This window comes from Paenibacillus sp. FSL E2-0151 (genome assembly GCF_037993015.1).
Classification (GTDB): domain Bacteria; phylum Bacillota; class Bacilli; order Paenibacillales; family Paenibacillaceae; genus Paenibacillus; species Paenibacillus amylolyticus.
Window position 1 is genome coordinate 4,435,713 of sequence record NZ_CP150308.1, and the last position, 115,343, is coordinate 4,551,055.

Consider the following 115,343-nt stretch of genomic DNA (forward strand, 5'->3'; position numbering starts at 1 on the left):
TTCAAGAAAGACAAGTCTCCTCCGGATGTCCGTGTCATCGAAGGTAGCACCTCCTTGAAGCACATAATACTCTGCACCATTGTTAATTTCGCGCAGTACTCTACCCGTAATGTCACGCTGATACTCAATGGACTTGATCTGTCCGTTACTCTCAGTAACCTCCTGTCGTTCCAGATTTCCATCCGGGCTATAGAAGTGCTCAATGGTGCGGTTGATCCCTCCATCAATCTTCTCCGTATGTACTTTTCCATCTGGATAATAGGTATATTCGGTTACCGAAGTGGTGTTAATAATAGACCCACGACCAATGACCGTTACTCGGGCTTCCTTGGGCACATCAAAAGTAAACCGTATAAGCGTATCATTATATTCAATGTAATCGTCTCCTGCATCCATGCGTATTCCATCCAGAAATACCTCTGCAGAATTTGAACCAATCACATATCTGGGCACTTGAAAATCTCTAGACATCGACAACCTGCTGTTAGGAGCAGAAGTGAAATGGAATACGGATTGATGCTCCATAGTGCCTCGACTCTCAGCGAGTTCAAGACGACTCTGCATGTTGTCGAGTCTGTCCTTGAGAGCATCATAGACAACTCCGTTTTTATCTTCTTTTGAAGCCACAACTTCTTTAGCAGTTGCTTCTAATTGGACTTCCATCGCTTTGATCGTCGTATGATGTGTAGCAATTGTTGTGGTTTGCTCACCAACGGTTTTTTCCAGATCATCTACACGAATTCCCAATGCAGACATGTCATTTTCAACAGAACCCTTTGTTAAGAAATATCTGAAATCCAAAGCCGTGAGTGAAGTTGTTGGAGAAACTCCAACATCAAGTCCACCTATGATCATGGCATCCTTGGGCTCTTTTTGATCTGAGCTATAAGAGTACTCCCCATTTTCATGAAGAAAAATATAATATGTCGTATTGGCTTCAATGTCTGAAATGCTGAATGTCTGAGAAAATTGATCCACAATAACCTTGTTGATACTGGCTCGTCCTGCATTAATCGTAACTTGGACACTGTTATTTGCATCTAGGTACGTGGGGTTGGTAACACTGAGATCCTGAATGGGTTGCTTCGCTACAACTTCAATCGCTTTCTCCAACGTGTCAAATCGATGATCTATGGATGCCTCTGCTCCACGTGCTTCTTTTATCTCCGTCTCCGCAAGACTCAATCTCTTCTCATGGTCATCCTGACTCTTGGAAATGGTATTGACATCTGCTCTTGCCGTCAGAATATCCTGCTGAACATCATCCAATCGTGAGCTGTTTGAAATAACCTTAGTCTCGACATCGCCTAATCTCTGCTCATGATTTTTTACTGCATCTCGGCTATCGTGTGCAGATTCTTCTACGAGTGTGATTCGGTCACCTAGACTAAGCGCAGTCCCTCTGGCATCATCCAACTCTGCAAGATAGGAATCAATCTCATCATGCGTACGGACCCCAATATCACTTAATTCCTTATGACTCTTGACGGATGATCTATGAGACTGGTTAATTCTTACTGACATTTGACCACCTCCATTCATGCCTTACATGATCTATACGTAATTACTCCAATACGATTAAGTCATATGTATGTCGAATACATCTGTAGCGAAAATTTGACCTGGGAAGCATACCTGTCTTGAGATTCTTCCCTTTCCATTCGCAGCCAGAATGGATAGGACACTCCTGGCAAAATAGTAAACGCGGTGATCGAGAAGCTGAAGGACCCAGGAATGCCTTCAACATCAGGCGCAATCTGCACTTTATCCGTCCCGCTTGTGAGCGCAAAGGTTACATTTTTAAAGTCTCCTGATATCATGGGGTTCTTGGCAAACATTCGAACTTCTTGTGTAGCAGAACCACCTGCCGTTAAATAACCTAGAAACCTATCCGTGTTGGGATAAAGAAGCACATCGAAATCTTCTCCTGTTTCAGGATTCGATTCTTTGTAATATAAATCTGGTGTAACCTCAAAATACATTAGGTCTCCCCTGTATAACTTTATAGAATCCATAGCCTGAAACCGATTTCCATCCGGAAGCCTGATTCCGAAATTGCCCTCAAACGGATAGGGATATGGATCCATGTTAAAATGTACAACCGTTTCTTCAGATCGGCATACCCTGGACTCAAGCACAACACCATTCTGATCGATTAGATCAACCACAGTTCCTTTGGTTAGATTGTCTACGGCAATAGATGTTCCTTTGTTGATTCGAATATACTGAATATGCATGGGGTGATCCCCTTCACCCTTCAGATAAAGACCAATTTTAGGGGCTCCCACCAGTTCTACAGAACCAATGATGTTCCAAATTACGCCATCATCCGACCAATACGCCGTATAATAGTTATAATCTCGAATCAAACGTATCCACGGGTAAGTCTTCAGCAAAGGCTTTGGCAAGGACATATCCAAAAACTCTTCAATCTCCATGTAGTTATGTTCATCTACAAACACGATAACTCCACCGTAACATCCCTCTGTATCGGGATTGTAACTGTTCTTCACATCCATGACGAATTGCTTCATATCTGTCAAAGGTTTATAGAACATATACAGCGGATCTTGACCATGTTTGAGCACCAGGCTGCCACTACCCGCTTCATAGCGAGTAGCATCGTTAGGGAGTACTTCCCATTTGGAATCCAGGTTGGAGCTTACGAACGCATCCTCATAAATCCTGCCTGACTCTTTCAACCTCACAACACCCATACAGAACCTCCTTTCTTTACGTGAATAGCCAGATGCGTTTACCGATCACACACATCTTGGGCCTTGCTTTCCAAACTTCCAGCAAACATTTAATAAGCGCTTCAACACACTTGTCTCCACCACCACCTTCGCAGTAAGGAATGACGTAGACGTCATCACATATCCAGTTGGTCAGCTCCATCCAGTCCAGATTAGCATATTCGTAACTACGCGTACCCACTTCCTGAAGTGAGGTGAACACCCATTTGAACTCATGTTTGCCTTTGGGCACTGGATGTGAAAATGTATAGTATCCACCCTCTTGGGTGAATGTTTTGATAAGCTTATCGTCAATGAAGAAATCCAGTTGACAATCAAATGGTTCAGATACCCACACCCATCGTTCGTAGGCTTTGAAGTCATGCACTCGGAAGGTGGTCAGATATCGTTTTCCTGTCCAATCGCTGATTTGCCCCTTCTGATCTGTTGTAATCTCCACCTTATACTTGCTATATGGCTTGGGAGCCAGATCATTCAGTTCGAAGCCACGATACCCATCCCCGTAATACTTTTCATCCCATAACACTTTTCCGTCCTCACGTGTAATTTTCACGCGCATATTACTGTTATCGCAGCCACCCATCCAGATCGGTTTATTATTCCAAACTTCGAAGTGAGTCACTTCTGCCCAGGATGGATCTAATTTGCTAATATCGTCAAGTTGCATCGATCCGCCCCAGATCATCGCTCCATCTCCCGGGCAGCCCTGCTCAAATCGAATGCGAACCTCATAACTTTTCTTCTGATCTGATGTATTTTCTACCTCAATAGAAATGATTTGGTCATCTTCATTTGTAACTGGTCGAGTATCAATTACTTGGCCTTCTTCAAGAGTTTCGATGACAATTTTAGTTCCCGAACAAGCTCTACTTGTATTTTTATATAAACGAATTACATCGAGCCAGGCATGACTTCCACCATCTGGCGCAGTGGTAACTGGGCCGGGCGGATTCCATGAGTCTTCACTTGGATGTGGAGACTCTCCTTCTCCATACAGTAATCCCTGAGCGTCTCCGCAGAAAGCATCCCATGTCTCTAAAAAGCTACCTCCGCTGAGAGTGAATCCACCAGCATCCAAACCAGAAGCCGTAGTTTCACCCTTTTTTTTATGAAGGGTGTACTCAATTCGATAGGTATGACCAGGTGTTAAAGTTTTAAAGCTGTCTGTAAATTTTCTAGGCTCTCCGTTTAATAAATTATAAGTGGCACTTCCCGCTTGCATATCTAGTGTTAAATCCCATATTACTGCTTGTACTTTCGTTTCATAATCATAATCGGGATACCCAATCAAACTATTTTCATTTTTACTGTAAGGGTCTTCAGTATGTATCTGCAAATTACCAATAGTCGCATGATAGCGGACATTTTGCTTGTTTTGATCCTCGTCTGGATAGGTGTCCGTAACACCAATACTTACTGTATATCTACCTGGCCGGGGTACATTGATTACATCAGATTGATAGGATGCTGCCGATCTTTCCCAAAATTCATTGGTAAAATTGTCATAATCAACAGTGCTACTATTGTATCCTCTGTTATTATTCTCTTCATGAATTAGCCTTTTTTGTTTTGACTGACCTTCAGGATAGAAATACACTCTGAGTTTAGCTCTTGGGTTCTTGTCTACAAGGTAACTAATAAATTTGTAGTTGAGTCTAAATTTGCCTTCACAATGAAAAGAGATTTCTATTTTTTTCGTGTATTTACTATCAAAATCAGACTTATTATCTCCAGGCTCTGTACCTTTAACGTTTATAGAATAATAAGATGTTCCCAAAAATTTAGGGTATCTTACTCCTGAACTTGGAATGATAGTTGGAATAATTTTTCTTAGACCTTGAACTTTTTTATTTTTCACCGGATAAACGGTAATTTGCTCACTGTATAAGATACTTCCAGTAGGTGGAGCTTTAAAATACCGTGTGACTGTCTTACCTTCATCCAGCACTTTAATACCCTGCATACCATTATCACTATAAATTAATCCATCGTTCTTCCATCCCCACTGGCTAGACTGTGCTGAGTTTCCGTCATATGGGACTTGCCCATATTGAATTTTGTGAGTTTGAGTACCTGCTGGAAAACAGCTTTGTCCAAAAGGATCGGTGACTACATCTCTCATTTGCTCATTTGCTGGACCATTTCCACCGGTATTTCCAAAGCCTGCAGAGCCTCCTGAACTTCCGGCACCAGGAGTATATGCCTTCCCATCCTGGTATATCCAGCGGAATATATGATTACCAGCAGGGAGGGGATACATACAATCTGTACCTTTATCACCGTTGGATTGACTTCCTGTCCATACGCTGATGCCATCTATTTGTAGTTCCAACTTCTCCCCCGTATCAAAGTCGCCACCATACTGCCAGCATATATATCCAGAGTTATTCATTGAAGCTGTAAATTCACAAATAAAATTTTGGTTATGTCCCTGCGCCCACATTACACCATCTCCAACCGGGATTGGATCAGGGGGATTGTCAGGGTTATATTGCGGAGGTTTGATATCTTTCCATTTCCAACCACCAATAAATTTCAAAGACGGTTTATACACATCCTTTTTATTAAATAACTCTCCAAATATTTCGATATCTCTTGAAGTCCCTTTATCTGGGTCATAATTGGAATCCATTGCAGGATAGATTCGCATGTGCTCTTTAATTTTTAATTTGGCACCAGGATTGAGCTCTGCGCTGTATGTAATTGTATCTCCATTTGTTTGTGTAGATGCTCCAGCATCGGTTACATCCCATCCACGTGTCACATCAACATATGAACCTAGCGGTGACGTTGTACGGTATGTATTACCCGTGTTATTACCATAGGTGAACAAATGATTCTTCTGATACTTAAATGGCTCCTCTGTCAATCGATCTTGAATATGAAACTCTATGATGTTGTGTCCAGCCTCTAATGGAATACGCACTAGTTCCCTGGCACTTTGCATGGACGTATAATGTACTAACATTCCGTTAACTTTTACTTCAAAAGCTTCAGTAGGTCTAAGCAAATGCGCGTAACTGAATACAAACCACCCCTCATGATCTAATATCACCTCTGTCTGTGCTATCATATTCCCTTCCGTTGGTTCATCCAAACGTAAAATATCTTCTTTACGGATCCATCTCGGATTTCCCGACATTAACCATTGATATTTCCCAATCCCTTGTCCCCGATGAGACGGCTCCCAATGATCAATTTCTCGCGGAGGACAAGTTAGTTCGAGTGAACCTCTCAAGTCCACCGTCGTATCAGGCCCTGCAACAATTTCATACTCTATTTTGGCCTGGTTGGCCTCCGTTTCTGAATACTCCCCATTCAACACCCATTCAACACCATGTACCGAACGAGCATTGCTACCATGATCTCCATCACCGTGCTGGGTCCGCAGATGGAATTCATCATCAAAAAATAACTGATAATCATGAGCTGGATACGGTTCTTCATCCACACCCATTTTGTAAGCAAATGAAATCGTACCATCACATTCGTTATCCAGATCCATCGTCATGGTTTTCTTACGTAAATCATCCGTAATGAACTGTCCTTTAAAATGGGCCTGTGCCACACTTTGCGGTGATCTTACAACCCAGTTTCCATACTCATATACGTCCTCACCATCCAGATCGTAATCTTTCGGAGCAGGCGGCTTGCGTGTATCCACAATCTCAACAACTTCAACATCCTTGATATAGATACCATTGTTCTGCCATACTTCGGGTCTCATTTTGCGGATTAACCAGTCGAACTTGTACATCTGTCCTGGCTGCAACGTAAATGCAGCTTCTTGCCATCCGCTATTCTCGCTCCATTCGCCCCCAACTTGCTGCCCATTAATATAGAACAGCATGCCATTACCGCGCTTGGCACTAGCCAGGTACTTGAACCTGATCTGTCCATAACGCTTCACACGCCAGTTAAATGTGATTTTGGATGAGTTGCCAATCTCCAGAAGCCCTAAATCCAGTTTTAAGATCATCTCTGATCCAGATTGTTCATTTCGGCCTACGGAGTGGACAGCTACCCATTCCTGATCCTCCGTCGATGATACATATCTGAAGAAATCAGGGAATTTATTCGAGAACGGGACGTCCTTTTTCATTGAAAAGAGCGGAATCTCATATACGGTTGCATCAAAATGATTAAAGTAATTCCCACTAAAATGATGGTAGTAGGGTGCCGGACAAACGGGCAATGATACACCATGATGACTACCGCCAGGCTTCTGAGCATTTTCAAGAATCTTGTGAATACAATCTTTAATCATCTGCAGTACTCGCTGATATTGTGTTTTATCTGGAGGCTGCTGTTGTTCTACCCACCATTCAAGCCTGCGATACATATTCCACAGTGCTTCACGGCATCGTACACTCGCATACCACGACTTATCTTTCAGATATTGCTCAATGATTTGATCAATACTGTTTTCCAGTGCATCCAATTGAACCGTCTGCCATCGTCCTATCTGACCGTAACCTGGATCACCCAGAATAGGATTATTTTCTTCGCCATGCCGGTCCGTTTCACTCCTCGGTGCATTGGGACTCTGCGGTAAATACGCAGGGTTATTGGGGTTGCCGTAACTTTCGTCCGCAATCTTCGCTCTCATATTCGCGAACAATACACCTTTCTGTGACTTGGAGAACAAACCAAATGTATGACCCATACCAATCACCTCCCAATCTCTCTATACGACAAAAAGAGCACCGAGTTAATCGGTGCCCGTCAGATCATATTGCAATTTCGAATCTGTGTAGATCTGGAGTTTATTTTTCATGACCGACACGGACAATGTATACCATTTTTCCTTCTCCCACTTAAAGGGTTGCATCGGAGAACCCACTGCAGTTGGATTGCCAGCAACGATTTTATATAGCTGCATCGGCGTTCTCATATCCAGACTGTTATCGCTATCTCCTCCGTGAACCATAAACATCCAATAATTATTTTCATCGAAGTATTTGAAAATAATTCCTGCGCCATTCCCATCCGTACTTGTATCCACCTTGAAATCAATGGAGAACTTATACGTCTCAGCCAGGAAATTATTGCGGTACCATCCACTGATGTCCTTCGTATCTGCCTTGGAATAAAACTTTCCAAGCAATGGATCCCGATCCCAATCGCCTTGACCGAATTTAGTCCAATCGTCTGATTGGGATAATTCCAGTGCATCCATATCCTTGGAATACGGATAGTACACATTAAATGGATCATTCGGATCATAGTCCTCCGGCACACCCAAACCACCTTCCCAATCTTCAGGATCCATCCCTCGATCGAGCAGATCTTCCGAGTAATCGAATATAAGACCCTGTGCCATGGTGTCCATCATCGGAATGTAAGCATCAGCGGTTTCACGTTCAGCCACCGGATGATCAGTCAGTGTGAAGCTCTCACGTGGTTCCATCTTGGCTTCGTGATACATTTCCATAAGATGAGCTGTTCTCTCGGGAAGGAACGCGTGCAACTGTTCCAGATACTCTGCTCTTTTCTCAGGTCTTTCAGCGAAAATAAAACCTGTGATGACTTGAGAACAGCGTTCTTCAAATGAAGCCATGAGAGAATCAGGATCTTCAATTTCAGACAATCTGGCGTTTGCTGTTCCAGTCGGCCACTCTCTTTCTATGCTAGATTCACGTTCCTCTGTTATCCCTTCAAAATCATCTTCACTAAGATAACCCGGGTCTATTAACTTACTGCCAAAACTCTCGCCGTCATTAACAATGTAACTTGTGTATGGCAGACTATTTCCGTAACTTAACTCCTCACTGGAGAAAGCAAACCTCTGGAGTGTGGTACCATATATCCCATCAAAATGCTCACCGGCTCGCTCATCCCCAACGCCACTTTCCATTTCATGTAAATGACCATATCGATCTATTTTCTCCGCTGCGAATTGCTCCCAATCCAGAGTCGTGCTTCTTAACAAGTTCATTCCAGAATCCAATTGATGGTTATACGCGTCATAAGAACTTCTGGAGCTCATGAACGAATTATCTTCAATATGAACGTCTCTCGTTTTAAGGTAAGCATATTCGCTTCGGATCAGGTCTAGCTGTTTATATTGGAAGCCAACCAGTTCCATGTCCAAAATGGATTCATTAAATTCCTTGTTTCCGTAGAACATGTCCTGATCCAACGATCCATTTCGCAGTTTCACTACATCATTGATCGTCTCATGGGTATGCGCCCATCTTTCAGCTTTTACCCCCAAAAGGTTGTCATGAAGGAATGCTGACCTATCCTCTTTATTTAACTCAAGCGTTTGGATCAAATCAGCTTCATTACCGTTTTTAAACGCATGAATTTGCTCATCAATAGTGGAATCTTTGGCATTTTTCAGACCGTACATGTTCTCTTCCAAATATCCATATTGCGGTTTGTCAGCGAGCAGATTCTCTTCCATATTGCCGTACTGGGGTTTGTCCGCTGAGAGTACAATCTCTGTTGTTCCATACTTCAAGTTTGTTCCACCAACAATCTCTACAGGTATATCTCCATAAGTGAGCCCCGTCCCACCCACAGATTCCACTGGAACATCTGCATATTTCAGATTTGTACCGCCTAGTGGTAACGTGAGGTCAAGGTAACCATTTTGCGGTTTATCCGCTATAAGTTGTTCTTCAAGATTAGCAATCTTTTCAATCGTGCTATCAGTTGTCTCATGAAGGTAAGCGTCATGAGTATGCTTGTATGCAAGAATCACATCATGATCCAGTGCTGAATCCTTTTTACTCTTTATCGAATCATAGATCAGTTCGACCAAGTCAGTATCTCTGATACCTTTACCACCGTACCAACCCTCACCATGCAATTCACTCAAGCGTAACTTGACAACTTCACTCTCAATTTCATGAACTGATGCCTCTTTCACGATTCTTGTAAAATGGTTATCTTCAAGCATGAGGGATAATCTGTTCATGTTATCCGAAATGATTTCAACGTTCAATTGTCCTTTGCGCATGATTGAATGAGCCGTCAGCATATCGTCAAGATTCGCAGATTTCATTACAGTAGTGGCTAGAGATATCTCATCTTGCACCGATCCATATCGATCTACCCTAATCGCTTCAGGAGTAATATTTACCAACGTGGATTCCCAAGCTTGCCGCATACCTTCGTTAAACTCAATATCCATCGCACCTTCTCTTGCCCACGATGAACCAAGCGTATATCCAATCTCAGCTACTCCATCTCGATATTTCGAGCTGCTTATGGAATAATCCTCGCTGAGCAGCGCAGATCTCCATTCCATAGTTGCCAGTGAGTAATCGATATCAATAGCTGCCTGACGTGGTTCAATCATGCCAATAGAATAGCTCTCATTCAAATACAACTGTCTGATCTTGGCTGTGCCTATGGAGTACTCACCACTGATTAAACCTTCTCTTATTGGATTAGTAGCCATAAGTTGTTGATCATACGAGTATCCCTCACGAGTCTTTGACGTTCCAATAGCATATTCGCTGTTCAAAAGCATCTGGCGTAAGTTCGTGCCACCCATGGTGTATTCATCATCAATTATTCCATATCGATACCGGGAAACCCCGCCCATATTAAATTCGGTATGAATCACACTCTCACGGTTCATGTTGGAACTCACGATATGATGGTCGAGAGCCATTCCGTCCCGTTTATATTTTGCGCCTATCCCGTACTCATCAAAGGTTTGTCCTCTGCGTTCAACTTGACTTCCTTCATACGCTGGGTCATCCGGGAATAATCCCCCTCCAGGATTCAGGTAACCTAATGAATCTTCGAACTCAATAATAGCCGGTCTTGCATTAAAATCTGCGCCGTAAATGACTTCCGTAATTTCGCCATGCTGATCTTCCTTTACTTTCACTCCCTCGAAAACGTCTGTCTCTAGAGTAGAATTACGTCTGTTCAGTTCAGCCGATCGAGATTCATCCTCAAGTACTGTTATGCTCAAATCTTTGGATGCTTCTGAGAGTTCCGTCCCTATATCACCAAGCTGAGATTCCTTCGCACCTTCGAAATTAAAGGAAATGATGCCTGATCTGCTTCCTTCTTTATCAGCTGTTAAGATCCCACAATCGATTAACGCATCTACCCGCTCTCTAACCCCAGCCAAAAACGGTTCATCAAAATAAACCGAAGCGCCTGCATTATTCACAGCTTCCATCATCATTTCCAGGATGACTGCCGGACTGTTCTCCAAGATCTCCCCTACGATAAATTCCTCGTCCAGATATCCAGGGTATGCTTTATTCCCCAACCATCCTCCACCAACCAAATTGTCCAAAAGCTCATCCCGAATCATGGTTGGTCGACTATTATCTCGGATGGATTGCAGGGTCGTTTCCAGATGTAACTTTTTACGATCTCTATGTGATACAAGTGGTTTCTCTGTCAGATGTACATGCTTCTGTTCGTCGTTCTTTCCATACGAATTTAGCTTTTCGAGCATGGTAGAACGTAATAATTCTTTGTCAGCCAAATGGTCCTCAGACTCAGGTAACCACAAATCATGAGCCAACGCTCTTTCTGCCGTTGTTGAACCAGCCGTATAACTTTCAAAGGATGCTTTTCTTTCTGCGCCTTCCTCGCTGTTCGGGATGAACAAATTCCTTTTTTCTGTTTTTGCAGTATGGAACTTGTCCTCAATATAGCTATCGAACTTGCTTTCCCTTTCACCAAGTGATTGCTTGTTGAGTATTTCAAGAGCCTCTGCAGTCACTCGTTTGCCTAACCTACTCTCCTTCTCTACATACCCAGGAACCTTACTGATCCTTCTGCTCTCCTGCAAATCTCTGAAAACAAAACCGTGCTCCTTACTTTCACGATAAGCCTGTTCTGCATGACGGTCCACCTCACTATGAACCACATAAATTCGTCGTGCCTTAGGACGCTTATGCTCAATATACATTTTCTCCACATAAACTCTTTGCCCCGTAGTCAAATCACCTATGACGTTCATATCTTCTGCTTGATCTCGAACAGCCCAAGGAAACTGTCGTTCCACATCCGTAATAGTCCCTATATCTCTGGATGCCAAAATGATACCGGATGCTGTAGTTGCCGGATGTTTGTCTATAATTCTGTGAGCTTGGAGCGGATGCCACAGGGTATCACTCGGACGAAAGACTAATGCATTTCGATGTTGGTCACGGCTGCTATGACTGAGATCATCATGAAAGTATAGTTGCTTGTCGACTTCTCGCGTACTTCTCATTTCGGTATGCAGAACTGTGGGGTACTGACGATCCTTCAATTTGGCAAATACATTCTCATGATTTGTCATTTCATTCTCAATTACCCGCGTAGCCTGATTCAGTTGTGAAAGAAACATATTCTCATCGATGTCTCTAATTGCTTGAACAATTTTGCCTGTAGTCGTTCCGCCAAACGTTGCTGCTCGCATAGCTGTTCCCAGTGTCCGCATGAGTGTCAATTGTGAAGTGTTATACACTCTTTGGGCTAACGGCAACGTGCGATCAAGGTGCATATACTTTATTTCCTGAAATCGACGAATATAAGCAGTTGACATATCAGAGAGAATGGATAATTGCTGATGATCATCTACCCTTTTCCCAATCATGGTAGCTTGTTCAGCAAATGTTTCTTTATGAACATCACGTAAACCTAGCAGATCCTGATATAGAATTTCCACGTCTTGTTTGCTTACCTTCCGGGATTGAAGGCTTCTCTCCAGTTCTGTACTTCTGAAGTGGTCTTGAATGGCTTCTAACAAAAAGTCATTTTGTGCCCGGCGTCCAATGATCTTCTCCACTTTCTCGAAAACCTCTGCCACATCCATATCCGGTTTATCGTTTCGAACAGAGTGTATCAATTGTTTAATCACCAGTTCAGAGCTGTTATCTTGCTCTGCACTATCTGCATAGTCCGCAATCATCCCAAATTCACTAACCCTGAAACTGATTTTTCCAGGCTCCAGCTTATCCAGATTCTTAACAAAGTTACGAGTTAAACCCAAATTACGGACAATCTTTAGCTCTTTATCGTTATCTACGCGCCAGCCCTCTGACATATCTTCAGGAATGAATGAGTCCTTTAAACCTCCGGGTCTGTGGCCCTCATCTTGATGATCCATCTCCAAAGCTTCAATTAACGCAGACCGCTGCATTTCAAACGAAAATTCCATGACATCGCCTTGCTTGGTACCTGAGCTCGATCCTTCCATAGAACTGTGCAGAAGTCCTTCTTTATCCTGTTTAGCTTCACTTAGGACAATAAATCGTTCTTCTCCTTCCAGATCCTTGCGAATCGCTTCCACAAGTTGATGATTAAATCCATGTGAGATCGATCTTGCCATGTAAAAATCAAGCATCAGGACACTTGGATACCGGCTGTAAGGCATGTATATAAATCGATAATCCTCAGGCCTGCTTCCTGTAGTTCCGACTGTAAACAGGTAACCGTACTGAGTTGTCGTGTAATCTATAACGGTGAAATCAAACTTATTGACTACTTGACTCACGTCACTGCCCCCTTCCAACTAAAAAAAGGGAACCCCTGAGTGGAGTCTCAGAAAGTTCCCTCTCACTGAATCTATACGACTCAGCTTTGATTCAGTTTAACTTACGCCGTATAACGGACTTCCTTCAGAATAGCCACACCCATACGTTGGTTGGCAGACAGATTCATGAAATTCTGCGCTGTATCGGTATCGAAGTAACGATACACTTCTTGGTCCCAGGACTTGCCTTCCACATCAATAATTAACTCATCCAGGTGAAGGATATTATGCTTCGTAACCGCGATGCAGTTATCGAATTGACCGCGGTAGCCCTCGTAAGGGTGAACCACGTAGATCGGAGACAAGTGATATTTGGATGTCCATTTGGACGCCTGGAAGCCTTGAGGCTCCAGTTCCAACCCCGTATCCCCCAATTCCGGATCTTGATAAGCTTTCCCCTTCGGTGGAGCTTGAGTAATAAAGGAAGGATAGTGCTGCTGGAATTCAATACCTGATTTGGTTTTCAACATCTGAAGTGTGTTGTTACCTGCAGAAGTATATTGACCGTAGTAATACGTTCCTGTTGTTGCAATCTGAGAGATATCTGGTTCTTCGATTACTGCTCCAGCTGTCAGCATTACATTTCCGTCTACGTCATTCAGGTTGTATTTGAACGGTTTCAATGCACCTGCATACAGGAAGGATTTTTTGTAATCAAGGAAGTTTACTGCTGGGTCCGCAACGAGAACCATCGCCAAACGATTGTTCATGACATTTACATACATGTATACAGGTTTTTCTTTATTCCGATCCGTTGGTGTATAGTTTTCCAGTGCCCATTGGTAGAGTACCGGATGTCCTGTTAGCTTGAATGTAGGGCGAGTGGTAACTGGTAGTGTAGTTGGTTCGCTGCCTTCCAATCCTTCAAGCAGCTGAACAGTCAACGTACTATGCTCCTCATAGGCTGGAACTGGTGCAACTACGCGTGGTACCAGAGCATGATTAATGAAACTTACATAGAAATGTTTAGTAATCGGTGTTGCTTGTGTTCCAATGGTCATGATCCCGCGAAGAATAAGTTCCTGAATACGGTCACTACTGTCCTTTTCTTCGTAAAATACTTCCCACAGATTTTGTTCCTGAGACTCGCCTGCAGTGGATTCAAATGGGAAACTCTTAAACCCTGTAACTTCCTCTTTCAGTTTTGTCAACACGTCCTGTGAAGTAGTGATTGTTTCTACATATTTAAAATTTGCCATTATGTAATCCTCCTTATTTTATCTCTTTCAAAAATGCAATCGTAATTACATCTGGTGATGGGGAATGCTTGAATAGATTCAACGGACTCTTGATACTGAAAAACTTGTAAACCTCTGTCCACGTACCCAACGCAGGTTTGGAAGGATCTTTCAGAATTTCTGTATCTACGATTAATTCATCGCGATTGACCAAATTATGGTCGTATATCGCAACTACACCGTCCATATAACCCCGATATCCTTCTGCCTGATGCACAAGGTAGATTGGGCTCGCGTGATACTTTCCTGTCCATAGGGACTTCTGGAACCCATCCGTATCTACAATCAATTTCGAGAGGCCCGGGGGAAGTTTACCCACAGAAGGATAGTTCGGAAGATGCGAAATAAATGCCGGGTAATACCGCTGGAACAAGACATTACTGCGTGTCTTCAACATGGACATGGAGTCCATACCATTTGAAGTGTACTCACCGTATTTGGCATAGGTATCCGGATTAAGATCCGTGAGAATATCATTTTTCGTATAACCTGTCATATCTGTTCGCAGATCACCCATACCTACAGTGACACCAAAGTTGCCTCCATGGTCGTAATCATTGAACGGAACGATCTTGCCTATGTATCCAAAACTGCGGTAATAGCTGTGAATATTCGGTGAAGGATCACCTTCCAGAACAAGAACTACTCGATCATTGTTTACCGATAAAGTGTAAGCTACCAGGTAATCCGGTCTGCGTTTTTTGTTAGGCAACCATGACGTTGTAGAATGTCGTCCGTGGAAAAACCGAGCTGCAGGGCTTACGATCTCTGTCTTGCCGTCATAATCCAGCTTCCACTTCGTGGACGGTGGGATGAAAGGTTTAATGGCTGATGAATCATTCCATGTCAAATACATATAATGTGCCTTCAATTGGTCAATGACTGTAGGTGCTTTCCCAATCGTAATGGTTGCAGGATCACAGATCCCATCATACGTTTCGCTCTGGCTTCCTTGAGTAACTTTCCCCTCGAAACCTTTTCCATAGTAGATGTTAATGTAATTCCAGTCATGGGCTGGCTGCTCAAACATGACATAATAATCACGAACTTGAATCCCTGTGGGAACCGTAGGCGTTGCTTTCACTACTGTCTGAGCAGTTACATTGTTCAGTATATCAGCTGTATAGAATAGTTCATCAAATTTGTAAAGTTGCTTTACAGGTTCATAAAAACTATCAACAATTGCTCCCCACGCCCAATACGGACTCCTGTCATAATAATTATCTGGTCTTGAAAAGTTGTATTGAAACTTTCCTTTCGGTGCAAGCTTGATTGCGTATGCCCAATCAGTTGGCATTTCTGTAACAATCTCAAACTGGTTCCACTCTTTTGATGGCTTTGTTGTTCCATCGAGTTTTCCAATTACCTGACGCACCAGATACGCTCTGTACCCGTCTGGAACTGAATTATCTAAAACAACGGTTACCAAGCAGCCAGGAACATCAACATATTTTGTTTCATTTGTCTGAGTGTCTTGGTAATTAAATTGTAAAACCTGAATTTTACGTCCTGTCTTATAATTGCCGTAAGTTTTTCCGATGTTTGCTGTGCCTGGTTGAGTCATGCCTTCCACTGCTTCGTCAAAATAGGTTTGCCTTACTTCCCATAAACATCCATCCGCATCTAGAGCAGAGTCTCCTGTGTAACTTTTGGCTTCCGTCCAATCCGGAATTTTGTATACTTCATACTGATTTCCATCCGAATGGGTGTACATGCCAACAATTCCTTTGTGATAACTTTTACTGTAGGTCACCCACTCAGCTCCGCTAGATTCGTAGACTTTCTCCCAGCGATTGGCGTCAATCCCGCCCTCTACTTTGGGAATATCAGCACCCACGATTTCATCGGCCAGCGTGTTAATTAGTTTTTGTGCTTCCGACTCTCCGTCAATATAAGCGGCAAAGTTCGTCTGCGGTTTTTGCAGTGCCATCGTCACCCTCCTTATCTCAAAAATTTGATGTTGTACCAGACCGACTTGGCTTCAGCCACCGCGTTAAAAAAGTCAAACGTGATGGTCGTTCCCGCCGGAATCGGGTAGACAATTCCGAAACTGTTACCCATGGAAACCGACTCGGGAAGTTCCTTCGTATAGATGGTACGACATACCTTCTCCGTCCCGATCATCAGCTCCCAGTAATCGCCGACACAGTAGTGGCTCGCAGCAAACGCAATGCTCAGGAACTCTGTGTCATACGCCAAGGTGAACGTATCAGACTTGGTGGTCTTCGCCGCCGGAATGTCCAACATCTGTCCCCGAATGAACGGGATCGTCTTTTTACTGAAGTGTGGGTACGGCAGCTCGCGCACTTTGTCGATGACGCCACCCGCGATGTAAGATACATTAAATGCCATGGAACCACCTCCTACATGTTATATACGACTTACGCTCGTTCCAGTTAAGCGTCCTTCGTCATCATAATTTAGACCAATATTGTAAGTGAACATGGACTCTCCAGCTGGATCATATGTACGGGCCGTCACCTGCGTTAGCCTGTAATACTTGTAATAATCATAATCCGGGTGGGAATAGCCCACCCCTGAAGGAAAGTCTTCCTCCTCCTCTGAGCCAAACTTCATCCAGATCGAGACCTTCCATGCTGATTCATACAAGAGGTCTGCCCCTGTCACTCTGTCCGGGTCCTGCATATGCTCCCGATATAATGTAACGGAAGGTTCACCTTCAAGAGGAGAAACATTTGAATTGGAGATACTGCTATATTTGCGAAGCTCCCGGTGGATTAGATCCAGCACGGGAAATACAATATTTTCATTCACAATGCCGGCCATTACACCATCACTCCCTTTCTTGCCCACATCATATCAATGACCTGTAACATGCCACGGTCGACCGAATAACTGGTTTTAATACTTTTAATCGTATATACAGCCCGTGTGGTGGTCGTTTTATCCGTCACAATGACGTTGTCGAGCAGATCAAGCGCAGGATTCGCAGGAATGGATACCTGTAACGTACGGCACATACGTTTCATATCAAAAAAAGCTCGTTCTGCCACCTGTCTTTTGGCTTCAACCGTCTTCGCCCAAGGAACGGCCAGCACCATGGTTCGGATTTCTCCTTTGAGTTCGAGCAAAATCTCCTTGTCTACGAAACTGCTCTGAATATCATTCGAGTCAATAACAACAATGTGGCTTCTTCCTCTGGACCAATCCGTGGATTTGGTAATGGAGATCAGATTGTCATTCTCAGAAAACTCTGTCACGACCGGTTTGTCATAATTTAAGCGCTCCAGTCGGTACGTACCATAACGGTCACAGTAGCTTCGATACGGAATCTCCGAGATCACCTCCTGAACAGCTTCCGTAACTTTGGCAGACCATTGCTCAAACGTCTTGCCATACTCCTCAATAAATGGATTAAGCCATCCGTTCGGTGTCAGCACCGTGCTTGCGTCCTTAACTTCAAACTCACCTTCCTGACCCGGTACGGGGACAATGACCCTGCCCGTCTTTTGATTCACTTCAATCAGATAGGTCTCGTCAATCACGTAGTCAGGATAAGAGCGATCCTTACTGGTTGCCCGCCAACCCACCATACCCGCATGTTTAACCAGATCTAGTACAACCGTTGATTTGACCCAAGCAGGCTTTTCAAATTCTACAGGCTGAGCTGGTGTTGGTGTAACTGCCGGGGTGGAGGTTGCTGTAATGGTCCAGCTTGCCGGATCTGCGAGCATCTCCTGATAATAGGTCCATACCTTGTCCACCCAATTCTCCCGATCTTGACTCCAGGTCATGGGAGCAATGTCTCCACCATTGTGGAAATAAAGTACATCGGCTTTTGAAGTCACTTTTTTACCTCTGGAAGCTAGTGCTTTGGACATCCGTTCTGCTCCGCGCTTCATTTGCTCCTGAATACCTGCGTATTTATCAGTACACGGTCCCTCACTAGGACAGCCATATCCAAGAATAAAGCTTCCGTTCTCATCTTTACCCTTCCCCTGTGTTCCGAGAACGGTCTCGTGCCTGCATATCGCAAGCAAAAACTTATGATCAGGCACACCATACACTGCAGCTTGGGCCTGTGCAGCCTGAATTATGGATGATGTCCGGTCCGTGCCAGCTGCTGCAGGCGGCACCGGATCTGGCACATTATCAATCTCTTCTACCTCTGGATAGGCTTTTTTCTCGGAAATGACTTTCTCGATAATGCGCTTGTACATATCTCGGGCCGTAATCTCCAGCGTGGAGCCTTCGCCATTGATGTCCACCTTGTCAATCAGTCCCGTAAATACCCGCATCATGTGCTGACCATATCCCATATATATGCGTATCGGTGTATTTTCACTCAGAACCCCGATATGGAATCCGTTTGCAAAATAAGACCATGGAGACGGTACACCACCAAGCTCGGGAAAATGAGCAGGATTATAATCCGGAGAGAAGAATCCTCTCGGATTGGAGATCGTCAGTCGTGCTTCCCTGGCTTCAGAATCAAACTGATCATCAATTTCGGCACTAATGATATTGGGAAGAACCTGCGTGTCCATATAGACAAAAGACCCGACCTGAATAACATCCGTCTCTGTCCTTCTATTATTGATAAAATCTCCGTAGCTGTTCGTTTGATAATATCCTTTGGACGGATCTAGCCCTTCTTCACTCTTTTGATTCTTCAACGGAGCAGGCAACAACTCTTGTATGCGAATATAATCAATGGCGAATTTTTTATACTTCTTACTCGAAGCAGGAACAGACCCGGTTGGGACAGTGGAGTTTTGTTTGCCCCCATAGGTCACCTTAATCTTGATACTCTTGGCTTTTGCAGGGATCACAATATTATTCAATTCCGTCAGTTTGGTCAGATCATATGCCCCGTTAAACTTATTCACATAGGCATACGTTTTACCATCAATCACCACCGCGAAAGAATCCCCTTCTGCTTCACTAAAATTAGTCCCCATTCCAATACTAAGCAGCCCTTGCGTGGGCATACTCAGTTTTGTCACGTTAATCTCAAATTCAGCTACGGCGGCTTTGCCTTCAAACGTATACAGTAACTTGCCTCCTGAATCAAACATAGTCCAGCCCGATTCAATCTTGGCATAATCCGAAAATTTCAATCCGGTTGTATAAACGTCTTTCTCATGCCAGTTTCGCTTGTCGAACTTCTCATTCAGTTTAATCTCTCCGGGATATCCCTCGACTTGAACCGGCTTTACATCAGTAAATGTTGTTTTCGCATTTCCATGCAGTTTGCGCTGTCCGCTCAGATATAATCTAGGATCAACTGGCTTGCCGCCCTCTCCGGTTCTCGTTGTTGGATTGACTCCTTCCCAAATTTCAAAATGCAGATGTTTTCCCTTGCCCGCCGCACGTTCTGCCGCAGACACCTTATGACCACCGGTATACACGCCACCTGTATTGCCCAGCGTTCCAATGACAGCCCCTTGAGCTACTTCATCATCCACCGAACAGAGAATTTCTTTCAGATGAAAATATTTGGTGATAACACCATTATCATGTCTTATATTTACGGCATTACCGGCACCTTCTGTTTTATTCAAGGATGTTCGGACTACTTTTCCGGCCCATGCAGCCAAAATTGGCGTTCCGATCTTCTCCGACAAATCGATGCCTCGGTGAATTTTTGACGCGCTATTACGAGGAGCACCAAATTCATCTGTAACAGGAGTGGTAATCAGCGTTTTACCCTTGATCGGAAAACAAATCTCCTGAGCATTCGCTTGAGTAGAACCGTTATATATACCATTACTCGACTCATCTACCCAAACGGATTCTGTACTGATGATGGGTACTTGCTCGGTTACGATATGCCTGAACTCTTCTGTCCGTCCCGGGATAAAGGCCAGCCGATCTACTTCGACACGGATATTGGGAAGTGCTCCTTCCCCCAGCTTCAGACGTTGGGACAGCACATTCATAACCTCATCCGAAATTGGAATCATTTTGTAATCTCCCCCTTACTTGAATCGCTCGATGGTCCATTTCATGAATCGGTCCAGGAAAGCTACGGCTTCAGCCCGGGTCATAGCGGAATTTCCAAGGAACCATAGCTCTGCCTGCTCTGTGCCATTTGTAGGTCTCCCCATATCTGTTACTATCGCTGCACCATCCAGCTTGTTATTGATAGGAATTCCATTAATTAGTGGATCATTGTTCGCAAATGTTTCGTCTTCCATTTCCGAGACGGCTATTTTCCAGAAAGCATCCTTGGACTGTTCTACCCGCTCACCTTTGGTTTGATAATAAATGGCTGAAGCTTTGCCGACATCTGCGAACCTCTCGCTCACATCTTTGAGATAATAGAATGTCACTTCGTCGCCTTCTGAAAAAGGTTGATTAAATACAACCGTGTGGTTGTCAATTTCCGAATAAGCCGGTGTTTCTGGGACGTTATCTTTTTTTTCGTCTTTAAATTTCACTGTAATTTTAAGTTTCTTTTTACCTGCCGGATAATTGCCATTAAGTCTAAACACCCGTTGACCCTGAAATGCCGTAATAGGCTGATTAATCTCCGTCGTTGGTGCTTCCATGTCCGTAAATCTGGCATAGAACACTTTGCGCAACTTGTTAATCAGATGAAATGCTTCTCCCCGCTGTATAATGGCATTAGGAAAAAAACAATTGTTGTATGCTGGTTTGAGTGTTGTCGCTTTGATATCTTCACTCTTGAATTTGTTATTCTTCGTCCAATAATTGAACTTGCAAGTGACACCGTTCAGATTAAAAGGAAGAAACACCGATCCCCCCGGGCTGACACAATATACATCCGTTCGGTAACCAATAGCCTTTGTTGCAATTTTGGTTACCGCCGCGGCATCCCCCTTGGTATCACCCCATACCTCGGAAGGAATACTGAGTCTGCGAAGCGGTTGGCCTGCTGCATACAAATATTCCTGATGATTACGACTGAATGGATCGTAGAAATAGGTCGTCGCTGCACTAAGTTCAGCTCTGGGCAGATCTCCAGTCCAGGAGACGGGCGGCCTTTTCCAAGCACTGTCCAGCAACGGTTCACCATAACTACAGAAGGACACCACCTGTCCTGCTTTTACGCCCGTATACAACTCCACATCAGTTAATCCCTTACTATTGGTTTCAGCCGTTTGGTAGATCGTTTGAACACCGTCAATAAACACATACAGTGGATTGTCATCTGTTGGTTTAATCAGCACAGGCAGACTAAATGAGGTTTGCCCCGCTTTCCCTTTGATTTCTTCATATACAAAAGGCTTGCCTTCCTCAAACTTGTTATAGTTGATTCCGGCCACAAAGACTTCACCATCTTCCAAAACCATATTCGTGGCTTCCATAACATCGTTATAGAACCAGTCCCCTTCGTTTACATCAACCCATTTTCGTATGATAAACACCTCCTATCTTTAGAATAGACAGAAAAGAGAGTAGGTCACCCTACTCTCGAATTGTTCGTTCCAGCAAACGTTTAGTACGCATCAGGAAAGTAACAAACTCTGCTCTGGTTATGAAGTTTTCCGGTCTGAAATATAGAATGGGTTTGCCATCCAATTGTGTTATAACCGTCAGTCCCAAATCAGCCAAGCGTTCAATGGAATCTCTTGCCCAGTGGTCCTTCCCTTCTGTTGTCTGTAAATCCTGAAACTGTATTGCACTCTTACGGTCATATCCATCTTTTTTGATCAGGGTCATGGTCAATTCGACCTTGTACCCCTTCTGATCTTTATCCATCGTATCCTGATGGTAGAAAATAGGGTCAACTTTGATGGACTCTACAACACCAACATAGATATTACCCTTCTCATCATAAAATTTGTGCGTCCAGCCTACGTACATGACGTAGTTGTGATAGGCCTGCTTGTCTTTAAATAGAAAATTAATAATTGCCTTGTATGAAGACACTCCCATTTGATGAAAATGTGAGGGTGCATTAATCATTTTAATTTCCCTCACTTGCGGATTGGGCGAAGGTGAAGAGTACGGATCAATAATTCTTCCGTTCACTAGCTCGAACTTCATGCCTGTATCTACATACAGCTTTCTTTTATACCGGTCATTAACTAAGCCAAACGGATCTTGCTGAGTCATATCAGATGCCCTCCTAACCTATTTTATCTGGGGTAATTCCTTCCCATTCCCGCACCAACATTGCTGGCCATTCGGTTTGCAATACCAGGACTGTTCTGCCGCAGTGTCTTGTCCAACGTAGATGTCAGTCTCTCCACATCTTTTGTACTGCCTGTCATATTATCGATGTTCACATGAACCGTGACATCACCTGAGCCAACCATCACACTTTTATGTGTATTGTTCGTCGTCATGTAGTCAAAGTAATCCATGACCTTAAGACCTGATGGAATGTTGAATGAAGATATCGGTTTATCCATTTTTTTGCTAATTTCATACAAATTTTTGGACTGTTCTACACCCAATGCTTGGATTTGTTTAAAAATCTCCATATATTCATTTGACCCTGGTTTAAACACACCACTATTCAGCAGATTCTTCCAATCTTGCTTGATCGAACTTATTTGTGAATTCATTTCAGATGCACGGGATTTGTTCAATGCAATTAATTCTGGTGCATCTTCCTTACCCCCATTAGCCGCAAGAAGATCATACATTCGTTTATCATAATCCAACTGTGTCAACTCAAACTGATCATTCATCTTGCGTCTAAGCTCATCAATCTGGCTGTTTTTAACACCATTCAGTTCAAGCTCTGATTGTGCCTTCTGCTGTTTCTTCTCATTGATCTCCAGGCCCAGTTCATCTTTATCCTTACCTTCAGCCATCTTGTCGTACGTCTTCTGTAAACTTGCAATGGCCTTATCGAAGAACTTGATATTCTCTTGCAAATATTTCTCCATTAGCGCGCGCATCTGACCAGAATCTTCGCGAACACCACTAATCAACAGGCGGGATCGAGTGACTTGGTAATTGGTTTCGTTATCACTTGTCGATTTGTTAAGCTGCCGATTAATCTTGGCGATCATTTCATCAATACCATTGCTTTGCGGCTGTGGCCTATAACCGTTAGCAATAGTTCCTATTCCACCCGCAGCAGGAATATACTGCATTTGAGGTTGAATATATTGTATCTGCGGTGGTTGTTGTTTGTTGTCCCCAGGCGGTTTTCCAGACTCTTTATCCATTTGAATCTGGGCTTCTTTTTTCTCCTGCTTATAGTTGTATTCCTTGCCCAGTTTCTTCTCAACTGCATCTCCGCCGTCTTCGCTCCATACCGCCTTAAATCCCTTCCAGTAATCCCCGAACTTGTTATTGGTAGCACTTTTTCCGAATATTGAACTCATTGTGCCAGACACAGCAGCATCCATCCCCAGGTTTAACCCTTTCCACACTTTCCCTACAAAAGATGACTGCTCCATATCCTTGAAATCTTTGGCCAACTCTTCTTTATTGGTTGCGCGAATACTCTGCTTCTCCGCTTCTGACTTCCCCATGTTGTTTAATGGATCGACAAGACCAGAGACGACATCCATAGCGGTCATCGCTAACCCAAGTGCTGGTACAGCTTTTAAAGGCCTCAATAATCTCCCGCCGGATTTGACTAATTTCGAAAATTTTCCGGGTGTTTTAATCCCACGGGCAGCTTGCTCCGCATTGATGTCACGCTGAGTAATCGAGTTGCCTTGTCTATCTCGAAGAATATTTCCATCTTTATTACGGATCGGGGCATTGCTATCAAAAAATGCTTTGCGATTGCCTGTATCTTTCATATCCTTAAATCTGGAAAGAAGACCTCTTTTGGGTGTGTTTTTATTCCCTTTTTTCGAGTCGCCCCCCGGATTGAATTCATCCATTATCGCGTCTTTCATGACATCTTTGATCAGGTCTTCATGACGAGCTACAAAGGTTTTGTTCTTGGGTTCTTCCTTGTCATCCTTAACAGGGGATCCAGGGGATCCAACGCTTCCTGCACCTTGAGTAACTAACAATCCTCCTGGACCACTCATCATACTCGCGAGCTGAACCTGTTCAAGTTCCTTCAGTTTGGATATGTATGCTGTAGCATCGATCATGCCTTGTCTAAAAGAAGCATTTAACTCATTGACTTCGGTTCTCAATGTGGAGAGAACATCATTCAATAGAGTTGACTGTTTACGCAGCTTCTGGATCTCGGATTCGTACCGTTGAACATCGGTTGAACCGTATGTAAACTCAGCATTAAGGAAATACAACTTATTTCGTAGTTCAACCGCATCGAGGTCCATGTCATCCATCGCCATCATCAAAACTCTAGCTTGGTGTTCAAGTTGCATCATTGCTCTACTCGTGTCATCCAACTCTCGCCCTAGAAACTCAAGGCTTCGCTTCGTCTTTGCAATCTGAATATCGAGTGAATGCATTTCTTCTCGCAACAGAAGAAGTTCTCGACTATACGTTTTGACTCGCTTCTCAGCTTCGTCACGTTCTTCTGCATGAATGGAAGAAGCCGCTGTATCCCCATCTTGTATAGCCTGATTGTACATTTTATGTTGATGATCTCGGTTAGTCCGAGCCTGAAGTACCTCACCTTGCTTGGCTGCGGCCCTACTTTGAATTTCTGTTCTGCGATGATCCAGAGTCTGTAGACGACTCTGCTGTCTGCCCATTTCTTGCGCTACACCAGCACGTTGCACATCCGTGACTCGAAGTGGCTCGGGAACGTTGCTCCCCGTATTTTCGACTTCCCCTGGATCCGTATTTGTAGCACCGTATCGCTTCTGATCGCCTTCATTCATCACTTCACCGAACTTATCCCACGCAACCTGAACTCCGACTTCATCCATAATTCGGTTAAGCACTTCCATATGATCAACAATGCCACCCGTACGATCTCCAATTAACCGCATGACTGCGATAAGATAATCGCCCAGCTCGGCAAATTCCTCTTTCAACCCTTGCATCGCCTCATGTGTTGCAATCTGAAATGCGATTTCGATCTGTCGTTGTCGGAATTGAAGGTTGTCTCTGCTTCCAGTGCGCTGATGGACCGACGCGTTTGCATCCGAAGCCTTCAATTGTTCAGCAAGAAGATCGAATCTAACTCGATTCGATGCAAAGCCCTGCTGAGGATGATCTCCTTTTGACTGAACCAACAATCCAGCCTTGCTAATCCAGTTGGCTAATGCATCCTCTTGTGCAAGCGTTCCATCAGGGTTACCAGCCATTGGAAGGGTCTGACGCATCATATCCATCAAGTCCTGAATGCCAACATCCAACATCGTTGAAGCTCTGATCATCATGTCTGTGACTTGGGACAGATCAAAGCTACTGCTTCCCCATGCCGGAGTAACAGCTTCCAGACCTGTTGCCGTCTGTTCTACATCCATATTGCCCACTGAATGCAGCTTGGCTACTTCTTCAGCAAACGCGACAGCTTCAGATGAATGATCATAATTACGAGAACCAATACGATAGGCAAGACCTACATCTTCCTGATCCATACCATGTTTCAGTGCAATTCGTTGCAGATTTTTGACCGTTCCGGTTTGTGTGAATTGCCCACTGCCATTTGTAGTCCCAGACGATCTAAGCTCCAAATTTTGGTCGGCCCGGCTTATCTGTTGATCCATCTGCTGCGACGAGTCAAGGGATTTCTTAAGTAATGTTGTTGAATACCCCTTGGTTTCACCTGCTGAAATATATTTCATCGTATTCATCACGGAGTCTATCAACCCCTGTGAGCCAGCTGCAGATACATCCTTCATTTCACTGAACGCTCCACGATAAAAGTGCTCCAAATCGGTAGTCAATGTTTCAATCATTTGCGACTGCATATCACTTCTGATTGTCTCCACTCGTCTAATCAGTGTGCTAACGCCTGAAGGGGAACTCTCTTTCAGTACTGCGTTTTGTCCAGTTAATTGATCCTTATCCGTTAATATTTCTTGTGTTAAGGAATGTTTATCTCCTTGTCCTTCTGTTTCAGTCAAAAGAATCACCGCCTTTATGCATAAATCCCGTTCTACCTTCATTTAGGCAAAACGGGATATCTCTCTCTTATCCTCCGAGCGCTTGTGCAAGCATACCGATATCATCTTCTGATATCTCTGCGTAATCCTCGTCATTGAAGGTTCTTTTACGTCTGACGGTCCCATCTTCTTCGACTTCCTCGCCCCCACCGCCACCGAACATGCGAAGAGGTGCTGTCATAAGCTCAACCTCAAATTGAATATATTTCTCGGCTGACTTGCACAGCTCCGCAACCTGAGGGAGTGTGTACTCCCAAATCTCCCACTTGTTCAGCCCACAGTGTTTATGGAGGGTGAAGAAGATTTCTCCCCAGTGAACAGGTTCCTGTGTTTCCGTATCACGGATTTCGGTTCCCTCCAAAGACTCCCCCTCGGTGCGTTCTACTTTTTTAAACCATTGAGTCCAATGAGCATATCAATGACTTTGCGAGCTGTGTTCAGATCAAGGTACTCATCCAGATACTCTCGATTGATGGTATACTCACCATGCTCATCTTTGGTCACGATATGTGGATAGTTTTTGAATGCCATTGCCAATACATCAAATAAATCCTGCTGCCGCTTTTCATCCAGTTCATCATTCTCAGTCGGAATGAAGTTAAGAATAATGGCATCGATATTCACCGTTTTTAGCAACTTCATCAGACGGCGGACATCCTTCAGGTTACATGGCGGAATACGATATTTCCGTCGATCCCTCAGCGTAATAATCTCATCATCTTCAAAGAATGCACGCTCAGCAGCTTCCACTTCCTCCGGAGTCACCCGTTTGTTTTCCGGATCATCTTTGATTCGTTTCGCCGCTTCCTCATTCAGCTTTTCCGCAAGCTCACGCTCGGCTTTTTCTTGTTCTGTTTCCATGAATTTAAAGACCTCCCCAGGACATTCTCCCCCATATAATAAAAAACCTGGCAAGGCAAGGCTCTGTGAAGGGGAGGACACAGATGCCGTTTGATACCTTGCCAGGAGCAATCAACTTTATTTAGATATTAGATCTTGCTTGGTGCGCTGAAGCGTTTGATACTGCCGATTTTTCCATCAGCACGTTCAGGGTCAAGAATCTGCAAAGAGATTGCAGATGCAGAAGCGGCAGCGCGCTGGGCATTGATGCTGAATGTACCTTTTGCACGGCACATGTACAGCTCGGTTTCAACACCTGCATACGAACCATCTTTTTGCTGGAACGTCCCGTGATGAACGACAGAGATTGGGAATGGTACTTCGTCAACCAACAGATCAACCATGTCTACAATTTGATCTCGCTTGTAGTTCAACACAATCTCTTTACCGATATGGAACGCATTCAGGATGACTACACCGTTCGCTTCGTCGTAGAAGAACGCATTGGGTTCCACGGCTGTTCCTTTAGTAGTGAGTTGTTTCAGCAACGTGTTGGAATCTTTGAGACGAACCGTAATGTCACCGTTACTTCCATAGATATCACTTACATGCTTCGGTTTGGCTTCCGCAAATCCAGAATTGGAAACGCCTGCAGCCACTGTAGACTGCTCATTCAGCACCCATACATAAGACTTCACTTGCTCTTGTACCGTTGAACCCATCATCAGCTGGATCGCATCCAGATCGAATTTAGCATCTGTTGCCGATACTTCGATCGATTTCGACTTCACCAGTACATCAATGGCGAACAGACCGTCACCACCAAAGATGTCCTCAAGCTCCACGTTAAGGTCAATTTTCAGATCTTGCAGGGTGCCCAGGGTAACTACCTCAATTTCGCCCATCGGATCTTTTGGAAGGCGTTTAGCCATAAACGTACCTACACCTTTGATAATCATTTTTTTAGCCATTGAACAGTCCACTCCTTAGGATAGTATGTATTTTTAGCTACGGAGACTTGCTTAAGCCGGGATCAGGTTAAAGGACTTGATGATCGGGAGATCCTTCTTTAATCCGTCTGGCTATTCACCGTCTCTGCTTTTTATAGTGTAGAACGCTATCTTCAATCCCTAACGATAATGTAAACGAAATATATTGAAGCACGATTAGCAACCGTCATCTTTGCAAAAGGAATAGTCCAATAAAGGTCAAAGAAAAGACCCCTACATTAGAGGGGTCATTCTGTTTGGCAAAGCATCTATAATTTGCGCTACCTGTTCTGCACGTTCTTTGATCTCAAATTCATCGGCAGTAACCAGATGAACATGTGAGCAGTATTTGCCATGCTCATAGATTCTCTCGGGTGTAATGAAGACAACGTCAGCAACAGCTTCCATCTTGTGTTTGTGCTTCTCGTACTGATCCGGATCGGTCAACGAATCAAATACGACCAGATCAGGATAGGCTGTCTCGACAGAACTTGCCAGCCGGCTATCGTTCACCCAATAGATTACGCGATCACCTTGAAACAGCGTACGGACATTATGGCCCACACGGGCTACGACAAAGTTTGGAAGCTCCGGATGGGGATACTCCAAGGCATCTACCTGATAGAACTCATCACTGGAGTTGATATATATTACATTGTAGCCTACTTCCGCGAGTGCTTTTAACAGCCGTTGTGGTCGACGCCCGAATCGTTCACTATGGAAATCGATCGCAGGCAGATATACAATCGTTGTATCCATGTTTGGAGTGTATGTCGTAACATTGAACTCCGTCGCGTCAATCTCTATTTCTTCAAGCTCAATTGTCGGTGGTGAAGTCGATTGGCTACCAAACATTCGTTTAAATACCTTTTTCATTTCTCATACCTCCTATGACCTGATTAATCATCTTCACGGCATCCATTGCCCTGCCATCCCAACTATTAGACTTAGCCACCCTTACTCTTGCCGCAATTTTGGAAGCACTATTCTCACGAATCGCTTTCTCCAACATCACCCCGCAATTATGCTGATTCATAAAGTAAGTTACATCGCTGTACTTATGAACAATTTCCTCCATACGCGTCGTCAACACAGGTTTGCCCGCAGACAAATATTCATAATACTTGATCGGATCGCAGCCCCGGATCATCTCTGTCAGCTTGAATGGCACGATACAGACATCGAATTGAGCAATGTAGGCGGGAAGCACTTTATAATCTTTGTGCGGAAGACAAGTCACACTGGGATGCACAATATTTTTTTGATAGAGGGCATTGTTTCCAATCAAAACAACACGATAACCTTTATCTGCAATAGCGGTAATCAGCGAATAATCCACCCACGATGCCATTGCACCGTGGAAACCCACAATCTTTTGCCCATCATGAACATCGGGGAAGTCCGCCGGTTTGGGCAGAATTGCCCGCGCTTTCTCAAAATGTTGGTAATCTGCCCCGTTAGGGCACATAAAGATTGGTTTGCCGTCATGTTTATGTGCCTCGTACATCACCTTGGCAGTCGTGGCAATAAGATCTGCACGGTCGAAACATTTCGGGATGTAGGATTTCCACACAGCAAACTCATCAGCCGAATTATCAAGGTAATCAAATACGGTAAAATCAAACTTCCGTCCATCCGAATAATTGTACTGACCTGGATTCGAGAACCAGAGTACCTTCTTTCCTTTCACCAGGTGATCGTAGTTCACACCTTTTTGCACAAGGAACAGATCCTCATTTAACTTTTCAATCGGGCGGGTCTGCTTTCTGTACGTTTCTTCATTGATAAAGATAGCCCTTATACCTGGAATATTAGAGAAGGCGGTCATCAATTGCTGAGGACGTTGGAACAAGAGGTTCCAGTCAAGTGCGGGCGGGTAGACAATGGTCATTTCTATACTTTCAAAAACCGGATTTTCTCGTTGTTTTCTACGAAGCAGCCAATTGAGCAATCAACTCCACCCCTTCCGCATAGGCATGAACGGGACGCAACCGAGTATCTACAAACAGTTCAAACCCCAATCTTCTAGCTTGCTCACAGAATGGTGCATCTTCACCTGTTGGATGGGAACCATATCGAACCCCTGCTTCGATCACTTCACGCTTAATCAAATATACGGCACCTGTCAGTTCTACTGGGAACAAACCCGCTTTGAATTCAGGTATATGTTTTCCGCCGCTCATGGCATTATGAGCCTTCAATTTTGGGTGATTCCGTATAAGCATTGCGCATATATCTTTGTCATTATCCATTAACTGCCGTAGGCTACCCTCAGGAATGATGATATCCGTATCAATTGAGAACAGATAATCACAGTCCGATTCCAGAAACTCATCCAGAAGCATATTCCTCAACAACGCCAGGTTGTGATAGGAATATTGTCCACGTATATGACCATATGTTCTCCCCAGATGATGAGTCAGATAAGGAATCTGATGACAATCAAGGATATGCTCCGTCTGATCTTCACTATCATTCAGGATGTACATATAATGCTTCTGCACTGCTTGTTGCTCAAGTGATTGCAAGTGCCGTTCCATAATCCAAGCCCGGTTTCGTACAGGACTACCTATAAATACGTTTTTCACAGTCCATCCCCTCTCCCTTTTTACATAGTCTAGACTGTTGCTCAATAACCTTCGCACATTGAACAAAAAAAGAGTGATTCCTCAAAAGAAGAGAGAGAACGAAGCGTTTTTCCTATTCTAGTACAGAAGGAGTTGATGAATATGTATACCAAAGAAACCATTATTCACACATGGAAAGAAGGTGACCTGCATGCTGGGGAGTGTAGAATTAATCCACAACTGGTTCCAAATGGCCTCTGATGGAGAAGCCCATGCTTCTGTTCGATTTGGGGATGCTTCCAACACCATTCTGGCCCACGATACCGTTCTGACTATGGATTTCATTAAGTCTCATTACGGCTGGTTGAACGATCCTACCTATTGCGGGATAACCTTACCCAACGCGAGTGCGAGAGAAATTATTGTACACTGCCTGCGAAAAGCGGATTACGTCGGACATCTGATCCAGACAGATCACTGGTATTTCAAGCCGTTATTTGATATGTGCCTTGCCTATTACAAGGTGGAACCCAAAGAGACCTTCTATGCTTTTGAGAATAATTACATCGCCAGATTCAGGTTATTCTATGAAACATTCAAGACCATGCCTATTCTGCTCTGCGGAGCCAAGGCCGAGCAATATCGAGAAGTTCTGGAGCGGAGATACGGGTGGACAAGCATCGTGGGAACGGTGGACTGCCCCTCGTGGTCTCATGTGAGCACAGCATCCAAACAAATGGAACATATCTACCAACAGACACCGTGGAAGCTTGCTCTGGTGTGTGCAGGTGCACCCGGCAAGGTACTGGTTATTAAAGCGAAAGAACTGCACACCGTAGGTGTTGACTTTGGTTCCGGAGCAGATGTTGCCATTCAAGCCGACAGCGAAAATCTGAACGCATGGGATTACAACGGATTTCCTGATTATTGGGAAGGCAGACCCAAAAAATGACCCTCTCCGGGTCTTTTTGCTGGATAAAACTGTGATTCCAAATCCGATTTTATTGACTTAGTAGCTGTTGATAATTTAAACTATCTGCCTTATTATTGTTAAGATAACTCCTAATCTAACCTGGTTTAAACTTGCATGAAGAGGAGCTCTGCTAAGATATTCAAACCGTTGGAGGGAAATGTAATGGCGTACTCGCAGTCAAAGACCGAAATAGTAGCGACTCATTTACGAACAAGATTTATGGAAGGTAACGTGGAGGGACATGAGATCGTTGTTGCCTTGATCAGTATGGTCAAAGCTGAGAAGATTAATTTAGATGAGGTTGCCCCTATTCTCTCTACAGTCTTTTTTGAACAACCGCAAGGTATTCTGTTGGCACTCGAAAAAGCTAGCACCCTGATTGATGATGAATTAATTGATTCCATTCTCCACGAAGTAAACGAAAAAGCTTAATCTTACATACAAAGGGAGAGCTTATCATCAGATTTTAATTTACAACAACCAGTTATTCTCTCCACACTTTTAGATTGAATAGATTCATCACTGAGAAATTGGAATTTCTCGTTATTTTCTGTCCTCCTCCGCTTATTCTAGTAGTATTACGAAGGAGGGGACACCAATCGAGACAGTGAATAAAGCCATTTTATTTTTAGCAGTTATTGAAACCATGCTTGAAGCGCTCCACCATACAGAAGTAGATCAGACAGAACTTGTGGATTCGCTTGTCATGTTAGGTTTTGATCCCATTGAGATGTTGTACGAGACAAATACCATTAGATCTTTCCAAAAGATATGCAGGGCTTTCGCAGAACTCCATCTTACAGATGAGGCCCTGGACACGTTCTCAAAAGAGTAGTTACATAACCAGAACCCCACATCACATTCGACGTGGGGTTCTGGTTTTTTTTGAATTTGAACCCGTTTTGAACCGGATCATCTTAACCTTCCCCATCCTGCCTCGTATAGGTCATCTAGGGACTATGGACATCTCCATCGCCCCTGTTGACTCTGACTTAATTAACGAAAGGACGGTTGTATGAGCTCACCCACACCAACACATGTGATCGAAACAAATCAACTCGCTGTTATTGGAGTCGTCGATGAATTCTCGATTCAGACCCAATATGAACTTGAGTATCCTGACCATATCGTGATTATACAACATTTTTATTTTTTGAAAGATCCAGCACACTTTAACTCTTGGTTAACCAGCAGACAGGCATAACCTCTATCTGAGATGTACTTTGGGTCAGGACTTTTTACGTCTGCGCTCATCAATTAAAACCTTCAGTAACAGCAACTCTCCATAGGTTAACTTCTTCTTGCGTACCTTCTCTACCCATGCCCAATCTTCAATCACCTTGTCGTTGTAGGCATCTCCAATATACTGATCAAGTTCATTCCAGGCCCATTGTGCATAATCCAGAACTGTATTCATATCATCATCCTCCGTGACTGCTATTTCTTGCAGTGGGTTTAATTTTATATGTACTGCTTGCTTAAATCTTTCATATTCACCTGGTTGTTTAATCCATGGCAGCGGGCATTCCTTCCATCCAACCACTTCTTTATGTGTGAAGAAGACGGGTGGAAAGCCCCGTTCCCTGATTAGGTATACCGCGAGGTCTACAACGTTGTTAAATGTATCTTCATGGATACTGCCATCCTTTTCAATGCACATCTCAATGCCCACTGTACTATTGTTCGGATATGTCCCAAGTTTGGCTAGCGCTTCCTTCGTGTATGTTGCACTCCCACAGTGATAGGCTAGTTCATCATCCGGGAGACTGTTATATATCGAAGTGCGATCTACCGAGAAGTGTGCGCTTGCATAACGACCTTTCACTGCTTTATTGGAATCCTGCTGTGCCAGACTTGCAAAGTATTTGCTAATGTTCTTCGCGGGCGCTCCGGGAGAAGCCGTATAATGCATTACAATTCCACATTTCGCTTTTAATTTAAGTCCGGCCCGACTGTATTTATTCACAGGTATGTAATCCTTGGTGATCTGTATCATGACATCTTCTCCTTATCTTCAACTTGATCTTCATTCCCTCGAAGCTTAAAGAGTGCTGAAGTGATAAACTTCGGTACAGGCAGGCCCAGTTTTCCCATGTTCTCCAATATACTGATTCCTTCGGTACCAATGATGAACATTAACATTGCATCTCGCATAAAATCATTGGAATTGCCTGCAACCATATCCAGTTGATGTGCAATAATGACAAAAACAAATGTCAATGACTTACGAGCAAGCCCCCACCATCCAACCCTGCTGGATAACTCCTTCCTATACCATGCAGACAGCACCCCTGTGATGTAATCCAGCCCCACAAAGATGGTCACGGCAATAAACAGGTGATCAATTCCTCCTACCAAATACACGACTGCCGATAGCAGCCAGCCAAACAAAACCATAAACACGGTATCTCTGTGCATTAACGTTCCCCCTTTAATAACCTATTTCATGTCTAGGTTAGGCGGATCATAGACATAAGTCTCATGCAATACGGAAACCTCCGAAAAAACACTCACCATCTGCTATACAAACAGCAAAAATCCCTCACGCTTGGATGCGGGAGGGATCATGACGAAATGATTCAGCTATAGGTTGATGGATCTGGTGTAACTGGTACACCTGTTGTATTCGTTGGTGTTGTATTCCGTTGGAACATGCCTTGAATTCGGTCCAAAACATAAGGGGTGGAGTCAATGAGTTTCTCAAACAGATGTGTGGAGTTATCGAGTGGTACAATGTGTACCCCCTGTTTACCTACCACCAGGAACGCAATAGGACGTATGGATACACCGCCGCCACTACCGCCACCAAATGGAGAAGCTACTTTAGCTGAACTCGCATGTTCAGCAGAGGTACCCGTAGCACCACTTTTGCCACTACTTTCTCCATTAACGTGAAAATCACTACCACCGGCAGCAAATCCGAATCCCACCTTACTGATTGGCAGAATCACGGTACCATCTGGTGTTTCGACTGCATCGCCAACAATTGTATTGACATCCACCATGGCCTTGATATTTTCCATTGCGGTTTCCATTAAGCCTTGAATTGGATGATCTGACATTTAAATTCCCTCCAGTTTCAATGTAAGCTAGGTTTGATCTAACCATATCATCCCCAAACTTGAAGGGACTTATGTAATAAGCATTTTAAATACACTCACCAAATCCCAACCTTACATTCTCAAAAACAGACCGACTATGATGGGTTTTTATACTGTTGTCCCACTAAGTTTCTTCTTTTGCTTCTCCTTATGCCTGCGGCGCTGTTCCTGAAGAAGCTTGAACCACATCCGCCATCCGCCTTCGACTTGAAACACACGGGTGAGTAGTGTAACTCCAGCGATCAGAACGGCTGTAATCCGAATTTTCACTCTGAAATCAAGTTCCGTTCTAAATTCCATTTCATCGGACCATACCGGCATAACCTGAAGCACAGGTGTTTCATCAAAGCGGATCTGATAGGTGAGAAAACCAATAATAATGGACTTGATACTCCACACCCAGCCCGTCAGCACCGCTGTATATGCTGCATCACCAACGCCGATGTGGGTAGCCCAGGACAGTTGGGTCATATGTACGCGTGTAAGTGTTTGCTTCAGCCACAGCTTGAGCGCGTCCGTTGCCCTAAGCATAATTTTCACATCTTTAGCCCACTTCTTGACTTTGCGTTTGTTGACCCGCTCGCTTCCTTGGGCCTCGCCTCTCGAATGATTCATGGATTGTTCGGTCTTGACCAGAAAACCTTCCTTCATATTGCGAAAAACAATACTCGGGATCTCATAGTTAATCCGCACAATTCCATAGAGAAGACGAACATTAATATTGGCGTAATCATCACTTTTATGTTTACTGAATGTAAAATGTACATGAACATTTGAGATGAGGACTGCGGCAATCAGCAATGCGAACAACAAACCGATTCCTCCAAGCCAAATCCACACAGGCCTTACCTCCAAGCCCTCAATTCTTTTCTCGTCTAGTATGGCACTCTGAATAGGAAAAAATTCACGTCTGACCTAAAAATCCCATTTGATATTTGTTTGGAAACTGTTTTATTCACCATTTATCTAAAAACAATGCGCAAAAAAACCGACTCCACTGATGGGTGTCGGTTAGTATGAGCTTGCAAATTAGAGTGAAGAGTCCGTATTATCGTCTTCGTTGTCAAATTGACTTAGATCATCCACCGGATCAGCACTTTCCGGTTCCAGTTGTTGCAAATCCAGTTTGTTGAATAATAGTTGTGTCTCTTCCTCCAGGTTTTCGGAATCTTCGAACAAGCCCGGTTCCGGAAGGTCTTTAATTGAAGCCAGTCCGAAATAATCCAGGAATGACTTGGTTGTTCCGTACAGAATTGGTCGTCCGATCGCCTCGGCTCGTCCCACTTCAATAATCAGATCCTTATTCACAAGCGTATGGATGGCCCGCTCCGATTTTACACCGCGGATTTCCTCAATCTCTACCCGTGTAATGGGCTGCCGGTACGCTACAATAGCCAGCGTCTCCAGAGCCGCTTGGGATAAGGACGTACGCGCGGGAGAGTATGCCAGTTTCTCGAAATATACAGCGTGGTCAGGCAAGGTGCCCAACTGAACTACACCAGCGATCTTGAGAATCTGTACACCTCGTCCCTGCTGTGAAAATTCATGAATCATCTCCTCAATCGCGTCCGTTACAAGCTCCACTCGCTGGTCAACGATCTCGGCGATTTGTTTGATACTCAGACCTTCTTCTCCGGACAAAAACAGCAGGCCTTCAATAATCGATTTCAATTTCGGAAAATCCATGATTCTTTGTTTCCCCTCTCCACTCCATAACGATATCCTCAAACATCCGTTCCTGATAACAGACAATCTGCTTCATCTTCATCAGTTCCAGCACCGCCAGAAAAGTGACAACAATCTCATGGCGATAGATATGTTCATCCATCAACTTGGAGAATAACAGTCTGCCACCCGGCCCCATACTTTCCAAAGCGCCGATGACATCCCGTATCCGATCCTTAACCGAAATCTCATCCCGTTTGATCCGGGTTACGGTTGTACGCTTCTCAGCCTTGCGTAGCGCCTTCTGAAATGCTGCAATCAGGTCAGAGGTGTGTAAACCCTCAACCGGGTTCGATTGGGCTTCTACGGGCATATAGGGGCGCAGATCCTCGGGCTCTTTGGAAAATATAAGACTGCGTTCCCACTCCCGTTCATGAAGATGACGCGCAATTCCCTTGTACTTGCGATATTCTATCAGACGCGCAATCAGCTCTGCACGTGGATCATAATCTTCTTCTTCCATATAATCATAATCCTCGAAGTCCTCAATGACCGGTGGTTTGGGCAATAAAAGTTTGCTCTTGATCGACAGCAATGTTGCTGCCATGACCAGAAATTCACTCGTAATATCCAGTTCCAGTTCCTGCATCGAATGCAGATACGCCATGTATTGATCGGTAATATCGCTGATGGGAATATCCTGGATATGAATTTCAGCCTTATCAATCAGATGAAGCAGCAGATCCAAAGGCCCTTCAAAAGTCTCCAGTTTGTATGTAACTACCGTCACTAGACGAATCCTCCCGCCAGAAAAATACAAAACCCTGCTAAGCCGTCCGAATCGGTTTCCCGTGTTCGTCTGCGCAAAGCAGGGCACTACTATTAAATAAGCACTATTTTAGCTGTTTCGTCAAGTTTGCCATCTCAATTGCCGCCGTAGCTGCATCCCAACCTTTGTTACCCGCTTTGGTTCCAGCACGTTCAATCGCTTGTTCAATATTTTCTGTTGTAACCAGTCCAAAGATCGTAGGCACGCCAGTTTTCAGATTAATTGCTGCTACCCCTTTAGCCATCTCGTTGCACACATAATCGTAATGCGTAGTGGATCCACGAATGACAGTTCCCAAGGTAATCACCGCATCATACTTGCCGCTCTCTGCCATTTTCTGCGCAATCAAAGGGATTTCGAACGCACCTGGAACCCAGGCTACATCCACTTCATCATCCTGAACGCCGTGACGTTTGAATGCATCGAGCGCTGCGCTAAGCAATTTACTGGTAATGAATTCGTTGAAACGTCCAACGACAACTCCATATCGTGATCCTTCTGAAACTAAATGTCCTTCAAAAAATTGTGGCATTCAAGTCATCTCCCTAACGGTATAATGTAATGTAAGTAACGGAAATTCCTAATTAATCTCTTCCATAAATTACATGGTGAACATTGTTCATCTAAAATATATTTACTGTTCGTTTTGCTCGATATCATCAAACTTGAGCATATGCCCCAGCTTGGCTTGCTTGGTATGAAGATAAACCGTATTGTCCTCGTTCTCCTCCATCTGGATCGCGACACGCTCTACGACTTCAAGTCCATATCCTTCAAGACCTTTAATTTTACGAGGGTTGTTAGTTAACAGCCTGATCTGACGAATCCCAAGGTCTTTCAGAATTTGGGCACCAATTCCGTAATCACGCAAGTCAGCAGCAAAACCCAAACTCAGGTTTGCATCAACAGTATCCATACCTTCCTCTTGCAACTTATAGGCTTTGAGTTTGTTGATCAGGCCAATACCCCGACCTTCCTGTCTCATATAAAGCAGTACACCATTGCCTTCCTCGTGGATCTGTTTGAGTGCCGCATCAAACTGCGGACCACAGTCACAACGATGCGAATGGAATACATCACCTGTCAAACATTCAGAGTGCACACGTACAAGTACGGGTTTCGAACCATCAATTTCTCCTTTGACCAAAGCCACATGTTCCTTATTGTCCACAGCGTTTGTATAAGCCACCGCTTGAAACTCACCAAAGTCCGTTGGCATACGCACAGCCACTTCACGTTGAACCAGCTGCTCTTTTTCGTTACGGTAACGAATCATGTCCTGAATACTGATCAGCTTCAGATCATGCTTCCGGGCAATCTCCTGCAGATCCGGAAGTCTGGCCATCGTGCCATCTTCCTTAATCACTTCACAAATAACGCCAGCAGGGTAGGAACCACACATAATGGCCAAATCTACCGCCGCTTCTGTGTGCCCGGCACGACGAAGTACTCCGCCGTCTTTTGCAATCAACGGGAACATGTGACCAGGCTTACGGAAGTCCCCGGCTTTCGCCTCAGGATCAATTAGACCTTTCACGGTAATAGAGCGTTCATGTGCCGAAATACCTGTTGTCGTATCTTTGTGGTCCACAGAAACGGTGAAGGCTGTTCCATGGAAATCCGTATTTTGTTGAACCATCGGTTTCAGGTTAAGTTCGTCCGCACGTTGTTGTGTAATCGGAACACAGACCAGACCTCTACCTTCAGTAATCATGAAATTAATGACTTCAGGTGTCGCCTTTTCGGCCAAAGCGATAAAATCGCCTTCATTCTCCCGATCTTCATCATCCACAACAATGACGGGTTTACCACGCATGAGATCATATATGGCTTCTTCTATTGTGTCCAGAATGGATTGTTCTGACATTGGTCCACCTCCAGTTAATTTCTGTTCTCTATTTATGCAAATCCGTGATTGGAGAGAAAATCTTCACTGATACTGCGCGGCTTGCCAGCACCCGTCTCCCGATGTCCTCTCCCATACTGGAGCAGATGATCCACATATTTGCCCAAAATATCGCATTCGATATTAATGGTATCCCCTGTCTTTTTCACATTTAGTACAGTTTCACCAATGGTATGCGGGATAATGGAAACCGTGAATGCGGTATCCGATGTATGGACAACGGTTAAACTAATGCCATCCAGTGTAACCGATCCTTTGGGGATCAGATATTTGAACAACTGGTGATCATCAGGCTTGATCTCAAACACAATTGCATTCTGATCACGTGTTATACTGCCAATCACTCCAGTACCATCGACATGACCCTGAACGATATGTCCGCCAAAACGACCGCCTGATTGCATGGCCCGCTCCAGATTAACTTTACTGCCAGATTGCAGCTGACTGAGATTGGTATGGCGATAGGTTTCAGGCATTACATCGGCGGTAAAACCTCCACCTTCGAGCGTTGTCGCAGTTAAGCACACACCGTTCACTGCTACACTATCACCAATCTTCAGATCGTCCATGATGGCGGAAGCTCCGATATTCAGGACCATCGCTTCGCCTTTCCGACCAATACGCCGGATCTGACCGACTTCTTCCACCAAACCGGTAAACATGCTGCCGCCTCCCTTTTTCAAGTATAAAGAACCTAACTTTCTACTTTCAAATCCATTTATTTATTCAGGCCACACCGGAATACCGCCAATGCTGATATTATCTCCAACTTGTTCAATCTCCAACTGATTCAATTGAATCGCCTGATTCATACGTTCCACACCCTCGAAGCGGAAGCTTCCAGGTGTATCATAACCGCCTACAATCTTCGGAGCGATAAACATGAGCAGTCGATCGACCAACCTTGCCTCCAGCATGGCTCCATTCAAGGTGCCTCCACCTTCAAGCAAAATTGAACCAATGTCACGCTCACCCAACTTGCTAAGTCCGTTTAACAGATCCACACGTGGTCCAGGACCACAGCGTATAATTTCGACGCCGTAGGCTTCCAAACGTTCAGCAGCTTCAGGACTGGCTTCGTCTGTTGTCAGCACCCATGTTGGAGCAAGACCATCCTTAACCATTTTGGCACCTACGGGAAGACGTAACTTGGAATCCACTACAATGCGCACTGGACTAATGCCTTCGACTTGCAAACGGGTTGTTAGTTCCGGATTATCGGCGATTACCGTGTCGACGCCAACCATGATTCCCTGGTGACGATGACGAAGGGCATGCACAATCTCACGAGCGGGCTCGTTAGAGATCCACTTGCTGTCTCCGCTGCGAGTAGCAATTTTGCCATCCAGAGTAGTAGCCGTCTTCAGTGTCACAAAAGGTAGACCCGTTGTGATAAATTTAATGAACTTTTCATTCATGCGTCTTCCACGCTCACGCAGTACGCCAACTTCAACTTCAATGCCTTGTTGACGAAGCATGCTTATACCCCTGCCGGATACTTGCGGATTTGGATCTTCACAACACACCACAACACGTTTCACCTTTTCATGAATCAGGCGTTCACTACAAGGTGGCGTCTTGCCATAATGACTACAAGGCTCAAGTGTAACGTATACCGTACTTCCCTCTGCATCACTGCCTGCCATGTTAAGTGCATGCACCTCTGCATGACCGGTTCCACGTTTCAGATGGCTCCCCAGGCCTACAATACGGCCTTCTTTCACAACTACACATCCAACAACCGGATTAATCCCCGTCTGTCCCTGTGCTCGTTCCGCCATATCCAATGCCAGTGCCATATAAAATTCATCATTGATCATTTCCAAATCCGTTCACCCCGCGGTTTAAAGTCTTGTTTATTAAAAAATCCCCGTCGAACAATCAGTTCGATGGGGATGATGAGAGACAAATGTCACCAGCAGGAGTGAAATGGATACAGCACGCCAACACTTTGCCCAAAACTTCATTTCGGGCAAGTGAAAATAGACACATACCTTAATGAACATCAATTACAGGTAAAGAGCTTTTATAGTGCGGCATATGTATGGAACTGTCCGACGTAACCGGATCTTCCCTGCACAGTGCAAGACAATACAAATTGTGACTGTGCAGCAATACTCCTGCTGAATGCAAACCTGTTAGGTCTGCACCTCTCCTTCTCCCATCCAGACTATACTGTCGGTTCTGGAATTACACCAGATCAGCCATCTGCCAATGGCAGACAGGTCACGGACTTTGCATCAAGTGCTGGACACCATAGGTCCTTACACTTCCTGCATCACCGCCGGTAGGGAATTACACCCTGCCCTGAAGGATTGCTTTCGTTATTACTTGGATGTTAGCACTTTAATGCCAAAAAATCAATTGTTTTTTGTTCCTTTTTGTCACATACTAACTTTTAATAAGCTAAGAAACAACAAAAAACCGCTTCCTCTCAAAGAGGCACGGTTTTGGCTTGGAGGCCTATTTCACATCCATCGCATCATTCTACATATCAGGAAAACACCAGCTCGCCATATGCTTTAATTCTTTGGCATTATGGAATGGAGTGCGATCAGGTTCTTGCAGGGGCGAAGTCGGAAGCGGGAACTCTCTTGCCACCCTTCTGACCCAACTTGTGGAATCGATCGCAATAGCCGAGCATTTCCAGCGTCCATTCGCTCTCGGTCGAAACGTCCCATGCAAATCTGCTTTTCCCGGCATCTCTGGGAAGACTCCATCCAGATATTCAACGATGACGCGCTTGTCTCTGACTTCATGACAATATACAGTCACCCATACACCTTCCCGGACCCGAACAGCATACACATCTCCAGACTGTACCTCCCCGGTACCTGCATCAGGTGATGCCTTTGGTACTTTTCCGCGAACACTTCTCTTCTTCTCCAATGCCCCTAAGATCGTGTCCTTTACAGCTGGACTCTCACCAGGCTTATCCGCAAGTGATATATTATTCAGATCAAAATCATGAAATATCTTGTTCAGGTTGTTCTCATTAATTCCGACAGATGAATCCCACCACGCCAGAGGGGCCTGCACTTCAACCCGCACATTGGGGCGTGCGTCACGCTGCATGTATGAGGTGAATTCCGTGATCATTCCAGGATGTTCCTGCGTATCCAATATGCCAATCAGAGCTAACGTCTCAAGTAAATCACGGTAGGCATATTCCTTCTGTGTAGGCAAAAGACGTTCCTTCTTGAGCGCTACTGCTGCCTTGCTGTAACGTGTTTTGGGAGGTAATTCGCGCAGCACCGTTAACACCGCACGGAATGTCCAGCGGTCGTACTCATTGGGTATTGGAAGCTCCTGCGCGGTAGCCAGCTCTCGAAGTGCCAACACGCATCCAAAAGGATCACCGTCCAACGGGGTTCCATTGGTCATCCGCCAATACCATTGCAGCGTTGTGTCAGTTGCTTGATCCACACTTAATCCGCAGATCTTACAAGTGTTCGAAGATGGATATGGCGTATGTTCATGACTTGGCATACTGCTCGCAATAAGCTTGCCTGTAAGCAACGAACGCCAGATCATGGGTGCTGACCACAAAGAGGATACAAAGGCCTGCGCTGCATCATTGATCGTCCATTGGTTCGCAACTTTTTTCAGCTCAGTAATCGTTTCATCATGTTGCGGACGTACAAAGCGATTCGGTTCATGCCCGGCTGCCTCAAGCGCTTCTCGATCCTTTACGGATAGACTATCCGGAACGACATGGCGCGATGCCTGCAATTCTTCATCCCACAACGTGCGCTCACTATAAATTTGTTTTAACAAGCTTAGCTGAGTAACCATATCCAAGGTTATATTCATCCTTTCTAATTATCGATTTGAAGTATGTAAAAAATAAAAAAAGTGCTTCTATTAAAAGAAGCACTTCATGTTTGGATCCAGTTAAGGTGAAGGTATTAAGCTTCTACAACTTCAACAGTTTCCATTTTGTCTTTACCTTCTAAAGCGTCCACGAACTCCATACCTTTAGTTACTTTACCAAATACAGTATGTTGTCCATCCAAATGTGGTTGCGGTTGGTAGCAGATGTAGAACTGGCTTCCACCTGTGTTACGGCCAGCATGTGCCATAGCAAGTGTTCCGCGCTCATGTTTGTTCGGGTTAATTTCACAGTTGATTGTGTAACCTGGGCCACCTGCACCGGAACCGTTAGGGCATCCGCCTTGAGCTACAAAGCCCGGGATAACGCGGTGGAAAGTAAGACCATTGTAGAAACCGGAGTTAGCCAGTTTCTCAAAGTTTGCTACTGTGTTTGGAGCTTCTTGATCGAACAGATCGATCAGAACTTCTCCGCCGTTTGCCAATTTAATTTTCGCTTGTTTCGCCATATGTAAATGACTCCTTTCGTATTGACCATCGTTAATGGTGCCAGAACGCATGACCCTGGGCCAAGCATTACAGCACTTTTCTTAGTGTACACCGAAAATGTCTGGATCGCAAAAAAAACGGCAACTTTTTTTCATGATTTAGCTCAAATACGCAAAAAGCAGACAAAAAAGGAAGTTCCCTTTTCATCTGCTTCAACTGCAAAATCCCTATATCTTGAATAATGCAGAATCGCATTATCTTTTGACGAATTAGCGAGTTACTGGCTGTTTTCCAATGCGCGCTGGTACCAGGTCATTCTGGATGATATCTTGATACGTCTCACGGCGTACCACGACATCCCCTTGACCGTCTTTGACAAAGACAACAGCTGGACGACGAATCCGGTTGTAGTTGCTCGCCATGGAGTAGTTATACGCACCTGTGCAAGCTACAGCGAGCAGATCGCCGCTTTCCACTTTTGGCAGGTCCAGATCCCAGATCAACATATCGCCACTCTCGCAACATTTACCCGCAACAGATACTGTTTCCTGAGCAGCCTCATTCGCACGGTTGGCAAGCACAGCTTCATACTTGGATTCATACAAAGCAGGACGTGGGTTATCGGTCATACCACCATCAACGGCAACGTATTTACGCACGCCTGGAATGTCTTTGCTTGTTCCAACGGTATACAGCGTTGTTCCCGCTTCACCCACGATGCTGCGGCCTGGCTCAACCCAGATCTCAGGTACGGCATAGCCGATTTGAGCAAAATGATTTTTAACGGCATCTGTAATAGCCTTCACGTATTGTGCAACTTCAAGTGGCGTATCTCCATCGATATAACGGATTCCGAATCCACCACCAAGGTTAACCACTTTGAAAGCAACATTAAGACGCTCATATACACTTGCTGCAAATTCAGCAACACGTTGAACCGCCATCTGGAAGCCTTCAACTTCGAAGATCTGGGAACCGATGTGGGAATGCACACCGAGCAATACCAGATTAGACTGCTTGGAAGCCAAGTCAATCGCTTCAAATGCCGTACCATTACCGATATCGAATCCAAATTTCGAATCCGTCTGACCTGTGGAAATATATTCATGCGTATGTGCCTCAACACCAGGCGTCACACGAAGCAAAATGTTTACTTTACGATTTTTGTCCGCTGCTACAGCCTGCAACAGATGCAATTCATTGAAGTTATCAACAACAAAGCATCCAATCTCTGCATCAAGAGCCATTTCGATCTCTTCCAGCGTTTTGTTGTTACCGTGGAAGTGAATGCGCTCAGCCGGGAATCCTGCTTGCAGTGCAGTAAACAGTTCACCGTCAGATACGACATCCAAGGAAAGTCCTTCTTCAGCTGCAAGGGCACACATCGCCATTACACAGAATGCTTTACTTGCGTAAGCAACCTGGAAGCCAAGTCCGGAAGCACGGAATGCTTCCATGTACTCTCTGCAACGCTCACGAACCAATTGCTCGTCCACAACGTACAGGGGAGTTCCAAATTGTTCTTTCAGATCTGTTGCATCAACTCCGCCAATCTCTAGATGCCCTTGCGCATTTATTTTACTTGTACCATGTAAATACATAATCTGCATTCCTCACTTTTTATATACTGGAACAATTGATATTCCAATGATTTTACACCAGTATATCAAATTAGGCAGCGAGATGAATGGATTTTTCGGAAGATCATTTGTGTTTTTTACTTTTTTGCAGTTCCCCGTCCGGATCATCGGACATTTTGGTGTTGTCACGGGTTTTATTGAATGATGGACGTTTTTTATTTTCCAGCAGCGGAAGCCGGAATAAAAAGTTGCCCAAGGCCTTTGCATTAAACGGTATAAAAGGCCAGAGATACGAAGAATTGTACGACCGGTGAACGGTGAGCGCCAATATGAGTAATGTACAGCCCACGACCAACCCCGGAACCTTGAATATCGCAACAGCGACTAGCAGAACCAGCCTGACCAGCCTATTGGCGAGACCCAACTCGTAACTCGGCGTGGCAAACATACCGATGGCTGCTATGGCCATATAGAGCACAACCTCATTGACAAAGTATCCTGTTTTCACCGCGATATCCCCGACTAGAATGGCCGCGATTAAGCCCATAGCCGATGCCAGAGGTGTAGGCGTATGGACCGCTGCCATCCGTAATAAATCGACGCCTAGTTCGATCAGTAGAAACTGTAGAATCAGTGGTAACTTTACATTTTCCTGCGGACCAATGAAGTCGAGTCCCATCGGTTTAATCGAAGGGTCAATAACCATCAGAAGCCATAGTGGTAGCAAAAACAACGAGATGAGAATCCCTGCAAAACGGACCCATCGTAAATACGTTCCCATTAAGGCCGTCTGTCTGTTCTCCTCCGCATGCTCACATAGGTCGAAAAAGGTCGTAGGCAGAATCATCACACTCGGGGAAGTGTCTACGAAAATGACGACTCGCCCTTCCAGCAAATGGGAGGCTGTAACATCCGGTCGTTCCGAATATCGAACGAGTGGGAACGGATTCCAGCCCTTGTTGATAATCGCTTCCTCCAGCTGCTTGTCGGCGGCCGGAATACCATCGATATCCACTCGCTGAATTTTTTCCCGGACTGAATCCACCTGCACTTTATCCACAATATCGTCAATGTACACCACGCAGACATCCGTTTGTGTTCTCCGACCCACCTGCATGATCTCAAACTTCAGTCCAGGGTCGCGTATTCTGCGACGCACTAAGGTCACGTTGGTCAGGAGCGTTTCTGTAAAGCCGTCTCTGGAACCGCGGACCACCCTTTCCAATGAAGGTTCTTCTGGTGAACGAACCGGGTAACTCCGTGTATCCATAATTAAGACCGAGCGATCTCCTTCAACGAACATTGCGCTCATACCGGTAAGGACCTTGTTGATGACAGCACTCATCTTCTCGACTTTTTCCACCTGAATGTGGGGAATGTAACATTCAAAATAGGATTTGAGTGCATGTCCTGAGACGTCATCCGGCGTGAGATAGGTTAATCTTTTCAAGACTTCAAGCAAAATCTCATCCTTGGCGAAGCCGGTGATCATCAGCAATCCAACGTGCTTACCACCTAGGACCATTTCCCTCATATTCACGTCGAACGATTCTCCAAGCCCCAGCACCTGTTGCAGTGTATATCTGTTCTCACTCATGCGTGGGGAGATATCATCGTTTTCCTGCCAATATTGTACGGATTCCTCAATGCTGTCGGACATCTCATTTTGTTTTTTCTTATTGTACGCTTTCTCCTCTTCTTCCTTCTGAATCTCATAAGCAGACTTGTGTAACATCTCTTCCGTTATACCTTCACTATTTTCCTGGCCTGTGTGCTCCGTTCGTTCATCCATCTTCCATCCTCCTATGGCCACGAGTTACCGCTGATATATGAAAAAATCAAACAGGGAACCTGTCATTTTGCCCAAAATCATGGCGAGCAGTAATCCAAATAAATAAGGTTTCATGCCCAATCGTTTGGCTAGCACGGGCAGTACATTGAGTACCTCAGTGAGCGCTGCGGCGAGCAGACCGATGAACACGCCACAGAACAAACCAACGATCGGGCTGAGCAGCAGCACCCCATGCATTTTCCAATGCCAGAAGTCCGCCACCGTCCCGAGCAGTGAACCACCAATTAGCGCCCCTTCGTACCAGTGAGTTTTGTCATACGATTGCGTAAGTTGAGCCAACCTGGGAATCATATCGAGCACCAGAATGAGCGCAATTACGCCGCTCCCTACGGCAATCCCCCCTGCAATACCCAATACAATGCTGATTGCTCCATTAAGAACGCTCATCCGCATTCATCTCCCTGCGTTCCTGCTCGTGCATCCGTTCACTTTCTTCAATCACCACATATTTATCTACATTTTGCTGGTATAGGAACATCTCTACTTCCAGCGGGGTAGGTTCCTCATTCCATTTTTTCTTAAACAAATGATTAAAAAATACTGCCATTCCGAATCCAATACCAATAGAATACGCCACTTGGAACAGATAGGGATGTTCGTCCCGATGCCCAGTGAGCATCTCCACAATTCGAATCTGTACTTCCTGCATGTTCACATCGGCATGAAAATTCATAATGGTTAAGGCCGATCCGAAGAACAGCAGCAGCCAAACCAATATGAACAGAGACTTGGAAGGTTGACCATTTCCCGCAATGACTTCAACCAACGTATGGCCTGATCCTATCAGTTCCACACTTACCTCCGGCAAGATGTGCCGAATTTGGGGAATAATCTGCAATATATCAATGAGGATCAGATTGCCATCCTCTGGTCCAGGGCTTAGCAGTTCAAGCTCCAATAGCCTGCCCTCTTGGTCTTCTGAAGAGGTCAGTACATGTGCAATGTCTCCAAGCTTGACTGCTCTGCCCCTCTGGATGCGAATACGGCTGCGCAGACGAATATAGACCATTGGAGTGGGTGTCTGGGACATCCATAGCACTCCTTTACTGCGTAATTTAGGTTAGTATTTGAAGAATGTGCAAATTTATTACAGTCTGGTTGGAAAAAGATCGTGAGGTGGGTGGACGCTGCGGGATGGATCGGTCATTGGTCGCTGTTATTCCCGGATTTCTTGAACTCTCCTTTTCAAGGAGGAAATCCAGTGCTAAAGGCGAACGCTTCGCTCCTTTTGACCGATTCCATCCCTCCGCTACCCATCGTCCTCCCGTTTCCAAAGGTTTGTAATAAATATGCTGGAGGAGTAGGCAGGAAGGGAATTGAAAGATGAGCTTTTTGGGGTTATTTTGCGCAAAATTCTATGACTTGTGAAGGTAGCTTCTGGATATTAATTTTAGAAATTTGGGGATTTGAAGCGCAACCGAGTGCGGAGCATTTTGTTACATATCAAAAAAAGTCGCCGTATGGGCGACTCTTCGGTATTGGTAGATAGGTCACGGATCATATACAATAACTCAAGAATTATGTTCTTTTTCTCTTTTGTTCAATTCCCTTCTAAATCGTAAAGGGGTTGAATTCATTGTTTTGCGGAATTGGTTAATGTAATAACTCGTGCTGTTAAAACCGACCTCATAGGCAATTTCGGTGATGCTACGCTTGGAGGATTGCAATAGTTCAATGCTTCTTTGGATGCGGTACTCGATCACATATTGCATGGGTGTGGTTTTCAGGATTTGCTTGAAATAACGGCAAGTCTCCGATCGACTTAACTGTCCGGCCTTTGCAATATCTTCAAGCTTAATTGGATCGGCATAATTGAGATTAATCCATTGCAACATGTCTTTCATTCGGTTGTTTCTGCTCATCTCTGATGGATCATGTTCAAGAGAATATCCGTTCATAATCAGCAGTTTCCACATATTAAGCACCGCAGAAGCAACATTCACTTCGTAAAAAGGAACTTGGTGCACTAACTCTTTTCTAATCCGTGAAATAACATCCAGGATCTGTTCTCCCCAAGCGTTAGCTCTTTCGATATACAGAAAAGGCAAATTAGTTGCTGTTACATATGGATGTACGTACTTTATATACAAATCCGAAGGCATGATAACATGTGGGGACAAATTCAGACATAAATAAATGCAGTTCTCGCTCACCCCGTGATCTTCGGCCATATGCATTATTCCACTGTTGATAAAAACCCCGTCACCTTTGGACAAAATCATCTTTTGATCGTTGATATGGAACAACGCCTTACCCTGAAGAACGGCAACAAACTGCAATTCATCATGCCAGTGGAGAGGAATATGTCCGTGAACATTTTTAACAATGGTTGTCTCATAACAGGCTATAGATAATGTATCGGTACGGTGTTGCGTCATTTCTTTCAAATGTTGATCAATGATAAATTCGATCTTCTGCATGGCCCTCATCTCAATATAGTTATATTTTTAAGTGTAATATTGATATAAATGTATCGTATTTCTCTTTAATATAACACTATTCTTATATTTAAGGTGAGGCGAACAAGAATGACAACTTCTGCAAAATCCAAAATTTCAGGCATCGTGCTCGTTCTGACGGGAGCCATCTGCTGGGGCATTGGGGGGACGGTATCTCAAAAATTGTTTCAGCTGGATGGAATTGAGGTCAATTGGTATGTCACTGTACGATTGTTGATTGCTGGGTTACTATTACTGGTTATTCAATCGTTTACAAATGGAAGATTTCAGATTTTTGATGTATGGAGAAATAAAAAAACCGCTGGGCAGTTGATCATTTTTGGATTGGTGGGCATGCTTGCCGTTCAGTATACGTACATGGCATCCATTAAACACGGCAATTCAGCGGTGGCTACACTCCTACAGTACCTGTCCCCTGTCATGATCATGATTTACATCGCACTCCGTAAGCAGTCTGTCCTTACACGCAATGACCTTGCATGCGCCGTTCTGGCTCTCGGTGGGTGTTTTCTCCTACTGACGAACGGCTCACTCACGCAGTTATCTGTCTCCTGGCTCGCAGTGATGTGGGGCATATTATCCGGGGTTTCAGCTGCATTTTATACGCTGTATGCCGTGCAACTAATTAAAAAATTCGATTCACTTGTTGTGGTTGGCTGGGCTATGATCATCGCTGGTTTGGGAATGAGTTTTATTCACCCGCCTTGGAAAATGAATTTTGCTAGCATCACGCTCGAAACCTACGGTTATTTGATATTTACGATCCTTTTTGGAACCATGATTGCTTTTTGGTTTTATATTGCGAGTCTCAAAAGTCTTACACCCAAGGAAACTAGCTTGCTTGGGAGCGCAGAGCCGCTTGCTGCTGTTGGAACAACCGTCATATGGCTCCATGAACCTTTTGGCTTCTATCAATGGATTGGTATGGCATGTATTCTTGGCATGATGCTGGTCATGCAGTCCAATCGTTCGGGATCTCCCCGTATTAACAACAAATAACCTCCCTCGCCATAATGCGCGATAGAAGGTTGTTAGTTGTTGTATATTGGTGTATAAACGCCAATACTGTTGGTGCAACCCATGAAATCACTGCGCGATCTGGTCGCGGATGGATTGCAGTATTTTTTTCTCCAGACGTGATACCTGCACCTGAGATATTCCCAGCCTGCTGGCAACCTCGGACTGGGTCTGATCTCGGTAATACCGAAGATAAACGATTAATCGCTCCCGCTCGCTGAGACCACCGATGGCTTCGTTCAGAGCCAGCTTGTCAAACCAACGTTCCTGAGACTCGTCGGCAATCTGATCCATTAACGTGATGGGATCACCGTCATTCTCAAATACGGTCTCATGGATGGAGGTCGGTGGTTTGTTCGCTTCCTGGGCAAATACAACTTCCTCCGGAGTTACCCCCAGCTCTGCGGCAACTTCCTTAATCGTTGGTAAACGATCCAGATGTTTGGACAGTTCGTCCCTTTTTTTGCGGACTTTATTCGCCATCTCTTTCAGTGAACGACTGACCTTCAGGGTACCGTCATCCCGCAGGAATCGCTGGATTTCTCCGATGATCATCGGTACCGCGTAGGTTGAGAACTTCACGTCATAACTGAGATCGAATTTGTCCACTGACTTGAGCAGACCGATACAACCAATCTGGAACAGATCTTCCGGATCATATCCCCTGTTCATAAAACGCTGTACGACGGACCAGACGAGTCTGATGTTGCAGTTCACCAGCGTATCCCGTGAGACATGGTCACCCGACTGACTGAGCGCAATCAGCCGTTTGACCTCGGCATCGTCCAAATAGGTCTGTGAAGATGGTTTCACTTCAGCATCCATAAGAACACCAACCCCTAATTATACAATGCTTTCTTGGATTCAATCCTTTTTTTCATCTTGATGGAGGTGCCTCTGCCGGGCTCACTGCTGACTTCGAATTCATCCATAAAGTTTTCCATAATGGTGAAGCCCATGCCCGACCGCTCAAGTTCGGGTTTGGACGTATATAGCGGCTGCTTGGCGAGTTCAAGATCTTCGATTCCTTCACCGCGGTCTTCCACGATGATTGTAATCATGTCTTCCCGAATCTCGGCCTGGATAGACACAACACCTTCGGAGTTGTTGTTGTATCCGTGGATGATGCTGTTGGTCACGGCTTCCGAAATGACCGTCTTCAGGTCACTGAGCTCGTCCATCGTTGGATCAAGCTGGGAGATAAACGCAGCAACGGTTACCCGTGCAAACGACTCATTCTCTGACTTGGCCGCGAATTGCAGATTCATGAAATTTGTCCCTGTTCCTTCATTCATGAGACGACCTCCAGACCTGAGAGAGCAGTTCCCTCATTTTCGTATATCGGCATAATCTTGAACAGACCCGACATTTCCAGCAAACGGTACACTGGCGAATTGACGTCACAGACCACCATCTTGCCACCTTTATTCTTAATGAGCTTGTATCTTCCCAAAATGACACCCAGACCTGAACTGTCCATAAATTGCAGATCTTTCAGGCTGAGTACGAGATGCTCGCTTTGTCTCCGCTGGATGGCTTCATCCATTTGCATCCGTACCATGTCAGCTGTATGGTGATCCAGCTCCCCGGATAATCGTACAATCAGAATCCCGCGATGGTGTTCCATTTCCACATGCAAGTTCACGTTTGCTCACTCTCCTCCCTGTCTTAGAACAAGGATTTCTACGCTTCCGAAGGCTTTTCCTGCCCCCCGACAAAACTAGAAGAAAACCCCTATTTAACTACAAAATATGTTCGAAGGATACGTGCAACTCGCAGAAATCGCCGTTTAGTCAAACAGGTTGGACGTTGTCCGCTTGAACAGCTTCCACCAGCCAGCCTTATTCACATCCTGCGGAGCCTGAATTTCGAACTCCTTAATGACGTCGTTGCCCTGGTAAACCACCAGTTTACCTATACTTTGCCCGGCTTTGATCGGAGCTTTCAATTCTTTGGCAACCAGCAATTCATGCCGGATGTCGTTGGATTTGGCTCCTTTGCGCATCAGCACACTATAATTTTGCGTGGCATTCAGAGGCAATTCGGCAACTTCACCTTTTTCGATCTTCAGACTACCCAGCAGATCCCCTGCCTTGTAGAGCGCCTTCATCGTATATTGACTAAACGCATAGTCAAACATCGAAGACACTTCACTGTTCCGTGTTTTGGTATTTGGTTCACCGAGTACCACGGAAACGACACGCAGTCCATCTTTGGACGCTGTTGCGGACAAGCAGAATTTCGCTTCGGATGTGTAACCTGTTTTCAAACCATCTGCCCCTTCATAAAAACGAACCAGCTTGTTTGTATTCACCAGCCAGAATGGCTTTTCCGTATCTTTGCGAAGGTAATCCTGATATGCACCGGTGTACTTCGTAATCCCGGAATGCTTCAACAGTTCACGGCTCATGACGGCAATGTCATGGGCGGAAGAATAATGATTATCGACCGGCAGGCCGTTACAGTTGGCAAAATGAGTATCCTTCATGCCAAGCTCCTTCGCACGCTCATTCATCAGCTGTACAAAGGCTTCTTCCGAGCCAGCGATCTTCTCAGCCATCGCTACCGAGGCATCATTGCCCGAAGCCATCGCGATCCCTTTTAACATATCATCTACCGTCATTTCTTCCCCAGGCTCCAGGAAGATCTGCGAACCGCCCATGGAAGCTGCATACTCGCTTGTTCTTACTTTGTCGGTCAGCTTCAGCTTACCCGAGTCGATCGCTTCGATTGTAAGCAGCATGGTCATAATCTTTGTAATGCTCGCTGGAGGCAGCTGATCATGACTGTTTTTCTCATAAATGACCGTTCCCGTGTCTGCATCCATTAAGATCGCAGAGCGCGCCGACGGGGCCAGATCAGTTCCTCCCGCTGCCTTCGGTGTTTCTTCAGCCAATGCTGTTGATGCCATAAGGGACAGCAGGATACAAAGGGTCATGAACGATGCCATTATTCTTTTCTTCACAAGGTTACCTCCTCAAATGACTTGCTTACTGCATGTTCCATGCATGTACTGCTAATCATTGTCGGCCCGTTTCCAGTAAATTATTCCATGTAAAGCATGATTTCCCGAACTTTTATTGAAAATGTGGTCATAGCCAAAAAAAACGCACTGCACTCAAGGAATGAGTAACCGTACGTTCAACACAACAAAAAAAGGTTACCCCCCTATGATTTCTCATCCAAAGAGGTAACCTTATCTACTCAAATCTTGCTTACATTTGTGGAATAACTGCCACTACCAGCGCCAGGAACGACTCACGCACACGTTCCGTCGTCTCCATAACCTCATCATGTGACAGTGGCTGGTCCAGAATTCCGGCAGCCATGTTGCTGATACAGGAAATACCGAGTACTTCCAGGCCCGCGTGGCGTGCCACAATCACTTCAGATACAGTGGACATGCCCACTGCGTCTGCGCCCAGTGTACGCAGCATTCTGATCTCTGCAGGTGTCTCATAGTTCGGACCGAGCATACCTGCGTATACCCCTTCACGTACGTTAAAACCTTGTGATGCAGCCGTATCCTTCGCCAGCGCACGCAAACGGCGGCTATATGCTTCGGACAGATCCGGGAAACGCACGCCCAGTGCAGCGTCATTTGGTCCGATCAGTGGATTTTTGCCTGTGAGATTCAAGTGATCCGAGATCAGCATCAAGTCTCCAGCTTCATACGACGTATTCACGCCGCCTGCAGCATTGGTTACAAGCAGGCTGCTTACACCCAGTTCTTTCATAACCCGTACCGGGAAAGCTGTCAATTCCGGACCATATCCTTCGTACATATGGAAACGGCCTTTCATCATCACGACTGGACGACCTTTAATGGTTCCGACCAATAGTTCACCTTCATGTCCTTCTACTGTGGACACTGGAAAATGCGGAACATCCTGATAAGCAATACTTACGCCATCTTCAATCAGTTCTGCCAGTACGCCAAGACCTGAACCCAAAATCAAACCTACTTCCGGCTTGATGGAGCTTTTGCTTTGAATATAAGATGCTGCTTCCGAAATCATTTGTTGGTTTAATGCTGTCATGCGATGTATGTTCCTCCTTGAGTTGAAACGATCCGTCTTATGTATAACGGCGTTTGGATGTATTCAATTTATTTTATCCTAAATCGGCCCAATGTTCCGCATTTATTTGTGAATGCCATGCGTCAAAATCTATCTTGCCCTCGGATGATGGGTTTCATAGATTTCTTTCATGGTTTTGCGACCATGATTGCCATATTGTTGTCCAGGCTGCTCCACGTGACCCAGCATGTCTTGAACCGCACGTGTATCCGCCCCATTGGCAATCAGGTGTGCTGCAAACGAATGACGAAGGGTATGCGGCGTAATTTCTTCCGAGATTCCCGCATCCACCGCCGCTTTTTTGAGCAGCTTCCAGAAGCCCTGCCGGGTTAAACGTCTGCCAGATACATTCACGAATAGTGCCTGCTCGGCCGAATCGGTTTTGAGCAACTTGTTGCGGAATTCCTCCACATATACACTTGCCCAATGTGCAGCTGGTGCACCGATGGGAAGGATACGTTCCTTGCCCGCCCCACCGCATCGTATAAAGCGCATCCCTGGCTGTACATCCCGAATGTCAAGGGCAATCAGTTCCGAGACCCTAATGCCTGTAGCATATAACAGTTCAAGCATCGCTCGATCTCTCACACCCTGCGGTGAACGAGTATCAGGCGCTGTCAGCAGTTGTTCGATCTCTTGGATACTTAACACCTGTGGTGGCGTCTTGTCCGCCTTGGGAGCTTCCACATCAAACGTAGGGTCCTGTATAATATCACCCCGTCGCATCAAAAAATGAAAGTAGGAGCGCAGAGATACGATGCTGCGGGCAATGGTTGCATTGGCACGTCCTGCCTGTTTGAGCTGACCTGCAAACAGGACGACATGTGTACGTCTGACCTGGTCGGCTTCGCGTATGCCATATTCCTTATCTGCAAATTCAATGAACTTGTCCACGTCTCGGAGATACGATTCAAGCGTGCTGCTCGACATCCCTTTATCATCTTCCAAGTATAAGGCGTAGGCGTGTATCGTCTGTTTCATGTACAACGCTCCTCAACTGACAGATCTGCCGCTCTGGCAGACTGCTCCCGTATTTGCATCCCTGGCTGTTTGAAGCTACTCCCCGTACCAATAGAACAAACGGAGACGCTCTGCCATCGTAGGACGTCCTTCTCCATTACCCGGCCAATCCGTTTCCTGAAATACTTTGATTGCATTGCCAGTCGGCATCTGATACTGATCCACAGGTGAGATCCAGCCATTAAACAGATCCAGAACATGATAGAACAGATAAACTAATGCAGCAAAAAATATAATAAATCGAATAAAACGGAGCCCTCTCCGCACTGATATAATCATGGGCGCGTCCCCTCCTGATTCGAATCCGGTATTGTCCTTGAATCAGGGTATGTCCATAAACACAGGTTTATGCCATTCGGGGGAAACTCCAGATCATGTCCGGTGCCAAAAAAGCTCTCCCGTCAAAACCGCCGGTGAGAGCTTGAAGATATGCTATGTTATTCTTCATCTTTGGGTTTCTGTTCATTTTTAGCTTTGCAACGATAACAAATTCCATGAAAGTCCAGTCGGTGATCTACTACCGAAAAGTTGAATTCCCGCTCCAAACGCTCTTCAAGCGGTCCAAGCCAGTCTTCACGTATTTCATCCATACTTCCGCATTGAACACAGATTAAGTGATGATGGTGATGCTTGGATGTATCTCCGCGCAGATCATAACGCGCTACACCGTCGCCGAAGTTGATTTTCTCTACAACATGCAGCTCACTCAGCAGTTCGAGGGTACGGTACACGGTTGCCAGACCGATTTCGGGAGCCTTTTCTTTAACGAGCATGAATACATCTTCTGCGCTCAGATGATCTTCTTCATTCTCAAGAAGTACTCTTAAGGTGGCTTCCCGCTGGGGCGTTAATTTATATCCTTGGGACTGTAGTTGCTGCTTAATTTTATCAATCCGTGCTTCCATTTTCTCCCTCCCCCTAGGAAATCACTGCACACTGCAACTTAACCCACTCTTTTCATTATAGGGGGAGTGCGTAATTAAAGTCAACATTTTACACTATACGGTGCACGTTAGGCCGGTAGTAACATTGGCGTGACCCAACGCATCATTGCAGGTGTAACCCATGTTTCAAAAGACGCCACGCCGAGCAGCAATGCAGCCATAACCAAAGTTAACACTATATATGAAGCAAAAGGCCTTTGTCGACCAGGTGTTCGCTGCATCAAAACACGATTACGAATGATGTATAACGAGAACGTCATCGCCGCTACACTGCAGATCAGGAGGATCGGAATGACAAATAGATTATGCGGTGCCACGGACACCAGTGCAAACAGTAGCCCTTTCCAGGAATACTGTCCAACAAGGTACCCCACTGTGAATCCAATGAGCACACCTTTCAAAAAATCCAGAACCAGTATACCGGGTAGTCCAACGACGGATAAACCCAGAATAAAGATCAGACCCACCCATTTCAGATGGAGCATGGCAATGTCCCAATATGCCCCGGTCTCAGTCACTTGTGCACTGTGCTGCACGGTCATGAAGAAATTACCGAGATAACCCTCCAGATCCTGACGTTGCTCGAGAGACAATGCGTTCACCATGAGCGCGCCAAAAATGACGCCGACCAGAAACAAGACGGCCACGAATACATATAACGAAGTTTGACCTTTAAATGTAAAGTAGGAAGAGCGCATACAGGTACGAGTCCCCTTTCCGGTATCATGCTGCAAGGATTTTCATTTACATCCTCATAGTCATTCTTATGAACCGGAATGCACCTGTATGACTTCTTGTCCAGATTGGACCTCTGTATAGCGAAAGCTATATGAGTTGAACTAAAGATTATTTACACCGGTCACTCCGAGGCTTTTTCCTGAACAGCAACCTTTCCGTACGTACCGCCACCTCCGGAGGACAGCTCCAGTTGTCCGTTCCGTGCAGCCACAATCAAGCCTGCCAGCACAGGTCCAACAACCGCAGCAAGCTCTTCCTCACGCGTGCGATGAAGTACGTTCATTTCTGTACCAAAATGGTCCAGTAGCTGGCGCAGTTTGGCTTTGCCAAGTCCCGGGATGAACTCCAGTGGCACCTGATAATGATAGGCTGGTCTGTTTGCAGGAACATGAGGATTCTCTCGATCAGAGATCGCCAGGATGCGATCCAGCACCCCCTGCACCAGCTTCAGACTGCCACAGTGCGGACAGCGCTCTGCTGACATCGCTTGCTCATCCATAATGCTGCCACATGCTGCACAGTAGGTACGATGATATTTGCCCAGCCTTGGATTCAGTCCATAATTGGCCGCAATTTTCCTGCCGGCTTCTCCTTGAAGTGCCATACGGAATTCATCAAAAGAAGGGGCAGCAACTTGCAGCTCGTTATACTCCCGTCCAATCTTACCGAGCGAATGAGCATCCGAATTGGTCAGAAACGGTACATGATCCAACTCCCGAATATAACTGGCCATGGATGAGTCCGAGCTTAACCCCAGCTCTACCGCATCCACGAGACGGGTATCCAGTACATCGCCCATACGGGACGCCGTACTGCCATAGATGCCTTTATGCGGTGTAAATACATGTGCAGGAACAATAAGTCCACCACGGGCCTTAATCTCCGTCTGCATCTCAAGAGCGGGCACGTAGACCCGCTGAGAACTGAGATTCACATTTTTCATATAACGTTTCATCCAGTCCGTGAAGGACTTCATCGTTTTCAAATCACGGAAGTACGCCAGCATATGGAACTCACGCATTCCAGGCTCGCGCAACTCAATCTCTGTACCCAGCAGAATGGTCGTGTCCTGGTAGGCAATACCGCCGCCCTCAATCTCGGACATGGTGCCACTCTCCAGCAATTGCTCAATATCCGTCTGTACAACCGGAGAATGACAATCAATAACACCAAGTAAATGAATTCCTTTGCGATCCGATGCTTCCCGGGCAATATTCTCAAATGTCAGATCACGACTGCCGCTGATTTTCACGGCCTCCCCACGTGAGGTTCGTCCGATGTGGATATGCAGGTCTGTATAACAGGGCTCCCACATCGTGGACGTTTCCAGTTGATCTTGCATCCTTAGAACCGTCCTGTCGTTCTGTAAAGGTCCCACGCGTACACGGCCATCATCGTTTTGGCATCGCTAATCCGGTTCTCGTCCATAAGCGCATAAGCTTCCTCCAGAGTTATTTCGGCAACTTCAAGGAATTCATCTTCGTCCAGCGCCATGTCCCCTGCTTCCAACTCTTCAGCGATGTAAAGATGAATGATCTCATCTGCGAACCCCGGTGACGTGTAAAACGAACGCAAATGACGCAGCGACTTGGCTACATATCCCGTCTCTTCTCGCAATTCACGTGCTGCGGCAACTTCCGGCTCTTCTCCCGGGTCCAGTTTTCCCGCAGGAATCTCCACTTCGGTGCGTCCCATTGCCTGACGATACTGATCCACAACAAGCATGCGATCCCCATTCAGAGCGAGTACAGCTACCGCTCCAGGGTGCCGGATTATCTCACGTGTAGCCGTCTGGCCATTCGGTAGTTTAACGGTATCGACTTGAAGTGAAATCACTTTGCCCTCGAAGATTGGCTTAGTGGATACGGTCACTTCATCTAGTTTTGGATTGGCAGGTTGCGCCGCGTGGATGGATTGGGCAGATTGATTTGGTTTCATTGGTTCTTCAACTCCATATCGTAGGATTATATATTCGGTTAATGTATATATCTCTTATTTTGGGCATATGGTGAGCGTATAGAACTCTCACAGCAAATATAAACGAATCAGGGGGACTTTCAATGAATAGTTATATGACGCCTCAATCCTTACACGTGGTAGGACAAGCACGGCAAGTACAGCTCATACTCAAACAATGGTTACGCGAGTGGGGCCCGGATGCCAAGTTAATCGATCTCCTCGCTGGACGCAAATGAATGGGTAATCGATCCATTGTTTCAATTTGATCCTAAATTAACGAGTCTTCTCACTTGAAATATAACATGAATTCACAAAAAGTCCGAATCCGATACAGATAGACCGGGTTCGGACTTTTGTCTAACAACATGTGAGGTAACATGTGCTCTATATTATTTCTTGTCAGCTGCCGTTTCCTGAATAATAGCTACGACTACCTGGGATAACTTCACAATGTCTTCGGCACGAATACGTTCTTTGGTTGTATGAATATCCTCATACCCTACCGCCAAGTTCACTGTTGGAAGGTCGAATCCGTTAAAGATATTGGCATCACTGCCACCACCGGAAGCAAACGTACTTGTCTCCAGCCCAATACTGCGGATGGCACGCTGTGCAAGTTGTACAACTTCGTGTTCATCATGGAAGCCAAATGCAGGGTAAAGGATCTCACTTCTGAATTCAGCTGTTGCACCGTATTTGCGACAAGTCGTTTCCAACGCGTCACGCATCTGTGCAACCTGCAATTCAACTTTCTCCTGCACAATACTGCGAGCTTCCGCTTCAAGCTGTACAAAGTCACATACCACATTGAGTGCTGACCCACCCTGGAATTTTCCAATGTTTGCTGTTGTCTCGTCATCAATTCTGCCCAGTGTCATCGCTGCAATTGCTTTTGCGGCAACCTGAATGGCGCTGATCCCGTCTTCCGGATTCACGCCAGCATGGGCAGACTTACCATAGATGCTCATTTGAATTTCAGCTCTCGCTGGAGCAGCAACACAGATCGTGCCTACAGCTCCATTAGAATCCAGCGCATAACCGAACTCGGCATCGATATCCTTCGGATTCATGGCACGTGCACCCACCAGTCCAGACTCTTCGCCGACCGTAATGACAAATTGAATTTTACCATGTGGAATCTTGTTTTCCTGGATCACACGAATCGCTTCAAACAATGCCGCAATCCCTGCTTTGTCATCTGCTCCCAGGATCGTTGTTCCATCACTGCGGATCCAGCCATCTTCACCCAGTTCAGGCTTGATTCCCTGTCCCGGCGTCACGGTGTCCATATGACATGTGAAAAAGATCGGTGCAACCCCTTCAGTTCCTTCGGCTTCCCAGGTAATGACGAGGTTTCCGGCGCCATGTCCGGTTTGCTCCATGGTATCATCCTCATAGACATGAAGACCAAGCTCTGCAAACTGTTCTTTTAACACCTTCGAGATGTTCTGTTCATTTTTCGTTTCACTATCAATCTGCACCAGTTCCATGAACTGATCGATAACACGTTGTTGTTTAATCATAGGACTTTCCTCCCTCTCGTAGATACGGTACAATACAATTACTATGGCTTGTTTATTTTATGAGGTTGTTCAAAAAGTCTGCTTTTGATTACGAAGGATGCCTGGCGGCATCATCAGCATCGAATATGGAATTCAGCCGAAATAAGCGGGAGGCTTACGAAGTATGTTTCCTTTGGAAACATTGTGGTTGCTCACATAGTTTTCCCTACGCTCCGCTACTCCATTTCTAGCTTCATCCCATCTTCTTGGTACTGAAAACCAGTCTTTTTGAACATACACTTTATGTTGAAAGGAGTTCTCTCATCATGCAAAAAAAGAAATGGTTCAAAATCATCATCTATCTCATGCTGATCGCCATGATCGGGTCCACCCTTTTCATAGCTCTCGAACCGTTGCTGTTTGGATAGCAACCTAAAGCCTTTCGACGACCTGTTTACAGACGTTGAAGGGCTTCTTTTTCCGTGACCCAATTAATTTGATATTGAAAAATACGATTAAAGTACGGAACAATCTCCTGCGCTACTTGCTCCACCGCATAGGACTTGCCCGTTATATCCTCCAGTGAGGTAACGCCATACTGTTCAATCCCACAAGGAACAATCCCCTGAAAACCTGCATGTTGAATGCCTGAGCTGATGTTAAAAGCAAACCCGTGACTGGTCACAAAACCGCGGCGGTGTTTGCAACGATTAAACTTGATGCCGATTGCAGCAATCTTCATATCACCAATCCACACACCCGTGTAACCCTCTTTGCGTCCAGCTTCAATGCCCTGGTCTGCGAGATAATCCATAAGCACCTGCTCAAGTTTCCGTAGATAGCCGTGCAGATCCAGGTCTTCATCCCGACCAAGAATCAATAACGGGTAACCTACCAACTGGCCCGGGCCATGATAAGTAATATCACCGCCACGGTCAATTTGAAACAAAGAAATCCCTTGCTCACGCAACTCTTCCGGACTGAGAAGCAGATGCTCCGGATGATTTTGTGAGCCGATCGTATACGTTGGCGGGTGCTGTAAAAGTAACATCTGCTCCGCTCCCTCGCCCTCGTCCAATCGCTGCACAATCGCTTTCTGGCGGTTCCAAGCCTCTTCATAATCAAGCATTGGTATGTATGCAACATCCAGCAGCTTGCTCATGATTCCCCACACCCTTCTGCTTCAGGTTCAGTGTACAATTGAGCCCCTGTCCGTAGACAGCAGGAAAAGTGCACGGCCTCCGGCACATACACTTTCCCGACAACTATTTACTTAATACACCTTGGTCTCCATGGTATATCCTTCAAGGTTTTCTTTGACACGTTGCAAGAAACGTCCGCTGATTACCCCATCCAGGATTCGGTGATCCAGCGACAGACACAGGTTAGCCATCGAGCGAACAGCGATCATATCATTAATAACCACTGGTTTCTTGACAATCGACTCGAATGTAAGAATGGCTGCCTGCGGGTAGTTAATGATTGGCTGGGACAGGATCGAACCAAATGAACCGGTGTTGTTCACCGTGAACGTACCACCTTGCATATGGTCCAGCTTCAACGTACCTTCACGTGTTTTACGAGCTAGCTCATCGACTTCACGGGCCAGACCTGCAATATTTCGCTGATCGGCATGTTTGATTACGGGTGTAAGTACAGAATCTTCGGTTCCTACCGCCATGGACAGGTTAATGTCCCGTTTGACGATAATTTTGTCCACTGCCCATACCGAGTTCATGATTGGGTAGTCTTTAATCGCGTTAACGACTCCCTTCATCATGAAGGACAGATATGTCAGATTGATGCCCTCCTTACGCTTGAACTCATCCTTGAGTTTATTGCGCAGCATCACAAGATTGGTTACATCCACTTCGATCATCGTCCATGCATGCGGGATTTCCGATACGCTTTGACGCATATTCCGGGCAATGGCATTACGCACAGGGGTAACATCGATGAAATACTCCGATCTTCCCTGGCCGCCACCTTCCACTTCGATCTGTGGAATTTTCGGACTTTCGGTTAGATGAATGCCTGAATGTCTCACAGGAACACCTGCATCAGACGCTGAGATCGCTTCTCCAGCGGTTAAACCCATTTCTCCATTTCCACGATTCACTCCGCTGAATGGAGAAGCAGACGGCACACCAGAAGGCGCATGCTGTGCTGCAAGAGATGATGCTTGTGCAGACGATCCAGCCGCGTTACCTCCTTGTGCAACAAATGTCAGCACATCTTTGCGGGTAATACGACCACCGGCACCTGTGCCTTGGATACTTTGCAAGTTCAAGCCATGCTCTGCTGCCAAGGATTGCACTGCCGGGGAATACCGATTACGCATCGGCTGGTTCGGATCATGTCCTGCTGTATTTGACGCGGCAAGAGGAGTGGGGCTCGCATGTTGCTGCACTTGCTCCTGTTGCTGCGATACTTGTGTTACTTGCTCAGCCGCTTCTTCGTCAGAAGCTGCGACCTGCATGCGGCAGATTGCTTCACCAACAGCAATCGTTGTGCCCTCTTCCACCAAAAGGTCACCCATAATTCCATCCACAGTGGATGGAATCTCGGCATTAACTTTATCAGTGATTACTTCACAGATCGGCTCGTACTGTTCCACACGGTCGCCCGGTTTTTTCAACCATTTGCCTATGGTAGCCGAGACCAGCGATTCCGCCAATTGCGGCATAATGACCTCGATCCATTTCATACGTTCAGCCATTTGATTATCACTCCAAACTTTACTTTTAAACGATCCAAAAAACGAAATTAAAACTCGGCAAGTGTACGCATTGCTGCTTTGGCTTTGTCCTTGCTCAGCATGTAGAATTTCTCCAATGTTGGGCTAATTGGCATGGCCGGCACATCAGGTCCGCAGAGACGCTGAATCGGTGCATCCAGTTCAAATAGACATTCCTCACTAATAATCGCGGCAACTTCGGCACCTACACCACCCGTTTTGTTATCTTCGTGTACGATCAGCACTTTGCCTGTCAGACGAGCGGAAGCAATAATCGCTTCACGATCCAACGGTTGCAATGTGCGCAGATCCAGAACGTGTGCTGTAATGCCTTCTTCACGCTCCAGCTCCTCAGCAGCCTGCATAACAAAATGCAGCGGCTGGCTGTAACCGATCACCGTAATATCCGCACCCTCACGAAGTACATTGGCCTTACCAATCGGAACGATGTAATCATCTTCAGGCACATCTTCCTTGATAAGTTTGTAGCATTTTTTATTTTCAAAAAAGAGTACCGGGTCCGGGTCGCGAATAGCGGCCTTGAGCAGTCCCTTAGCATCGTATGCCGAGTAGGGAGCTATAATTTTCAGACCAGGTGTACCAAAGAAAATCGATTCCGGACATTGGGAGTGATACAACCCACCGAAGATCCCGCCACCAATCGGCGCACGGATAACAATCGGACAGCTCCAGTCATTGTTGGAACGATAGCGAATCTTCGCCGCTTCACTAATGATCTGGTTGGTTGCCGGCAACATGAAGTCCGAATATTGCATCTCGGCAATCGGCTTCATGCCATACATCGCTGCACCAATCGCAACACCTGCAATAGCAGATTCAGACAATGGTGTGTCCATCACTCGCATTTCGCCAAACTGATCTTGCAGCCCTTTAGTTGTGGTAAACACACCACCTTTGAGACCTACGTCTTCACCAAGGATAAACACATTTTCATCCCGTTCCATCTCTTCTTTCATCGCGAGACGGATTGCATCAATATATTCCATCACTGCCATACTTACCGTCCCCCTTCTTCGCTGTCCGCATAAACGTGCGTCAGAGTGTCCTCAGGTTTAGGATATGGCGCGTTGTCTGCATATTCAGTTGCTTCTTTCATTTCCAGCGCAAGCTGGGAAGCCAGATCCGCATCCCGGGCTTCGTCCCAGATGCCGCAATCGATCAAGTAGTTCTTCATACGAGGAACGCCATCTTTCTTCCAGTTCTCCTCAACTTCCTCTTTGGTCCGGTAAGCCAGATCATTATCGGAGGTGGAGTGAGGTGACAACCGATACATCATCGCTTCAATCAGTGTCGGGCCTTCTCCGGCTATGGCACGGCGACGCGCTTCCTTCACTGCAGCATATACTTCTAATGCATCGTTACCATCTACACGAAGTCCGGGGAACCCGTATCCTTGTGCTCGATCGGATATTTTGCCGCTCAACTGTTTGTGAATCGGTACCGAAATTGCATATTGATTGTTCTCACACATAATAATGACAGGCAATTTATGCACACCTGCAAAGTTGGCTCCCTCATGGAAGTCACCCTGATTGCTTGATCCTTCGCCAAACGTAACAAAAGAAACAAATTCTTGCTTCTTCATTTTGGCAGCCAGTGCAAATCCAACAGCGTGCGGAACCTGTGTTGTAACCGGGCTGGAACCCGTCACAATCCGCAGCTTTTTGTGACCGAAGTGACCGGGCATTTGCCGACCGCCACTATTCGGATCTTCTGCCTTCGCAAAAGCAGACAACATCAACTCACGCGGAGTCATGCCTACCGCCAGTACAAAACCGTAATCGCGGTAATAAGGTAAATAATAATCGTGATCCCGATCCAGACCAAAAGCAGCACCTACTTGCGCAGCTTCCTGTCCTACACCGGATACGTGAAAGTTAATTTTGCCAGCCCGTTGCAAGAGCAAGCAACGCTCGTCAAACTTGCGCGCGAGCAGCATGTATTTGTACATATCCAATACTTCACCATCGCTAAGTCCCAGCTGTTGATGCCGGTGGACCGCGTCTGCAGTACCTTGTGAACTCATATGAGGTACCTCCTTTTAATCAGAGCCTGTGCCACTCTTACTACCCGATCTTATAACCTGGTACTAAGACTTGGCTTAACCTTATTATAATCCCTTTTACCCAAAAAAGGAAAGGACCTTTCTCATAAGCTTGTTTGGCTTACATTCCAATGGCCTTTCCATCGACCGCCAACATGGCTTCACCCATAATTTCCGACAGAGAAGGGTGCGGATGAATGGTTTGTCCGACTTCCCAAGGTGTGGCATCCAGCATCTGAGCCAGAGAAGCCTCAGCGATTAATTCCGTCACATGGGTGCCAATCATATGTACCCCCAATATATCATTCGTCTTGGCATCTGCGATCACCTTCACGAATCCATCCCGACTTCCGTGAATAAGCGATTTGCCAATGGCCGAAAACGGGAACTTGCCTGTTTTAATGTCATAGCCACGTTCTTTGGCTTCACGCTCGGTGAATCCGATGCTTGCTGCTTCCGGACGTGTGTACACACAGCGCGGGATACGGTGGGATTCTACGGCATGTACCGTTTTGCCCGCCAGATGATCGACAGCGAGAATGCCTTCATGACTTGCGGCATGTGCAAGCTGCAAACCGCCGATGCAGTCACCAATGGCGTAGATGTGACCTTCACCGGTCTGTAACTGTTTGTTCACAGCGATGAACCCACGCTCCAGTTTGATATCTGTATTTTCGAGTCCGATATTTTCGACATTAGCCTGACGTCCAACCGACACGAGCATTTTCTCCGCTCTTAGCGTTTCCTGCTTATCTTCACCAAGCTGCACATCAATCTCAATGCCCTCTTGATCCGTGTTATATGTTTCGGTTAGAACGGTGGCACCTGTCAGGAAACGGACACCTCGTTTGCCAAGCAATCGCTGCATTTCTCTGGCAACATCCTCATCCTCGGCAGGCAACACGTGAGCAGCTGCTTCTACTACTGTGATGTCTACGCCAAAGTCATTCAGCATGGATGCCCACTCCAATCCAATCACACCCCCACCAACAATGATGAGTGATGCAGGAAGTTCATCCATACGCAGTGCTTCGTCGCTGCTCATTATGAATTTGCCGTCCGGTTCCAGGTCCGGCAACACACGTGGACGCGAACCAGTGGCAATGATGAGATTGGTTGGAACTACCGTATCCATCTCGCCATCTTCAAACTCCACAGCGACTGCTCCGCTCTGCGGTGAGAAGATGGATGGTCCGATGACGCGACCTTTCGCGTGTACAACCTGGATTTTATTTTTTTTCATCAAATATTGAACGCCCTGATGGAGCTGTTCGACAATTGCATCCTTGCGCGCCTGTACTTTGGGAAATACAAGTGTAGCTCCAGCTGTCTCGATACCATACGTCTCGCTCTCCTGGATTTCGGCGTATACTTCCGCACTTTTCAGCAAAGCCTTACTCGGAATACAGCCACGATGCAGACAGGTACCGCCAAGCTTGTCCTTCTCAATGATAACAACCTGTTTTCCCAGCTGTGCAGCCCGGATCGCGGCTACATATCCACCGGTTCCTCCTCCAAGAATTGCAACATCACATGTAATTGGCATCTCTCATGCTCTCCTCTATGAATCAAATTTCAATATAATTTATGATGGCTTAAATCATGGTTTGGCTTATACCCTCTATATGCCATTGTACTCTCCTTGAGCGGTCAACTCAAAGTTTGAACCAATCACACATGGACAGCCTATGCATTCCAAGCTATGATGGAATCAGGTATGATCTGTAAGCGTAACCTTTATTTAATGTCGACTTTGGCAGAAAGGGTATAATGCTCATGAATACAAGATTGGTCTTTGCGCGATTTTTGGCAATTGTTGTTCTGGTCATCCCCGGGTTAATGGCAATGAAGGGTTTTCTGATGATGAAAGATGCCCTGTTCCTATATTATGCCGAGCACGGGAACGAACTGATTTCACCAGGATTCCAGTGGCTTTCCTTTGGCGGTGGACTTGTCCTTTTTGCCGCAGGTATGAGTTTTCTGGGAGGCTGGATCTTGTTCCGTGACCGCAAGCGTAATTATGTAGGTCCCCGTTTCCGGTCCAAAAGTGTACCCGAAAAAGCAGAGACGCCCGGAAGGACTCCATGAGTCCGGGCTTTTTGTGTGTTTATACAACACACCGCCTACTTTACATAGACAGGATGGATCATCATGGTATCATTTCTAATCACGTTACAACGATTGCTCAAAGGCATTTTCCATGCGTTCAAAGACCCTAAGTTTCTGGCTCTGTTCGCGTTAACGGCAGCAACGTTGCTATCAGGCACTTTATTTTACACTCGTGTTGAAGGTCTGCACTGGATCGATGCGTTATACTTCTGTGCGGTTACCTTGACTACGGTGGGACATCCTGACTTTGTGCCAACCACCGGATTCAGCAAAGCCTTTACCGTAATCTACATGTTTGCAGGCATTGGTCTCACCTTTGCCATGATTGCCAGAATTACAGCAGGTATTCTGTTCCCTCGCAAATTAAAGACAGAAGAGGACCCGGAGTAATCTCCGGGTCATTCGTATAAGGCATCCCGCAGTTTGGTAGACATACGTGATTCTTTGGAAGAAGACTTCAAGATCGTTCTACGCAAGGTAAGGTTACTTGCCTGCAGTCTCTCCGCTTCTGCGAACAGTTCTGCAAATAACACCTGCGCCGCTTCATCTAGAGATCCCTGTTCTTTCAGGCTTTCATATCGCTCTTGAAGTGATGATAATGCTTCACTCATACTAAAACACCTCTTTTCACAACTCCTGTTAACTAGCTGCCGTAACCAATACCTTAACATTCCATATAGTAACACAAAGCTGCGCAGATTAGTTCTGGCTCTTTCCAAAGATTTTGTGGTACTCTGTAAAGGTCGCTTTTTTTGTTGAATCCCGTATGTGAGAGGAGTAGCAGCACCGTGCAAACAGGACGTATTACCGTAATTACTGGACCCATGTTCAGTGAAAAATCCGGTGAACTCATTCGCCGTTGTCAGAAATTAATACAATTTGGCCGTAAAAAGGTTGTGGCCTACAAACCAGCCGAGGATAATCGGTTTGCCCAGGACGAGATCGTAAGCCGAATTGGTTACCGACTCCCTGCTCATTCCATTCCCCGGCAATTAACCCCGGAATCTGTAGAAATGATCTTGAACCAAACCATAGATGCTGATGTTGTTGCATTTGATGAAGTACAATTTTTCAGCAGTGCCATTATGGAACTTGTCTCGGAGTTAGCGTATTGTGGCAAACATGTCATTGTGGACGGACTTAATATGGATTACCGTGGTAAGGAATTCGGATATGTCGGTGGTTTGCTTGCCATGGCAGATGACATTGAGAAACTCTCGGCTTTCTGTGCGGTATGTGGCAGCCCGGATGCAGCCTTTACGCAACGTATCGTCAATGGGGAGCCTGTTACCTTGGGTCCGGTTGTCATGATTGGCGATTCAGAAGCTTACGAGCCACGCTGTCGTTGCTGCTTCATTCCTCCTCACAAAGTTGAATGCTCATCATAATTTCTAAAAGATCGATCTTAGATATTTTCCAAAAAGGCCCCATGGGGCTTTTTTTGTTATAGAGCAAACATTCGTACAAAAAAGCACCGCTTCGCAGCGATGCTTCCAGAGTCACTTCCCGCTAGTCCCGGGAAACAAAATATTTGTTGGTCATGTAGTAAGCGTCACCACGCGACGTTTCCACCATTCCTTTTTTGGCATCCAAAAATACAATTTCTTTACACTTTGTACAGTACCATTTTGTGCGCTTGTATGGGGATTCCGTCACATAAGCCGTGCCACATTTACAATCAATCTTCATTAATAACTCGGTTGATTTATAAGCACTGGACAAGCGTTCCAGGTTATCCTGCTGCTGTGTAGGCATAATGGTCTGCTGATAATCCGATAAATGATTTTGAACCTTGAAGTCTGCTACCAATCCTGCATTCAATCCAAAAAACTCCTTGCCGATTTCGGTCACGAAGCGCTTCTCATTTCTGTAGCAATCCAGCCACTCAATAATCTGCTTATTAGACAGTGGAACCGTACCCTTGATACCGCTGTTTAAGGTGTAGGTCATGATGTATAAAGTATCGTCTTGTCTACCTGAGTACATTAGAATCCTCCTTCGAATACATTTGCTAATGTACTACAAAAACGCGCATAAATCAAAAAATTCTTATTTCCTGAGCGCATCTCTTCTTATTAAATGGGAAACATTCCACGTTCATCCGCTAAAGACTTACAAGAACTGCATACACCTGAAACATTTCCCTGTGGCGCGGCATAATGCACGACCGATTTAACGTTTTTCTTGCATATGGAACAGTAGTGCCTCCTTTCCTTTTTTGGGATATAATCCGATAGCTTAACCACGTTTTTGTTCGGTCGGAATCGTTGTATGAAACCCGGCCATTTCATCTCGCTTCACTCTTTCTTGTTCGTCTACTTCGTAGTCATTTTTTTACTCTGGGCTAATAATCATCTCGTCTTTTTTTATGTATACGATTCCAAGTTGTGCGTGCCTATCTCATAATCTATTCGACGTTTTGAGCGTTTTTCCTGTTTTTAATCTCTACACATATAAAAAAAACCGACAGAACCTGCTCTCCTTTTTTTCGGAAGAACAGTATTTTAGTCGGTTCCAGCCTTATTTATAAAAAGTTCCCAGAACGTCCAGCTCTGATGAACGCTCAATTCGAAATGGATAGATATACCCCTGATTCATTCGGGTAAATTTGCGGCTCCACAGATCCAGTCCCGATGTGAACTGATAGGCCTGATATATAAACTTGGAGCAGTAATTGCGCTCAATACTGCGCAGATTGGTCTGTAAACGGTAGAATTTTACCTTCTTGTAATGGTCTTGTACCCACCCGGCTGCTTTCATTCCAGCCTCATTCAATCTGGAACGGAATACAATGAAGCGATCTCCTTCATAAAATCGCGTCAGATACCACTCTAATGAATCAGCAAATACAGGCCCATAAGGGTGCACATGATACACCTTGCCGTCGAGACCGATAATGCCCATATGCCCGGCGTAATACGTCGATTCCGAGCTTGGCGTGTACACAATATCCCCTGGCTCTAGCTTCATCTCGCCCAACACGTTAATAGGCAAGTCCTGATGAAGCCGTTTGGCTGCTGATCGTTCACGCCGCCCTTCAACCAACAAGCGATGAAGCACGCCAGCCAGTGCGAGATACATTTCAGACCATTTGATCTTTTTTTTATCAGATCGTTTGAACCACCGCTGGATGAAGGTGAAACCTCGTTGTGGCTGTGATCCCTTTTTCATACGCTGCACTCCACTCTGATCTAGTTATTGTATCTTGATGTTATTCTACTGTTTCTCAGGCTTATTATAGACATTTGGTAGTGTATATTCAATTCGGAAGCTGTTAGTTCTGGTGAAATTATGCCTTTATAATACCCATTTTATGCAAAAAAGATGACTTCGGGATTAAATTACCCCGAAGTCATCTTAACGTATCCAATTGCAGACTTTTATTCTTCTACAACACCTAGAGCTTTATTTTTCTCCTTAAAGCGACTGTTATGGGAAGAAACATAAGCCACTTTTTCCGCTTCAGGGTCCATGTAAAGCTTCGCACTGTTTACCGCTAGGGCTGCATCCGTGAAAGTACCTGCAATCAGATACAGTTTGCTACCATAATCTACAAAATCACCTGCGCCAAATACGCCGGGAACATTGGTTTGTAATCTCTCCGTTGTAGTGACATGCCATTCGCCAAGATCAAGTCCCCAATCCCGGATTGGACCAAAGTCACTCTTCATGCCGTGGTTTACAATGACAGCATCTACTTCAAGCAGTTCAGTTTCGCCTGTGTCCACGTGTGAGATAGTCACCTGTTCAATCACATCACCACTCATACTATGCAGTGTCTCTACCGCATATGGTGTACGGACATCTACAGAGGATTCTCTCATACGCAGTACATTACGCTCCAACCCGCCAAAGCGGTCACGACGATGCACAACCGTAACTTGCTCTGCCAGGGATTCCAGTTCATTCGCCCAGTCCACAGCAGAGTCGCCTCCACCCGAGATCAACACGCGTTTACCACGGAATGGCTCCAGTTCTTGCACGGTATAGTGCAGATTGCTAACCTCGTAACGGTCTGCACCTTCAAGCTCCAGCTTGGCCATTTTATATATACCATATCCGATTGCCATAATGACGGTACGTGTCCAGTGTTGCTCACCTGTTGCAGAAGTTAGCAGAATTGTACCATCAGGTTGACGCTCGAATCCTTCGATCTGTTGTTCAAATACGAGGGTTGGCTCAAAAGTTCTTGCCTGTTCTTCCAATTGTTTGATCAGATCTTCACACAGAATTGGCGTCACACCCCCGACATCCCAGATCATTTTCTCCGGATAAAAGAGCATCCGACCTCCCAATCTGTCACGTGCCTCAATCAACTTGGTCTTCATATCTCGCATGCCGCTATAAAAGGCAGAGTACATGCCCGCAGGGCCACCGCCGATAATGGTTACATCATAAAGTTCCAACTGCTGATTCATATTAAAAATACCTCCGTTAATTCGATCCAGAACATCGAGTATTTGATATCGATTCTCATTATCACTTAAATCCTAGTGTAATGGTAATCTTATCAAAATACAATGGCTAAAAAACAAACATTTCTTGTACAAAAATTTCACGAACACATCTGCTCTTTACTATTGCGCTCTTGGAGCCGCCAACAGCTTTTCAACGACAAAATCAAGTTGTTTATTAATTGAATAGATATCCGAATAATAGAAGAAATCGAAATCAATCTCAATCAGACGACCTTCCTTGATCGCTGGGATACTGCTCCATATTGGATTATCTGTCAAGTTATCTGCCCCTTCATACACCGAACGAAACACGTAGTCCCCGATATATTCAGGCAGTACTTCCATGGATAGATTAGAGCCTCCCGCTTCCGAAACTACATCAATTTTCTTTTGTACCACTTCAGGTGCTTTCATCCCCAAGTATTCATATAGTGCCTGAGATCCTCGGCCATATTGCTTGCTCTCTACAACGACCATACCTTTCAAACCGCCCTCCACAATGGAAACCGTTTTGTCCAATATGCCTGCATCTGCTAGTGTTTGCTTACTCTCTTCGACTTTGCTATTAAGATTATTGATTAATGTCTCAGCTTCCTGTTCTTTGCCAAAAATACTCGCTATACTCTGGAGTCTTTCTTCTGTTGTCATTTTCTCGTATGGAATATATACCGTTGGTGCGATATCCTTTAACAACGTATACGTCTCTTCTGAAGGAACAATGATCAGATCCGGATCAAGGTCAATGACAGCTTCAGGATTCGGTTCGAACCAGGTGCCTAGTGAATTTACACCTTCAAGCTCACTCTTGTAGGCAGCCCCGTTGAATACTTCAGATGTAGCAATTGGCTTAATTCCAAGCGCAACGACGTCTCCCTGGAGATATAGTACAACAACCCGTTTCGGATTCGCTGGAACAACTACGTCGCCCTTAACGGTTGAGACCGTGCGTGTTTCATTGTCTTTGTTTGTCTGGCTTCCTGTGTCTGATGATACTGCCGTACTGCTGTTATTGGAACTGGCACCCGTTCCTTCGCCAGCTGCTGGTGTTGTTGCTGTACCTGAAGAGCAGGCTGCGAGGAGCATCGTTATGCTCAATAATGCAACCATAATCATACTGGAACTTGTTTTTCTTCTTTTCATTGGTGTAGACCCTCCGTCTATATATTGATAATGATTCTCATAATCAATATATCCCGACTTCCATCTTCGGCCAATGGACGATTCAGAGATTACCAATGGACGATCCTCTGCTCTCGCTTCTTCTCTTATCTTTCGTTGATACTGAATCGGAGAGATTCCCACATGTTTTTTGAAGATACGACTAAAATAATACACATCCGAATAACCCACTTCTGCTGCGATTTCACTCAGCGTTGCATCAGATCGTACAAGCAGATTTCGAGCCTTGGCGATTCGAGTCTGAATTAAATAATCAATGGGACTGTAACCCGTCTGTCGTTTGAATTGCATGGATAAATGTCGGGAACTGTAGTTGAACTGTTCAGCCAGGAAATCAAGCGTGACCTGTTCCCTATAATGGTTCTGTATATAACGAAGTGTTTGTTTCACCGGGTCAGCAAGCTCTGTTTTGATCTCCTGCTCTGCCAATTGAACCATCATTTCATGAATGAACTGGTAAAATAAACTTTTGGTATGAAGCAGATCCAGACTGCCAGATTGACTCCATGCACCTTCAAGCTCATCAAGGTAACGTAATAACCCCAGCGGACTACTTGGCGCAAATCCATATTGCAAAGAGAACGGTGCAACTTGCGGCTGTGCCAATAACCACTTTTTACGATAACTAGGAAAGGCAAGGAATGCTCTGTAATAGAGCAGCATATATTCGAAATCTTCGTTGGTTTGGATATCCAGTGAAGATCCTTTGGCCCCATGAAGCATGTAGAACCGCTCTGCCTTGTATGTTTGTCCATCCAATTGAAGCACAGCCGATCCTCGAATCGTATATATAAAACCATTTGCCGGAAGTGTGTAGGAACTCAGTTGTGCCCCTGCCTCCATAACGATTCGGCGTATATCCAGAACCTTAACAGCGGCATGATTCCAGCATTTCATCTGTTCGTCTAATTGCATCGAATACTCTCCAATCCCAACCTCACCCGGAACAAAGGCCTTACAAGGTCATCATTCTGCCACACATCCGATAACATATGCGTAGCAAAGGTTCACTAATGTACCTTTATTATAGATGATAATAATTTTCATTATCAACTGAAATTTAGAGTGGAATTGGATTTCACCTCATCAATCACTTGTTAGACTTAATTTGGTTCAGAGATCTTCGTAAACCACGCGGCCAATTCCTCTGTTTGATCCAATGTTGCAATCGGGTCAAAGTACCATGAACGATCCGGGCTCCAGATAAACACACGATCATTTTTAACCGCATCGAGTGAACTCCAGACCGGTTTCGATTTCAACTCTTCCAGGGTCAGATTATCTGCTGTTAGAATGATATAGTCTCCGGCAAATTCAGGAATCGCTTCCGATGAAACTTCAACCAGTTGATCCTTCATTAAGATCTCTTTTTTATCTGCAGGAGGATTCAAACCAAGCGCGCTATAGACTGCCTGACCTCCCCGACCAAAATTATCACCAAAGGCCAACGGTGCTTTATCATAGAACTGCATGACCGACACTTCGGCCTGCGGATCAATCGCCTCACCAACACGTTTCTTGGCATCTGCAATTCTTGCGTCATAATCGGTTAACCATGCCTCAGATTCTTTTTCTTTATTTAACACTTCACCGAAATAGGCAATTTCTTCGTGGGTGTTTTTCAATTCGCCATAAGGTACAACCAAGGTAGGTGCAATCTTGCTAAAGGAATCAAATAAATCAGGATTACCTGTCACAATGAGATCCGGTTCAAGTTCCAACACCTTTTCGAGAGAAATGGTTTCATATTCACCTATATTCTGCACGCCCTCAAGTGATTTGATAAAATAAGGATTTTTCAGGTTCATCTCGGGTGTACCCACAGGTTTGATCCCCAGGGCGATCAGACTTCCCAGATACAAGTCAACCACAATCCGTTTAGGTTCAGCAGGGATTGTAATGTCTCCCTTAACCGTTGAGACTGTGCGGGGTTCCAATGATTTGCTTTGATTATCCGCTGTTACTGTGTTCGTGGAACTTGATGTACTTTTGCTTCCGGAAGCATCCCCGCTCGAATTACTGGCAACACCTGTTGAGCAGGCACTTAGCAGTAACGTAAGACTTAGTAAAATGCTAAGCAGCATTCCCGTTCTTGTCTGTCTGTTCATATTTATTGACCCTCCGTGTTTATATTGATAATGATTATCACCATCAGTATAAACATACCTTCCACTTCCACCTCTGAAAATGTCATTTCGCGCCACACCTGATGTCAGATCAGGCCAATTTAGAGGTGCTGAGGTCTTTTCTTTAAATTGCAGAGGAGAAAGACCTGTATGTTTCTTGAACATACGCCCCAAATAATATCCATCCGGATAACCGATTCCTACAGCGATCTCATCCAACGTGGCGTCCGTTTGCAGCAACATCTCTTTGGCTTTGAACAAACGAAACTGAATCAGATAATCGATGGGACTGGTTCCAGTCGACTGCTTGAACTTGCGTGACAAACTTCTTGGGCTGGTGCCAATCATTTCTGCCAAAACATGAAGTGTAAGTGGCTGGGTGTACGAAGACTCTACAATTTCAATGACTTTGCTGACCTGATCCAACATACTTGGATAGCGATTGGATACACGAGGAATCTGTGATGAGATCTGCTCCACAAATGCATAGAACAAACTCTTGGCCTGAAAGTGCTGAATAGGGTTCTTTTGATCCCACAAAAAGTGCATCTTTTTCCATTGCTCATATAGAATGGTTGGCATATCGGGGGTAAAGCCATAGTTCATTTGGAACGGATTGATACGCTCCATTAACCTTCCCAGATCATTTCTCCCTCCACTAGGCAGGTTTGCTTTGTACATCAAGTAATATAGGCGCAATCCGGATTCGCCTGCTTGAATCACCAACTTACTCCCTTTTCCCCCATGGAAAATATAAAAGCGACTCACTTCATATGTTTGATTGTCAATCGTCACTCCAGCATCACCCTGAATGGTGAGTACAAAGGTACTTGTCGGAAATTTGTATTTCATCTCTTCATATGCCTCTAATTCCATGTAACGGATATCTGTTATACTCACCGCAGCATAGTTCCAGAGGATATAATAATCATTCCACATTTTGCTAACCCATCTCCGTCTACATAGATTGTGTCTGAACTTCCACTCACTTATTGATAACCATTATCAATTATTATGATGAAGTACGCAATACAACCGATCTCAATGAATCCATTCAGAAGAAAAAAGAGCTATTCAAATCCTTCTCTTAACATCCGATATATGTAAATAGAACCATGATAAAGCGGAGAAGGAGAACAGAGGATATGAATTCAATCTCATCTGCAACCAAAAGCAGTTTCACTCCCGGGAATCAAGTCTCCAATCGGGATAAAGAAATTCAGGGACTCATGCAGCAGAAGATCCGGCTCAATGAAGAAATGCAAGGTGTAAAAACCAATGACGAGTTGGATACCAAAACCAAAGCTCAGCGAATTAAATCCTTAACAAGCTCCATTTCCCAGATCGACAGCCAGATTGCCCAAATTAAAGCTGAAGAATTGCAAGAAAAGAACAAATTAAGACAGCCCGAAAAGGCTCAACAGCAACAACCCAAACCAACCGACGAGGCACAAGCCCCTTCACTCGATCATCTGATCAAGCATAGTCAGACTTATGATCAATTGGGTAAGCTGGTCGGTTTGCGTGATCGCATGCAGGGCTCCATTCAGACCACCGAAGGAGAAACCCGCTTTGACCGACTTGTTCTCGAGATCAATCCTCCCGCAAATGATCTCGATCTAGGCAAATCAATGATGCTGGAAAATTCAGAACGCACCGTCTTTCAGGCAAAGCGAGAGACCGTCCAGGACATCAACTCCCAGTTAAACAAGGTTAATCAGAAGATTGGGGAACTGGTGGAAGAGATTCATCAGCCGGCACCTAAAAAAGGGGTACAACCACCTATCTCTGCAACATCTGGAGAAGAAGAGCAGGAAGTAAATGAAGGAAAGAAAACGGGAAGTAAGGAGCACCCATCAGATGGCGGAACCACAGATCAGGAATCAGGAAATGGTCCGCAAACTACGGCTTCTACATCTCATGCTGCTTCATATCCATCCGTCGATATTCGAGTCTGAATACGCATTGATCAAACATACTTATATGTATACATAATGAGCTTAAAGATTAAAGTGGCTCGTTTGCTACACAACCTTTAACTCGCATCCAATGATAGAACCGCTATTACAGGTGACTAACTCCTGATAAGTAGCGGTTTTTCTGTATTTTAACGTTTTGGGTATAGAGGCGAAGCCTCAGCTTCCGAAGAAGCTTTCTTACAGAAAGCTTTTAGACCCAGATCTTTAGGTTCTCTCTGTCCTCTACGTTCTCGTAATTTTATTTCTAGCACGGAGTACCGGCGGTATCATTTGCACAGATGATACTTCCAGCAATCGCTTTACAACCTTTTTTGATGCGTGTGGCCTCATCAATTATCTGATCTATGTTTTCATATTTTCGCTTGTTATTGGTTACAACGGCGATGGATACCGACACGAGAGGAATGGGCCGATTTAGCCCGGAACGTCCTTCCCCCAGAACATATTGATGATGCCAATCATGTTCGTTGTAGAATGTCCTTTTCATTTCCTCAAAACCTAAGATGACTTCCTCACTAATATATTTGTAATCATGGTGATTCAGGATCGTAATAAAATCATCACCACCGATATGTCCAAGAAAAGCTTCAGGGGGAACAAATAGCTTGCGAAGCAAGTTAGCTGTCGCCTGAATAAGCTGATCCCCCATTTTGAAGCCGTAGCTATCATTGTAGGATTTGAATTGATCGAGATCAACGTACAGTACGCTAAATTGGTCCATCTGAAGAGCCTGAGACAGCCTTTCATCTATAATATGATTACCAGGAAGACCAGTCAGCGGGTTCATAAAAATCGCCATTTCAGCCCGTACATCAGCAACAGCAAGTAGCAAACGCCGAATACTCACAGCTCCAAAGAAACTTTCTCCTGACGTGACCAACACAAGATCATATATTTCCCCTTCATCTCGGTCCATGGCTAGAACACTGACATCTGTAATCTGTTCTGAATAATCCACGACCAGTGCCTGTGTGTTCATCACCAGTTCTACAGGACGTCCCATATATAGATTATAGCCATACTGGGTGCCAATCTGCTGAAAGAATCGGGGCCGCATCATTAATGACACATCCTTCTCCCCCATAACAGCTATACCTTCCAGACTAGGATTGGACTTGAAAAGATGATAGACGATATCACATTTTGTATCAGATTGTACTACAGGAATTGGTTCAGCAATCTCGCCTATTTGCGTAAACATACTATTCTACTCCTCTGTTCGTAGCATCTTATCCGAACTTTTCAAATATATATGTAGGTCTTTGTCAATGGTCACATCGTACCACTTTCTACTTGAAAAAGCGTTAACTGAGAGTAAAAGTTTATGAATTATTTCCTTTTCTAAACTTTGCTATAGTGAGCTTATTTTAATGCTTGATCTCAAAATTTTGAAGCAATCATGCAACACTAAATTTCATCATCATGTTCTGTGTTATTTCGTTATGCAAAAATACCGTCATTTACTGGATATCTTTAATCCAATAAATGACGGTATTCGTTGGCATATATTACAGAAGTTTATCGGCATGAAATGAACGAATTCAGATATAGGCCGCCAAAAATCCATTTGGCTAGAATCAAATTTGAATCCAAACTATACTTGCCAGCTCACTACTCCTGACCCTTTCAGCTTACCTTATGCTCAATTCTCAGCTTGTCAGCAACCATCGCGATGAACTCGCTATTTGTTGGTTTCGACTTGCTGATATTGATCGTGTAGCCAAACAAGTGGCTGATGCTGTCGATGTTACCGCGAGTCCATGCCACTTCAATGGCATGACGGATGGCACGTTCGACGCGGGACGGCGTGGTTTTGAATTTTTCGGCAATCGCCGGATATAGTGTTTTGGTGATGGCTCCCAAAATTTCGATATTGTTATACACCATCGTAATCGCTTCGCGCAAATACTGATATCCTTTAATATGCGCAGGAACGCCGATTTCATGTATGATGGACGTAATATTTGCATCCAGATTTTTGTGTTTGCCCATTGGCACAACATTGGATGATTTCATGAACATGGATGATCCGCTGCTTGTGGACATCGCCGTCTGTGTTCCCACCAGTTGACGCACACGATTCGCAAGCACTTCCATGTCAAACGGCTTAAGAATATAATAAGAAGCTCCGAGTTGCACGGCACGCTGTGTGATATTCTCTTGTCCGAATGCCGTAAGCATAATGACTTTAGGCTGTGGAGACAGGTTCAGGTCGCGCAAGCGCTCAAGCACACCCAGTCCGTCCAGGTGAGGCATGATAATATCCAGAATCAATACATCCGGCACATCCCGAGTTTGCTCCAGCAATTGCAGTACTTCTTCTCCATTGTATGCAATACCGGTTACTTCCATATCTTCCTGCTCAGATATATATTCGGCAAGCAAATTCGTAAATTCACGATTATCATCGGCCAGCAATACCTCAATTTTTTGCAAAACGGTATCCTCCTTTAAATTAAACATCGTTTCGTACATTTCCTTACACGTTTAATTTTCGACACAGCCAGTTAAATTCCTCCTGTCGAAAATTATTTTTCTTTATTTTTTTTTCTTGATCCTATATAATAAATAATTTATTTCATTATCCGATATATTATGTTTGCTTTCGACAAAAAAGAACCTCAGGGCTGTTTAGCCAGCCTTGAGGTTCTTATCGTTTTCCTTTTTCATCATAACGCCAGCATCTTGTAACATCCATTCAATGAAGCAACCGTAACCCGATTTTGGATCATTCACGAATACATGAGTAACTGCACCGATCAATTTACCATTTTGTACAATGGGGCTGCCACTCATCCCTTGAACGATACCTCCGGTCTTATCCAGCAGTTTCGGGTCCGTAATTCGAAGTACCAGACCTTTTGTTGCTGGTTCAGTTTGATCTGCCACATGAACAATGTCAATGGAGAAGCGCTCAACTTGTTGACCGTCAACCACGGTAAGTATTTCGGCCGGTCCTTCCTTTACTTCATGAGAAAAAGCGACGGGAATACCTTTCGAATACAGACTGTGCTCAGGATTTCCGGACATTTTACCAAAGATACCAAAAGCCGTATTACGTTCAATATTGCCCAAAATTTTGCTTTCCTTGAGGAAATGAGCACGTTTTTCACCCGGATCACCGGTCTCACTTTTAGAAATGGACGTTACATTGGATTGAACGATCTGACCACTACCCACAACAATAGATGTTTGTGTGTTCATATCTGTAATGACATGGCCCAGTGCGCCATATACGCCCTGATCGGGTGCATAGAAGGTAAGTGTGCCAACACCGGCTGCAGAATCACGAATGTACAATCCAAGCCTCCACGCTTGATCCTCGGAGTCATACGCCGGAGTTAATCGTGTCTTCACCGTTTCCTTGCCCCGTTTTAACACAACATCAATACCTTTTTTACTTTTCCCTGCAAGTTCAACGGCTTCAGAGACACCTGCTACGCCATCCAGACGTTTTCCATCCATATGCGTAATCAGATCTCCGAGCTTAATGCCCGCTGTTTCTCCGGGCGATACACGCTCATCCTGACCGGAACGGACCAGATGATGTCCAACCACCAGAATGCCTGCCGATTTAACCTTGACGCCAATCGTTTGTCCCCCGGGTACAACACGCAAATCCGGTATCACATTCACATGGACTGTTTTGACCGGAATTTTACCCCACAACTTCAACGTTAATTTGGCATGTCCCGTCTGTTGAGGGTGAAGATGCAAAGGTTGTTGCCTGGTAACATGCATCGCTGCCTGATCATCCAAACCAACGATATCAGGACGATCTACAACGGCGCTTGAAGCAGCAGGTACAGCGAGCCGGACATCCGCTTGCCTGCCAGCAAACACCTGCAATTCATCCGGCAGTGAAGCATAACTTTGCACAGGCTGAATGGCCTGGCTAATCACACAAAGAAAGAAGGCAAATAAAAGACCTAGCAATTTCTTCCTGAGGGGGGAATTCAATGGCTGTCACACTCCCTTTGCTTCTTTCGCTTGACGAAAGGTGGTCGCCAATTGCGTACCTATAAGATAACCTCGCCCCCAGGCTTTTATTACTGTCAATCATTACGCCAGCCGTCCGTTTCACCCTTTTTTGGCTTCCGCCAAATTCAGCATTTCCTGTGCGTGATGCAGCGTTTTTTCTGTAATTTCCACGCCGCCCAGCATACGTGCCAATTCCTTCACTCTGCCTTCGTCTGACAGCGATTCCACCTGCGTCATTGTCCGTCCATCGTAGACATGTTTCTCAATGAGATACTGATGATCTGCCATACAAGCCACTTGTGGTAAGTGAGTTATTGAGAAAACCTGACAAGTCGAAGACAAACGGAACAGTTTTTCCGCAATGGATTGAGCTGCTCTACCGCTAACTCCGGTATCAACTTCATCAAAAATCAACACAGGTATCCGGTCATGTCGCGCAAAGATACTCTTCATCGCCAGCATCATTCTCGACAACTCACCACCTGAAGCAATTTTGCCAAGTGGTCGTAATGGCTCGCCCGGGTTTGGTGAGATTAGGAATTCCGCATTGTCCGCACCATGACGATTCAGACGAATACGACGTCCATTCCATTCAATCCCCTTTGGATCTTCGAAAGGAGTAATTTGAACACGCAGTGTAGTCCGCTCCATTTGCAGATCCTTGAGTTCGCTTTCCACCTGTGCAGCAAGTTCCTCGGCGCATTGTTTGCGAACCTTGCTGAGCTCTTCAGCAGACTCCATCACAAGGTTAAGCATTTTGTCACGTTCAGCTCGCAATTTCTCCAGCCGTTCGTCCTTGTTCTCCAGTTGGTCGGTTTCATGGCTAATCTGATCATAATAACTCAGAATAAGTTCAACACTGTCCCCGTATTTCCGTCTGAGGCCAGAAATCAGATTCAGCCTTTGCTCCACTTCTTCCAGCCTTGCCGGATTAAATTCAATCTTCTCCCGGTAATCCCTTAACTGAAATGTCGCATCTTCCAATTGATAAAATGCAGATTGTAGCTGTTCTACGATTGGTTGCAGTCCTTTGTTATCATATCCAGAAATGTCTTCAATTCTTGAAAGAGCAATGCTCACAGCTTCAAGTCCGCGTTGACCGCTGAGCAGATCATATGCACCAGCAACACTGTCCATCATTTTCTCACTATGGGATAGTTTGACCCGTTCTTCCCCGAGTAATTCATCCTCGCCTTGTGTAAGGCTTGCTGCTGCGATCTCCTCAAGCTGAAAGCGATACATGTCCAAGAGTTGATATGCCCGCTGACTGGACTCCTGAAGGGCACGCAGTTCTTTTTCCGCCGTGATAAACTTGCTGTAGCGCTCCTGGTACTTCGCTTTGATCGGTCCGATGACTTCCGAGCCATAAGTATCGAGAAGCCCCAGATGGCTCTCAGCGCGTAGCAAACTCTGATGTTCATGTTGTCCATGAATATTGATCAGCTTCTCGCCTACTTCCCGTAGCATGGTCAGATTGACCAATTGCCCATTAATGCGGGACGTACTTTTCCCCTGCGTGTTCAGTTCACGTCGAATAACCAGATGCTCTTCAGGCTCACAATGGATACCCAGCTTCTCTAATGTCTGCCATACCGGATGACTCTGCTCCATCTCGAACAAGGCTTCCATCTCTGCCTTATCACAACCGTACCGGATCAAATCAGCTGAACTTCGTCCACCGGCAATTAAGCCAAGTGCATCTATAATAATCGACTTACCTGCACCCGTTTCCCCTGAAAGTACATGGAATCCCGGGTGGAATACAACATCCACTTCTTCCACCACAGCCAGATTACGAATCGATAACGTAACTAACATCTGCAAAAACACCTCCGGATGACTAACTCAGAAATTATGTTTTTGAACCATTTATTCAAGAAATGTAACCCATGATCCGCTCAATAACGGTCACACTGTTACCTTCAGTCCGGCAGATAATCAGAATGGTGTCATCTCCACAGATCGTGCCCATGACTTCATTCCACTCAATATTATCAAGCAAAGCTGCAATGGAGTTGGCTGTTCCGGGCAAACATTTCATCACAACCAGATTGTTTGTGTGATCAATGTGCAAGAAGTTGTCAACGAGTGCACGCTTCAACTTTTGAATCGGATTATATCGTTGATCTGTCGGTAAAGAGTACTTGTATCTTCCATCATCCATCGGAATCTTGATTAACAGAAGTTCCTTGATATCCCGGGATACCGTCGCCTGAGTCACCTGAAAACCTGATTTGCGTAGTGCTTCAACCAGATCATCCTGGGTCTCAATTTCATTTTGACTAATGATTTCACGAATCTTGATGTGCCTTTGTCCTTTCATATATGCCTCCAGTTAGATGTATTGCAATAAAGCAGCATTTGTAATTCGCCGCAGACTTTGCCCTGCAATGTTCATTCTTTTATATTAGTCCAGATCATCCCCATCATACACATCTTCCTGATAGTCCATGAGCCTGATTAACTTAATATCGGAATCCTCCACGTCAACATACAGCAATCCTTCACAGCCAGGATATAACAACAAATAATTGAGGAAGCGATCCCTTAGCGCAGGACCGGTCATTTCAATTGGCTGTCTGCGACGAGACGTTTTCACGAGGTATCTGAGATCCTCACGTTCTGCAACATAATCAATGAATAATCTGCTGTAATAAACGGATTCATTGGCCTCAAAAGCCAGAGGGACTTTCATTTTCCCACCGATGACTTCGTAGCCCTGTGCTTCAAGCAAATCCAAGGCCGGGGAATCTTGAATCTTCACGTTCAGTTTCATTCCAGACAAGCTTACCGGCGTCGGTCGGTTCACCCAATTACGCAAGCCAAAGAACAGCCACAAGATCAAACAGACAGCAAGTACACCTATAAAGATTGTGTCATATTGACCATCCATTATCGCTCACCTCGAAGACATATTCGAGGTTCAGTAATGATTTCCCTTTACGTCAATCACCTTTCCAGCGAAAAGAAACCCATCTTATGATGAGTTTCCCGTAAATGTATGAGCTGCTTCCTTTGCAACTTGCTCCGCAAGTGCGTCAAGTGAAGCTGGATCGATCTCTGGTTGTGTTGCCTCTGGTGCTTCCAGACGCCAATGTGCGAGAAATTCTATATTACCTTCTCCACCCGTTATCGGTGAAAAAGTTAAACTCTGCAGATGTAAACCAAGTTGATTGGAAAAATGAAGCATTGTCTGCAATACATCCTTGTGTACCTTCGTATCACGTACCACACCGGACTTGCCTACTTTTTCACGCCCTGCCTCAAATTGAGGTTTAATCAATGCAACGATATCTGCAGGTTGTTTCAAAAGAGCCAGAAGTGGCGGCAATATGATTCGCAGTGAAATGAACGACACATCAATGCTCGCAAAGTTCGGCACGGGTCCCGTCAGATCTTCAGGAGTCACATAGCGGAAATTAGTTCGTTCCATAACAGTAACCCGCTCATCATTACGCAAAGACCAATCGAGCTGATTATAGCCCACATCAATAGCGTAGACGTGAGATGCGCCATGCTGAAGTGCACAATCCGTAAATCCACCGGTGGATGAACCAATGTCGAGCATGACAAGTCCATTCATATCAAGGTCGAAATGACGGATCGCTTTTTCGAGCTTCAATCCGCCTCTGCCGACGTAGGGATGTACCGAACCTTTAACTTTCAGCTCGGCTTCCCTTGGAATTTTCATGCCCGCCTTTTCGATCGGCTCATTATTGGCATATACCAGTCCAGCCATGATTGCAGCTTTTGCCTTCTCACGACTTTCATAATAGCCCTGCTCAACCAGCAGAACATCAATTCGTTCTTTCGGGAGTGACATGTCTGTCTCCTATCATGTAAATTTACGAAGGAAAACGTGTTTTGGGTATGCCGTAAGATGATTGAACAGCCATCTTGCGCAGTTCAGCACATACATTTTCAACGGTAAGACCCACTTCCTCACGTTGTTCCTTAATACTGCCATGCTCGATGAAGCGATCCGGAATCCCCATCAATTGTACATGAACATCATGTAGTCCCTGTTCTGCATAAAACTCCAGAACTGCACTACCCATGCTGCCTGCCTGGGATGTTTCTTCAAGTACAATCAATTTGGTGCCTCGAACAGCTAAATCACGCAACATTTGCTCGTCAAGAGGTTTCAGGAAGCGAGCGTTGATTACGCCTGCTGTGATCCCTTCCCGCTTCACCATCTCTGCTGCTTCTTCTGCAAGCTGCACCATCGAACCTGAAGCGATGACTGCATATCCCTCGGATGGACGCAGTTGCTCCCATGATCCGATTGGAATCGGAACAAGTACATCATCCAAAGGTACACCGACCACATTGTTTCGTGGATAACGGTAAGCAATCGGACCTTCATTATAATCAAGCGCCGTTTTCATCATATGACGCAATTCATTTTCGTCTTTTGGCATCATCAGAACGATATTTGGAATATGGCGCATAAATGCCACATCGTATACCCCTTGATGTGTTTCCCCATCCGGACCAACAAACCCCGCACGGTCAATAGCAAACATCACGTTGGCGTTATGACGGCAAATATCATGTACAATCTGATCATAAGCACGTTGCATAAACGTAGAATACACGGCAAAGACCGGCTTCAAACCTTCCATAGCCAGTGCAGCACACATGGTCGCCGCGTGCTGTTCTGCAATACCTACGTCAATCATGCGATCGGGAAATTCCTTACTGAACGGAATAAGACCTGATCCTGTAGGCATTGCTGGCGTTACAGCTACGACCCGCTTATCCTGCTTCGCAAGATCAATTAACGTTTGACCAAACACTTCCGTGTACATCGGTTTTCCGACTGCCTTCAGCACTTGCCCAGATTCAATTTTGTACGGAGAAATCCCGTGCCACTTGTGCGAATCGGCTTCTGCTGGCTGATAACCTTTGCCTTTGGTCGTGAGCACGTGAACGAGCACAGGGCCATCAACGTTATCTGCCTGTTTGAAGGTTTCGATCAATTTGGGAATATCATGCCCATCAATCGGTCCCAAATACGTGAAGCCCAGTTCTTCAAAAAGAACACCTGGTACCATCATATATTTGACACTATCTTTGATCCAGCTTGCCGATTTGGCCAAACGGTCCCCAATAGCAGGAATTTTTTTAAGCATGCCCTCGACATCATCTTTTGCTTTCAGATAATGACGATCCGAACGAATCTTGCTCAAATATTTATGCATGGCCCCAACGTTTGGAGCAATGGACATTTCATTATCATTCAGAATAACCATCAGTTTTCTCTGCTCATGACCGATATGATTTAGGGCTTCAAAAGCCATACCACCCGTAAGCGCTCCATCACCAATCATCGCGATAACTTGGTTGTCCTCACCCTTCAGATCACGTGCAAGGGCCATCCCCATCGCAGCAGACAATGAAGTACTGCTGTGTCCAGCTTCCCATACGTCATGTTCACTTTCGTTGCGTTTGACAAACCCGCACAGACCGTTATGTTGACGCAATGTATCAAAGCGATCCATACGCCCTGTCAGGACTTTATGCACATAAGCCTGATGCCCTACATCAAAAATCATTTTGTCTGCTGGACTGTTATAACAGTAATGCAGGGCTACCGTGAGCTCAACCACGCCTAAGTTGGGTGCGAGATGCCCACCTGTAACAGACAGTTTCTCAATCAGAAACTGCCGGATCTCTGCCGACAAAAGGGCAAGATCATCCTGAGACATCGACTTTAGATCACTGGGTTGTTTAATTTGTGGAAGCAGCACGAGAATCTCCCCGCTTTCCTAGATTGTTTAGTTATTGTTGTAAATCGATATATACATTATGAATCAAATGACATTAAATCATTATAACATAAAAGAACAAGAATCATAATTTACTGCACTATACTCCCGATAACGAGCATTCTCGCCAGCAAGTTATTTAAAATTCTTCTCCATATGTATTCCCGCATCCACTCGGGACAGCTCTTTCCATCTACTCGGAAAAAGGACATTACATTCATTACACGGCTATACAGGTTTTGAAACAGACCGCTCCGTCAGAATCTAATGGTCTCGACTCATCAGATAATCTGCAATTTCCAGCAATCTGGATGCATCAAGTAACTCGGCTCTTTCAAGTGCGTCTTTGGCAGATTGGGTAAGGGATTTCACTTCATCTACAGAAGCCTCCATGCCAATAAAATAAGGATATGTTACCTTCTGCTGATTCACATCGCTCTGTGTTTTCTTGCCCATCTTCTGCTCGTCACCCGTCAGGTCGAGAATATCATCCTGAATCTGAAATGCCAGCCCCAGATCACGGCCAAACACACGTAAGGCTTCCAATTGTCCCTCCGTTGCTCCACCAATTCGTGCTCCAGCAATGAGTGAGAAAACAATCAGATCACCCGTTTTGTGCAAATGGATATATTGGAGCTGTGAAAGATCGGTCATGCCTTGCTCGCCTTCCATATCCGCGACTTGGCCGCCGACCATGCCTCTTGCTCCAGCAAGTTCGGACATGTCCTCTACGATGGACAGTAACGCATCTGCCGCCACACCGCTACGGCGTCCAGCTTGAACAATGCTATAAAAAGCATGAGTTAGCAACGCATCGCCCGCCAATATGGCTGTTGCTTCACCATATACCTTATGATTCGTTAATTTTCCCCTGCGGTAATCATCATTATCCATAGCAGGCAGGTCGTCGTGGATCAGTGAATACGTATGAACCATCTCCACGGCGCAGGCTACCGGCATTGCAGCTGTACGCTGTGCACCGAAGGCTTCCGCCGCAGCAACGACCAGAAGAGGACGAAGGCGTTTGCCTCCGGCCATAAGTGAGTACTGCATCGCATCCGTCAACGATTGGGGTACATCCCAGTGATCGGGAAGCGTATGTTTCAACGCTTCTGTCACCTCAGCTGTGACCTCTTCGAGGTATGCTTGAAACGAAGGACGATTACTCATGGACTTCACCGCTCTCATCGTCAGCAGTTCCGAAAGGCTTCTTGCGAAGCTCTCCATCTTCTTCTACGATCATCTCGATCTTGCGTTCCACTTGTTCCAGCTTCAAACCGCAAAGTTGCGAAAGTTTCATCCCGCGTTGAAACAGATCGATGGCCTGTTCCAACGGAACATCACCATGTTCCAGCTGACCTACGATGTCTTCCAATGCCGCCATTGCCTCTTCAAAATTCAATTCCGGTTCATTCGCCATGGGTATTGTCGTCCTCCTTCATTCCCCAAACCTGACAGTCCAGCTGTCCGTCTGTTAATTTAATCTTAATTGAATCTCCAGGCTGTACATCCTTCGTCGACTTGATCAATCGCTGTTCTTGCTCGTCATAGACAAGGCTGTATCCCCGTGACATGACTTTAAGCGGGCTAAGCGCATCCAGATGCCGCACAGATGATTTCCACTGTTGCTGCTTCGATCTGGCTATAGACCTGATCGCAAGTTCAAGTTGTCTGCGTGCTGCCGCATTCTCACGGCGTGCTGCATTGACCTGCTCACGAGGATTGAACCGTTGCAGTGCTGCCCGCAGACGCTCCTGCTTCTCTCCTGTCCATTTCATACGTGTATCGACTGTTCTCAAAAGCCGTTGGTGCATCATATCCAGTCGTTCCGTATGCTGCATCAAGGTACGTCTTGGATGCACCAGTACTGGCGAACGCTGTAATCTTGCGAGCCGTTCACGATTATGTACAGCACGCTGACGTAAGCTGTGCTGTAACTGGCGCTGACGTTGTCCGATCTGATCAAGCAACTCAGCTCGATTAGGCACAGCTAATTCAGCAGCTGCTGTAGGTGTAGCCGCACGCAAATCGGCTGCAAAATCAGCAATAGTGAAGTCCGTTTCGTGCCCAACCGCAGAAATGACAGGAATATCCGAAGCGACTATTGCTCTTGCCACAATCTCCTCATTAAAGGCCCACAACTCCTCCAGTGAACCGCCTCCGCGTCCAACGATAAGTACATCGGCTTCTCCCATCCGGTTCAGGTTGCCAATCGCTTTGACAATGGAAGGTGCTGCACCCTTGCCTTGAACCAGAACAGGATATAAAACAACTTTGGCAGAAGGATACCTGCGCTGGAGTGTGATCATGATGTCTCGCACCGCCGCTCCCGTCGGTGAAGTTACAACCCCGATGGTCTGTGGATAACGAGGGATCTGTCTTTTTCGAGAAGGTGAAAATAACCCTTCATCCTCAAGCTTTTTCTTCAGCTGTTCGTAAGCCAGATACAGACTTCCAATTCCATCCGGTTGCATATGGGTAGCATAAAATTGATACTGCCCATCCCGTTCATACACCGAGACATTACCACGGGCAATAACCCTTGCACCCTCCTTCGGTACAAAGGGTAATCGCTGGTTATGGGACGCAAACATAATTGACTTGATTCGGCTGTCCTTGTCCTTCAATGTAAAATACATATGGCCGCTGGAGTGATGTGTGAAATTCGAAATCTCCCCGCGCAGCCAGACGTCCGACAGGACCTGATCCGATTCCAGTTTCATCCGGATGTATCGGTTCAGGTCTTTGATGGAGTAGATCTTTTGATCTGCCACAGACAAAACCCTAGGCCAATCCGTGAGCGCGCTTGGCAGCGATCAATGTATTTTGCATCAGCATTGTGATTGTCATCGGACCAACACCACCTGGAACGGGTGTAATTGGACCAGAAACTTCTTTCACACTCTCGAAATCAACGTCTCCTGCCAGTTTGCCATTCTCCAAACGGTTCATGCCGACATCGATAACAACAGCACCTGGTTTCACAAAATCAGCATCCACAAAATTAGCACGGCCGATGGCTACAACTAGAATGTCCGCCTGGCGTGTAATTTCTTTCATGTTGGCTGTACGGGAATGACACATGGTTACCGTTGCATTCTCACGTTGCAGCAACAGCGATACCGGTTTGCCAACGATGTTGCTTCTTCCGATGACTACCGCATGTTTACCGGACATTTCCAATCCAGTACGTTTGATCAGTTCAATTACACCCGCTGGGGTACATGGAAGCAGACTATCGTCCCCAATAACAAGATTACCAACATTGACTGGATGGAATCCGTCTACGTCTTTATCCACGGCAATTGCATCAATAACCGCTTTCTCTTCGATATGTTTTGGCAGTGGGAGTTGAACCAAAATTCCGTTAATGGATTGTTGATTGTTCAACTTGTCCACCAGCGCAAGCAGATCTTCTTGGGACGTATCTGCATCCAAGCGATGTACTTCGGAGTAGAAACCGAGGTCGTGACATGCTTTTTCTTTATTACGCACATAGACTTGGGATGCCGGATCTTCCCCGACGAGCACAACAGCCAGACCAGGTACTACCCCCTGTTCGCTAAGCTGTTTTACTTCTGTTGTCATGCTTGCGCGGATCTCTTGGGATACTTCTTTACCGTTAATAATAGATGCTGTCATTGTACTCTCTCTCCCTTATGTGAATATAAATTTAGAGGTTGTTCAAAAAGCCCGCTTTTGATTACGAAGGTTACTGAAAACCGGTCTTTTTGAACACACACTATAATTAATCTTAACTTAAGATAATTTTGCTTTAATCGCGTCAACTTCCTGAATCATGCGTCCAAGTACACCATTGACGAATTTACCGGATTCTTCTGTACCAAAATATTTGGACAGTTCAATTGCTTCATTGACCGATACCTTTGCCGGGATGTCATCACGGAATACCATTTCATACGTGGACAGTCGTAGAATCTGGCGATCTACACGTGACAGACGGCTGATCTGCCAACCTTTCAAATAATCCACAAGCAAACCGTCAATGGCTTCCTTATTGTTCCAGGCTCCTTGTACAATCTCAGTAACATAAGTACGCATTACATCTTCATCGCGAATAACTACTTCGGTTTCATTATCTTCAGCAGCTTCATTGATCAACATGTTCACAGCTTCTGCTGCACCTACCTCATTCATTTCCATCTGATACAGACTTTGTACTGCAATTTCCCTTGCCAAACGTCTTTTCATGTCCTGCCTCCTGCAGCGCTCCGTCTGGAGCGTCATCATGCTTATTTTAAAATCATGCAAACATCACATCTTATCCAGTATCGGTTAGATCGATGGCTTACACGGTATTGTTATTGTTATCCCTTTTCACAAAAAAACCTGCAATACGTTTCCTCCAAAAAACGGGCAACCTAAACTACAGCTCTATTTTCGGAAGAAACATATTGCAGGGTTCAGGTAGGTCACTTAAACGGACGCCAGCGATCGCCCAGCCATTGTCCCCACTCCCTCCAGGGAATGGACGAACCCAGCTTCGAATCGCTTCGTCTGCCTAACGTATAACCGATGAACACCAAGAGTGCAAAGAACAACATATCCCAAAAACCGATCCATACATAAAGAAATCCAAAAAAGATGCCGCCGATAATTCCGGTAATTCGGCCTCTGTGACTATCCCAAATCTCTTTCCACAGCATCAGTGAAACTCACCTCATTCCACTCGACTCTTGTAGTTAGGCGACTGGGTTACATTAGCGATATACACCGTGACAAAAGAAACCGGGATGCCCGTAATCTCTTGCACATGATCATGTATCGCCTTTTGCAGATCAGAAGTCAGCGCAGGAATAGGTGTCTCACCATCCACTACTGCACGGATCATAATCTCCAGTCCTGACTCAACCACACGTATGCGTGCCTTGACATCACGTACTCCCCGGAAACGGGAAGTTGCCTTCAAACAGAGATTCTCAATCGTCTCCATCGAAATCTGTACATCACCAAACTCAGTCCGTTGATCTACAGACGGCAACGATGCACGCTCACGCCGAACCGAGATGTAGAAAAATCGCAAACTCAGGATAAACAAAATCGCTGCTGCAATAACCGACGCAACAATAACGTTTTGTTCCTGCTGGTAATTCAATTCGTAAGGCAGCACACCGCTAATCAGAAGAATGACGGCTGCCGATATTGCTCCAACGCTTATGCTGTATATAAACAACAGAAGCCGATCCAGTATTTTAGCCACGAACTGCACAGCCTCCCTTGCTCACTAACATTACTTAACCTGTTCACTAGCAAAAAATCAGATCCTCATCTAGCTTTCGCTATAATGAAGACCTGTCCAAGACGGGATAACCCCCGGCAGATGATGCCGGGGGAATCTGTCTTCTTTTATTTTACGCGCTGACTGTTCAGGTCGATCTCTTCCACTTTCTCGGTGCTCTTGAACTGAACGTCATGAATGTGCACATTCACTTCATTCACATTCAATCCTGTCATGTTCTCGATGGAACGTTTCACGTTCTGTTGAATCTCCGTAGCTACTTGTGGCAGACGGTATCCGTACTCGATAATTACGGAAACATCAACTGCAGCTTCACGTTGGCCCACTTCAACTTTAACGCCTTTGGAAAGGTTTTTGCGACCAAGCAATTCAGCAAATCCGCCAGCGAATCCGCCACTCATGCCTGCAACACCTTTCACTTCAAGGGTCGCCAATCCAGCAATCACTTCAATAACTTCAGGTGCGATCTGGATTTCACCGATATCCGTTCGTTCAAATTCAGTCGGTAGTGTACTCATAACTGTTCAACACACCTTTCGCGAGATAAGTTTGCGGCCATCCGTCAGGGCGCTGGACTCAGGTTAATCAACCTTCAGAACCCTTCCGGTCCGGCTTTACCGGAACTCCTGCAAACATCCGCGAGGTGCGGGCTTATCCTTTGCAGGAGACATGCGCTCTTATTATTCATACTATATCATTTGGGCTACATTATGACAAACAAGCCCAATATACCTTTTAAATCTCGTTTTCCTCAAGAAATTTGATATCAAAGTCACCACGAATGAACGTTGGGTGCTCCAGCAATTTCTGATGGAAAGGAATAGTTGTAGATATGCCTTCAATCGCAAATTCCCCAAGCGCACGTTTCATCTTGGCAATCGCCTCTTCACGATTCGCTCCCCACACGATCAATTTTGCGATCATGGAGTCATAGAAAGGTGAAATGGTATAACCCGGATAAGCAGCACTATCTACACGAACGCCAGGTCCTCCCGGTGCAAGGTAGAATCCGATTTTGCCTGGTGACGGCATAAAGTTACGGTCCGGATCTTCTGCATTGATACGACATTCAATGGACCAGCCATTGATAACCACGTCTTCCTGACGGAATGAGAGTGGGTTGCCTTCAGCTACCGAGATCATCTCACGGATCAGATCCACGCCAGTAACCATCTCAGTTACCGGGTGCTCTACCTGAATACGCGTATTCATCTCCATGAAATAGAACTCGCCATTCGGGCTGAGCAGGAACTCCAATGTACCCGCTCCCGAGTAATCCACAGCAAGGGCAGCCCGTACCGCAGCTTCACCCATCAGTGTGCGCACATCTTCGGAGAGAATCGGACACGGAGCTTCTTCTACCAATTTCTGGCGACGACGCTGAACCGAGCAATCACGCTCTCCCAAATGTGCTGCATTTCCGTGTTTATCAGCAATGATCTGAATTTCCACGTGTTTCATACCTGTCAGGAATTTCTCCAGATATACACCTGCATTGCCAAATGCCTTCTGTGCTTCCTGCTGAGCAGCGGTAATCTGCTTAATCAGCGTTTCTTCATCTTCGGCAATACGAATTCCCTTACCTCCGCCACCAGCAGTAGCTTTGATAATGATAGGATATCCGATATCTCTAGCAATCATGATGGCTTCATCCATATTTTCAACAAGGCCGTCTGATCCAGGAATAACAGGTACTCCTGCATCTTTCATCGTCTGTTTGGCAACAGCCTTGTCACCCATTTTGGTGATGGCTTCAGGAGAAGGTCCAATAAACGTAATATTGCAAGACTCACAAATTTCCGCAAAATCAGCATTCTCCGCCAGAAAACCATAACCAGGGTGGATTGCATCACATTCCGTCAGTGTGGCTACACTCATCAGGTTTGTGAAGTTGAGGTAACTGTCCTTAGACAGTGTCGGTCCGATACAATAAGCCTCATCTGCAAGACGAACATGCAGAGAATCCTTGTCCGCTTCCGAATAGACGGCTACCGTTGAGATGCCGATTTCACGGCAGGCACGAATAATACGTACCGCAATCTCTCCACGGTTCGCAATCAGTATTTTTTGAAATTTCATTTCGTTTTGTCCTCCTTCGAAGCTCATGCGGTTAGCTGTTTACCAGCTATAACGGTTATTCCGGTTTCACCAGGAAAAGGGGCTGCCCATACTCGACCAGCTGTCCGTTCTCAACCAGCACTTCAACGATTTCTCCCTTGATGTCCGCATCAAGCTCGTTCATCAGCTTCATAGCTTCGATGATACATACCGTTGTTTTCTCAACAACTTTATCACCAGCGCTCACAAAAGGACCCGCTTCCGGCGAGGAAGCTCTGTAAAAAGTACCTACCATCGGAGATACAATTTTATGTAAATGACTTGTAGTATCGACCTGCGGTGCAGCTTCACTTACCACTGCTGCCGGCTGTACTTGCGGAGCAGCAATCATTTGCGGTTGCACAGCAGCTGCTTGAACATACTCCGTTTTGCCCGGTTTGCGGATTGATAACCGTGATCCTTCATTTTCAATTTCCAACTCTTGAACGGAACTTTCATCTACCAGTTTAATCAGTTCTTTGATTTCACTCAATTTAAACATTTCCATTATTCACTCCTTCGGCATCATGCCAGTCTCACTAGGACGGTCATATGGCTTTATGTATTATATCATAATCATTAAAAATGGAAAGAGCCCGAGAGTACAACCAGCTCCCGGGACTGCATTTCCATGATTTGGATTACTGTTCTGTGACGTATTGCACGCTGATTTTGTTCTGTGAAACCGCCAATTCTTTCATGACCAGATCCACAATGGATACCGCCTGTTTTACATCCAGTTTGTCACTGAGGACCACAACTTTATACTTGTCGGAATCTTCTTCAACGATCGCATTAGCGAACTGTTGAGAGAGCGTCTCCTCAATGCCAGTGATTTTAGCTTCTTTTTCTTCCAGTGTACGGAGTTGCTCCGTTGCTTTGGCATTCTCCTCTGGCGTTTTGCTCAGATCTCCTGCCACGGTCATCAGTTCCTCATACTTACGATTGTTGCTTTCCTCACGTTGCCACTGGTAGTTCTGGAACTGGCTGCTCGCAGATGCTGTCGTATTCTGCTCTTCCATTTCCTTGAGGACTTCCTCATCTGTCTTGGTTGCAGTGCCGCCTGCCTGACCGTCTGTCTCCGGTGTAGTTGTTGCGCCTTTGTCGGTCTCTTTGTTTGTTTCTTTGCCTGCCTCACCCTTACTCTCGCCTGGTTCGACAGCAGGTGTTTTCTCTGTATTTCCAGCTTCTTTACCTTCCGTAGCCGCCGGTTCTTCCACAGCGCCAGCCGCACTTGGATCACTTTCAACTTCGCCGCTATTCACCACTTCATTCACAACCAAACCTTCTGTAGGATCAAGAATACCTGCCGTCTCCTTGGCTTCCCCTTGCTTGATTCCATCCACTTGTTGACTGTCAGCCACCGGCGCGTTGACTGGACCGGAATCCTCAGTGAACAGATAATACGCGGACAAAATGACCATCAGACTCAGCATGGAAACGAGCCATACCGTTTGACGTTTGTTATTCATTAGAACTTCCTCCTCAAATTGGCTTCAATCTTATGAGAATTGAATCTTGTGATTCAACACATCAGATTAGTCTTGTTTGCGCGGTACAACCGAGATCCGGTAGGCTGCCACATTCAGTCCTTTTTCCACAGCATCGGTTATCAGGTCCTTCACAACCTTGTTCTCTGCACCCCTCGCAACCACAAGCACCCCACGGATCTGCGGTTTGAGCTTTTTGGTCACTATAGGTGTCTGATCCCCTGCTATTTCGTAAGTAATAATCTCGCCATCACGGGTATATTGCGTCATATGCCGTTTGCCCCCGCTAGCATCGGTTTCTTCGGTAAGTTGCTGAGAATCCTTCACGTTCCGCTGAACGACCAATTCTTCTGTGGAATCCACGGTAACCATCACATCCACCGTTCCCACACCAACAATGTTTTCCAGCACAACTTTGATTTTGTCTTCAAATGCAATTTCGATCGCCTGAAAAGGATTCTGTTCCGACGGATCACTCTGTATGGATGCCATGGATGTTGCCGGGTCCGGTGGTTCCCGACCGATATTTTCGGAATCAATTTTTTTGACATTGACGAAGGAATTGAACAGCATGATTCCCACCCCGATCAAACCCAGGATAATCAGCCAGCGGAAGGTTTGACTTCGCCTTGCCCCACCCTCTCCGCCACCCATCCAGGTTTCCATCTTTTTGAACCATTGTTTCATCGGACACCCTCCTTCTCAGAGCACTTCAGCACTTTTTGGTTCTGTCACTTGAATGTTGTTTGCATCAACATCCCACTTTTCAGTCAACAATGTAATAATCTGCACCGCATGTTCGGACCTTGTGGATGTCTCACCTTGCTGCTTCGTCTCATCTGCTTGATCACGTATAACAGGCTCCGAAGACGCTTCATTTCCATCACGTTGCCCTCTACTCACATCAATCTGAACATCAGGCACTTCAATCTGACCGATCTGGATGGGCTGTTGTATTTGATGTGATTTATCCTTCTCGACTTCTGTGTCTGTTCCAAATATGGGTTGTGTGTTAGCAGCGACTTCTTGCTGCCCTGCCTTCACTTCTCCTTCTACACCCTCTCCGGCCATCTCGACCAACACACGCTGGATCACAGGCAGTTCGACTGATGAGGCAGCTTCCATCTCCGTTTCATATTTACTCATGGTCAGCTGTACTTCTACGGACCGCACCTTGGCTCCTGTTGTTTCTTCAATCTGACCTTTCATGACATTAGCCAGTTCTTTGGCTGTCCATTGTAAGGATTGTTCCTGTTCATTGGATTGTAGCCGTTTGCCCTGAGCTAATATCTGTTCGAGTGTCGCATTCCCATTCGATGGAGCATCCATTGCAGACATTGCCCGTTTCAGTTCGCCAACCGGATCACTTTTGAGCAGCTTGGTTATGGGTGATAAAAGGGTCAGCAGGATGAGAAGGCTCAGCACAAGCTTGACATAACGTTCCATGGATCGATTGGGCAACAACATATCCACAAAAGTCGCCAGCAGAACGATCATAATCAATTCCTGGAGCCAGTTGCTCAGCCACCCCATCCTTTCCACCCCCTTTCTTGCCAACATACATTCAGCGCATCATGACAGTCAGATTGCCCGCGGTCAGCAAGATGGTAATCGCCAGGAAAAACATCAGCCCGACGGCTGCGAGCGCCGCAAATACGTAGATCATGCTCTTACCGATGGCCTGGAGGCATCCTACAATCGGGGTGTCTCCTAGTGGTTGCATAATGGCACCAGTTACGTTGTATATCAAGGCAAGAGCCAGGATCTTGAGTGCCGGAAAGGCACATAGAAACAAAATGATGATCACTCCGGTGAGTCCAATTGCATTTTTGACAAGTAAAGAAGCTGTAATTACTGTATCCGTTGCATCCGCAAATGTTCTGCCCACGACAGGGACAAAGTTGCCTGCGATGTATTTGGCGGCCTTTAGGCTGACTCCATCCGCTACCGATCCCGATGCTCCCTGAACTGAGATTACACCCAAAAACATCGTCAGCAGGATACCCAGCAGTGCCACACTAATATTGCGCAGAAGGTCTGCGAGCTGTGTCAGCTTGTACTTGTCAGACAATGAACTGACGAGATGCAGAACAGCTGAGAAGAAGAGTAACGGGAATACCAGCAAGTGAATCAACGTACTCACCAGATGAATCATGAAAATGATGAGTGGATGGGTCACGGAGACGGTGATGACGTTACCCATGGACGCGAGCAGTGTGAATAACAAGGGAACCATGGCCATCATGAAGTTGATCATGCCAGTTATGGCATCCTTGGCGTATCCAATCGCCACACTGAAGCTGTTGATTGCAATAATGATGATGACCATATAACAGATGGAATAGGCGATTTTGCTAATATTATTTTTCTCAAATGCGGTCTGAAGCGTCTCCAGAATCATGCTGAGTACGCTTAACATCACAATCGTGACCAGAAGTTTGCCATTATATAAAATTTCATGCAGCATGAAGGTTCCTATCGCTACAAACACCGATTTCAGGCTGAACCCTTCATTGCCGGGGATTAACATATCCATGAAGGAAGGGGTCTTCCCATCCGGGAAGAAACCACCGTATTGTTGCATCAGTTGATCCCAGTATTTCTCCACCTGATCCTTGGGAAGCTGATCGGCCTGCTGCTCCATCCACTCACCAGAAGGCGAGGTTGCAGTAACCTGTCCCAGGATACCAAACAGAAAACAGAACATCAGCACAACCGTAAGGCGCCACTGCGGCTTAAGATGCATTGATTTCATATGAAGTCCGCACGCCCTTTCTACACCGGCATCAGCTTCATGACGGTTTCGATAATAATGCTGATGATCGGTATAGCAAGTACAAGGATCAGTACCTTACCAGCCAATTCGATCTTGGACGCAATGCTCTCCTGACCTGCATCCCTGACAATCTGTGCGCCAAATTCAGCGATGTACGCTATGCCAATGATTTTCAGCACCGTTTTCAGATAAATACTTTCCATGCCTGAATTCTCGGCAAGTCGCTTCAACACTTCGATAACTGCACCGATCTTGCCAATCAACAACATGAAGATGACAATGCCCGTTGCAGCAGCAATCAGAAAGGCAAACATCGGTTTCTGTTCCTTAATGACCAGAATGAGCACTGTTGCGATGAGCGCCAAACCTACAACTTGGATAATTTCCACAGGTCACCACCATCCGGCTTCATGACCGTTTTTCATTGAAAAAGAAATATCGATTTGATCTCTTGTAGCAGGCTGTCCAGCATACGGACCACCATGAACAATACAACGACAAATCCGATTACGGTCACCCAGTGAGCCATATCTTCCTTTCCCATTTGTTTCAGTACCGTGTGAATCATGGCGATGATGATTCCGATACCCGCAATTTGAAAGATTGCGTTCACTTCTAGATTCATGACCTTGGCACCTCACTATCCCGGCTATTTCAGAAGATCAGAATGACGATTAACGCTCCGACAAGCATCCCGAGGCTTCGGCTCATTCGTTCATATTTCATTTGATCGGCCTGGGCGCGGGATTCCTCATGCATTAGTTGTTGAATGGCTAACGATATATGTTTGGTCTGATCCTGACGGTCACTTGTGCCAAGGCTGAAGCTTAATTGCAGCATCACTTCCTTCTCGTCAGCCTTCATGGCCGATCTTCCCCACGCCAGATCCACGCCTGACTGCAGACTTTCCCGGGCAGTGAGTCCATGAGGAGGTTCCATCTGTGTAGCTGCATGAAGAAACAGCGTTTTTACAGGTTCTTTGGTCTGTGCTCCCATCTTTCCCATGGCATCGGGAAGTGGAGTGAGCCCATAGTTAATCTCCGTCATTAGTCGCTGGAGGGCTGCAATGAGTTCTCGCAACTGTCTCGGTCTTAATGCATACTGTCTGGCCTTGTAAAATCCGGCGAGGGTGCTGGCTAACAGAATAATTACCGCACCAAACATGTTAACCAAAGGCTTCACCTCCTGCCCCGGTCTGCTGCAACCCACGCATTTTGCCATCAGCCAGCCGAAAGGTCATGCCCCGGCTCGTCCGTTGCAGCTGGACATAACGTTGAAACATCTGCTCCGTAATTAAGGTTCTGAGGGCGGGTCTGGCCGACAGCTCCGATAGGTCACGGCCATGCGCAGTCGCAATCACTGAGACTCCTGCATGCAGGGCTTCCATCACCGCCTCGGCATCCTCCGGACGACCGATCTCGTCCACAATCAGGACATCGGGCGACATGGAGCGAAGCATCATCATCATGCCCTCAGCCTTCGGACAACCGTCCATCACATCTGTTCGGGGACCTACGTCGAAGCCAGGTACTCCTTTGTAGCTACCAGCGATTTCGGACCTTTCATCCACAATGCCCACTTTCAGACGAGGACGTATTCCCTGAACCAGTTCAGTTCCCCCTGTAAGCTTTGTACCACTGCTAATTTGTCTCGCCAGATCTCGCAGCAACGTCGTTTTCCCTTGTTGTGGTGGTGATAGGATCAACGTGTGCAGGACCTGTCCGCTCTTCATATCGAGAAGATAAGGAAGGATACGATCAGCCACTCCATGTACCTCACGGGCTACGCGAACGTTAAACCCGTTGATGTCACGCAGGTATTCGACACGCCCACCGCTTAGTACCGTTCGTCCAGCAAGCCCAATTCGATGTCCCCCAGGTATGGTGATGAACCCTTTGCGCAGTTCCTCTTCCAATGTATAAAGTGAATGGTTACTGATCAGGTCCAGCAACCTGTGTGTCACTTCTTTCTGAGGAACATACGCTTCTTCAGGATTCCCGGTCGGACAACCTTGAGGTGTCAGGAAGTGGTATGTGTTGCCTGCATTAATCTCCAGGGGTCTGCCTTCTCGAATACGTATTTCCTCCACTTGTTCCAATAGAGCGGGTGGCATTCTTCCAAGAATGGTTCGGATCGGTTCCGGAAAAAGTTCCCTCCAGTTCACCTTCATGAGTAGGCTCCTCCAACCTTGAGATCATTTGGTTCACACTTCTGGCGCTTGTTCATATCTCAAGTTTATGCCTGTACATTTAATTTATGACGCTGAAATCTATCAATTCTTTAGAATACGGTTGAGAGTTGAAACCATAGATCCACCTCATGTTCTAGGCACCCGTCTAGATGTGCATGCATATAGTAAATGCAGATAGGTAAGTTCCATTCCGGTTCAAAACAGAACTACCGATCCCCAGATACAGAAAGGAGTTGTGGGGAGTGCGAGTTGATGTCGTTGGCAATGTGAATGAAGTACGTACCATTGATATTGCAGGGCGAAGTGCAGTTGTCATTGATGTATTGTGTACGACCAGTACGATTGTTACGGCTCTGGCGTATGACGCTTCGGCTGTGATTGCCGTAGAGACCGTTCCACAAGCCAAACAAATGGAAGTGAAAGATTGCATTCGAGGCGGGGAGCGTTTTGACAAAAAAATCACCGGATTCGAAGTGGGGAATTCCCCCTATGAATATATGACTGCAGGCATTGCAGATAAAACAATCATTCTAACCACAACCGATGGAACCCGAGCTTTGATCAAGGCTTCCAAGGGGAAACATGTATTTGCTGGTTCATTTCTCAATGTGCAGGCTGTTGCAGCAGCTCTATGTGAACTTCAACGAGATGTATTGCTGTTATGTGCGGGGAACCAGGATGAATTTGCTCTGGAGGACGGCTTGTGTGCTGGATGTATCATCGATGAACTGCACCGTCAATCCTGTTCTCCCCTCCAACTTAACGATCTCGGCATAGTGCTTCATCAGGCGGTATCCCAATGTAAGGAGAGCATCCCGGAGTTGGTGCAGGGGTCTGTTAGCGGGCGGAGGCTTGAAAAGTTAGGCAGAGTTCATGATATTTCGTATTGTTCTCAATTAAACCTGCTGGATTGTGTTCCCGAGATGGGGGAGGGGAACCGCATGCAGCCTTATAGAGGCATACGCGGGGGAAAGATGTTCAAGTTAATGTGAGAATTGCCATGAGAAAAACAAAAAAAGGTGTACTGCTGCCCGTTGGCAACAGTACACCTTTGCTAATTTACATACATAGAAGATACTTATCTGCGATCTTGAGGTCCACCGATAACGGCTTGCTCGGCAGTGTCGAGATCATATGCTGTATGCAATGCCTTAATGACGTCATGCAGCTTATCTCCGTCAATAACACAAGATACTTTGATCTCGGAAGTGCTCACCATCTTGATACTCACGCCTTCAGCGGAAATGACTTTGAACATCTTCGCAGCTACACCAGGATGACTGACCATGCCTGCGCCAACAATGGAGATTTTAACGAGGTTCTCCTCAGATGTAACTTCACGGTAAGGCAAGCGGCTGTGAAGGCCTTCAATGACACGTAATGCGTTCTCACGATCAGACAGCGCCACAGAGAACGAGAAGTCCGCTTTGCCATCCATCACACCGCTCTGAACGATAATGTCCACATCCAGCTGATTGGATGCAAGCGCACCAAATACTTCGGCCAGAACTCCTGGTACATCCGGCACACCCAGAATACTGATTCGAGCCACGTTTTTGTCATAGGCAATACCACTAACCACTACGCCTTGTTCCATTGCTGCTTCCTCCTTCACAACCGTTCCTTCATTATGGTTAAAGCTGGATCTTACGATTAAAGGTACACCGGAATGCTTCGCGTACTCTACTGCACGCGGATGCAACACCGCTGCTCCCAAATTAGCAAGTTCCAGCATTTCGTCATACGATATTTCCTTCAGCTTGCGCGCAACCTTAACGATCCGCGGGTCCGTAGAATATATTCCGTCTACATCCGTATAGATCTCACACGCATCAGCCTTAATCGCTGCCGCCAGCGCTACAGCTGTGGTATCCGAACCACCACGACCCAGCGTTGTGATCTCGCCGTCTTCCGTCATGCCCTGGAAGCCTGCAACAATAACAATGTTGCCCTCGGCAAGTGCTGCATTCACTCGGTCAGGTTGAATATCATGAATACGTGCTTTTCCGTGAACCGGCTCTGTGCGGAATCCCGCTTGCCAGCCCGTAAACGATACTGCCTTACGTCCAAGCGCTTGAATAGCCATCGATAACAAAGAGATCGAAATCTGTTCTCCTGTTGTTAAGAGCATATCCATCTCACGAGCAGGCAGATCACTATTCAGTTGTTTTGCCTGATCAATCAAATCATCTGTTGTATCCCCCATGGCCGAAACCACAACTACACACCGATGTCCTTCATCAGCTTTTTCTACAACACGTCCGGCTACACGCTTCATGCGTTCTGTATCTCCGACCGAGCTGCCCCCAAATTTCATGACGTACAATGACAACGCAAATCCACTCCCTACCTTGTGCAGTATGCATAATTAATGTCCATCGTCATTATTCTCTACGAGAAATGACTTTAACCCAGTATATTACGAAAGCGCCTGATAGGCTAATCTTTTTTCGAAAAAACCCTCTGCCAAAGGAATGGCAAAGGGTTGTTAATAACCTTTTTTAGCTTACAAGCTGTGAAAGTTACGCACGGGAAGAGTATTTACCTTCACGTGTGTCAATCAGGAGAACGTCACCTTCGTTAATGAACAAAGGAACCTGTACGTTCAAGCCTGTTTCCACTTTTGCATTTTTGGTAGCGCCTTGTGCAGTGTTACCTTTAACACTTGGCTCAGTCTCGATGACTTTCAACTCAACGCTTGTTGGCAAGTCAATTCCGAGGATTTCACCTTGGTAGCTAACAATCTTAACGACCATGTTTTCTTTCAGGAAGTTCAATTCCCATTCCAGTTGATCACTAGTCAATGTGAACTGATCATATGTTTCGTTATCCATGAACGTGTGTTCTGTACCGCTTGCATACAGATAAGATACGCCACGGTTTTCGATGATGGCACGACCAATCGTTTCGCCTGCACGGAATGTTTTTTCAACGGTGTTACCGTTACGCAGGTTTTTCAATTTGGAACGTACAAAGGCAGCGCCTTTACCTGGTTTAACGTGTTGGAAATCAAGCACGGTATAGATATCGTTATCTACTTGCACGGTCAAGCCTGTTTTAAAATCGTTTACTGAAATCACAAAAAATCCCTCCTGATATGGTTAAAAAGTAGGTGATATAAGACGATGGGTTAATGTAATGGTGGGTTTATTCTGAATTGATGACCATGTGCGATGTGACCGTTACGGGTTCGGATCGTTCCTCCGATCGCTGTTGTCTCCTCATTTTCCCGACTAGATTTTAATAAGGTTTAAAATGAGGAGACAAAGGCGAGCGCTTCGCTTCTTCAGAATCGATTCCGCTCCCTTCACTACTTTTGCAATGGTCCATAACAATCAGCAATAACCTGTACCTTTATATTAAAAATCGTCTTATATCCCTGTGGCTGTAATTTAGCCGATTACGGTGAACTTCTTGTCCGACTTCGTGAGAATATGAATACCCGTCTCGGTAATCACTACGTCATCCTCGATACGCACGCCGCCAAGCCCGTCAATATATATACCCGGTTCAACGGTAACAACCATACCCGGTTTCAATACATCGTCGCTAAGCTTGGACAAACGCGGAGCTTCGTGAACTTCCATACCCAGACCGTGGCCTGTGCTGTGTCCGAATTGATCTCCATATCCGTGACCTGCAATGATATCACGAGCCAATGCATCTGCTTCCCGTCCGGTCATGCCCGGTTTCAGGTTCTCCAGCGTATGTAACTGAGCTTCCAGTACAATGTCATAAATTTTGCGCAGTTCAGGTACAGGTGTACCTGTTGCAATGGTACGTGTCAGATCTGAACAGTATCCGTCCAAAAGTGCACCAAAGTCAAATGTAATTAACTCATTCTGTCCGATGACCTTGCTGCTCGCTACACCGTGAGGCATAGCAGAACGTTCACCCGATGCTACAATGGTGTCAAACGAAGAGGACGTTGCTCCATGTTTGCGCATGAAAAACTCCATCTCCAGATCCACTTCACGCTCCGTCATACCTGGTTTTGCAAACTGCAAAACGTGGCTAAACGTGGCATCCGCCAGATCTGCTGCTCTCTGCATGACCGCGATCTCGTCTTCATCCTTGAACATACGAAGTTGTTCCACGATCCCGGATACAGCTTTCAGTTCGATAGATTGAAGTGCTTCTGCATAAGCGGAATGCGTGCCAAATGTGACACTATCCTGCTCGAAGCCCACTTCTTTGATATTCGCGGATGTCAGCAGTTCGCGCACCGTATCCATCGGCTTAGCTCCATGCTCCACAACGGTAAATCCTTTGGCTTGCTGAGGCGCTTGTGACATATAACGGAAATCAGTCAGCAGATATGCATCCTGTTCCGTAATCAGCACATATCCCGCCGAGCCTGTAAAACCCGTCATATAACGACGGTTAATCGGGTTTGTAATCAGCATTGCAGTGAGTTCATGCTCACGCATGGCTTCACGCAACTTATTTACTCGTTTGTTTTCCATCGGTAACCCTTCTTTCTCTCACATTCCCGGGTTCCCGGCTCAGGTTTGTTTGTCCAGATGACGCACAAGAGCCAGCAATCCCAGTTCATAGCTTACTTCGCCAAATCCGGCAATCTGCCCGATTGTTTCCGCTGCAATCACTGAATGATGTCTGAACGCTTCGCGTGCATGAATGTTGGATAGATGTACTTCCACTGTAGGGACTTTTACAGCATTGATTGCATCACGTATAGCATAGCTATAATGGGTAAATGCTCCGGCATTCAATATTATTCCGTCTGCCTCACCCATCGCTGCATGAATGCGGTCAATGATGTCCCCTTCATGGTTCGATTGATAAAAAGCGATGGAGACGCCAATTTCATCAGCCTGTCTGCGAATTTTGTCCTCAATATCCTTCAGACTAAGCGTTCCATAGATGCCCGGTTCGCGTACACCAAGCATGTTCAGGTTCGGACCATTGATCACAATAATTCGTTTCATCGCTGCTCCACCCTCTCTGCAAATAACCATCTGCTATTTTAACACAGGCATTGCCGGATTGAGAAGCTTTTTTGCGCTATGCCCCCGCTTGCTCCGGCTCGCGTTTGCGTTCGTCCGTGTACTCCATGGCTACCGTGTAACCAATGAACAGCCCCCACAGCAAAAAGAAACAGAGTTCCGTGATGATTGAATCCCACGTTAAACCGTTCAAAGGTTTCATCATCCCCAGTTTGGGTCCTACCAGTATAAAGAGAATCAGCCACCAGACGATTCCATATACCATGCCGGGTAACGGCCCTTTCAGTTTTCTAATCGTGAACGTGTAGAGTAAGGATGCCAAGATGGAAAAGACGATAAAAAACAGCCAGCCTGTCAAATGTCCTGCTGCGGTATATATATATTCATGTTTGAAAAAAGGCTCGGCCAGAAATCCGACAGGTACAATTGTAAAATGCAACAGATAGAATAGCCAATGCAGCCCGCCCCAGATAAAACCAGCAAAGAAGCCAAGCTCTAACGCAAAGGAAAATGGCTTGGTGTAGTAGTGTGCTTGGCCTTGCCTCTGGGTAGGGCGCCTGCCCTTGTCTTTTTGCTGTCTCTCATTGGGACGTTGACCTTTATCTTGTGATGTATCTTCATGCTTACGTTCTGTCATCGATATTCTCCTTCATTCAGTTGATAATCTCGCATTACGCCTCGAATTACCGCTCCGATTCTACGAGGTAGTATGTTCAAAACAGGACAATCTTAACAACATCCTTCAAGGTTTGACTCACAAACTAGAAATTGGTCTCAAAATTCGATACAATAGGGTTATTAAACTGCCTTTGATCGCGAAGGCCAAGAACAGAATAGGAAGGTGAATAATTTGCCTCAACAATCCAAGCCTGTCAGCTATGGGGGGCAAGCTGTCATTGAAGGCGTAATGTTCGGTGGGAAACATGTCAACGTTACAGCTGTTCGTAGAAAAGACGGCGAAATTACGTATCTGGAAGTTCCCAAGCAAGACAAGTCCTGGGTCATGAAATTGCGGCGGATTCCTTTATTACGCGGAATTGTCAGCATTATAGATTCAAGTGTCAAAGGTAGCAGACATCTCAATTATTCTGCTGACGCCTATGCTGATGATGAACTGGAACCGGAAGAGAAAGCCAAGCAAAAAGAGAAAGAAGGTTCGGGCTGGAGCCTAAGCATGATCATTGGTGTGACCGCCGTCGCCATCCTTTCATTCCTTTTTGGTAAAGTTGTGCTCACATTGCTTCCTGTTGTTATCGAGAATTTTCTATTCAAAAATGCATTCGACAATCAGTTTTTGCATAATTTACTGGAAGGCGGCATTAAGCTGATCCTGTTACTCGCTTATCTGTGGTTAATCTCACAGACGCCGATGATTAAACGTCTCTTCCAGTATCATGGAGCGGAACACAAAGTAATCAGCGCACATGAAGCTGGTGAAGAACTGACACCGGAGAACGTGCAAAAGTACAGCCGACTGCACTACCGCTGCGGAAGCAGTTTCATTATGTTGACTGTCATCATTGGAGTGTTTCTATACTCCCTCTTCACGTACGATAACCTCTGGGAACGGATGGGTCAGCGTCTGTTGTTATTGCCAGTTGTGCTAGGCATTTCTTTTGAACTGTTAAAGCTCACGAATTCAGTACGTGATATTCCTGTACTGCGTTATCTCGGATACCCGGGATTGTGGCTACAATTGCTGACAACAAAAGAGCCGACCAACGAACAGGTAGAAGTATCCATTGCTTCGTTTAACCGCATGCGTGAGTTGGATGCCAAGCTTGCCAATGTCTCTGCTACGTCAGAAGTACCTGTTGCAACACTCGATCCTGTGAAAGGGTGAATGATATGAACAAGCAGGCAATCTTATTTTGGACGTTCATCGCACTAGCTGCTGTTGGAGTCTTGACTTGGCTGGGGAACGCTAGTCCATCCAGGATCATTATTCCTCTGGTCGTGTTCGGAGCCGTATTCCTGCTGTACAAATATCCGCCTCGTCGCTGGGCAAGCAAAACCAAATCACCAAAGATTAAGCCATCGGCACGAACCATGGCAAAAGTCAATGCACAGTCCAGTGCCAGAAAGAGCAGCGGCTCTTCAAAGAAACGTAAGGATTATCCTTTCCAAGTGATTCAGGGACAAAAAGGGAAAAGCGATGAAGATATACCGAAATTTCACTAAAAGGTACTGAACAACCAAAAAAGCAATTCTCCCAACATGCGGAGAATTGCTTTTTTCACGTTTATACAGGAATCAGAGGTGGAGCTTCTGCCTGTTTCTTGCGCAATTCTTTTCTTTGTTTGTCCAGCTGTTCATCATACATTTTCATATTCCATCCGTTGAAAAACTCGTTCCCTGCGGTTGCGCCTGATCGATATAAGGCTGTGCTATCCTGTAACGATAAATGAAATTGCGTCGGTTTAATGCCAAGCGTTGGTATCTTCACTGTACGAAACCGGTTAATCTGTTCGATGTAGCGTTCATCATGTGCTGTGAGCATCGTCTCTACAAGGGCCTGAAGCATGCTTAGCGGTCCTTTAATCCGGGCAGGTTCCACTTCCGTCTTCCCCACCATTTTGAATCCGACAACCGGAATGACGTCTCCTCCTCGTTCCGAACGATCACCATCGAAGAGCCACAACGGAAAGTTGCTAAGCAATCCACCATCCACGACATACACAAATTGATCTTGAAAAGGAAGGCCTTTGGAGAATACTGGTGATTTGCGTATGACTACCGGATCGAAAAAATACGGGATACTGCAACTCATACGTACCGCCTTTGCAACATCCAACTTCGCAGGGTCAATGCCGAACCGCCGAATATCGTCTGGCAGCACCAGAATGGTCCCATTGGATATATCGGATGCGGTAATAAGCAACTTACCTTGTGGCAAGTCAGCGAATGTGCGAATCCCTTTCTGCTCCAGCATCTTGCGAATCCATGATTCCAGCGCTTCTCCCGAATATAGTCCTTTCTTCAAGAACAGCCTTGCCGCGGGTCCGATCCATCGGGTATTAAATATGGGGGAACGACGCAGCAATGAAACAAAGGGGGTATTCTCAATAATGACTTTCATCTCCTCGGCCCTGTAACCGGCCGCTAGCAGAGCAGCTACAATGGAACCGGATGATGTGCCTGCCACTCGATTAAACTGGATGCCGCAGTCTTGAGCACCCTGCACAGCACCAGCAAGTGAGATCCCTTTGACGCCTCCACCTTCAAACACCGCGTTAATTAACATAACAAAAAACCCCCGTTCTCCAGGCAGCCACGTTTCTACTGCCACTCTATGAGAACAAGGGTTTGTCTTATCACTGTATTGTTAAAATGTTTTATAGACCATAGTAGGCTTTTAATTTGGCAATCAAGTCGAGAGGGTTCTTCGTCAAGTACTGTGAACTAAAGAAAATATCCCCTTTGACCGAAGAATACTTCTTGTTGTAGTTCAGCTGATCGATGATCTCCTGTGAAGTCTGCCAGCCAATTTCCGGCGTACCTAACTTATAAGGAGAGTGACCGATATACAATTTTACATTTGTGTTAGCCACTTCATTCGCCCACCAGTCCACGACTTTGTCATATCGGGCTACACTCAGTGTCATACTCCAATACACCTGCGGAGCGACATAGTCGATCCACTCTTGGTTAATCCATGTCCGCACATCTGCATTCATGCTGTCATACGCGGTTACTCCTGCTTTGGTATCAGAACCTGTCAGATCAACGGATTTATTACGCCACACACCAAATGGACTAATTCCATATTCAACGTTAGCTTTCACGCTGTGAATGCTCTGTCCCAGCTGCTTGACGAACTGATTGATATTATCCCGGCGCCATTCAGCACGGTCCTTGGTATTTAATGTGTTATAGGTTTTGAAGGCTGCATCATCATTAAAAGTCACATTAGACGGATAGAAATAATCATCCAGATGTACACCATCAATATCATACTGATTGACCACTTCCATGATCGTATCGATAATATGCTGTCTGGCTTCCGGGATACCCGGGTTAATATACATTTTGCCTGATGCATTCACAATCCAGTCGGGATGAAGCTTTGAGATATGGTTTGCAGCCAAGTTTGATGTACTTGCTGAGTTCGTTGCTCTAAACGGATTAAACCAGGCGTGGAACTCCAGGCCCCGTTTGTGTGCTTCCTCAACCATAAACGCGAGGGGATCATAACCTGGATCTTTACCTTGTGTTCCTGTCAATACGCTGTTCCAAGGTACCAGACCGGAAGGATAGATGGCATCCCCATTGGCTCTCACTTGGACAAATACGGCATTAATGCCCATACCTTGCAACGTATCTAGCTGTTTCGTATATTCCTGTTTTTGCTTCTCTACATTTCCCTTGGCACCGGATGTAGGCCAGTCTCCATTCACAGTGGAAATCCAGGCTCCCCGCATCTCTTCAGAAGCTGGTACAGTGCCCGTGCCTCCAGGCTCCGCTGGGGTTACCGGGGTTGGTTCAGGAGTTGGGACTGATTCGTCTCCTGTGTACAGATCAATGGTCTGGGCAGCCTGATTCCAGTTCACTCGAATGCCCAGATTCTCACTGACGAATCGAATGGGTACCATGACCCGACCTTGTTTCAATTCGACCGATGCATCCAGACCAACTACAGCGTTATCCACCGTCGCCTGCTGGCGTCCGCTCGTCATAGAGATGACCGAATCGGATTTCTGAATGGTCACGGTACGAGTAGCTTGAGACCATAGAACAGACGCACCCAGTCCTTCGCTAATAACACGCAGAGGCACCATCGTTACATTTACTTTGGGCAAGATGTAGGGTGATACATCCGATTCCAAACGGTTTCCGTCTAGAAAAATAGCGATTTCCTTCTGCCCGGCCGCTTGTGCCGTCATGCCTGCTGTCTGTAATCCAAGTACAAAAATGAGCAGCAGCATCAATCCTTTACGAACGTTCATTAGTGCAGTCCTCCAAAATCATTATAAATTTGCGGTAAATTCTACTAGTTTAATAGACGCTCCTTCCGTTCGTTTAGTTGCGGAAATCACCAAATTATGGTGTGATTGCACACAAAAAAATGCTTCCTGCCATTGAAACGGCAAGAAGCATCCTTTGATCACAGGATACAATTCATTGTAGATCACCATGTGTATTCCACTGCAAAAAACTTAAGACTCCGTATTACTCATGACGTCCTGAAGGTTTTTGAGGTCACGCAACCGGCTCTCATCCTGACGGAAGTATTCAACCAAGGACTCGATGCATGTAATGGAGTCCCAGCTCAGATGATGTTCAATGCCTTCAACATCATTGTAGATATTTTGTTCCTGAACACCAATCGTTGTCAAAAATTGTTCAAGCAGATGATGGCGCTCCATCAAACGTTTGCCCATCTTTTTGCCTTTTGGCGTAAGCACCAGTCCACGGTACTTTTCATAGATCAGGTACTCGTCTTTGTCCAGCTTTTGGATCATCTTCGTCACCGATGAAGGATGTACTTCCAGTCCTTCAGCTATATCAGACACACGAGCATAGCCCTTTTCATCAATTAATTTGTATATACGCTCCAAATAATCTTCCATACTGGGCGTTGGCATCTGCTTCCCTCTTTTCTCTCTGACCGGCCCCTATTCGTGCCTGGTCCCTATCTTATAATGATACATGTTATCAATACGCATTGGCAAGTCCTGTACAGTTCGGAGCGCACTGTTACACAAGTAATTGGCAGGCGTGACTTCTCCCCAAATGAGGCAAACTAAGCAAAGTTCCGCATCGAAAGGAGTGATTTCGTGAGTACAAGTGTAGCCTCACCGCCAGTTCGTAAAGCAAAAGGTACTAAACCCTTTATTCCCGATTTGGTGTATTTTGAACCCGGTGCGTTGGAATATGATAAGGGCAAACGGATTATGGAATGGGTGACATCCAAAAACATACCTTATCAGATGACCACATCCCATAACCGAATCACAAACTTGCCGGGTGAAACCGAACAAGAAAAATATCGGATGGCAAAGCGTACTCTGGTCGTCGGTGTGCGCAAAACACTCAAGTTTGACCAGTCGAAACCTTCAGCGGAATATGCCATTCCCATCTCTACAGGCTGTATGGGGCACTGCCATTATTGTTATCTTCAAACTACACTTGGTGCGAAACCTTATGTCCGTGTCTATGTCAATACCGAGGAGATCATTCAGGCTGCCAAAGGATACATTGAAGAACGCGCGCCTGAAATTACACGATTTGAAGCTGCCTGTACGTCTGATCCCGTAGGACTCGAGCATATCACGGAGAATTTAAGTGACCTGATTCGTTTTATGGCGGAAGAAGAATATGGGCGCTTGCGATTTGTAACCAAATATCATCACGTTGATCCGTTGCTGAACCTTAAACATAACGGCCACACCCGTATCCGGTTTAGTGTCAATTCGGATTATGTCATCAAAAACTTTGAACCGGCTACCTCCAGATTTGAGGAACGCATTGAAGCTGCTGGCAAAATTGCACACGCCGGTTATCCCCTGGGATTCATTATCGCTCCGATCATGTGGTATGAAGGCTGGGAAGAAGGATACTCGGATCTGTTGCAGAAGCTGGCAGATACGCTTCCAGAGGAAGCAACCAAGGATCTTACCTTTGAGATGATCCAGCACCGTTTTACCAAAACGGCCAAAGCAACCATTGAGAAACGTTATCCTAAAACCAAGCTGGAGATGGATATCGAGAAACGTAAGATGAAATGGGGCCGCTGGGGTCAGTACAAGTATGTGTATAAGGATGACCAGCAAGATGCGCTGCGCGAATTCATTACGGAACGGATCTTTGAACATTTCCCACTAGCCAGTATTGATTACTTCACCTAAACGAAAAACGCGACTGCCCGTAATGATATGCTCGTATAGGCATTCCTAACAAACGATTAAAAAGCAGGTTACATGACCCAGAATGTCTCTGGTAACATGTAGCCTGCTATGCCATACATAAGAATACTCGAATTCAGTTCATCCGTTTAAATAATCATCCAGTCTGGTGTAATCTGCTGCAACCAGATCGTAATCTTCGTCATCTGATCTGTAAAAAGCAATACACCAAGGAACAACATTAATGCTCCCCCAACTTTCATCATGACATTGGAATACCGTAAAATCCAGCGTGTCGAACCGATGAAAAAGGCCAAAATGAAAAACGGTATGGCAAACCCTGCCGTATAACCTGTAATCAACGCCAGCCAGGTTGTGGGCTCACTTGCAGCCATCGCAATGATTGTTGCCAGAATGGGGCCAATACAGGGCGACCATCCTGCCGAGAAACCAATACCAAATATAAAAGAGCCCAGATAGCCTGCTGGTTTCCATTTCATATCCAGCTTGCGTTCCTTCATCAGAAACTGTGGCTTGAACACACCAAGCAAAAATAACCCCATAAGCATAATCAAAATAGCAGACAATTGCCGAATCAGTTCTCGGTTATCATTGAAAAATTGGCCAAACAGTCCAGCACCCAGGCCAAGCGAATAAAATACAGCCGAGAAGCCTAAAATAAACGCCAGCGTATGCGTCATGGTCTTAAAGCGGACTTCGCGTTGATTGCGGTCATCCTTCAATTGTTGCACCGTCATACCTGTAATGTAGGAGAGGTATGATGGATACAGTGGAAGACAACATGGTGATATAAATGAGACCAAACCTGCTACAAAAGCCATCCATACATTAACATCAGGCATGAAGCGGATGTCTCCCTTCCCCGGGCTCACGTGCTTGCTCGTTCAGTCGTCAGGCTCGGAACCCTTTTTTTCCAATCATCGTCAGAATCAGCATCATGATCAGCAATAATACAATCGTTGCTCCAGGTGCGAGGTTCCAGATACCTGCTACGACCAGTCCAAGGACTACGGCAATTTCGCCAATCACCACGGACAAAATAATAGCGGATTTGAAACTTCGGGCCATCAACAGGCTGACTGCTACCGGAATCGTCAATAGCGCTGACACCAGAAGCGCACCGACAATCTTGATCGCCGTGCTTATGACAAGTGCTGTCATCACAGTGATCAACATGTTCAGAATTCTCACAGGCAACCCTGTAACCGCTGCCGCATCTTCCTCAAAGCTGAGCAGGAAAAATTCCTTATGTAACAATGCCACTACAATCACCACGATCAGCGTAACCACACCTACAAGCTTCAGATCCGTAGCGTCTAATGTATATATACTGCCGAACAAATAACTCATGACATCTGCATTATACCCTTTGCCCAGCGTGAAGAACAAGGAAGCAAGAGCCACGCCACCGGACATGATAATGGCAATCGATAATTCGGCGTAACTCTTGTACGCTTTGCGCAATTTCTCTATCGCAAATGAAGCAAGCACGGCAAATATCAAGCCTACCGCAATGGGATACACTTCAATCAGGAATCCAAGTGCAACACCGGCAATGGTCACATGAGACAAAGTGTCTCCGATCATGGATAACCGCCGTAAGACCAGGAACAGTCCGATTAACGGAGCGGTAATGCCAATTAACAATCCACCGGCCAGGGCACGCTGAAAAAAATCACTCATTAATATTTCCAAAACAAACACGACTCCTTCGGCCTTACTCTAATCTAATGGGCCATAAATACGGCTAGCGTACCTGTGCAGTGGTATGTTGCAGATTGGTCTCAGCACAATCCTGTACCTCATGCGAATGACGGACATGAAAATTAATTTTGCCATTCGTTACCACAGCTTCAGAACCCAGATAACTCTCCATCCGATCCATATCATGAGACACCATTAGAAAAGTCATTCGGTGATGTTCATGCATATGGGTAATCAGTTCAAAGAAACTGGCCTGTGATTCAGCATCAATACCTACGGTAGGTTCATCCAGAATCAACAGATCCGGGTGATTGATAAGCGCTCGTGCCAAAAATACACGCTGCTGCTGTCCGCCGGACAATTGACCAATTCGTTTGTTCGCCAGATCCTCAATCCGCATGACCTGCATCGCATCCGTGCACTGTTGCTGACATTTGCGAGACATACGACGGAACATGTTTTTGTTATTATACAAGCCTGACATGACCACTTCACGAACGGTCGCAGGGAACAACGGGTTAAATGCATTCTTTTGAGGCACATACCCGATTCGGTCCCAGTCCTTGAACCTGCGGATCGACTGTCCGAATAGTTTGATATCTCCCTGCGCAGGAGGAAGAAGTCCTACCAGCATGCGCAGCAATGTCGTTTTACCCGCCCCATTGGAACCGATAATCCCGACAAAATCCCGTTCCTGGGCCATAAAATCGAGATTCTCAATCACTCGCTGGTCCCCATAGGAAAATGATAGTTTCTCGATCTCTATAATTGGATCATGACATAGTGGCATGATTTGCTGCATGGCAAAGCCGCC

The 115,343-nt window shown here is 45.6% G+C and carries 110 protein-coding genes and 1 riboswitch (1 of these 111 only partly in view); of the genes, 15 read left to right on the top strand and 95 right to left on the bottom strand.

The genetic code is table 11. The features are described from left to right. The 18 genes from MHI55_RS20030 to MHI55_RS20115 form a co-directional block, all read right to left on the bottom strand. A protein-coding gene (locus tag MHI55_RS20030) for a hypothetical protein (protein ID WP_340386680.1) crosses the window boundary here: on the bottom strand, positions 1-1,524 show its 5' portion. 243 nt of this gene lie to the left of the window's left edge; the window shows 1,524 of its 1,767 coding nt (coding positions 1-1,524); it begins with the start codon at positions 1,522-1,524; its stop codon lies beyond the left edge, outside the window. Between the two features lie 59 nt (positions 1,525-1,583). After that, positions 1,584-2,717 (bottom strand): hypothetical protein, encoded by a 1,134-nt coding sequence (locus tag MHI55_RS20035; protein WP_340386681.1) that lies wholly within the window; start codon positions 2,715-2,717, stop codon positions 1,584-1,586. A gap of 16 nt (positions 2,718-2,733) precedes the next feature. After that, entirely contained in the window at positions 2,734-7,422 is a 4,689-nt protein-coding gene (locus MHI55_RS20040; RefSeq protein ID WP_340386682.1) for a hypothetical protein, read from the bottom strand. A gap of 45 nt (positions 7,423-7,467) precedes the next feature. Continuing rightward, positions 7,468-13,221, bottom strand: a complete 5,754-nt coding sequence (locus MHI55_RS20045) for a hypothetical protein (RefSeq protein WP_340386684.1) — start codon at positions 13,219-13,221, stop codon at positions 7,468-7,470. Positions 13,222-13,322: 101 nt separating this feature from the next. After that, entirely contained in the window at positions 13,323-14,459 is a 1,137-nt protein-coding gene (locus MHI55_RS20050) for a hypothetical protein (protein WP_036607790.1), read from the bottom strand. Between the two features lie 13 nt (positions 14,460-14,472). Further along, the gene (locus MHI55_RS20055) at positions 14,473-16,428 is read right to left on the bottom strand and encodes a hypothetical protein (protein WP_340386686.1); all 1,956 of its coding nucleotides are present in this window, start codon (positions 16,426-16,428) and stop codon (positions 14,473-14,475) included. An 11-nt stretch (positions 16,429-16,439) separates the two neighbouring features. Beyond that, the gene (locus MHI55_RS20060) at positions 16,440-16,850 is read right to left on the bottom strand and encodes a hypothetical protein (RefSeq protein WP_076251166.1); all 411 of its coding nucleotides are present in this window, start codon (positions 16,848-16,850) and stop codon (positions 16,440-16,442) included. A gap of 18 nt (positions 16,851-16,868) precedes the next feature. Further along, positions 16,869-17,285, bottom strand: a complete 417-nt coding sequence (locus MHI55_RS20065) for a hypothetical protein (RefSeq protein WP_076251164.1) — start codon at positions 17,283-17,285, stop codon at positions 16,869-16,871. After that, positions 17,285-20,425: a M23 family metallopeptidase gene (locus MHI55_RS20070; protein WP_076251163.1), complete on the bottom strand. Its 3,141-nt coding sequence runs from the start codon at positions 20,423-20,425 to the stop codon at positions 17,285-17,287. Before MHI55_RS20070 ends, MHI55_RS20065 begins: the two co-directional genes overlap by 1 nt. 15 nt (positions 20,426-20,440) lie before the next feature. After that, positions 20,441-21,793, bottom strand: a complete 1,353-nt coding sequence (locus tag MHI55_RS20075; RefSeq protein WP_076251161.1) for a hypothetical protein — start codon at positions 21,791-21,793, stop codon at positions 20,441-20,443. A gap of 100 nt (positions 21,794-21,893) precedes the next feature. After that, a complete protein-coding gene (locus MHI55_RS20080; RefSeq protein WP_076251159.1) occupies positions 21,894-22,544 on the bottom strand; it encodes an S-layer homology domain-containing protein in 651 nt (216 codons plus the stop codon). A 23-nt stretch (positions 22,545-22,567) separates the two neighbouring features. After that, entirely contained in the window at positions 22,568-26,395 is a 3,828-nt protein-coding gene (locus tag MHI55_RS20085) for a hypothetical protein (protein WP_143781243.1), read from the bottom strand. 67 nt (positions 26,396-26,462) lie between these two features. Then, positions 26,463-26,795, bottom strand: coding sequence for a hypothetical protein (locus tag MHI55_RS20090; RefSeq protein WP_235200726.1), 333 nt, complete (start codon positions 26,793-26,795; stop codon positions 26,463-26,465). A 20-nt stretch (positions 26,796-26,815) separates the two neighbouring features. After that, positions 26,816-27,295, bottom strand: a complete 480-nt coding sequence (locus tag MHI55_RS20095) for a hypothetical protein (protein ID WP_340386688.1) — start codon at positions 27,293-27,295, stop codon at positions 26,816-26,818. Positions 27,296-27,423: 128 nt separating this feature from the next. Continuing rightward, entirely contained in the window at positions 27,424-28,245 is an 822-nt protein-coding gene (locus MHI55_RS20100) for a hypothetical protein (RefSeq protein WP_076251153.1), read from the bottom strand. 252 nt (positions 28,246-28,497) lie between these two features. Beyond that, a complete protein-coding gene (locus tag MHI55_RS20105) occupies positions 28,498-29,139 on the bottom strand; it encodes a hypothetical protein (protein WP_101313625.1) in 642 nt (213 codons plus the stop codon). Then, positions 29,123-30,214, bottom strand: coding sequence for a glycosyltransferase (locus MHI55_RS20110; protein WP_101313624.1), 1,092 nt, complete (start codon positions 30,212-30,214; stop codon positions 29,123-29,125). The genes MHI55_RS20105 and MHI55_RS20110 overlap by 17 nt, the downstream gene beginning before the upstream one ends. Further along, positions 30,192-30,851, bottom strand: a complete 660-nt coding sequence (locus MHI55_RS20115; RefSeq protein WP_076251147.1) for a hypothetical protein — start codon at positions 30,849-30,851, stop codon at positions 30,192-30,194. Before MHI55_RS20115 ends, MHI55_RS20110 begins: the two co-directional genes overlap by 23 nt. 190 nt (positions 30,852-31,041) lie before the next feature. Here MHI55_RS20115 and MHI55_RS20120 point away from each other — a divergent pair, with 190 nt between their 5' ends. From MHI55_RS20120 to MHI55_RS20135, 4 genes are all read left to right on the top strand, one after another. After that, the gene (locus tag MHI55_RS20120; protein WP_076251146.1) at positions 31,042-31,782 is read left to right on the top strand and encodes a GT-D fold domain-containing glycosyltransferase; all 741 of its coding nucleotides are present in this window, start codon (positions 31,042-31,044) and stop codon (positions 31,780-31,782) included. 183 nt (positions 31,783-31,965) lie between these two features. Beyond that, positions 31,966-32,235 (top strand): hypothetical protein, encoded by a 270-nt coding sequence (locus MHI55_RS20125; protein ID WP_036607821.1) that lies wholly within the window; start codon positions 31,966-31,968, stop codon positions 32,233-32,235. 175 nt (positions 32,236-32,410) lie between these two features. After that, positions 32,411-32,638 (top strand): hypothetical protein, encoded by a 228-nt coding sequence (locus tag MHI55_RS20130; protein WP_036607823.1) that lies wholly within the window; start codon positions 32,411-32,413, stop codon positions 32,636-32,638. A gap of 180 nt (positions 32,639-32,818) precedes the next feature. Further along, entirely contained in the window at positions 32,819-33,007 is a 189-nt protein-coding gene (locus tag MHI55_RS20135) for a hypothetical protein (protein ID WP_076251145.1), read from the top strand. Positions 33,008-33,031: 24 nt separating this feature from the next. Here MHI55_RS20135 and MHI55_RS20140 read toward each other — a convergent pair whose 3' ends face one another. The 17 genes from MHI55_RS20140 to MHI55_RS20220 all read right to left on the bottom strand — a co-directional run bounded on the left by MHI55_RS20140 (position 33,032) and on the right by MHI55_RS20220 (position 49,476). Next, positions 33,032-33,799, bottom strand: a complete 768-nt coding sequence (locus tag MHI55_RS20140; protein WP_076251143.1) for an N-acetylmuramoyl-L-alanine amidase — start codon at positions 33,797-33,799, stop codon at positions 33,032-33,034. Beyond that, positions 33,796-34,221 carry a phage holin family protein gene (locus MHI55_RS20145; protein ID WP_036607828.1) on the bottom strand — a complete coding sequence of 142 codons (426 nt, stop codon included), beginning with the start codon at positions 34,219-34,221 and terminating at the stop codon, positions 33,796-33,798. Before MHI55_RS20145 ends, MHI55_RS20140 begins: the two co-directional genes overlap by 4 nt. A gap of 161 nt (positions 34,222-34,382) precedes the next feature. Next, positions 34,383-34,865, bottom strand: coding sequence for a GerW family sporulation protein (gene ytfJ, locus MHI55_RS20150; RefSeq protein ID WP_036607830.1), 483 nt, complete (start codon positions 34,863-34,865; stop codon positions 34,383-34,385). A 147-nt stretch (positions 34,866-35,012) separates the two neighbouring features. Continuing rightward, entirely contained in the window at positions 35,013-35,744 is a 732-nt protein-coding gene (locus tag MHI55_RS20155) for a DUF2953 domain-containing protein (protein ID WP_076251141.1), read from the bottom strand. Positions 35,745-35,933: 189 nt separating this feature from the next. Beyond that, positions 35,934-36,590 (bottom strand): SMC-Scp complex subunit ScpB, encoded by a 657-nt coding sequence (scpB, locus tag MHI55_RS20160; protein ID WP_076251139.1) that lies wholly within the window; start codon positions 36,588-36,590, stop codon positions 35,934-35,936. Then, positions 36,559-37,359 carry a segregation/condensation protein A gene (locus tag MHI55_RS20165; protein WP_036672308.1) on the bottom strand — a complete coding sequence of 267 codons (801 nt, stop codon included), beginning with the start codon at positions 37,357-37,359 and terminating at the stop codon, positions 36,559-36,561. Before MHI55_RS20165 ends, scpB begins: the two co-directional genes overlap by 32 nt. Before the next feature lie 103 nt (positions 37,360-37,462). Continuing rightward, on the bottom strand, positions 37,463-37,930 hold the full coding sequence (ribE, locus tag MHI55_RS20170; protein WP_017687651.1) for a 6,7-dimethyl-8-ribityllumazine synthase: 468 nt from the start codon (positions 37,928-37,930) through the stop codon (positions 37,463-37,465). A gap of 102 nt (positions 37,931-38,032) precedes the next feature. Further along, positions 38,033-39,265 (bottom strand): bifunctional 3,4-dihydroxy-2-butanone-4-phosphate synthase/GTP cyclohydrolase II, encoded by a 1,233-nt coding sequence (locus MHI55_RS20175; RefSeq protein ID WP_036672311.1) that lies wholly within the window; start codon positions 39,263-39,265, stop codon positions 38,033-38,035. Between the two features lie 32 nt (positions 39,266-39,297). Next, positions 39,298-39,966: a riboflavin synthase gene (gene ribE, locus MHI55_RS20180; protein WP_036607839.1), complete on the bottom strand. Its 669-nt coding sequence runs from the start codon at positions 39,964-39,966 to the stop codon at positions 39,298-39,300. Positions 39,967-40,026: 60 nt separating this feature from the next. Next, positions 40,027-41,130 (bottom strand): bifunctional diaminohydroxyphosphoribosylaminopyrimidine deaminase/5-amino-6-(5-phosphoribosylamino)uracil reductase RibD, encoded by a 1,104-nt coding sequence (gene ribD / locus MHI55_RS20185; protein ID WP_036607842.1) that lies wholly within the window; start codon positions 41,128-41,130, stop codon positions 40,027-40,029. Between the two features lie 323 nt (positions 41,131-41,453). Next, positions 41,454-41,623, bottom strand: a riboswitch (FMN riboswitch). Positions 41,624-41,791: 168 nt separating this feature from the next. Further along, positions 41,792-43,081, bottom strand: a complete 1,290-nt coding sequence (locus MHI55_RS20190; protein ID WP_256720018.1) for a hypothetical protein — start codon at positions 43,079-43,081, stop codon at positions 41,792-41,794. A 131-nt stretch (positions 43,082-43,212) separates the two neighbouring features. Next, complete coding sequence (locus MHI55_RS20195; protein WP_017687646.1) at positions 43,213-43,644, bottom strand: peptidylprolyl isomerase; 432 nt, start codon at positions 43,642-43,644, stop codon at positions 43,213-43,215. 249 nt (positions 43,645-43,893) lie between these two features. After that, on the bottom strand, positions 43,894-45,225 hold the full coding sequence (gene lysA, locus MHI55_RS20200) for a diaminopimelate decarboxylase (protein ID WP_017687645.1): 1,332 nt from the start codon (positions 45,223-45,225) through the stop codon (positions 43,894-43,896). Positions 45,226-45,328: 103 nt separating this feature from the next. Beyond that, positions 45,329-46,996: a spore germination protein gene (locus MHI55_RS20205; RefSeq protein ID WP_017687644.1), complete on the bottom strand. Its 1,668-nt coding sequence runs from the start codon at positions 46,994-46,996 to the stop codon at positions 45,329-45,331. 24 nt (positions 46,997-47,020) lie between these two features. After that, positions 47,021-47,449: a stage V sporulation protein AB gene (locus MHI55_RS20210; RefSeq protein ID WP_026080996.1), complete on the bottom strand. Its 429-nt coding sequence runs from the start codon at positions 47,447-47,449 to the stop codon at positions 47,021-47,023. After that, on the bottom strand, positions 47,430-48,086 hold the full coding sequence (locus tag MHI55_RS20215; RefSeq protein ID WP_017687642.1) for a stage V sporulation protein AA: 657 nt from the start codon (positions 48,084-48,086) through the stop codon (positions 47,430-47,432). Before MHI55_RS20215 ends, MHI55_RS20210 begins: the two co-directional genes overlap by 20 nt. Positions 48,087-48,567: 481 nt before the next feature. After that, positions 48,568-49,476 carry an AraC family transcriptional regulator gene (locus tag MHI55_RS20220; protein WP_076251134.1) on the bottom strand — a complete coding sequence of 303 codons (909 nt, stop codon included), beginning with the start codon at positions 49,474-49,476 and terminating at the stop codon, positions 48,568-48,570. Between the two features lie 108 nt (positions 49,477-49,584). Here MHI55_RS20220 and MHI55_RS20225 point away from each other — a divergent pair, with 108 nt between their 5' ends. Then, positions 49,585-50,514 (top strand): EamA family transporter, encoded by a 930-nt coding sequence (locus MHI55_RS20225; protein ID WP_076251132.1) that lies wholly within the window; start codon positions 49,585-49,587, stop codon positions 50,512-50,514. 87 nt (positions 50,515-50,601) lie between these two features. Here MHI55_RS20225 and sigF read toward each other — a convergent pair whose 3' ends face one another. From sigF to MHI55_RS20280, 11 genes are all read right to left on the bottom strand, one after another. Further along, positions 50,602-51,357 carry an RNA polymerase sporulation sigma factor SigF gene (sigF, locus tag MHI55_RS20230; protein WP_036607856.1) on the bottom strand — a complete coding sequence of 252 codons (756 nt, stop codon included), beginning with the start codon at positions 51,355-51,357 and terminating at the stop codon, positions 50,602-50,604. A 14-nt stretch (positions 51,358-51,371) separates the two neighbouring features. After that, positions 51,372-51,827 (bottom strand): anti-sigma F factor, encoded by a 456-nt coding sequence (spoIIAB, locus tag MHI55_RS20235; protein ID WP_036672324.1) that lies wholly within the window; start codon positions 51,825-51,827, stop codon positions 51,372-51,374. Continuing rightward, entirely contained in the window at positions 51,824-52,177 is a 354-nt protein-coding gene (spoIIAA, locus tag MHI55_RS20240) for an anti-sigma F factor antagonist (protein WP_017687636.1), read from the bottom strand. The genes spoIIAB and spoIIAA overlap by 4 nt, the downstream gene beginning before the upstream one ends. A 144-nt stretch (positions 52,178-52,321) precedes the next feature. Next, positions 52,322-53,443, bottom strand: coding sequence for a D-alanyl-D-alanine carboxypeptidase family protein (locus MHI55_RS20245; protein ID WP_256720020.1), 1,122 nt, complete (start codon positions 53,441-53,443; stop codon positions 52,322-52,324). Between the two features lie 304 nt (positions 53,444-53,747). After that, entirely contained in the window at positions 53,748-54,572 is an 825-nt protein-coding gene (locus MHI55_RS20250) for a purine-nucleoside phosphorylase (protein WP_076251128.1), read from the bottom strand. A gap of 129 nt (positions 54,573-54,701) precedes the next feature. After that, positions 54,702-55,592, bottom strand: coding sequence for a tyrosine recombinase (locus tag MHI55_RS20255; RefSeq protein WP_076251126.1), 891 nt, complete (start codon positions 55,590-55,592; stop codon positions 54,702-54,704). A 75-nt stretch (positions 55,593-55,667) separates the two neighbouring features. Next, a complete protein-coding gene (locus MHI55_RS20260; protein ID WP_017687632.1) occupies positions 55,668-55,910 on the bottom strand; it encodes a DUF4227 family protein in 243 nt (80 codons plus the stop codon). Between the two features lie 158 nt (positions 55,911-56,068). Then, complete coding sequence (locus MHI55_RS20265; RefSeq protein ID WP_036607866.1) at positions 56,069-56,536, bottom strand: Fur family transcriptional regulator; 468 nt, start codon at positions 56,534-56,536, stop codon at positions 56,069-56,071. 107 nt (positions 56,537-56,643) lie between these two features. Continuing rightward, positions 56,644-57,273 (bottom strand): stage II sporulation protein M, encoded by a 630-nt coding sequence (gene spoIIM / locus MHI55_RS20270; protein WP_017687629.1) that lies wholly within the window; start codon positions 57,271-57,273, stop codon positions 56,644-56,646. 161 nt (positions 57,274-57,434) lie between these two features. After that, entirely contained in the window at positions 57,435-58,655 is a 1,221-nt protein-coding gene (locus tag MHI55_RS20275; protein WP_076251124.1) for an endonuclease Q family protein, read from the bottom strand. A 2-nt stretch (positions 58,656-58,657) separates the two neighbouring features. Beyond that, positions 58,658-59,251 (bottom strand): NUDIX hydrolase, encoded by a 594-nt coding sequence (locus MHI55_RS20280; RefSeq protein WP_051447058.1) that lies wholly within the window; start codon positions 59,249-59,251, stop codon positions 58,658-58,660. 122 nt (positions 59,252-59,373) lie between these two features. On the opposite strand from MHI55_RS20280, the gene MHI55_RS20285 reads away from it, so the two are divergent. Beyond that, positions 59,374-59,508: a Z-ring formation inhibitor MciZ gene (locus MHI55_RS20285; RefSeq protein WP_100527202.1), complete on the top strand. Its 135-nt coding sequence runs from the start codon at positions 59,374-59,376 to the stop codon at positions 59,506-59,508. 153 nt (positions 59,509-59,661) lie between these two features. Here the strand turns inward: MHI55_RS20285 and MHI55_RS20290 are convergent, their stop codons facing one another. Then, positions 59,662-60,795 carry a M20/M25/M40 family metallo-hydrolase gene (locus tag MHI55_RS20290; protein ID WP_036607871.1) on the bottom strand — a complete coding sequence of 378 codons (1,134 nt, stop codon included), beginning with the start codon at positions 60,793-60,795 and terminating at the stop codon, positions 59,662-59,664. 305 nt (positions 60,796-61,100) lie between these two features. Here MHI55_RS20290 and prli42 point away from each other — a divergent pair, with 305 nt between their 5' ends. Further along, the gene (gene prli42, locus MHI55_RS20295) at positions 61,101-61,202 is read left to right on the top strand and encodes a stressosome-associated protein Prli42 (RefSeq protein WP_017687624.1); all 102 of its coding nucleotides are present in this window, start codon (positions 61,101-61,103) and stop codon (positions 61,200-61,202) included. Between the two features lie 26 nt (positions 61,203-61,228). On the opposite strand, the gene lipB is transcribed toward prli42, so the two are convergent. The 5 genes from lipB to lpdA all read right to left on the bottom strand — a co-directional run bounded on the left by lipB (position 61,229) and on the right by lpdA (position 67,122). After that, positions 61,229-61,936, bottom strand: a complete 708-nt coding sequence (gene lipB / locus MHI55_RS20300; protein ID WP_076251122.1) for a lipoyl(octanoyl) transferase LipB — start codon at positions 61,934-61,936, stop codon at positions 61,229-61,231. Between the two features lie 111 nt (positions 61,937-62,047). Beyond that, a complete protein-coding gene (locus MHI55_RS20305; RefSeq protein ID WP_076251120.1) occupies positions 62,048-63,493 on the bottom strand; it encodes a dihydrolipoamide acetyltransferase family protein in 1,446 nt (481 codons plus the stop codon). A 47-nt stretch (positions 63,494-63,540) separates the two neighbouring features. Further along, positions 63,541-64,527 (bottom strand): alpha-ketoacid dehydrogenase subunit beta, encoded by a 987-nt coding sequence (locus MHI55_RS20310; RefSeq protein WP_017687621.1) that lies wholly within the window; start codon positions 64,525-64,527, stop codon positions 63,541-63,543. Between the two features lie 2 nt (positions 64,528-64,529). Then, positions 64,530-65,558 (bottom strand): thiamine pyrophosphate-dependent dehydrogenase E1 component subunit alpha, encoded by a 1,029-nt coding sequence (locus tag MHI55_RS20315; protein ID WP_017687620.1) that lies wholly within the window; start codon positions 65,556-65,558, stop codon positions 64,530-64,532. 139 nt (positions 65,559-65,697) lie between these two features. Next, positions 65,698-67,122, bottom strand: coding sequence for a dihydrolipoyl dehydrogenase (gene lpdA, locus MHI55_RS20320; protein WP_076251118.1), 1,425 nt, complete (start codon positions 67,120-67,122; stop codon positions 65,698-65,700). 230 nt (positions 67,123-67,352) lie between these two features. Here lpdA and MHI55_RS20325 point away from each other — a divergent pair, with 230 nt between their 5' ends. Together MHI55_RS20325 and MHI55_RS20330 are read left to right on the top strand one after the other, a co-directional pair. Next, the gene (locus MHI55_RS20325; RefSeq protein ID WP_036607881.1) at positions 67,353-67,664 is read left to right on the top strand and encodes a DUF2627 domain-containing protein; all 312 of its coding nucleotides are present in this window, start codon (positions 67,353-67,355) and stop codon (positions 67,662-67,664) included. Between the two features lie 63 nt (positions 67,665-67,727). Next, entirely contained in the window at positions 67,728-68,075 is a 348-nt protein-coding gene (locus MHI55_RS20330; RefSeq protein WP_076251116.1) for a potassium channel family protein, read from the top strand. Between the two features lie 8 nt (positions 68,076-68,083). On the opposite strand, the gene MHI55_RS20335 is transcribed toward MHI55_RS20330, so the two are convergent. After that, entirely contained in the window at positions 68,084-68,296 is a 213-nt protein-coding gene (locus MHI55_RS20335) for a hypothetical protein (RefSeq protein WP_076251114.1), read from the bottom strand. A gap of 177 nt (positions 68,297-68,473) precedes the next feature. Between MHI55_RS20335 and MHI55_RS20340 the strand changes: the two genes are divergently transcribed. Continuing rightward, entirely contained in the window at positions 68,474-69,073 is a 600-nt protein-coding gene (locus tag MHI55_RS20340) for a thymidine kinase (RefSeq protein WP_017687615.1), read from the top strand. 121 nt (positions 69,074-69,194) lie between these two features. On the opposite strand, the gene MHI55_RS20345 is transcribed toward MHI55_RS20340, so the two are convergent. From MHI55_RS20345 to MHI55_RS20365, 5 genes are all read right to left on the bottom strand, one after another. Beyond that, positions 69,195-69,671: a hypothetical protein gene (locus MHI55_RS20345; RefSeq protein WP_017687614.1), complete on the bottom strand. Its 477-nt coding sequence runs from the start codon at positions 69,669-69,671 to the stop codon at positions 69,195-69,197. Positions 69,672-70,205: 534 nt separating this feature from the next. Further along, positions 70,206-70,856 (bottom strand): hypothetical protein, encoded by a 651-nt coding sequence (locus tag MHI55_RS20350; protein ID WP_340386690.1) that lies wholly within the window; start codon positions 70,854-70,856, stop codon positions 70,206-70,208. A 209-nt stretch (positions 70,857-71,065) separates the two neighbouring features. Next, positions 71,066-72,103: an NAD(P)/FAD-dependent oxidoreductase gene (locus MHI55_RS20355; protein ID WP_340386693.1), complete on the bottom strand. Its 1,038-nt coding sequence runs from the start codon at positions 72,101-72,103 to the stop codon at positions 71,066-71,068. A 159-nt stretch (positions 72,104-72,262) separates the two neighbouring features. Further along, positions 72,263-74,236, bottom strand: coding sequence for an AraC family transcriptional regulator (locus MHI55_RS20360; protein WP_340386695.1), 1,974 nt, complete (start codon positions 74,234-74,236; stop codon positions 72,263-72,265). A gap of 188 nt (positions 74,237-74,424) precedes the next feature. Beyond that, entirely contained in the window at positions 74,425-76,323 is a 1,899-nt protein-coding gene (locus tag MHI55_RS20365) for an AraC family transcriptional regulator (protein WP_340386697.1), read from the bottom strand. 269 nt (positions 76,324-76,592) lie between these two features. Between MHI55_RS20365 and MHI55_RS20370 the strand changes: the two genes are divergently transcribed. Beyond that, entirely contained in the window at positions 76,593-77,405 is an 813-nt protein-coding gene (locus MHI55_RS20370; RefSeq protein ID WP_076251107.1) for a hypothetical protein, read from the top strand. A 265-nt stretch (positions 77,406-77,670) separates the two neighbouring features. Here MHI55_RS20370 and MHI55_RS20375 read toward each other — a convergent pair whose 3' ends face one another. From MHI55_RS20375 to spoIIIAA, 26 genes are all read right to left on the bottom strand, one after another. After that, a complete protein-coding gene (locus tag MHI55_RS20375; protein WP_340386700.1) occupies positions 77,671-78,627 on the bottom strand; it encodes a GGDEF domain-containing protein in 957 nt (318 codons plus the stop codon). 425 nt (positions 78,628-79,052) lie between these two features. After that, positions 79,053-79,862 (bottom strand): sporulation transcription factor Spo0A, encoded by an 810-nt coding sequence (gene spo0A, locus MHI55_RS20380; RefSeq protein WP_036614349.1) that lies wholly within the window; start codon positions 79,860-79,862, stop codon positions 79,053-79,055. 195 nt (positions 79,863-80,057) lie between these two features. Continuing rightward, positions 80,058-81,386, bottom strand: coding sequence for a SpoIVB peptidase (spoIVB, locus tag MHI55_RS20385; protein ID WP_036614352.1), 1,329 nt, complete (start codon positions 81,384-81,386; stop codon positions 80,058-80,060). A 120-nt stretch (positions 81,387-81,506) separates the two neighbouring features. Then, a complete protein-coding gene (gene recN, locus MHI55_RS20390) occupies positions 81,507-83,225 on the bottom strand; it encodes a DNA repair protein RecN (protein ID WP_340386702.1) in 1,719 nt (572 codons plus the stop codon). Between the two features lie 55 nt (positions 83,226-83,280). Next, on the bottom strand, positions 83,281-83,730 hold the full coding sequence (argR, locus tag MHI55_RS20395) for a transcriptional regulator ArgR (RefSeq protein WP_145322615.1): 450 nt from the start codon (positions 83,728-83,730) through the stop codon (positions 83,281-83,283). Between the two features lie 84 nt (positions 83,731-83,814). Then, positions 83,815-84,300 (bottom strand): hypothetical protein, encoded by a 486-nt coding sequence (locus MHI55_RS20400; protein WP_340386703.1) that lies wholly within the window; start codon positions 84,298-84,300, stop codon positions 83,815-83,817. 84 nt (positions 84,301-84,384) lie between these two features. Continuing rightward, a complete protein-coding gene (locus tag MHI55_RS20405) occupies positions 84,385-85,230 on the bottom strand; it encodes a TlyA family RNA methyltransferase (RefSeq protein WP_340386705.1) in 846 nt (281 codons plus the stop codon). 22 nt (positions 85,231-85,252) lie between these two features. Then, complete coding sequence (dxs, locus tag MHI55_RS20410; RefSeq protein WP_036614362.1) at positions 85,253-87,160, bottom strand: 1-deoxy-D-xylulose-5-phosphate synthase; 1,908 nt, start codon at positions 87,158-87,160, stop codon at positions 85,253-85,255. Between the two features lie 282 nt (positions 87,161-87,442). Beyond that, positions 87,443-88,366 (bottom strand): polyprenyl synthetase family protein, encoded by a 924-nt coding sequence (locus tag MHI55_RS20415; RefSeq protein WP_340386707.1) that lies wholly within the window; start codon positions 88,364-88,366, stop codon positions 87,443-87,445. After that, a complete protein-coding gene (gene xseB / locus MHI55_RS20420; RefSeq protein WP_017687599.1) occupies positions 88,341-88,598 on the bottom strand; it encodes an exodeoxyribonuclease VII small subunit in 258 nt (85 codons plus the stop codon). The genes MHI55_RS20415 and xseB overlap by 26 nt, the downstream gene beginning before the upstream one ends. Next, entirely contained in the window at positions 88,588-89,952 is a 1,365-nt protein-coding gene (xseA, locus tag MHI55_RS20425) for an exodeoxyribonuclease VII large subunit (protein WP_017687598.1), read from the bottom strand. Before xseA ends, xseB begins: the two co-directional genes overlap by 11 nt. A 10-nt stretch (positions 89,953-89,962) precedes the next feature. Then, entirely contained in the window at positions 89,963-90,820 is an 858-nt protein-coding gene (gene folD / locus MHI55_RS20430) for a bifunctional methylenetetrahydrofolate dehydrogenase/methenyltetrahydrofolate cyclohydrolase FolD (protein WP_017687597.1), read from the bottom strand. Between the two features lie 117 nt (positions 90,821-90,937). After that, positions 90,938-91,390: a transcription antitermination factor NusB gene (nusB, locus tag MHI55_RS20435; protein WP_036675000.1), complete on the bottom strand. Its 453-nt coding sequence runs from the start codon at positions 91,388-91,390 to the stop codon at positions 90,938-90,940. A gap of 221 nt (positions 91,391-91,611) precedes the next feature. Continuing rightward, on the bottom strand, positions 91,612-91,845 hold the full coding sequence (locus MHI55_RS20440) for a DUF2273 domain-containing protein (protein ID WP_017687595.1): 234 nt from the start codon (positions 91,843-91,845) through the stop codon (positions 91,612-91,614). 14 nt (positions 91,846-91,859) lie between these two features. After that, positions 91,860-92,399 carry an alkaline shock response membrane anchor protein AmaP gene (amaP, locus tag MHI55_RS20445; protein WP_017687594.1) on the bottom strand — a complete coding sequence of 180 codons (540 nt, stop codon included), beginning with the start codon at positions 92,397-92,399 and terminating at the stop codon, positions 91,860-91,862. Positions 92,400-92,545: 146 nt separating this feature from the next. Further along, positions 92,546-92,956 (bottom strand): Asp23/Gls24 family envelope stress response protein, encoded by a 411-nt coding sequence (locus MHI55_RS20450; RefSeq protein WP_017687593.1) that lies wholly within the window; start codon positions 92,954-92,956, stop codon positions 92,546-92,548. Between the two features lie 217 nt (positions 92,957-93,173). Further along, the gene (accC, locus tag MHI55_RS20455; RefSeq protein WP_036614375.1) at positions 93,174-94,517 is read right to left on the bottom strand and encodes an acetyl-CoA carboxylase biotin carboxylase subunit; all 1,344 of its coding nucleotides are present in this window, start codon (positions 94,515-94,517) and stop codon (positions 93,174-93,176) included. Positions 94,518-94,572: 55 nt separating this feature from the next. Continuing rightward, positions 94,573-95,037: an acetyl-CoA carboxylase biotin carboxyl carrier protein gene (accB, locus tag MHI55_RS20460; RefSeq protein WP_036614903.1), complete on the bottom strand. Its 465-nt coding sequence runs from the start codon at positions 95,035-95,037 to the stop codon at positions 94,573-94,575. A gap of 139 nt (positions 95,038-95,176) precedes the next feature. Next, positions 95,177-96,007 (bottom strand): SpoIIIAH-like family protein, encoded by an 831-nt coding sequence (locus MHI55_RS20465; RefSeq protein ID WP_340386710.1) that lies wholly within the window; start codon positions 96,005-96,007, stop codon positions 95,177-95,179. A gap of 66 nt (positions 96,008-96,073) precedes the next feature. Beyond that, complete coding sequence (gene spoIIIAG, locus MHI55_RS20470) at positions 96,074-96,712, bottom strand: stage III sporulation protein AG (protein WP_340386712.1); 639 nt, start codon at positions 96,710-96,712, stop codon at positions 96,074-96,076. 15 nt (positions 96,713-96,727) lie between these two features. Further along, positions 96,728-97,558, bottom strand: coding sequence for a stage III sporulation protein AF (gene spoIIIAF / locus MHI55_RS20475; protein ID WP_340386716.1), 831 nt, complete (start codon positions 97,556-97,558; stop codon positions 96,728-96,730). 31 nt (positions 97,559-97,589) lie between these two features. Further along, positions 97,590-98,780, bottom strand: coding sequence for a stage III sporulation protein AE (gene spoIIIAE, locus MHI55_RS20480; protein ID WP_101313620.1), 1,191 nt, complete (start codon positions 98,778-98,780; stop codon positions 97,590-97,592). Positions 98,781-98,800: 20 nt separating this feature from the next. Next, complete coding sequence (gene spoIIIAD, locus MHI55_RS20485) at positions 98,801-99,190, bottom strand: stage III sporulation protein AD (RefSeq protein ID WP_017687586.1); 390 nt, start codon at positions 99,188-99,190, stop codon at positions 98,801-98,803. Between the two features lie 32 nt (positions 99,191-99,222). Continuing rightward, complete coding sequence (gene spoIIIAC, locus MHI55_RS20490; protein WP_017687585.1) at positions 99,223-99,426, bottom strand: stage III sporulation protein AC; 204 nt, start codon at positions 99,424-99,426, stop codon at positions 99,223-99,225. Positions 99,427-99,455: 29 nt separating this feature from the next. Next, on the bottom strand, positions 99,456-99,974 hold the full coding sequence (gene spoIIIAB / locus MHI55_RS20495; RefSeq protein ID WP_036614389.1) for a stage III sporulation protein SpoIIIAB: 519 nt from the start codon (positions 99,972-99,974) through the stop codon (positions 99,456-99,458). After that, entirely contained in the window at positions 99,967-100,971 is a 1,005-nt protein-coding gene (gene spoIIIAA, locus MHI55_RS20500; RefSeq protein ID WP_340386718.1) for a stage III sporulation protein AA, read from the bottom strand. Before spoIIIAA ends, spoIIIAB begins: the two co-directional genes overlap by 8 nt. A 263-nt stretch (positions 100,972-101,234) precedes the next feature. Between spoIIIAA and MHI55_RS20505 the strand changes: the two genes are divergently transcribed. After that, positions 101,235-101,984 carry a 2-phosphosulfolactate phosphatase gene (locus tag MHI55_RS20505; RefSeq protein ID WP_051447358.1) on the top strand — a complete coding sequence of 250 codons (750 nt, stop codon included), beginning with the start codon at positions 101,235-101,237 and terminating at the stop codon, positions 101,982-101,984. A gap of 86 nt (positions 101,985-102,070) precedes the next feature. On the opposite strand, the gene MHI55_RS20510 is transcribed toward MHI55_RS20505, so the two are convergent. The 5 genes from MHI55_RS20510 to MHI55_RS20530 form a co-directional block, all read right to left on the bottom strand. Continuing rightward, positions 102,071-103,324 carry an aspartate kinase gene (locus MHI55_RS20510; protein WP_047843625.1) on the bottom strand — a complete coding sequence of 418 codons (1,254 nt, stop codon included), beginning with the start codon at positions 103,322-103,324 and terminating at the stop codon, positions 102,071-102,073. 190 nt (positions 103,325-103,514) lie between these two features. Further along, positions 103,515-104,072 carry an elongation factor P gene (gene efp, locus MHI55_RS20515; protein WP_017687580.1) on the bottom strand — a complete coding sequence of 186 codons (558 nt, stop codon included), beginning with the start codon at positions 104,070-104,072 and terminating at the stop codon, positions 103,515-103,517. Positions 104,073-104,384: 312 nt separating this feature from the next. Then, a complete protein-coding gene (locus tag MHI55_RS20520; RefSeq protein ID WP_036674988.1) occupies positions 104,385-105,458 on the bottom strand; it encodes a Xaa-Pro peptidase family protein in 1,074 nt (357 codons plus the stop codon). Between the two features lie 39 nt (positions 105,459-105,497). Beyond that, entirely contained in the window at positions 105,498-105,941 is a 444-nt protein-coding gene (aroQ, locus tag MHI55_RS20525) for a type II 3-dehydroquinate dehydratase (protein WP_036614400.1), read from the bottom strand. A gap of 76 nt (positions 105,942-106,017) precedes the next feature. Next, positions 106,018-106,596, bottom strand: coding sequence for a YqhR family membrane protein (locus MHI55_RS20530; protein ID WP_340386721.1), 579 nt, complete (start codon positions 106,594-106,596; stop codon positions 106,018-106,020). Between the two features lie 213 nt (positions 106,597-106,809). Between MHI55_RS20530 and MHI55_RS20535 the strand changes: the two genes are divergently transcribed. Then, positions 106,810-107,802 carry a DUF1385 domain-containing protein gene (locus MHI55_RS20535; protein WP_047843628.1) on the top strand — a complete coding sequence of 331 codons (993 nt, stop codon included), beginning with the start codon at positions 106,810-106,812 and terminating at the stop codon, positions 107,800-107,802. Between the two features lie 5 nt (positions 107,803-107,807). Continuing rightward, positions 107,808-108,140, top strand: a complete 333-nt coding sequence (locus MHI55_RS20540; RefSeq protein WP_036614407.1) for a hypothetical protein — start codon at positions 107,808-107,810, stop codon at positions 108,138-108,140. A gap of 61 nt (positions 108,141-108,201) precedes the next feature. Here MHI55_RS20540 and MHI55_RS20545 read toward each other — a convergent pair whose 3' ends face one another. The 3 genes from MHI55_RS20545 to mntR form a co-directional block, all read right to left on the bottom strand. Further along, positions 108,202-109,203 carry a patatin-like phospholipase family protein gene (locus tag MHI55_RS20545; RefSeq protein ID WP_036614410.1) on the bottom strand — a complete coding sequence of 334 codons (1,002 nt, stop codon included), beginning with the start codon at positions 109,201-109,203 and terminating at the stop codon, positions 108,202-108,204. A gap of 91 nt (positions 109,204-109,294) precedes the next feature. Continuing rightward, positions 109,295-110,905, bottom strand: a complete 1,611-nt coding sequence (locus tag MHI55_RS20550) for a family 10 glycosylhydrolase (RefSeq protein WP_340386723.1) — start codon at positions 110,903-110,905, stop codon at positions 109,295-109,297. Positions 110,906-111,115: 210 nt separating this feature from the next. Next, positions 111,116-111,544, bottom strand: a complete 429-nt coding sequence (gene mntR / locus MHI55_RS20555; RefSeq protein ID WP_036614415.1) for a transcriptional regulator MntR — start codon at positions 111,542-111,544, stop codon at positions 111,116-111,118. Between the two features lie 192 nt (positions 111,545-111,736). Between mntR and splB the strand changes: the two genes are divergently transcribed. Continuing rightward, positions 111,737-112,807, top strand: coding sequence for a spore photoproduct lyase (gene splB, locus MHI55_RS20560; protein ID WP_036614416.1), 1,071 nt, complete (start codon positions 111,737-111,739; stop codon positions 112,805-112,807). A 146-nt stretch (positions 112,808-112,953) separates the two neighbouring features. Here the strand turns inward: splB and MHI55_RS20565 are convergent, their stop codons facing one another. The 3 genes from MHI55_RS20565 to MHI55_RS20575 are packed head-to-tail and all read right to left on the bottom strand — an operon-like array spanning position 112,954 to position 115,331. Then, on the bottom strand, positions 112,954-113,667 hold the full coding sequence (locus MHI55_RS20565) for a cytochrome c biogenesis protein CcdA (RefSeq protein ID WP_017687570.1): 714 nt from the start codon (positions 113,665-113,667) through the stop codon (positions 112,954-112,956). A 49-nt stretch (positions 113,668-113,716) separates the two neighbouring features. Next, the gene (locus MHI55_RS20570) at positions 113,717-114,520 is read right to left on the bottom strand and encodes a metal ABC transporter permease (RefSeq protein WP_017687569.1); all 804 of its coding nucleotides are present in this window, start codon (positions 114,518-114,520) and stop codon (positions 113,717-113,719) included. Positions 114,521-114,572: 52 nt separating this feature from the next. Further along, the gene (locus MHI55_RS20575; RefSeq protein ID WP_036614907.1) at positions 114,573-115,331 is read right to left on the bottom strand and encodes a metal ABC transporter ATP-binding protein; all 759 of its coding nucleotides are present in this window, start codon (positions 115,329-115,331) and stop codon (positions 114,573-114,575) included. Positions 115,332-115,343: the final 12 nt, after the last annotated feature.

Coding starts and splice junctions, on each gene's coding strand:
- MHI55_RS20035 (WP_340386681.1), bottom strand. CDS start 2,717: ATGGGTGTTGTGAGGTTGAAAGAGTCAGGCAGGATTTATGAGGATGCG.
- MHI55_RS20040 (WP_340386682.1), bottom strand. CDS start 7,422: ATGGGTCATACATTTGGTTTGTTCTCCAAGTCACAGAAAGGTGTATTG.
- MHI55_RS20050 (WP_036607790.1), bottom strand. CDS start 14,459: ATGGCAAATTTTAAATATGTAGAAACAATCACTACTTCACAGGACGTG.
- MHI55_RS20055 (WP_340386686.1), bottom strand. CDS start 16,428: ATGGCACTGCAAAAACCGCAGACGAACTTTGCCGCTTATATTGACGGA.
- MHI55_RS20060 (WP_076251166.1), bottom strand. CDS start 16,850: ATGGCATTTAATGTATCTTACATCGCGGGTGGCGTCATCGACAAAGTG.
- MHI55_RS20065 (WP_076251164.1), bottom strand. CDS start 17,285: ATGGCCGGCATTGTGAATGAAAATATTGTATTTCCCGTGCTGGATCTA.
- MHI55_RS20070 (WP_076251163.1), bottom strand. CDS start 20,425: ATGATTCCAATTTCGGATGAGGTTATGAATGTGCTGTCCCAACGTCTG.
- MHI55_RS20075 (WP_076251161.1), bottom strand. CDS start 21,793: ATGGAAGCCACGAATATGGTTTTGGAAGATGGTGAAGTCTTTGTGGCC.
- MHI55_RS20080 (WP_076251159.1), bottom strand. CDS start 22,544: ATGACTCAGCAAGATCCGTTTGGCTTAGTTAATGACCGGTATAAAAGA.
- MHI55_RS20095 (WP_340386688.1), bottom strand. CDS start 27,295: ATGGAAACAGAACAAGAAAAAGCCGAGCGTGAGCTTGCGGAAAAGCTG.
- MHI55_RS20100 (WP_076251153.1), bottom strand. CDS start 28,245: ATGGCTAAAAAAATGATTATCAAAGGTGTAGGTACGTTTATGGCTAAA.
- MHI55_RS20105 (WP_101313625.1), bottom strand. CDS start 29,139: ATGAAAAAGGTATTTAAACGAATGTTTGGTAGCCAATCGACTTCACCA.
- MHI55_RS20120 (WP_076251146.1), top strand. CDS start 31,042: ATGCTGGGGAGTGTAGAATTAATCCACAACTGGTTCCAAATGGCCTCT.
- MHI55_RS20125 (WP_036607821.1), top strand. CDS start 31,966: ATGGCGTACTCGCAGTCAAAGACCGAAATAGTAGCGACTCATTTACGA.
- MHI55_RS20135 (WP_076251145.1), top strand. CDS start 32,819: ATGAGCTCACCCACACCAACACATGTGATCGAAACAAATCAACTCGCT.
- MHI55_RS20140 (WP_076251143.1), bottom strand. CDS start 33,799: ATGATACAGATCACCAAGGATTACATACCTGTGAATAAATACAGTCGG.
- MHI55_RS20145 (WP_036607828.1), bottom strand. CDS start 34,221: ATGCACAGAGATACCGTGTTTATGGTTTTGTTTGGCTGGCTGCTATCG.
- ytfJ (WP_036607830.1), bottom strand. CDS start 34,865: ATGTCAGATCATCCAATTCAAGGCTTAATGGAAACCGCAATGGAAAAT.
- scpB (WP_076251139.1), bottom strand. CDS start 36,590: ATGGATTTTCCGAAATTGAAATCGATTATTGAAGGCCTGCTGTTTTTG.
- ribE (WP_017687651.1), bottom strand. CDS start 37,930: ATGCCACAATTTTTTGAAGGACATTTAGTTTCAGAAGGATCACGATAT.
- MHI55_RS20175 (WP_036672311.1), bottom strand. CDS start 39,265: ATGTCAGAACAATCCATTCTGGACACAATAGAAGAAGCCATATATGAT.
- ribE (WP_036607839.1), bottom strand. CDS start 39,966: ATGTTTACCGGTTTGGTGGAAGAAGTCGGTCAGATCCGGCGTATTGGT.
- MHI55_RS20195 (WP_017687646.1), bottom strand. CDS start 43,644: ATGGCGAAACAAGCGAAAATTAAATTGGCAAACGGCGGAGAAGTTCTG.
- lysA (WP_017687645.1), bottom strand. CDS start 45,225: ATGTATTTACATGGTACAAGTAAAATAAATGCGCAAGGGCATCTAGAG.
- MHI55_RS20205 (WP_017687644.1), bottom strand. CDS start 46,996: ATGGATGAACGAACGGAGCACACAGGCCAGGAAAATAGTGAAGGTATA.
- MHI55_RS20210 (WP_026080996.1), bottom strand. CDS start 47,449: ATGCGGATGAGCGTTCTTAATGGAGCAATCAGCATTGTATTGGGTATT.
- MHI55_RS20215 (WP_017687642.1), bottom strand. CDS start 48,086: ATGTCCCAGACACCCACTCCAATGGTCTATATTCGTCTGCGCAGCCGT.
- MHI55_RS20220 (WP_076251134.1), bottom strand. CDS start 49,476: ATGCAGAAGATCGAATTTATCATTGATCAACATTTGAAAGAAATGACG.
- MHI55_RS20225 (WP_076251132.1), top strand. CDS start 49,585: ATGACAACTTCTGCAAAATCCAAAATTTCAGGCATCGTGCTCGTTCTG.
- sigF (WP_036607856.1), bottom strand. CDS start 51,357: ATGGATGCTGAAGTGAAACCATCTTCACAGACCTATTTGGACGATGCC.
- spoIIAB (WP_036672324.1), bottom strand. CDS start 51,827: ATGAATGAAGGAACAGGGACAAATTTCATGAATCTGCAATTCGCGGCC.
- MHI55_RS20245 (WP_256720020.1), bottom strand. CDS start 53,443: ATGGCATCAACAGCATTGGCTGAAGAAACACCGAAGGCAGCGGGAGGA.
- MHI55_RS20250 (WP_076251128.1), bottom strand. CDS start 54,572: ATGACAGCATTAAACCAACAAATGATTTCGGAAGCAGCATCTTATATT.
- MHI55_RS20255 (WP_076251126.1), bottom strand. CDS start 55,592: ATGAAACAGACGATACACGCCTACGCCTTATACTTGGAAGATGATAAA.
- MHI55_RS20260 (WP_017687632.1), bottom strand. CDS start 55,910: ATGATTATATCAGTGCGGAGAGGGCTCCGTTTTATTCGATTTATTATA.
- MHI55_RS20265 (WP_036607866.1), bottom strand. CDS start 56,536: ATGGAAGCACGGATTGATAAAATTAAGCAGCAACTACAGTCCCAAGGA.
- spoIIM (WP_017687629.1), bottom strand. CDS start 57,273: ATGCGCTCTTCCTACTTTACATTTAAAGGTCAAACTTCGTTATATGTA.
- MHI55_RS20275 (WP_076251124.1), bottom strand. CDS start 58,655: ATGCAAGATCAACTGGAAACGTCCACGATGTGGGAGCCCTGTTATACA.
- MHI55_RS20280 (WP_051447058.1), bottom strand. CDS start 59,251: ATGAAACCAAATCAATCTGCCCAATCCATCCACGCGGCGCAACCTGCC.
- MHI55_RS20285 (WP_100527202.1), top strand. CDS start 59,374: ATGAATAGTTATATGACGCCTCAATCCTTACACGTGGTAGGACAAGCA.
- MHI55_RS20290 (WP_036607871.1), bottom strand. CDS start 60,795: ATGATTAAACAACAACGTGTTATCGATCAGTTCATGGAACTGGTGCAG.
- prli42 (WP_017687624.1), top strand. CDS start 61,101: ATGCAAAAAAAGAAATGGTTCAAAATCATCATCTATCTCATGCTGATC.
- lipB (WP_076251122.1), bottom strand. CDS start 61,936: ATGAGCAAGCTGCTGGATGTTGCATACATACCAATGCTTGATTATGAA.
- MHI55_RS20305 (WP_076251120.1), bottom strand. CDS start 63,493: ATGGCTGAACGTATGAAATGGATCGAGGTCATTATGCCGCAATTGGCG.
- MHI55_RS20310 (WP_017687621.1), bottom strand. CDS start 64,527: ATGGCAGTGATGGAATATATTGATGCAATCCGTCTCGCGATGAAAGAA.
- MHI55_RS20315 (WP_017687620.1), bottom strand. CDS start 65,558: ATGAGTTCACAAGGTACTGCAGACGCGGTCCACCGGCATCAACAGCTG.
- lpdA (WP_076251118.1), bottom strand. CDS start 67,122: ATGCCAATTACATGTGATGTTGCAATTCTTGGAGGAGGAACCGGTGGA.
- MHI55_RS20325 (WP_036607881.1), top strand. CDS start 67,353: ATGAATACAAGATTGGTCTTTGCGCGATTTTTGGCAATTGTTGTTCTG.
- MHI55_RS20330 (WP_076251116.1), top strand. CDS start 67,728: ATGGTATCATTTCTAATCACGTTACAACGATTGCTCAAAGGCATTTTC.
- MHI55_RS20335 (WP_076251114.1), bottom strand. CDS start 68,296: ATGAGTGAAGCATTATCATCACTTCAAGAGCGATATGAAAGCCTGAAA.
- MHI55_RS20345 (WP_017687614.1), bottom strand. CDS start 69,671: ATGTACTCAGGTAGACAAGACGATACTTTATACATCATGACCTACACC.
- MHI55_RS20350 (WP_340386690.1), bottom strand. CDS start 70,856: ATGAAAAAGGGATCACAGCCACAACGAGGTTTCACCTTCATCCAGCGG.
- MHI55_RS20355 (WP_340386693.1), bottom strand. CDS start 72,103: ATGAATCAGCAGTTGGAACTTTATGATGTAACCATTATCGGCGGTGGC.
- MHI55_RS20360 (WP_340386695.1), bottom strand. CDS start 74,236: ATGCAATTAGACGAACAGATGAAATGCTGGAATCATGCCGCTGTTAAG.
- MHI55_RS20365 (WP_340386697.1), bottom strand. CDS start 76,323: ATGGAATTAGAGGCATATGAAGAGATGAAATACAAATTTCCGACAAGT.
- MHI55_RS20370 (WP_076251107.1), top strand. CDS start 76,593: ATGAATTCAATCTCATCTGCAACCAAAAGCAGTTTCACTCCCGGGAAT.
- MHI55_RS20375 (WP_340386700.1), bottom strand. CDS start 78,627: ATGTTTACGCAAATAGGCGAGATTGCTGAACCAATTCCTGTAGTACAA.
- recN (WP_340386702.1), bottom strand. CDS start 83,225: ATGTTAGTTACGTTATCGATTCGTAATCTGGCTGTGGTGGAAGAAGTG.
- argR (WP_145322615.1), bottom strand. CDS start 83,730: ATGAAAGGACAAAGGCACATCAAGATTCGTGAAATCATTAGTCAAAAT.
- MHI55_RS20400 (WP_340386703.1), bottom strand. CDS start 84,300: ATGGATGGTCAATATGACACAATCTTTATAGGTGTACTTGCTGTCTGT.
- MHI55_RS20405 (WP_340386705.1), bottom strand. CDS start 85,230: ATGTCACTCCCGAAAGAACGAATTGATGTTCTGCTGGTTGAGCAGGGC.
- MHI55_RS20415 (WP_340386707.1), bottom strand. CDS start 88,366: ATGAGAGCGGTGAAGTCCATGAGTAATCGTCCTTCGTTTCAAGCATAC.
- xseB (WP_017687599.1), bottom strand. CDS start 88,598: ATGGCGAATGAACCGGAATTGAATTTTGAAGAGGCAATGGCGGCATTG.
- folD (WP_017687597.1), bottom strand. CDS start 90,820: ATGACAGCATCTATTATTAACGGTAAAGAAGTATCCCAAGAGATCCGC.
- nusB (WP_036675000.1), bottom strand. CDS start 91,390: ATGAAAAGACGTTTGGCAAGGGAAATTGCAGTACAAAGTCTGTATCAG.
- MHI55_RS20440 (WP_017687595.1), bottom strand. CDS start 91,845: ATGCTGTGGAAAGAGATTTGGGATAGTCACAGAGGCCGAATTACCGGA.
- MHI55_RS20450 (WP_017687593.1), bottom strand. CDS start 92,956: ATGAGTACACTACCGACTGAATTTGAACGAACGGATATCGGTGAAATC.
- accC (WP_036614375.1), bottom strand. CDS start 94,517: ATGAAATTTCAAAAAATACTGATTGCGAACCGTGGAGAGATTGCGGTA.
- accB (WP_036614903.1), bottom strand. CDS start 95,037: ATGTTTAAATTGAGTGAAATCAAAGAACTGATTAAACTGGTAGATGAA.
- MHI55_RS20465 (WP_340386710.1), bottom strand. CDS start 96,007: ATGAATAACAAACGTCAAACGGTATGGCTCGTTTCCATGCTGAGTCTG.
- spoIIIAG (WP_340386712.1), bottom strand. CDS start 96,712: ATGAAACAATGGTTCAAAAAGATGGAAACCTGGATGGGTGGCGGAGAG.
- spoIIIAF (WP_340386716.1), bottom strand. CDS start 97,558: ATGGGGTGGCTGAGCAACTGGCTCCAGGAATTGATTATGATCGTTCTG.
- spoIIIAE (WP_101313620.1), bottom strand. CDS start 98,780: ATGAAATCAATGCATCTTAAGCCGCAGTGGCGCCTTACGGTTGTGCTG.
- spoIIIAC (WP_017687585.1), bottom strand. CDS start 99,426: ATGAATCTAGAAGTGAACGCAATCTTTCAAATTGCGGGTATCGGAATC.
- spoIIIAA (WP_340386718.1), bottom strand. CDS start 100,971: ATGAAGGTGAACTGGAGGGAACTTTTTCCGGAACCGATCCGAACCATT.
- MHI55_RS20520 (WP_036674988.1), bottom strand. CDS start 105,458: ATGGAAAACAAACGAGTAAATAAGTTGCGTGAAGCCATGCGTGAGCAT.
- aroQ (WP_036614400.1), bottom strand. CDS start 105,941: ATGAAACGAATTATTGTGATCAATGGTCCGAACCTGAACATGCTTGGT.
- MHI55_RS20530 (WP_340386721.1), bottom strand. CDS start 106,596: ATGACAGAACGTAAGCATGAAGATACATCACAAGATAAAGGTCAACGT.
- MHI55_RS20540 (WP_036614407.1), top strand. CDS start 107,808: ATGAACAAGCAGGCAATCTTATTTTGGACGTTCATCGCACTAGCTGCT.
- MHI55_RS20545 (WP_036614410.1), bottom strand. CDS start 109,203: ATGTTAATTAACGCGGTGTTTGAAGGTGGAGGCGTCAAAGGGATCTCA.
- MHI55_RS20550 (WP_340386723.1), bottom strand. CDS start 110,905: ATGAACGTTCGTAAAGGATTGATGCTGCTGCTCATTTTTGTACTTGGA.
- mntR (WP_036614415.1), bottom strand. CDS start 111,544: ATGCCAACGCCCAGTATGGAAGATTATTTGGAGCGTATATACAAATTA.
- MHI55_RS20565 (WP_017687570.1), bottom strand. CDS start 113,667: ATGCCTGATGTTAATGTATGGATGGCTTTTGTAGCAGGTTTGGTCTCA.
- MHI55_RS20575 (WP_036614907.1), bottom strand. CDS start 115,331: ATGCAGCAAATCATGCCACTATGTCATGATCCAATTATAGAGATCGAG.